Here is a 115,343-nt window from a genome sequence, read left to right on the forward strand (position 1 = left end):
GCCATTTCGCGGCGATGGTTTCATCTGTAAGACATCTAGACGTCCAAACGCTTGACACGGCCATATTGGATCGTGATACGGTGTCGCATCGCAGCAAAAACGAGGGGTCGTCGATGCGCCACCTTGAATGTGCCAGCTCCCTCCATGCATGGGCGTGTGTTTCCGCCGTGCGATGTTGTCGTCGCCGCTGAGCCAGCGGCTTTTCCGTCCGTGTCCGGGCGGGATTTCCTGACTATCTGACGATTCATTCGACGCCTCGCAGGCGTGACGGGCGGCTTTCGTCCATGTTCCGGCAAACGACTGCGGTCGGCCCATCGCTCTCATAAGGGGAGACGCGGTGCGGACGGTGTTTGCCTTCCATTCGAGATCAAGGGTTTCCATGCGCAAGTCGTCGTTGCAGCGGTCGCTGTTGGCCACCGCTTTGTTGTCCGTCCTTTCCGGCGCCGTGCTGGCGCAGTCGACCACCGGTTCCATCTACGGCCAGGTACAGGCGGGCGAGGGGGACGTGGTGCGTGTCGTCAACGATACGGGGCTGACGCGTGAGGTGGCCGTGGATGCGAAGGGGCATTACTCGGCCGCGCAGCTTCCGCTGGGTACCTATACCGTGTCCGTGATTCACGCGGGTACCGCCGTTCGGAGCCGCGAGAACGTCTCGCTGCGGGTCGGTTCGGGCGTGGAAGTGTCCTTCGGGCCGGAAGCGGCGCAGGAGCTTTCCGGCGTGAACGTCTCGGCCAATGCGCTGCCGACGATCGATGTCTCCACGGTGGATTCGCGCACGGTGGTAACGGCGCAGCAGCTGGCGAAGCTGCCGCTCGGCCGCAATTCGGAGGCCATCGCGCTGCTCGCGCCGGGCGCGGTCGACAACAGCGGTAGCTACAAGAGCGCCACGGGCAACTCGCTCGTCTCGTTCGGCGGCTCCGCGGCGAGCGAGAACGCGTACTACGTGAACGGCTTCAACACGACCGATCCGCTGCGCGGTTTCGGTGGCGTGTCGCTGCCCTACGGCGCCATCGAGCAGCAGGAGGTCTACACCGGCGGCTACAGCGCCCAGTACGGTCGCTCCGACGGCGGCGTGATCAACGTCGTCGGAAAACGCGGTACGAACGAGTGGCACGCCGGCGCGCAGGTGATCTGGGAGCCGAACGGGCTGCGTGCCCGCGAGAAGGACAGCCATTACACCAACGGGTTGCCGCCGCAGCCGAAGGCGGGCGACCTGTACGCGGCGAACCGTGGCAACACGGTGACGTCGACCACGGCGAGCCTCTATGCCGGCGGCCCGCTGATCAAGGACAAGCTCTTTCTTTTCGCCGCGGCCGAGGTCGAGCGGCAGACCGGCGACGTCATCAGCAACGTGACGCTGCCGCAGTCGCCGGATCGTTCGTATCGTTACCAGTTGCCGCGCTGGTACGGCAAGCTCGACTGGAACATTACCGACAGCCACATCCTCGAGGTGACCGGCGCGTCGGACAAGACCGAGCGCTCGGGCACCATCTACGATTACGACTACGCCAATCACCGGCGCGGGGCGCGGATTTCGGGCGCCAACGACGAGAAGTTCGGTGGTGATGTCTACACCGCGAAGTACACGGGCTACATCACAGACAACCTGACCATCAGCGCGCAATACGGCAAGATGAAGACGGTGAACTACGTGTCGCCGTCGGGTTACAACCCCGATGCCGTCTACATCGCGGGACAGGATTTCCAGAACCCGGCGTACACCGGCGGCGTGGCGCTGCAGAACGGACAGACCGTGTCGACGCTGGCGAATCCGAATCGCGGCAACGAAACCACGAACACCCGGTTCGACATCCATTACACGCTCGGCGATCACACGATCACCGCCGGTATTGACAACCAGCAGGCTCGTGCGCGCGACCAGGGTACGTCGAGCTCGGGCCCGGGGTACATCTGGACATACAACCAGGGCTCGCCGGACCTGCCGATCTCCACGGGCCTTGGCGTGGACGCGCCCGGCAATTATCCCGGCGGTGCCGAAGGCTATTACGTGGTGCGCGGCGTGTCGTCGAGCCTTGCCACCGTCCGCTCGAGCCAGCGGGCGCAGTACGTCGAAGACGCGTGGCAGGTCACGGACCGCTGGCTCGTGACGCTCGGCCTGCGCAACGACCAGTTCACCAACTACAACGCGGAGAGCCAAGCGTTCATCAAGCAGACCCGCCCGCAATGGGCGCCGCGACTCGGCTTCAGCTGGGACGTGCTCGGCGACGCGACGTTCAAGGTGTACGGCAACGCGGGCCGCTACTACCTGGGCCTGCCGCTGAATCCCGCGCTCAACGCGGCCGGCGGCGCGTTGGGCACCTCGCAGTACTTTACGTACACCGGCATCGTGCCCGACGGCCAGCCCACCGGCATCACGGCCATCGCACCGGGCGTGCCGGTGTCTGCCAACAACAACTTCGGGCAGCTGCCGGATCCGAAGACCGTCGCGGCGAAAGGCATGAAGCCGGAGAACCAGGACGAATACATCCTCGGCTTCACGAAGACACTCGGGACGGACTGGGTGTATGGCGCGAAGGTGACGGTGCGCAAGCTGCGGAACGCGATCGACGACTACTGCGACATCGACCGTATCGTCGCCAAGGGGCAGGAGCTCGGTCTCGACATCGACACGAATCAGGTGAACAGCTGCTACCTGTTCAATCCGGGGCAGGCGAACACGTTCACGTTGCTCGATACCGCGGGGAACCACGTCGAGGTGCCGGTCAGCAATAAGGAGCTGGGCTTCCAGGGTCTGAAGCGCAAGTACTACAGCCTGGAGCTGCTCATGGAGCATCCGTTCGACGGCACCTGGTACGCGCGCGCCACGTACGTGTTCTCGCGCAGCTACGGCAACACCGAAGGACAGCTGCGCTCCGACCTCAACCAGACGGCTGCGTCGACCAGCGAGGACTGGGACAACGCCGCGATCATGGAGCACACCAACGGACCGCAGAGCAACGACCACAAGCATCAGCTGAAGGTGTTCGGCTACTGGCAGATCGCGCCGGAATGGCTGGCGTCGGCCAACGTGAGCCTCGTATCCGGCACGCCGCGCCATTGCCTTGGTTATTACGGGCCCGATCGCGAGGATCCGGCGGGTTACGAGGGCGACTACCACTTCTGCAACGGCGTGCCGTCGCCGCCGGGTGAACAGGGCCGTCTGCCGTGGATCCGGCAGATCGATCTGGGCGTGACGTGGCGTCCGGGCTTCGGCGACGGCAAGCTCGCACTGAGCGCGAACGTCTTCAACGTGCTGAACGAGCGTCGCGCGTTGCAGAAGTATCCGTATTCCGAAGCGGGTCCGGGCGTGCCGGAGCCGGCGTTCGGGGTAATCACGGCGCGGCAGGAGCCGCGATACGGCCGGTTGAGCGTGTCGTACGATTTCTGACGATAGCGAGTCTGGAGATGCCGCCAGAGCGGCGAGCTCTCGCCACGGGGTGCGAAGAGCTCGCCGCTATAGCGGCTCCTACGGGAGGCGCTGCTTACAGGCGGCGGGGGCTCAGCATCGCTGATGTGATGCCCGCATCCTGCAGGTGCGTGGGAATGTCGCGCCCCAGCACCATCGCCGCGCAGGCTTCCGCCATCGCGGCGGAGGTCTGGATGCCGTAACCGCCCTGGGCGGCGAGCCAGAAGAAACCCGGGGCATCGGGTGCGAAGCCGCCCACGAGGTCGCCATCGGACACGAAGCTTCGGAGGCCGGCCCAGGCGCGGATCGGGCGGGCGATGGACAGCGTGGTGGCTTCCTCGATGCGGTGGATGCCCAGCGCGATGTCGAACGCTTCCGGCTGCACGTCGTGCGGATGCGTCGGATCGGCGTTGGCGGCCGAGCCGAGCATCACCCCGGCGTCGGGCTTGAAATAGAACGTCTCGTCGATGTCGACGACGAAGGGCCATGCATCGGCACCCTCCGGCGCGTCGAAGGTGAATGCGGAGCGGCGACGCGGCTCCAGTCCGATGGGCTTCACCTCCGCGAGCGCCGCGACGACGTCGGCCCATGCGCCCGCGGCGTTGACGACCACGGGCGCGCGCCACTGGCCGTTGACCAGCCATTCGTCGCCGTCGCGACGGATCGACTGCACGGCGGTGTCGACATGCAGGGCCACGCCGTTGCTCTTCGCGCCGCGAAGAAAGCCCTGGTGAAGCTCGTTGACATCGATATCCGCCGAATCGGGCTCGAGGAACGCGATGCTGGCCGCTTCGGGGCGAAGGATCGGCACGCGCGCCGCGATCGCGTCCGTGCGCAGGAGCGACAGCGACGGCGTGTGCCGACGCACCGCTTCGTACTCGGCGAGCACGCGCTCGGCCTGTTCGTGCGTGCCCACGATCATCGCGCCGCGCGGCTGCAGCAGACGGTGACGCACGAAACCCTCGGGCGGCCGTTCGAGGAACGGGCGGGTCGCACGGCTGAGCGCACGCACCTGCGGCGAGCCGTAGCTTTCGCTGAAATGCGCGGCGGAGCGGCCGGTGGTGTGGTACCCCGCGAACGGCTCGCGCTCGAGGATCGCGACGCGTGCATGCGGTGCGAGGAACCAGGCGATCGACGCACCGGCGATGCCGGCGCCGATCACGATCACGTCGAGCTGTTTCTGCTTCATGCGTCGTCCTTCCGCGAGCGTGCCGCGACGACGCTCGTCGCCGCGAGGTCCGCGGTGACGTTGCCGAGCGTGGCGAGCGTGTCAGGCAGCGTGTCGACCGCCAGCATGATGCCGAGCGGCGCGATCGGCAGGCCCATGGCCTGCGCCACGGGCACGTTGGTGGCGATGAACGTCACCTGCCCGGGCAGGCCGACCGAGCCGAGGCTGATGACGACGGCGAGCGCGGCGCCCGCCGAGAGCTGCGCCACGCCGAGATCGATGCCGAGTGCCCACGCGATGAAGCACGACGACACGATGTACTGGATGGGGCTGGTCAACCGGAACAGCGACACGGCCATCGGCAGGACGAGCGACGTGACGGCGGTGGGATAACCGAGCCGACGGTCGGCGCTCTCGAGCATGGCCGGCAGCGAGGCGAGCGAGGACTGCGTGCTTGCGGCCACGACCTGCGCCGGCGCGATGGCGGCGGCGAACCGTGCGAACGGCTCCCGGCCCCACACGCGCGCGACGACGAGCATCAGCGCGGTCACGCCGACGTACACGATGCATTCGACGAGCACGTAGACCCCGAGCGCGCCGAGCATGTGCAGCCCGGCGCGGGCGCACACGGCGAGAATCAGGCAGAAGACGCCCAGTGGTGCGACGAGAAGCACCCAGCGCACCACCACGATCATCGCGTCGGCGATCGCACGGAAGAACTCGACCACGAGGGCGCGGCGCTCGGCGGCGATGCGCGTGAGCGCGAACCCGAGGAACATCGCGAACACCACCAGCGGCAACATGGCGCTGTTCGCGGCCGCCATCACGGCGTTCGTGGGGACGATGCCCGCCAGCCAGTCCGACCAGCCGACGGGCGCGGTCTCCGGCATGTGGCCGGTGGCGCCGCTCAGCGCGGCGGCCAGGGAGGCGCTGCGCGGGAACAGCGCGAACAGCCCGGGCGAGACGATCGCCGCCACCGCCGCGCCCAGCGCGAGCAACAGCAGGAACGCCACGATGGCGCGCCGCGCGATACGACCCGACGCCGCCGCATCGGTCGCGGTGTTCGCGCCGACCACCACGAGCGAGAGCACCAGCGGCACGACGGTCATCTGCAGTGCGCTGAGCCAGAGCTTGCCCAGCGGTTGCACGGCGTCGGCCACGCGAACGGCGAGATCGGGGGTGGCGTGGGCAAGGGCGATGCCGCCGAGCGCGCCGAGCGCCAGACCGAGAAGGATGCGCTGGGTGGCGGTCATGGGGCAGGCAGGTTCCAGGCATCGCGCAGGCGTGCGTATTCGGCCTTCGGCAGCAGCACGAAGACGGGCTTCTTCGTCGGGTCGAGCCAGGCGAGCAGACGCTCCATCGCGTCGTCGGTCATCGCCGTGCAGCCGGCGGTCGGCGATGTCGGCGACTTCCACAGGTGCGCGAAGATGCAGCTGCCCTTGCCCCTGGCGCCTCCCGCGTTGTGCTCGATCACGAAGCCGATGCGATAGGCGTGGTCGCCGTTGAAGTGCAGGTCGCGGCGCATCGGTTCCGTCGCGCCGGCGATGGCCTTCTCGCCGACGGTCTTCTCGTCGACGAGCTGGTTGTAATAGGGCGAACTGTCGACGTCGACGCAGTAGTCCGACGCGCTCAGGCCGCGGTAGCTCATGGCCGTGGGGTTGGTCTCCGCGTAGCCGAAGGCCTCGCCGATGCGGAACACGCCCGCCGGGCTGCGTCCGTCGCCTTCCTTCTTTGCCGGGCCGTCGTGCTGCGGCGGGCTGAGGCCGATGCCCCAGGCGCTTCCGTGGCGGCCGACGGTGACGTCCGTGGCGGGTCCCGCGGGTTTCCACTGGGTGCCGTCGCGCACCCATGCGCGGAGCGTGCCGTGGTCCGCGTCCCAGCCATCGGTGGTGACGACGATCATCTGCCGCGACACCGACCAGGCGGCGGGTGCCTCGAAGGCTCCGGGCGACGAGACGACGAGGGCGGCGAGCAGGCCGAGGAGGCGGAGCGATCGTGGCATCGGAGCGGTCCTAGGGTTCGAGCATCTGCTGGATGCGGTCGAGGTTCTGCACGAGTCGCGCGTGGCGCGCCTCGTCGTTTTCGCAGAGGTAGACGAACACCGCGTCGAGCAGCTGCTGCACGGTGGCCTGGTAGATCAGCGATTGCACGTACGACGCGTCGTCGTACGCGGCGACCGCAAGGGCGACGTTGGCCAGCGCGCGCACCGGATTGGAGGTATGGCGCGTCACCGTGATCACGCGACCGCGCTGATCGCGAAAGTAGCGGGCGAGTTTCACCAGCGCCGGATGCTTGCCGTGCTCGGTGAACAGCACCAGCGCGTCGCCCGGCTGGCACAGGGCGATCTGCGCCGCCATGCGGCTGATGTCGGCGTGGCGGATGGCGACGATACCGAGGAGCGACAGCCGCATCGCGAAGCCGCGTGCGTGCAGATCGTCTTCCCCGAGGCCGATCAGGTAGACCTTGCCGGCGTTCGCGAGCGTCGCCGCGAGATCGAGCATGGTCTCGCGACCGTTGAGCAGGCGGGTCGCCTCCTCGGCCTGCGCCTTGCGCTCCCAGAGCATCGCACCGAGCAGGTCGTCGTCGGACCGCTCGCCGGCAGGCTGTGCCGCGGCGGCGTCGTCGGTGCGACCGATGGATTCGCCCACCGAGTACTTGAGGTCGGGGTAGCCGCGGAACCCGAGCTTCTGCGTGAATTTGACCACGCTCGACTGGCTGATGCCGAGCGCGTTGGCCAGTTGCTGCGAGGAATAGTCGCGCAGCAGCTGGGCGTTCTCGAGGATGAAGTCGGCGATACGCCGCTCCACGGCCGACATGCGGTCGCGCTCGGAGCGGATCTTCACCAGAGGCGACATGGCGTCTCCTTTCACAGGGCTTCGAGGCCGCGGATTTCGCGGATGCCAAGACCCGGTGCGTCGCCGATGGAAATTTCCGATTCGTTGAAGACCACGCCGCCGTCCACCGGATCGTACGCGCAAAGCGACGGACCATCGAGGTCGACCTTGGTGATGACGTCGGCCTTGGCGACGGCCACGTGCACCGCCGCGGCGACGCTGATGCTCGATTCCAGCATGCAGCCGATCATGCACTCGATGCCGTAGAGGCCCGCGATGTCGGCGATGCGGATGGCGTTGGAGATGCCGCCGGTCTTCATGAGCTTGATGTTGATGATGTCGGCCGCGCGCATGCGGATGAGGTCCATCACCTCGGCCGGGCCGAACACGCTCTCGTCGGCCATGATCGGCGTGTGGACGCGCTCGGTGACGTAACGCATGCCCTCGAGGTCGCGCGCCTTCACCGGCTGTTCCACCAGCTCGAGACGCACGCCGGCGTCTTCCAGCGCGTGCAGCGCGTAGACGGCTTCCTTCGCTGTCCAGCCCTGGTTCGCGTCGAGGCGCAGCAGCGCGCGATCTTCCACGGCGGCGTAGATCGCGCGAACGCGCTCGATGTCGACGCCGATGTCCTTGCCGACCTTGATCTTCAGCGACTCGAAGCCGCGCTCCACCGCCGCGACCGAATCGGCCACCATCTTGTCGATGTAATCGACGCTGATCGTGATGTCCGTGGTGATGACCGGATCGCCGCCACCCAGCAGCTTGTAGAGCGGCGCGCCGTACAGCTGGCCCCAGAGGTCGTACACGGCGATCTCGACGGCCGCCTTGGCGCTGGTGTTCTTTTCCATCGCGCCCTGGATCGACCGCGTGACCCGGTTGAGGTCGGCGATGTCCTGGCCGATGAGTCGCGGCGCGATGTAATGGCGGATGGCGTCGACGATGGACCCGTGCGTGTCGCCGGTGATCACGGCGGTGGCCGGCGCCTCGCCGTAGCCGACGTGGCCATCTTCGGTGTGCACCATGACGACGATGTCCTCCACCTTGTCGACGGTGCGCAGCGCGGTCTTGAACGGCGTCTTCAGCGGTACGCGCAGCATGCCGAAGCGGATGTCGGTGATTTTCATGGAGTCTCGCCTGGCGGGTTAGCGGATGCGCACGATGCTGGTCATGCGGTCGACGAACGTCTTGTCCGCGCTGTACATCATCGGCAGCAGCGGGGTCACGGACACTTCGTTGAGCTTGATGCGCCGCAGGGTGCCGTCGGGCTGTTTCCAGCTCATGCCGCCCACGTCGTGGATGACGTAGGGCTGCCCGTCGATCCTGCCGATCACCATCATCACGTGGCCGGGGATGTAGACGAGGTCGCCCACCTCCAGCGCCATCGCCGCCTTCACGCGCGCGTCGTGGTCGTCCTTGTCCGTGTAGAGCGTGTGCGTGAGTCCGGGGCTGATGCTCTGGTCGCGCGTGTTGCGCGGCATCTGCACGCCCATGCTGCGGTACACGTCGGATACGAAGCCGCTGCAGTCGCGACCGTTGAACGCATGCCCCCAGCCGTAGCGCTCGCCAAGGAACTTGAACGCCTGCCGCACGATGTTGGCGCGCGTCAGCGGCAGGTAATCGGGTGCCGAGTCCTGGTTGCGCTGGAGCAGGGCGGGGTGGAAGGCCAGCGCGCCCTGTGCGTCGCGCACGGGAAGGCTGAGCACCCACGACGTGTACGGGCTCTGGCCGTTCACCGGCTGATCCGCCGGGAGCGACGTGTCGAGCGGCACGCGCGTGCCCATGTCGAGCTGCAGCTCGGACACCTGCGGTGCCTCGGGCGTGTAGACCGTATCCGGTTTCGCCCCGGTGATCACGCGGTATGGCGTGGCGTCCGCGTGTGCGAACACCGTGGCGGCGTCGCCATAGGCCACCTCGTCGGCATGCACCCAGGCGGCATAGCGCGGGCTGACCACGAACACCCACTTCCCGTCCTTGCTGGTGTTCACCGCGACCAGCGGGTCGCCGGGAAACAGCGTGCTTTCCTGAAAGCGGTCGATGTCCGTGTCGTCATGACTGGTGAACACGCGCAGGTCGGTCGGATAGCCGCGCAGCGCGGCACGGCGCACCGCCATGCCGTAGCGCGGCGTGACCTGCGCGGGGATCGTGTCGGTAGCGGCATTGGCGAGGATCGCGTCGATGGTGGCGGTGGCGACCGGCTTGCCGTCGACGTCGAAGAGCGGCTTCGACGGGCGCGACGTGAGCTTGTCGATCCAGCCTTTCACCTGGGCGCGCGGCAGCGTTGCGGGAAGATGGCGGATGTCGTGCATCGACGGGTCACGGGTCGCGACGCGCTCGTTGAGTGCGGCGATCGCCGCGCGATCCAGCACCGGGCGGTCCGCATCGTCGAGGCGCGCGACCCAGAATTCGGGCGACAGCTGCGCGTCGGTGATGCCCGGGATGCCGGAGGGCGGCACGTCGGCCGCGACGACCGGCGAACCGAGGGCCAGTGCCAGCAGGGAGGCGAGCAGGGTGTGGCGAAGGCGGTTCATGGGAATTCCTGGTCAGGAGGCCAGCGACGACAGCACGGCGGCCACGACGAGACCGAAGCCGGTTCCGAGGATATAGCCGAGCAGGGCGAGCAGGATGCCGACGGGCACCAGCGAGCGCGAGTACGTGGCGGCGAGCACCGGGGTGGCGGCGACGCCGCCGATGTGGGCGAGCGACGAGATGCCGCAGAGGAAGAGATCGAAGTGGAAGATGCGCGCCGCGAGGGCGAGCAGCACGGCGTGGATCGCGATCACCGTGACCCCGGCCACGAGATAGAGCGGCGCGGCGGCGATGCCGGCGAAGCTGCTCTGCGAGGCGAGCACGGCCACGACGGAAATCAGCAGCGCGCTCGAGACGGCCTGCGCGCCCGGCAGCCGGGCGAGGGGGGAATGTGCCGCGACGAGTCCCGCGACGGTGGCGATGAGGATCGTCCAGGTCGTCGGGGAGACCATGTTGCCCACCGGCATGCGTGCGCCGAGCACGGCGGACAGTGCCGAGACGGCGATGGCGAGGCCGAGCCACAGCAGCACGCTGTCGCCGGTCGCGGGTGCCCGGGGCGCGGTTTCCGCCACCGTCATGTCGGCGCTGGAGGTCGCGCGCGTCCACCGGTTGAAGGCGGGCGCGAGCCGGGCCACGGCGAAGAGCACCACCACCCACATCGAGTAGCAGAGGGCGTCGGTGAGCAGGGTGGTGGCGAGCGACGTGTCCGACATGCCGATCGCCTGCTTCACCGCGATCATGTTCGCCGTGCCGCCCATCCAGCTGCCCGACAGCGAGGCGAGCGGCATCCATCCGGTGCCCGGCATCCATTGGCGGTAGAGCAGGAACGTGACGACGAACGCCGTGAACAGGCTGATCGACGTACAGACGAAGACGCCGAGCACACGCGGACCCAGCGCGAGGATGGCGCGCAGATCGCAGTTGATCATCAGCAGGAAGAGCAGCGCGGGCACCATGCGCGCGACCAGCGTGTCCTGCGCGAGGTGGATATCGGGCGAGGCCGTCCACAACCCGGCGACGGACAGCGCCGTCACGGTCAGGTAGGTGAGCACGATGGGCGGAAGGATCTCGAAGACCTTCCAGCCGAAGCGCCGTTCGATGGCCGGCCAGAAGCCGGCGGCAAGCAGCATCACGGCCAGATAAGGCCAAACCGACTGGATCACGCGTCCCTCCCCGGGTGGTGTCGCGACGGTCGTCAGGAATATCTATTCCTAACGAATTAGCCTGAAGCATAAATTATTGACCGCGCTTTGCAAGCATGTTACACAGCCCTGACGCACGTCCACCCACCACGGTTGCATCGGGGATACCGAACGGTGAAAGCGGCTTTACGATTTTCGATCCGGCGTGCCGCGTTGGCGGTGGGGGTACTGACGGCGACGTCCTTTGCGTCGCCCGCCGATGCCTCGCCGATGGCGGTGGGAGCCAGCCTGCTGGCGAAGGGTGCTTGCGGCGAGCACCCTTCGCCAGCGGGCTGGCTCCCACCTGTCGCGGCCATCGACGCCGGGCATTTCAAAGACGCGGAAGCCTGCATCGCTGAGGGGCTTTCGACACCCGGCCTGACACCCGCCCAACGCACCGCCCTCGCGTTCCAGCGCGAGCGCATGCGTCGGATCCTCATCGATTTCACGCTCGACGCCGACGCCGTCAAGGTCCGCCTGCGCAAGCAGATCCCCGACCTCACGGATGCCGAGTTCGCGCGTTGGGACGCGGCGGGACTGCTCGAGAAACAGGTGATCGACGGGCGCACGCTCTACTTCAAGCGCGCGCCGGGGAATCTTTTCCGCCTGAGCGCGGAGGCGCGTGCGCGTCGCAAGGAACAGCTGCCGTTCGACGACGGCCCAAACGAAGTGCTCAACGACCATCATCGCGCGGTGCGCGCCGCCGCGCTCGAACGGCACGCCAGCAGCGTGCTGCCGCGTCGGGAGGAGGTCACCCAGATCCTCACCGTCGACGCGGACGCGGTGCCTGCTGGCGAGACGGTTCGCGCCTGGATTCCGTACCCGCGTGCGATCGAGGGCCAGCAGGAAGACATCCGCCTGATCGGCAGCGAGCCCGCCAGGGCCGACATCGCGCCGGCGTCCACACTGCAGCGCACGGCCTATCTCGAGAAGAAGGCCGTGGCCGGCAAGCCGACCGAATTCTCCATTACGTACGAAGTGACGCTCTACGCGCGCTACGTCGACATCGACCCCGCGAAGGTCGTGCGCGCCCCCATCACACCGGCGCTGGCGCCGTTCGTCGCCGAGCGCGCGCCGCACGTGGTGTTCACCGATGCGATGCGCGCGTACTCGAAGAAGATCGTCGGCGACGAGACGAATCCGTATCGCATCGCGCAGAAACTGTTCGCCGCCGTGGACACGATCCCGTGGGCGGGGGCGCGCGAGTACTCCACGATCTCCAACATCGGCGACTACACGCTGCACGCCGGCCACGGCGATTGCGGCGAGCAGACGCTGTTGCTGATCACGCTGCTTCGCCTCAACGGCATACCGGCCCGCTGGCAGTCGGGCTGGATTTTTTCCGACGGCAGGTACAACAACATCCACGACTGGGGCCAGGTGTACCTGGCGCCGTACGGCTGGGTGCCGATGGATGTGACGTTCGGCCGCCTCGCGGCGGGCGCGAACGCGAAACCGGGCGACGATCGCCTCGAGTGGTTCTACCTCGGCGGGCTGGACGCCTATCGCATCGCCTTCAACGACGACTGGTCGCGGCCGCTCGTGCCAGCCAAATCGTCGTTCCGTTCCGAAACCGTCGACTCGCAACGTGGCGAGGTCGAGTGGAAGGGCGGGAACCTGTATTTCGATCAGTGGACCTACGACTTCCGGTGGCATCGCGTCGACACACCGCGAGGGGGCGGTGACGCGACCCGCTGACCGGCGACGCACGACAACCCGAAACATCATCTTATGGGAGTGGGGAGATGGGGTATACCAGGACGAACCGGCGCATGCTGCGCCACGGCGCCTTGTGCATGGCCATCGGTATCGGCCTTGCGATGTCCGGCGCGGCACCGGCCGCGAACACCGACGGCTCGATCATTGGCCGCACCAAAGCCGGTGCCACGGTGACGGTTCGCGATCCGGCGACCGGCCTCACCCGTACGGTGACGGCGGACAGCGACGGCGGCTACCGCTTTCCGTTCCTGCCCATCGGCCGTTACCAGCTCGAGAGCAGCAAGGACGGCAAGCCCGTCGCGTCGCCCACGACGGTCAACGTCAGCCTCGGCACCGCCACCACGGTGAACCTCGTGGACCGCGGGTCGGCCACCACCGAACTCGAGGGCGTGTCGGTGAGCGCACCCGTCGTCATCTCCGCGGTGGACGTGAGCTCGACCGAGACGGCGACCAACCTCAGTCGCGAAGAAATCCGGCGCCTGCCCGTCGACCAGAACGTCGCGTCCGTCGCGCTGCTGGCACCGGGCGTCAACAAGGGTAACGCGAGCTTCGGCGGCATCTCGTTCGGCGGTTCGTCGGTGGCCGAGAACTCGTTCTACGTGAACGGCCTCAACGTCACGGACTTCTACAACCGTAACGGCTTCTCGGAAGCGCCGTTCGCGTTCTACCAGGAATTCCAGGTCAAGACCGGCGGCTACTCCGTCGAGTTCGGGCGCACGACCGGCGGTGTCGTCAACGCGGTCACGCGCTCGGGTACCAACGAGTTCAAGGCCGGCGCGGAAATGACGTTCGAGCCCAGCGCGTGGCAGGCCACCACGAAGAACCGTTACTGGGATGGCGAGCGCTACATCACCGCGACCGAAGACCATTACTCGCGCACGAAGATGAACGTGTACGCGTCGGGTCCCATCGTGAAGGACAAGCTGTTCTTCTTCGCCATGTACGAAGCGCGTGGCTACACGCCGCAGAACACCGACAACCTCGGCACGGTGCTGACCCAGAACGATACGGACTCCGGTTTCTGGGGCGCCAAGATCGACTGGCACATCAACGACAGGAACCTCCTCGAGTTCATGGCCTTCTCGGACAAGAACAAGAACCTCGGTTCCGTCTACAACTACGATTACGACGCGCGGACCAAGAGCCCGCGCAAGGACGTGATCACCAGCGACACCGGCGGCCGCAACTGGAACGGCACCTTCACCAGTTACCTGATCGACGACCTGTCGATGAAGCTGATGTACGGCCGCAACGAGCGCGAGGACTTCACTCGCGCCCAGTCCGACATCGACTGCAACCCGGTGGCCCGGACCTCCGCGGCACCCACGCCCGGCGCGGGCATTCCGCTGGGGTGCAGCACGAGCACCGCGGTCGAGAAGCGCAACGACACCCGCAAGCAGGGTCGTGCCGATTTCGAGTGGACGCTCGGCGACCACGTGGTTCGCTTCGGCTACGACCACGAGGTGGACACGTCCATCTATTCGCGGCGCTATCCGGGTCCGGGGTCGTACTACTACAACATCTACGCGACCACGCCGGGCTCGACGATCGAGAACGGCGGCGTGGTGCCGGCGGGCTACAACGCCTACGTGCGTGCGCGCCGCTACGAGATCGAAGGAACCTTCGAGACGTCCAACAACGCGTACTACGTCGAGGACAACTGGAACATCACGCCGGACTTCCTGCTCAACGCGGGGCTCCGTCGCGACGCCTTCGACAACAAGACGGGCGAAGGGTCCACCTACATCAAGATGGACAATATGATCGCGCCACGCCTCGGGTTCTCGTGGGACCTGAAGGGCGACGGCTCGATGAAGGTGTTCGGCAACCTCGGTCGCTATTATCTGCCGGTAGCCAACGTCATCAACATCAAGCAGGCCGGCGGTCTGCTCGACCAGCGCACCTACTACGCGTTCAACGGCTACCAGATCCTCGACCGCAACGGACAGCCGTACGCCACGCCGATCCTCGGGCCGCAGATCGGACCCGTCGACGATTCGCAGGGCGACGGCACCGTCGGCGACCTGCGTGCCGAGGTCGACAGGAACATGGACTCGGTCTATCAGGACGAGGCGATCCTCGGTTTCCAGCAGGCCATCACCGACACGTGGTCCTGGGGCGTCAGCGGCACGTACCGCAAGCTGCACAACGCCATCGACGACATGGAGATCAGCGCCACGCCGCAGTGCGGTGGCGACGGCTACATCGGCTATGTGATGGGCAATCCGGGCCGCAAGCTCACCGTCTACGGCGACACCAACTGCGACGGCACCCCCGACGGCTACGTCGACATCGATACGTCGAAGGCGGGCTGGGCCTTGTACGACGCCCAGGGGAACTACCTGGGCCAGCGCGGATGGAAGAAGCCACGCCGTACGTTCGGCTCGCTGGAGTTCCAGGTCGACCGCGCCTGGGACGAGAAGTGGATGTTCAATGCTTCGTACGTGCTGTCGTGGAGTCGCGGCAACGCGGAAGGCCCTGTCAACTCGGATACCAACTTCGACGACACGGGGCGCACGGAGAACTTCGACGACCCGTGGGTGAACCTGTCGGGCGGTTACCTGCCGAACGACCACCGTCACCAGTTCAAGCTGCGCGGTACCTATGCGATCACGCCGCAGTGGCAGGTCGGTGCCGACCTGACCGCGCTCTCGGGTAGCCCGATCACCGGCTATGGCGTGGGTAATCCGTTCGACGGCACCGTGTACCACAGCTACTTCATCTGCGTGGACAACTGCGCCGATCCGGTCTCGGAGAATCGCGTGTACGAGCGGTCGCCGCGTGGCGACAAGCGCACGCCGTGGACCTTCAACCTCGGCGCCAGCATCACGTACCTGCTGCCGCTGGACGAGAAGAACAACCTTCGCGTGAAGTTCGCCGTGTACAACCTGCTCAACCAGCAGCGCACGCTGGGCGTCGACCAGGATCTGCAGACGTCGGTCGGCGGACTCAATTCCACGTACCTTCAACCGCAGCGGTTCCAGTCGCCGCGGTTCGGACAGCTGACGGTGTCGATCGACTTCTAAGACGGTGGGAGCCAGCCTGCTGGCGATGGGTGCTTGCCGCGAGCACCCATCGCCAGCAGGCTGGCTCCCACCAGAGCGCACCTGACATTCAGACGGGCACGACCTTGAGAAAACTTCTTCCGCTGCTTTTTCTGATTGCCCCGGCACTCCACGCCCAGGACCACCCGCTCACCCTCGACACGCATGTCGACATCCCCCTGTCTTACATGCACGACCCGAAGTTCGATGCCGGCAAGGACGGTCCGCTCAAGGTCGACCTGCCCAAGATGCGGAAAGGCGGCCTCGATGCCGCGTTCTTCGTGATCTACGTGGAGCAGGGGCCGCTCGATGCCGCCGGCTATGCGAAGGCGGTGGCGCAGGCGGCGCGCAAGTACGACGCGATCGACCTGATGCTGAAACGCTATCCCGACCAGATACGCCTCGCGCGCACGCCCGACGACGTACGGGCGAACAAGGCCGCGGGCCGCCTCTCGGCGATGATCGGTATCGAGAACGGCTACTCGCTCGGGCACGACATCACTCGGCTGGATGCGGCGTACGCGCGCGGGGCGCGGTACGTCGGCCTCGCGCATGTCGGCAACAACGACCTGTGCGGCAGCTCGCTGCCCAGGAAGAAACTCGGGGACAAACCCGATAGCAATACGGGCCTCACTGCCTTCGGCCGGCAGGTGGTGCGCCGCGCGAACGCGCTCGGCATGATGGTCGATATCTCGCATGCGTCGGACGCCTGCGTGCGTGACGTGCTGGCGCTGTCGACCGCGCCGGTGATCGGATCGCATTCGTCCGCGCGGGCGGTGACCGACCACCCGCGCAATCTTCCCGACGACCTGCTCCGCGCGATCGCGGCGAAGGGCGGTGTCGTGCAGGCGGTGGCCTATAAGGAATTCCTGAAGAAGGATCCGGCACGCGAGGCCGCCGAGAAGGCGTTGCAGGATCGCGTGGTGAAGGAAGCGGGTGATCGCGAATACGACAGCGAGAAGCACGATTACCTGCCGTCGTACATCGATGGCATGGCGGCGATCCAGCGCGAACATCCACTGGCGACGCTGGACGATTTCCTCGACCACGTCCAGCACATGGTGAAAGTGGCGGGCATCGACCATGTCGGTATCGCGTCCGACTTCGACGGCGGTGGCGAGGTGACGGGCTGGCGCGACGCGTCGGAGACGCGCAACGTCACGGCGGGGCTCGAGGCTCGCGGCTTCGGCAAGGCGGACATCGCGAAGCTCTGGGGCGGCAACCTCCTGCGCGTCTGGGCCGCCGACGAGGCGGCGTCGTCGGCGTCGTTCGATGCGCTGGTCGACGAGGCCATCGCGCGCTACGCGATTCCCGGTATCGCCGTCGGCGTGATCGACGACGGTCGGGTCGTCTATACGCGCACCGCCGGCGAGCTCGCGGCAGGGTCGGGCCGCAAGGTCGACGGCCAGACGTTGTTCAAGATCGCCTCGAACAGCAAGGCGATGACGACGGCGCTGCTGGCGCGGCTGGTCGCGGCCGGCAAGCTGCGCTGGGACGATCCGGTGACGACGTACCTGCCGGATTTCCGGATGAGCGATCCGTGGGTGACGCGACAGATCCAGGTGCGCGACCTCGTGATCCACAACAGCGGCCTGCGCGAAGGCGCGGGCGACCTCATGCTCTGGCCGGAACCGAATGGCTTCACCCGCGCGGACATCCTCGCCGGGCTGGCGCACCTGCGGTTCCAGCACAGTTTTCGCTCGCACTACGCGTACGACAACCTGCTGTACGTCGTCGCGGGCGAGGTCGCGGCGGCCGCGGGTGGTGCGTCGTACGAAGACCTGATGCGGCGCGAGGTGTTCGGGCCGCTGGGGCTGTCGCGCTGCCAGGTCGGGCGCTGGTCGCGTGACGGCGTCGGCAACGTGGCGCAGCCGCACGATCGCACCAGGGATCGCAACGTCGTGATCCATGCGGACCCGCCGGCGGTGCCGGCGATCACGTCGGCGGCCGCCGGTGGCGTGCGCTGCGACCTCGACGACATGCTGCGCTGGGCGGGCAACTGGCTGGCGCCGGACGCCGCCCAGCTGGCGTGGCTCGACGCCGCCCATCGCGAGCCGCTCTGGTCGATCCAGAATCCGATGCCGGTCGGCGCGCGACGCAAGGCGTGGAACGACACGCATCTCTACGGATACGGCTACGGCTGGCGCCTGGCCGACGTCGACGGTCAGTGGAGCGTCTCGCACACGGGCACGTTGTCCGGCATGTATTCGACAGTGAGCCTGTTGCCCGAGCGGCGCAGCGGCTTCGTGATCATGATGAACGGTGGCGGCGAAGACGCGCGCGACGCGCTCGCCGAAACGTTGCTGAAGCGATTTACCGCGCCGGGCGAAAGACACACGGTAGGCGAGTACGCCGATCGCATCGCGGCGGAGGCGTCCGCGCCGGGCACGTCGCGGGCACCCGATACCGCGTCGCGCGAAGCGGCGACGATGGCGAACGCGTCGCCGATGCTCGGCGTCTGGCGCGATCCGTGGTTCGGCGACGTGACGATATGCCCGGCGAAAGCCGGCATCCGCTTCGCGTCGGCGCGATCGCCGGCCATGACCGGCACGCTGCAGCGTGTGGGCGATCGATTCCTCGTACAGTGGCAGGACGCGCGGATGGACGCCGAGCCGTGGCTCGATCTAGCCGCACCGGACCACCTGACACTCACCAAGGTCGATCCCGATGCCGATTTCAGTAACGACTTCGAAGACCTGTCTTTCACTCGTGTTCGCGCTTGCCCTTAGCGCTCACGCCGCCGAGGCACCGAAGGTGTCGGCGGCGCGCACGCCGGCGGAGGCGGGGCTGACCGACATCCGCACCCTCGTGCCCGATATCGCGGAAGACCTTCGTTACGCGGGCCCGGACAACTTCACCGGAGCCGTCGTCGATGGCTATCGCGCGCCCCGATGCTTCCTGCGCACCGCGGCCGCCGACGCGCTGGCGCGTGTGGAGCGCGCCTTGCGCACGGATGGCTACGCGTTACGCATCTGGGACTGCTACCGGCCGGCACGTGCCGTCGCGGCGTTCGTGCGCTGGGCAGGCGACCTGTCGGATACGTCGACGAAAGCCGCCCACTATCCGAACCTCGGCAAGGACGCGCTGCTGGGCGAGTACATCGCGCCGGTGTCGGGCCACAGTCGCGGCGCGACGGTCGACCTGACCCTGATGCGCTGCAGGGCGGGCCGTTGCGTGCCGCTGGACATGGGCACCGATTTCGACTTCTTCGATCCCCGCGCGCATACCGACGACCCTGGCATCGATGCGGCGCAGCGCGCGAATCGCCAGCGGCTGGTCCGCGCCATGGCCGCGCAGGGTTTCGTCAACTACCCGCAGGAATGGTGGCATTACTCGCTGCCCGCCGCCGCGGCCGCCGACACCCTTTACGACGTTCCCGTGGAGTGAGCATGCGCGTCGCGATGATCCTGTGTTCCGTGGTCCTCGCCGCGTGCGCGACATCGTCGCGACGACCCGGTGGGAGCCAGCCTGCTGGCGAAGGGTGCTCGCGGCAAGCACCCATCGCCAGCAGGCTGGCTCCCACCGGGCTCCGCCGCCCGATGCCTTATCATGGCGCATCCCCATCGCGACCCATGGCCCCCGCATGTCCACGTTCCGCTTCGCCCTGGCCCAGTTCGATTTCCCCGTCGGCGCCACCGCGCAGAACGCGAAACGCGTCGAAGCGCTGGCCGCCGAGGCGCGCGACAGGCTCGTCGCCTCGCTCGTCGCCTTCCCCGAACTGACGCTCTCCGGCTACCCGCCCGAAGACCTGCTCCAGCGCCCGAGCTTCCTCGAGGCCTGTGGACGCGAACTCGCGGACCTGGCTCCGCGTATCGAGGGCATCGCGGCCGTCGTCGGGCATCCCGAATCGAAGGGGGTGGTGTACAACGCCGCGTCGCTGATCCGAGAGGGTCGGCTGGAATGGACCTACTACAAGCAGGCGCTGCCCAACTACACGGTGTTCGACGAGAAACGTTACTTCGAGCACGGCGAGGCCACGCGCGTGTTCACCATCGAAGGCGTGCGCGTGGGCATGCTGATCTGCGAGGACATCTGGGAAGCCGAGCCGGCCGCGCATGCCGCGGAAGCGGGCGCCGAACTGATCCTGGTCATCAACGCGTCGCCGTGGGATCGCCGCCAAGCGGCCACGCGCGAGGAACTGCTGCGCCGCCGTGCCACGGAGACCGGCGTGCCCATCGCGTACGTGAACCTCGTGGGCGGGCAGGACGACCTGCTCTTCGACGGCCACTCGCTGCTGGTGCAGGCCGATGGCGAGGTCGTCGCGCGGGCGCCCTCGTTCGAAGAGATGCTGCTCACCGTCGAGTACGACACCGCGTCGAAGCGCCTGACGGCGATCGACTGGCCCGCACCGGACACGCGGACGCCCGAAGCGATCATGTACGCCGGCATCGTGCGCGGCATTCGCGACTACATCGGCAAGAACCACTTCTCGGGCGTGCTTCTGGGCCTGTCCGGCGGCATCGACTCGGCGCTGACGCTCGCGATGGCGGTCGACGCGTTGGGCAAGGACAAGGTCACCGCGGTGATGATGCCCACCGAATACACGTCGGACCTCTCGTTGCGCGAGGCGAAGGCGCAGGCCGAGCATCTCGGCGTCGAATACCACGTGCTCCCCATCGAAGGCATCTATCAGGCTTTCACCGGCACGCTCGCGCCGGTGTTCCAGGGGCGCGATCCGGACATCACCGAGGAAAACCTGCAGTCGCGCACGCGTGGCGTGCTGCTGATGGCGATGTCCAACAAGACGGGCCGCCTGTTGCTGTCCACCGGCAACAAGAGCGAAATGGCGGTGGGCTACGCCACGCTCTACGGCGACATGTGCGGCGCGTACGCGCCCCTCAAGGATCTCTACAAGACCACGGTGTACGACCTGTCGCGCTGGCGCGCGGCCATCGACGGCGCGATTCCGCTCGCGGTGATCGACCGCCCGCCGTCCGCCGAGCTGCGCCACGAGCAGACCGACCAGGACTCGCTGCCGCCTTACGACGTGCTCGACGGCATCCTGGAGCATTTCATCGAGGGCGAGGCCTCGGCGGACGACATCGTGGCCGCCGGCTATGACGACGCGACCGTGCGCCGCGTGATCCGGATGGTGTTCGTCAACGAGTTCAAGCGCCGCCAGTCGGCCCCCGGCCCGCGGGTGACCACGAAGGCCTTCGGGCGCGAGCGGCGCTATCCGATCACGTCCGGGTGGCGGTAGGTTCGGTGGGAGCCAGCAGGCTGGCTCCCACCAGAAGCACAAAAAAGCCGGCTTTCGCCGGCTTTTTCTTAGTGGTGACCCGAGAACGGGATCGCCTTGCGCCAGATCGACGGGTGGTGAGGCCAGTTCGCGTCGGTCAGGTACGGGTGGCCCGGGTAGTTCAGGGCCAGCACCTGGCGGGTCTGCTCGGCGAGCGGCTGGCGATCCAGGGCGATGTAGCTGCGGGTCAGGATGGCCAGCGCGTCGGCCGTGGCCGGCGACTGCTGGTAGTGCTCGATCACGTACTGCGAGCGGTTGGCCGAGGCGATGTACGACTTTGTCCGCAGGTAGTACTCGGCCACGTTGATCTCGAACCGGGCCAGCTGGTTGCGCAGGTAGATCATGCGCTGGCGGGCATCGGTGGCGTACGCGCTGTTCGGGTAACGACGCGTGAGCTGGCTGAAATCGTCGAACGCGGTCAGGTTGAAACCCTGGTCGCGGCGGGTCTGGGCGCCGTCGCCACGCTGCAGGTAACGCTCGATCAGGCCGCCCGTACGGTCGAAATTGATCAGACCGCGCAGGTAATAGGCATAATCTGCATGCTTGTGGGTCGGAAACGTCTTGATGAAGCGGTTGATCGTGGAATAAGCGTCGTCCGGCTTGTTGTCTTTGTACTGCGCGTAAGCCAGTTCGATCTGGGACTGCTCGTTGATGTCGCCCGACGGGAAGCGCGCGATCAGACGCTCGTAGGCCTTTTCGGCCGCGGCGTAATCGGAGTGCTCCAGCGAGTTGTGAGCGTTGGCGTAGAGCCGGTCGACCGGCATCGTGTCGATCGTCTCCTTCTTGCTGCGGAACATCGAGCAGGCGCTCATCGACAGCGCGAGGACGAGCAGAATGGTGATCTTGGTTGCACGCATTGAGAGAGTTCGGATGCTTGAGCGAAACGGCATGATAGCCGAAACCGGCCGTGGGCCGGGCGAGGCGCTATGACAACGGTACGACATGAGGCCACGGTCCCCGTGGCGGCGGCAGGTCGGCGTTTCGACCAGTCGCTGGCCGAGATGTTCCCCGATTACTCCCGATCCCGCCTGACGGGCTGGATCAAGGAGGGCAAGGTGTTGCTGGACGGGGCTCCGGCGGCCCCGCGGCAGCTGCTGCGGGGCGGCGAGCGGGTGGAGCTGGAGGCCGAGCTGGCCACCGAGGTCCACGCCCAGCCGGAAGACATCGCCCTGGACATCCGCTTCGAGGACGACGACCTCATGGTGATCGACAAGCCCGTGGGGCTCGTCGTGCACCCCGGGGCCGGCAATCCGGCGGGCACGCTGCTGAACGCGCTGCTCCACCACAGCCCTAGCCTGGCCGAGCTGCCGCGCGGCGGCATCGTGCATCGTCTGGACAAGGACACGGCGGGCCTGATGGTCGTGGCCAAGAGCATCGCGGCCCATACGGCGCTGGTGGCCATGCTGTCCCGGCACGACGTGCACCGCCAGTACGAGGCCGTGGTGCTCGGCACCATGGTGGCGGGCGGCACGGTGGACCAGCCGATCGGCCGGCACCAGCATGACCGCCTGAAGCAGGGCGTGCGCGACGTGGAGGATGGCGGCAAGGAGGCGGTGACCCATTACCGCGTCCGCGAGCGCTTCCGCGCCCACAGCGTCATCCAGTGCAATCTGGAGACGGGCCGTACCCATCAGATCCGAGTGCACATGGCGCACCTGGGCCATCCGCTGGTGGGCGACCAGCTCTACGGCAACGGCCTGCGCCTGCCGCGTGGTGCCAGCCAGGAGCTCATCGACACGCTCCGCGGGTTCCGCCGCCAGGCGCTTCACGCCGAGAAGCTGGCGTTCGAGCACCCGATCACGGGCGAGTACCTGACCTTCGAGACCCCGCGTCCGGCGGATCAGGAAGCACTGATCGAGGCGCTGCGGGCCGACACCGCCCTGCATCCCATCGAGGACTGACGTGGGCGAGACGTGGATCGTCCCCGACTGGCAGGCTCCGGCATCCGTCGGGGCCGCCGTGTCCACCCGGCTGGGCCCCGGGGTTTCCGTCGCGCCGTACGACCGGCTGAACCTCGGGCTGCGCTCCGGCGACGATGTGGCCGCCGTCGTGGCGAACCGCGAGGCGCTGTCGCTGGCCCTGCACCTGCCCGAACGGCCGCTGTGGCTGCGCCAGGTGCACGGCACGGACGTCGCGGACGCCTCCGCCGCGTTTGCCGACGAGCCCGTCGCGGACGCGGCCGTGGCCCGCGGCCCCGGCAAGGCGCTGGCGATCCTCACCGCCGATTGTCTGCCGGTGCTGTTCGCGACGGACGACGGCGGCACCATCGGCGCGGCCCACGCGGGCTGGCGCGGGCTGGCCGGCGGGGTGCTCGAACATACCGTGGCGCGGATGGAGGCCGATCCGTCGACCCTCCATGCCTGGCTCGGGCCGGCGATCGGTGGGCCGTCGTACGAGGTGGGCGAGGAAGTGCGTGCCGCGTTCGTATCGGGCGACGCGGAGGCCGCGGGCGCGTTCACGCCCACGCGTCCCGGACACTGGCTCTGCGATCTCTACGTGCTGGCGCGACGGCGGCTGGCCGCCGTCGGCGTCGGGCAGGTCTCGGGCGGCGGGTTCGATACGTTCCGCGACGGGCGGCTCTATTCCTACCGCCGCGACGGCGCGGCGAGCGGGCGGTTCGCGTCGGTGATCTGGACGCGGTAATTCGAGACACCCGATCGCCAGCAGGCTGGCTCCCACCGGGCCGTCGCCATCCGGGGGTGGGAGCCAGCCTGCTGGCGATGCGGCGAAGCCGCTGTTCTCAGGGTGCCGTCATCGGCGTGGGCACGTAGATTTCCGGCTTCACTCGCGCCGGCTCGGTGAGGGCCTGCAGGAAGGCGTTGCGCCACGTGGTGATGTCGTTGCGTTCCAGCACGTCCATCATCGACTGCCAGCGCATCCGGCGCTCCTTCAACGGCATTTCCAGCGCGCGTTTCAGCGCGTCGGACACTTCGTCCAGGTCGGACGGGTTCACGAGCAGCGCGGCGTCGAGCTCCTGCGCGGCGCCCGCGAATCGCGAGAGCACCAGCACGCCCGGGTCCTGCGGGTCCTGGCAGGCCACGTATTCCTTCGCCACGAGGTTCATGCCGTCGCGCAGGGGCGTGACGAGGCCGACCTTGGCGACACGGAAGTAGCCGGCCAGCACCTTGTGCCCGAAGGACTTGTTGACATAGCGGATGGGCACCCAGTCCGGCTCGGCGTACTGGCCGTTGATGTGCCCCGCGCTGCGCTCCAGTTCGCGACGCAGCGAACGGTATTCGGGCACGTCGGAGCGCGACGGCGGCGCGATCTGCAACAGCGACACGCGCCCGCGCATGTCCTTGTGGTCGCGCAGCAGGCGGGCGAAGCCCTCGAACCGCTCCGGCAGGCCCTTCGAATAATCGAGCCGGTCCACGCCGATGATCAGCGAGCGGTCGTCGATGGAAGCCCGCAGCTTGGCGACCGCGCCGCTGTCTTCCGCACGGTGGGCGAGCTCCACGGCCTCGGCCGTGTCGATGCTGATTGGGAAGACGCCGGCGCGGAAGATACGGCCGTTCGCGGCGCGGATCCGGCCGCCCGTGCGCATCGCCGCGCCGAGTTCATGCAGGAAATAGTCTTCGAGCGCACGCAGGTCGCGCTGCGTGTGCACGCCCACCAGGTCGTAGGAGGCCAGCGGCTCCAGCAGCTCGCGGTGACGCGGCAGGGTGATCAGCAGGCCGGCCGCCGGCAGCGGCGTGTGGAGGAAGAATCCGATCCGGTTCTCGATCCCGAGTTCGCGCAGCATCGCGGCGAGCGGAATGAGGTGGTAATCGTGCACCCAGACGATGTCGTCCTTGCGGATCAGCTTGGCCACGCGCTTGGCGAACGCACGGTTGACGCGCAGGTAGCCTTCGAGGTGATCGCGGCGGTAATCCACCAGATCGCCGCGGTAGTGGAACAGGGGCCAGAGGGCGCGGTTGGCGAAGCCACTGTAGTACTCGTCGTGGTCCGCCTTGGACATGTCGATCGTGGCGTAGCTGATGTGGCCATCCTCGACCTCGTGCAGCTCCTTGCCCGTCTCGGCGGCGATGTTGCCGCTCCAGCCGAACCACAGCCCACCCATTTCCTGCAGCGCCGCGTTCATCGCGGACGCCAGGCCACCCGTCTGCGTCTGTTTCGGCAGCGCGACGCGGTTCGATATGACGACTAGACGGCTCATCTTTCCTTTGCGGCTCCTTGCGTCACGATGGCTTTCACGGAATCCAGCCAAGCATGGACATCGCCCGGGCTAGACAATGTGAACATGGCCTGTGACGGTTCTCTTGCACCGACGCGCACCGACGCGCCGCCGCGCTCGTTGACCGCCGCGAACCCGTGCTCGTCCGTGAGATCGTCGCCCAGGTACACCGGTTGGCGTCCCCGGAACGGCGGCGACGCGAGGAAGGCGGCGACCGCCGCGCCCTTGTCCACGCCGCGCGGTTTGAACTCGTAGACGAAGTTGCCCGGTTGCAGCTCGAACCCCGGAAACCGGCGGACGATCGCCGGCGCGATCCGGCCCAGTTCGTCGGCGCGCTCGGGGTGCTCGCGGCAGTGCAGCGCGACCGACCACGTCTTGTCCTCGACCCGCACGCCCAGCAGGGCGGCGAGGTCGTGCACGGCATGGCGCAGCCGTCGCAATTCGTCCTCGTCGACGTGCTCGGTCGTGCGGCGGCCGTCGCTGTCGCGCCGCTCGAGCCCGTGCTGGCCCGCGGCAGCCCACAGGCAGCGGCCGAAAATGCGGTCGAGGCCCGAGATGGCACGGCCGCTGACGAGGGCCATCGCCCCGCCGAGCGCGTCGTGCAGCGCATCGAGCGTGGCGAGGAGGCCGTCGGGGACGAAAACGGCGTCGGGGTCGTCGGCGAAGGCGAGCAGCGTGCCGTCCGCGTCGAGGAAAAGGGCGGTGTCGCGGGTGACCAGGTCCACGGGAGGGGCGGGCAGGGTGTCGCGGGCGGCGTTCACGATGGCTCCAGGGGGCGTCGATCCTGTCAGGATGCCTTCCGAACCGTGAAAAAAGCGCTGCGTCGAACCGCCAGGAACCGTTGAACGCGAACGGTCTCACCCGCATCTGTAAGGGCAGAGGCGGTCGCGGGGAGGGCCCGGGGCGCGCCATCACCTTCGGAGGATCCTTTCAATGCGAATGGACAAACTGACGTCGCGTTTCCAGCAGGCGCTGGCCGACGCCCAGTCGCTGGCCGTGGGCCGCGACAACAACATCCTCGAGCCGGCGCACCTGCTAGCCGCGCTGCTCGACCAGCAGGGCGGCTCGACCGGCCCCTTGCTCACCCAGGCACAGGTCAACGTGCCCGCGCTGCGCCAGCGCGTGGGCGAGATCCTGGAGCGCCTTCCGCGCGTCACGGGGCAGGAAGGCCACATCAACCTGGGCAACGACCTCAATCGCCTGCTCAACCTCACCGACAAGCTGGCGCAGCAGCGCGGCGACCAGTTCATCGCGAGCGAGCTGTTCGTGCTCGCGGCGCTCGAGGACCGCGGCGAGATCGGCGGTGCGCTGAAGGCGGCCGGCGCCACGAAGGAGCGGATCGAAGCCGCCATCGAGAAACTGCGCGGCGGCGAGAAGGTGCAGTCCGAGAACGCCGAGGAACAGCGCCAGGCGCTGGAGAAATACACGATCGACCTCACCGAGCGCGCGGAGAGCGGCAAGCTCGATCCCGTGATCGGACGCGACGAGGAAATCCGGCGCACGATCCAGGTGCTGCAGCGCCGGACGAAGAACAACCCCGTGCTCATCGGCGAACCGGGCGTGGGCAAGACCGCCATCGTCGAAGGACTCGCGCAGCGCATCGTCAACGGCGAGGTGCCCGAAGGCCTTCGCGACAAGCGCGTGCTCTCGCTCGACATGGGCGCACTGATCGCGGGCGCCAAGTTCCGCGGTGAGTTCGAGGAGCGCCTGAAGAGCGTGCTCAACGACCTGTCGAAGCAGGAGGGTCGCGTGATCCTCTTCATCGATGAGCTGCACACCATGGTGGGTGCGGGCAAGGCCGATGGCGCCATGGACGCCGGCAACATGCTCAAGCCCGCGCTCGCGCGCGGCGAGCTGCATTGCATCGGCGCGACCACGCTCGACGAGTACCGCAAGTACGTCGAGAAGGACGCCGCGCTCGAGCGCCGGTTCCAGAAGGTGTACGTGGGCGAGCCGAGCGTGGAAGACACGATCGCGATCCTGCGTGGCCTGAAGGAGCGCTATGCCGTGCACCACGGCGTGGAGATCACGGATCCCGCGATCGTCGCCGCGGCGACGTTGTCCGCGCGTTACATCCCCGATCGCCAGCTGCCCGACAAGGCCATCGACCTGATGGACGAAGCGGCGTCGCGCATCCGCATGGAAATCGATTCGAAGCCGGAAGAGCTCGACCGCCTCGAGCGGCGGCTCATCCAGCTGAAGATCCAGCGCGAGATGCTGAAGAAGGAACAGGACGACGAGTCGAAGCAGCGCCTCGCCACGCTGGAATCCGATATCGAAAAACTCGACCGCGAATTCTCCGACCTCAACGAAGTGTGGAAATCGGAGAAGGCGACGCTGCAGGGAGCCACGAAGATCAAGGAGCAGATCGAGCAGGCTCGCCTCGACCTCGAGGCGGCGCAGCGGCGGCAGGATTACGGCGCGATGAGCGAGATCCAGTACGGGCGCCTGCCTGCGCTGGAAGCGCAGCTCGCCGCCGCGCAGCAGGCCGAGAAGCAGGATTTCACGCTGCTGCAGGATCGCGTCACGGCCGAGGAAATCGCGGAAGTGGTCGCGCGCTGGACGGGCATTCCGGTCGCGAAGATGCTCGAAGGCGAGCGCGAGAAACTGCTGCAGATGGAGAGCGCGCTGCACCAGCGCGTCGTGGGCCAGGAAGAAGCGGTCCGTGCCGTGTCCGACGCCATCCGTCGCGCGCGCGCGGGGCTATCGGATCCGAATCGGCCGTACGGTTCGTTCCTTTTCCTCGGGCCCACCGGCGTCGGCAAGACGGAGCTGTGCAAGGCGCTGGCCGATTTCCTCTTCGATACGCAGGACGCGATGGTCCGCATCGACATGAGCGAGTTCATGGAGAAGCACTCCGTGAGCCGTCTGGTCGGCGCGCCTCCGGGGTACGTCGGCTACGAAGAAGGCGGTTATCTCACCGAAGCGGTGCGCCGTCGTCCCTACAGTGTGATTTTGCTCGACGAGGTCGAGAAGGCTCACCCGGATGTGTTCAATATCCTGCTGCAGGTGCTCGACGATGGTCGCCTCACCGACGGTCAGGGTCGCACGGTGGACTTCCGCAACACGGTCATCGTGATGACGTCGAACCTCGGCTCGAATCTGATCCAGGAGCAGGCGGGCGACAGCGAGGCCGACTACATGCAGATGAAGGCGTCGGTGCTCGGCGTCGTGCAGGCGCACTTCCGTCCGGAGTTCATCAACCGCCTGGACGACCTGGTGGTGTTCCGTCCGCTCGACAAGCGTCAGATCCGTTCGATCGCACGCATCCAGCTCGACTACCTCGCGCGTCGGCTCGCCGACCGCCAGCTGGGCCTTGAGGTCACCGACGCGGCACTCGACCAGCTGGGCAGCGCGGGATTCGATCCGGTGTACGGCGCCCGTCCGCTGAAGCGCGCGATCCAGCAGCAGCTGGAGAACCCACTGGCGCAGCGGATCCTGCAGGGCGCGTTCTCGCCCGGGCAGACGGTGAAGGTGGATTCCGATGGCAACCACCTGAGCTTCGTCGCGGCCTGATCGAATGGCCATCGTGCGTCCGCGCACGATGGCCATTCGCGCCTTGCACTCAGAACCGGAAGCCGACCTTCGCGTAGTAGTACCGGCCGTTGAAGCCGAACGGCGATAGCGACGAGTACTGCAGGCCGCTGAAATAATCCTCGCCGGTGTTGGTGGGACTGACGCGCGTCGGGTACTGGTTGGTGGCGTTGTCGACACCCAGCGTGACGCTCCACGCGTCGAGCGTGTAGCCCACGGAGGTGTTCAGCAGCCACCGTGCGGCGAACGTCTGATCGGTCGACGCATCGGTGGTCACGCGCGTCACGGTGCCGTACCGCGTGAGGTCCGCGTGCGCGCGGAAGCTGGCCAGGGACCAGTCGCCGCCCAGGACGAACTTAGTGCGTGGCGTGGCACGGGTCAGCAGGCCCTGGCTCGCCCGCCCGAACAGCTCGATGCCCTCCGACGCGTTCGCCTGCAGGATGGCCGGGGTAGCGGCCACGTCGAGCACCTTTACCTTGTTGTAGTTGCCGCTGGCCATCAGGTTGAATTCGCCGGCGTTCGTCGTGGGGATGCGGTAGTTGATCACGACGTCCGCGCCGCGCGTGCGCGTGGTCGCGGCGTTGGCGAAGTACTGCACGGCGGTGACCTGCTGGCCGGGCACGACGCTGTTGAAGTACGCGGCGAGCACGGGGTCGGTGAGGCTGATGGTGTCGGAGTAGAGGATCTGGTTCCAGATGCGTATCTGGTACACGTCCAGCGTGGCGCTCAGGTTTGCGATCGGCTCCCACACGGCGCCGATGCCGTAGTTGGCGGACTTCTCGGGCTTCAGCGCCTTCGCGCCGAGGGCGACCGCCGCGGGATCCGAGGTGCGGTAGGTGCCGGTCTGCGCGAGCTGGCCCGTGCTCGGATCGATGATGGTCACGACGGACTGGTAGTTCTGCTGCGCGAGCGAGGGAGCACGGAAGCCGTTGGAGATCGTGCCGCGCAGCGCGAACGCCGGCGTGAACTGGTAGCGCATGGACACCTTGCCCGAGCGCGTCGACCCGGCGTCGCTGTAATGCTCGTAGCGTCCGGCGACGCCGGCGGAGAAGCGGTCGGTGACATCGGTTTCGAGATCGACGTAAGCGGCCTCGCTGTGCCGGGTGAAGCTTCCCGCGGCGGACGGCGGAAGACCCGGGAAGACCTGCGCGCCGCCTGCGTACGGCGCGTCGGTGCCCGGAATCGTCGTCGCCGGGTTGAAGTAGTACGAATCCGGATCGCCTGCGTCGATCTGGTACTTCTCCCTGCGGTACTCGCCGCCGAACGCGAGCGTCAGCGGGTTGGGCAGCCAGCCCACGCTGAAATCCTTGCCGATGTCGACATTGGCGAGCGCTTGCGAGTTCTTGAAGGTGCCGGCGTTGAAGTACGTCGGCGAATGGCCCGTGGAGTAGAAGAGGTTGGTGTTGATGCTGTTGGCGACGTCGAACACGAGCGAGTTGATGCCGTAGTTGCCCGACGCATCCCAGCGCCAGCCGCCATCGGTCGTGCCCTTCACGCCGAGGATGGCGGTGCTGTCGTTCGTATGGTTGACGATCTGCGGAAGGAAGCCGTCCGGATAGACCTCCGGCACGTTGCGTGCGTTCGTGGCGCCGCGGTAGTAACCGTTCGAGGTCACATCGCGGCGGCTCAGGCTGAGCACGCCATAGAGGTCCACGTTGTGCGCCACGGCGTACTGGAAATTGGTGAGCGCCTGGTAGGTCTTGATCGCGGGGTCGCCGTAGCGCTGGTGCGCGATGTTCCCGTCGGCCGCCTCCTCGGGCGTGAACAGACCGACCGAGGCGGCGCGGTGGGTGTTCATCGCGTTCTGGTAATTCCACGCCACGCGCAGCCAGCCCTTCGCATCGGCGCCCTTGCCGCCGAGATCGATGCCCATGGACCCGTCGATGCCGTTGGTGGCGCCGTCACCCTTGTCCATGATGCCGCCGTTGGCGGTGATGAGGTTCGAGCCCGCGGCGGCGCCGTGTTTGAGCACGATATTGATCACGCCAGCGATGGCGTCGGAACCGTACTGCGCCGCGGCGCCATCGCGCAGGACCTCGATGTGGTCGATGGCCGAGATGGGAATGGAGTTCAGGTCGGCCGGTGCCGAACCGCGGCCGACGGACGGGTTGTAATTGACGAGCGCCGAGGTGTGATAGCGCTTGCCGTCGACGAGGACCAGGGTCGCATCGGGTGACAGGCCCCGCAGGCTCGCCGGACGTATCGCGTCGTTGCCGTCGTTGATCGCGGGGCGCGGGAAATCGAGCGAGGGGAGCAGGCGGGCCAGCGCCGTGGCCAGTTCCGTGCTGCCGGTGGCCGTCAGGTCGCGAGGCGTGAGTACGTCGATCGGGGAGAGCGAACTGGCTTCGGTACGCGTCGTCGAGCGGGTGCCGGTCACGACGACCTGGTCGAGCTGGCGTGCCTCGCTCGCCTGCGGCGGCGGGCTGGCGTCCTGCGCGTAGCCCGGTGTCACGATCATGAGGCCGAGGGTAGGTAGCCAGCGGCTGGCGGGTTTGCGTCGGAGGGTCGTGCCTTTCGTCATCGGTAGGTTCCCCAGGGCGAGCTCGTCGTCACGCGGGGCGCGGCACACCCCGCGACACGGCCGGCGGCCGTGCTGGAATCCAACTTAGGCAGGCCTGTTGCGATGCGTCAATAAGACGGTTTCGCTTTGCGCCAACGAGGGGAAAAGATGCGGAAGCAGACCATGAATCAAGGGCTTGGCATAAAAATCGCTTTTCTCTCCATTTTGGTGCAAGCAAAAAGATGGCTGCCGCCGGCGGCTATCGCGATGCCGCGGGCGCCGATCGTGCATTGAAAAGGGCCGGTGCCACCCGATAATGGCCGGCTGTGACATCCGAGGACCTCTTTCCATGCCCATCTACGAATTCCAGTGCCAGGCCTGCGGTCATCGTTTCGAGCGGCTGCAAAAGATCTCCGACGCCGATCCGGCCGTGTGCCCGAGCTGTGGCGAGCCACGTGTCGGCCGGATGCTGAGTGCGCCGCAATTCCGCCTTGCGGGTGGTGGCTGGTACGAAACCGACTTCAAGAAGGACGGCGACCGCAAGCGCAACCTCGTCGAAGGTTCGACCGGCGCGCCCGCGGCGAGCCCCGCGCCCGCGGCCGCGCCCGCTCCGGCACCGTCGCCAGCGCCCGCGAGCGGCAGCAAGGCCTCGTCCGACTGAGCTCGCCTGCCAACGCCGGATGACCGGCGCGGCGGCCGGCCCGCATGATCGGCAGATTCCTGCGATCCGTTCAAACATCGTTTCGTATTCCTCCGATAGTTTTGCGCCACACACATCGGAGGTAGGGGCATGAAACGCATACTGGGACTGGCCGCCACGATCGCGCTCGGCGCCGCCGCCTTCACGGCCGCGCCCGCGGCGCACGCGCAGCGGGGCGGCGACACCGTCAATTGCTACAGCGACAATGGGCGTCGGTCCTACTGCCGCGTGCCGTGGCGCGACGCGCGTCTCGTTCGGCAGGACTCGAAGACGGACTGCATCCGCGGCCGCACCTGGGACATGGATCGGGGCGGGTTGTGGGTCGACGACGGCTGCCGAGGCATCTTCCAGGAAGCCCGCGGCTGGGGCGGTGGACGTCCGGGCGGCGGCTGGGACGACGACGATCACCACCCCGGCTGGGGCGGCGGTCGGCCGGGTGGCGGCGGTGGGCAGATCGTCAGCTGCGACAGCAACGACAACAAGCGTGTGTACTGCCGCTGGCCGGTGGGCCGGGGCGCGCGGCTCGTCGAGCAGACCTCGAAGGCCCCGTGCCGCGAAGGCTACAGCTACGGCTTCGACCGCAACCTGATCTGGGCGGATCACGGCTGCCGCGGCAAGTTCGACATCGGCCGCTGAGGCCGCTCTCCGGCACGTGGGAGCCCCGGCTCGTGGTACGATCCGGGGTCTTTTCCAACGCATTGACCGCCTCGCGGTAGCCGGAGCTCCAAGCGCATGCGCACCCATTTTTGCGGCCTCATCGACGAGTCGCTGATCGGCCAGGACGTCACCCTCTGCGGGTGGGTCAATACCCTCCGCCTGCAGAGCCACGTCGCTTTCGTCGATCTTCGCGACCACGAGGGCCTGGCCCAGGTCGTGATCGAGCGCGACAACGCCGATGCTTTCGCCGTGGCCGGCGAGCTGGGTTACGAGTACGTGGTGAAGGTCACCGGCCAGATCCGCAAGCGCCTGTCGTCCAACGACAAGCTGAAGACCGGCACCGTCGAGCTGTTGGCCGACAGGGTCGAGATTCTCAACGCCGCGCGCGACCTCCCGTTCGCGCTGCACGAGACGCCGAACGAGGACATGCGGATGACCTACCGCTACCTCGACCTGCGCCGCCCGGAAATGCAGGCGATGATGCGCACCCGCGCCGCGCTGGTGCGCGAACTGCGCCGCTACCTGGATACCGCGGGTTTCCAGGACATCGAAACCCCGATCCTCACCAAGGCCACGCCGGAAGGCGCGCGCGACTACCTCGTGCCGAGCCGCGTGCATCCGGGCCAGTTCTACGCGCTGCCGCAGTCGCCGCAGCTCTTCAAGCAGATCCTGATGATGGCGGGCTTCGACCGCTACTACCAGATCGCCCGTTGTTTCCGCGACGAAGATCTCCGCGCCGATCGCCAGCCGGAATTCACCCAGCTCGACCTCGAGTTCGCCTTCGTGGAAGAGCGCGACGTGCAGGATTTCGTCGAGAACCTCATCCGCCATGTGTTCCGCGAAGTGCGCCATGTCGAACTCGACGCGACCTTCCCGCGCATGACTTACGCCGAGGCGATGCGTCGCTTCGGTTCCGACAAGCCGGATCTGCGCAACCCGCTGGAACTGGTCGACGTCGCCGACGCGGTCAGGCACATCGAGTTCAAGGTGTTCGCCGAGCCTGCCAACGATCCGGCCGGCCGCGTGGCCGCGCTGCGCGTGCCCGGCGGTGCCGAGCTCTCGCGCAAGGACATCGATGGCCTGACCGAGTTCGCCGGCCGTTACGGTGCGAAGGGGCTCGCCTGGCTGAAGGTCGACGACCTCGCGAAGGGCCGCGACGGCATCAACTCGCCGGTGGCGAAGTTCCTCGACGACGCGGCGCTGGCGCAGGTGCTGGCGCTTACCGGCGCCGCCAATGGCGACATCGTGTTCTTCGGCGCGGGTCGCTGGAAGACCGTCACCGACTTCATGGGCGCCGTGCGCCTGAAGGTCGGCCGCGACCGCGGCCTGGTCGAGAACAGCTGGAAGCCGCTGTGGGTCACCGATTTCCCGATGTTCGAGTACGACGACGAGGAGCAGCGTTTCGTCGCGCTCCACCATCCGTTCACCGCGCCGAACATCGACGACATCGCCGACCTCCGTGCGAACGCGGCAGTGGCGGTCAGTCGCGGCTACGACATGGTGCTCAACGGTAACGAGATCGGCGGCGGTTCGATCCGTATCCACCGTCCGGAAATGCAGAGCGCCGTGTTCGAGCTGCTCGGCATCGGTGCGGAGGAGGCGGAAGCGAAGTTCGGCTTCCTGCTCAAGGCGCTGCGCATGGGCGCGCCGCCCCACGGCGGCCTCGCGTTCGGCGTCGACCGTATCGCCGCGCTGATGGCCGGCACGGAATCCATCCGCGACGTCATCGCCTTCCCGAAGACGACCAGCGCGCAGGACCTCATGACTGACGCACCGTCGGCCGTGTCGGAGCCCCAGCTCAAGGAGCTGCACGTGCGTGTGGCCGCGGAGCCGGCGAAAGCCTGACGATGAATCTTCCACAGCCCGATGTTCTGCTGTTGCACGGGCTGTGGATGCGTGGCTTCGCCATGGCGATGCTTCACCGTCGCCTGCGCGACGAGGGCTTCCGCGTTCACCAGTTCGAATACATGAGCGTGGCGGCGCCGCCCGAACAGGCCATCGCGCGCCTGCGCAAACGCATCCGTGCGCTGGCACCGGGTCCGGTCCACGTGGTGGGCCACAGCCTCGGCGGCATCCTTGCCCTGCTCGCATGCCGCGACGACGATCTGCCCGATGGCCGCATCGTCTGCCTCGGCTCGCCGCTCGCCGGTAGCGGCGCCGCGCGCGGACTGACCCACCGCTGGGGCGGCGACGTGCTGCTGGGACGATCGAAGGAATTGCTGGAGCACGGCCTAGACCGCTGGGACGGCCGCCGCGAAGTCGGCGTCATCGCTGGTCGCCAGCCGATGGGACTGGGATCGCTGGTGGGCGACGTCGGCGCCGAGCACGACGGCTCCGTGGGCGTCGAAGAGACGCGTCTTCCCGGCCTCGCCGCCCACTGCGTGCTGGAAACCAGCCACACGGGGATGCTGGTTTCGGCCGACGTCGCTCGCCAGGCGGTGATGTTTCTCAGGGAAGGGCGGTTCGACACGGCGGCGTGATCCCACCGATAGCTCCTACAGGTCATGTCGCGATTCCGCTAGAATCCCGCCCCTAGTCCTTCCGGTACCGCCAGGAAACGAACATGGGTAGAGGCCCTTCCATCGAAGGTCGCAAGAACGCCGAAGACGCCAAGCGCGCCAAGGTGTTCACGAAGCTGATCCGCGAAATCACGATCGCCACCCGTGGCGGCGTGCCCGATCCGAACGGCAACCCGCGCCTGCGCGCCGCCGTCGACAAGGCGCTGGCGGCGAACATGACCAAGGACACCATCGAGCGCGCGATCAAGCGCGGCTCGGGTGCCGACGGCGGTGCCGACATGCACGAGATCCGCTACGAGGGCTACGGCCCGGCGGGTACCGCGCTGATCATCGACTGCGTCACCGACAACCAGACCCGCACCGTCGCCGACGTGCGCGCGGCCCTGAACAAGCTCGGCGGCAACATGGGCACCACCAATTCGGTGGCGTTCCAGTTCACCCGCGTGGGCCAGGTGGTCGTCCACACCGGTGGCGACGCCGACGTCGAGGGCCGGCTGGAAGAAGCCGCCATCGAGAACAACGCGGAAGACATCGTGATCGCCGACGGGGTGGGCACGGTGCTGCTCGCCGCCGACCCGATCGCGGTGGAAGCCATGCGCAAGGCGCTGGTGGCCGCCGGTTTCGAGGTCGACAGCTCCGACGTGGTGATGCACCCCAATGGCCCGCTGGTCACCCCGACCGGCGAAGCGCTGGAGCAGTTCCGGAAACTGCTCGACCGCCTGGACAGCCTGGACGACGTGGACGAGGTCTACCACAACGCCATCCTGCCGCAGGAAGCGGACGACGAGTGAGGCCCTAGGGCCTCCTTCGCCACGCGCGCCACGACCCCGACGTCATGATTCGTATCCTCGGCATCGACCCGGGTAGTCAGCGCACGGGCGTCGGCGTCATCGACGTGGCGCCCGGCGGCGCCATCGCCCATGTCTGGCACGGCGCGCTCGTGGTGGCGGGCGAGGCGACCTTTCCCCTGCGCCTGAAACGCATCTTTGACGAAGTCTGCGGCATCATCGGTACGCACGGTCCGGCGGAAGCCGCGATCGAGCGTGTCTTCATGGCGCGTAACGCGGATTCGGCCCTGAAACTGGGCCAGGCGCGCGGCGCGGCCATCTGTGCCGTGGTCAGCCAGGGAATCGTCGTGCACGAATATGCAGCGACCGAGGTCAAGCAGGCGGTGGTCGGTACCGGCCGCGCCGACAAGACCCAGGTCCAGCACATGATCGGGATGATCCTCGGCATCAAGGGTCCGCTACAGGCGGACGCGGCCGACGCATTGGCGATCGCCATCGCCCATGCGCATACCCGGTCCAGTATCGAACGCGTGGGTATCCCGCGCACGGCCTGGAGACGTCGCCGATGATCGGCCGACTGCGTGGCACCCTCATCAGCAAGCAACCGCCGTCGCTCCTCATCGAGGTGGGTGGCGTGGGCTACGACGTCGACGCACCGATGTCGACGATCTACGACCTCCCGGCGACGGGCAAGGAAGTCGTCCTCCTCACCCATTACGCGGTGAAGGAAGACGGTGTGTCGCTCTACGGTTTCCTTCGCGAAGCCGAGCGCGCCATGTTCCGTCATCTGCTGAAAGTGAGCGGTATCGGCGCGAAGATCGCGCTGGCCGTGCTTTCGGGCGTGGCGACCGACGAGCTGTCGCGACTCGTGCATGCGGGCGACGTCGTTGCGCTCACCAAGATCCCGGGCATCGGCAAGAAGACCGCCGAGCGCATGGTGGTGGAGCTGCGCGATCGCGTGGATGCCGTGGGCGTTCGCCTGCCGGCCAGCGTGGTCGGCGAGGCGGCACCCGCCGATCCGGTCAGCGAGGCGACCGTCGCCCTGCAGCAACTGGGGTACAAGCCCGTGGAAGCCTCGCGCCTGGTACAGAAGGCCGCCTCCGACGGCGACACCGCCGAGGCCATCATCCGCAAGGCGCTCCGCGCCGCGTTGGGAACCTGACAGATGGGCCAGCACAATCCCGCCGAAGAGCTGCAGAACGCGCACGGCAAGAAACTCGCCGCGCTCGCGCTCGGTGCCATCGGCATCGTGTTCGGCGACATCGGCACGAGCCCGCTCTACACGATGAAGGAAACGCTCGGCACGCACGGCATGACGCCGGAGCCGATGGCCGTGCTCGGCGTGCTCTCGCTGATCTTCTGGTCGCTGCTGATGGTGATCTCGCTCAAATACGTCACCTTCGTGATGCGGGCGGACAACAAGGGCGAGGGCGGCATCATGGCGCTCATGGCGCTGGCCCAGCGCAGCGTCAGCGGCTCGCCGCGCGCACGCTGGGTGCTCGCCGCCATCGGCATCTTCGGCGCATCGCTCTTTTATGGCGATGGCGTGATCACGCCGGCCATGTCGGTGCTCTCGGCCGTCGAGGGCCTCGAAGTCGCGGCCCCGCAACTCGACACCTACATCCTGCCCATCTGCCTCGTCATCCTGCTGGTGCTCTTCGCCATCCAGCGCCACGGCACCGAGATCGTCGGCAAGGCGTTCGCGCCGGTCATGACCGTCTGGTTCCTCGTGCTCGCGTGGCTCGGCCTGCGGCAGCTGATCGCGCACCCGGAGGTGCTCTGGGCGCTCAACCCCGCCTACGCCGTGCGCTTCTTCATGGAACACGGCAAGCAGGCCTTCATCGCACTGGGTGGCGTGGTGCTGGCGCTCACCGGCGGCGAGGCGCTTTATGCCGACATGGGGCACTTCGGCAAGAAGCCCATCCGCCTCGCATGGTTCTTCTTCGTGCTGCCGGCGCTCCTGATCAACTATTTCGGCCAGGGCGCGCTCCTGCTGCACAACCCGGCCGCGATCGAGAATCCGTTCTACAAGATGGTGCCGGAGGACCTGCTGTATCCGATGATCGCGCTTGCCACGGCGTCGGCGGTCATCGCCTCGCAGGCCGTGATCTCGGGCGCGTTCTCGATGACGCGCGAAGCGATGTCGCTGGGGTATTCGCCGCGGATGGCGGTGGTGCACACCTCGCACGAGATGTCCGGCCAGATCTTCGTGCCCTGGGTGAATCGTCTGCTGCTGGTGCTGGTGGTCCTCGCGGTCATCGGCTTCCGCTCGTCGAACAACCTCGGCGCCGCGTACGGCATCGCCGTGACGGGCACCATGACCATGACGACGCTGCTGGCGCTCGTCGTCGCCCGTCGCCGCTGGAACTGGCATTGGTCGGCGGTGATCACCGTCGGCATCATCTTCCTCATCACCGACCTCGCGTTCTTCGGCGCCAACGCGCTGAAGATCGCGCACGGCGGCTGGTTCCCGCTGGTGCTCGGCGTGGTGATCTTCACCGTCATGACCACGTGGCGGCGGGGCAGGGACCTCGTGGTGCGCGAGATCAAGCAGTCGGGCCTCGCACTCGAACCGTTCGTGGCGAATATCTCCGACCACCCGCCGGTGATCGTTCCCGGCACGGCCGTGTTCCTCACGGCGAACCAGAACTCGGTGCCGCACGCGATGCTGCACAACCTCAAGCACAACAAGGTGCTGCACGAGCGAAACGTGCTGCTCACCGTGGAAATGCTGGAGACGCCGGTCGCCGATTACGACGAGCGCATGGAAGTGATCGAATACGGCAGTGGCTTCTACGGCCTGCAGCTCCGCTACGGCTTCGCGGAAGACCCGAACATCCCGCTGTCGTTGCAGCGCGCGAGTTCGCAGGGCCTCGACTTCGACATGATGGACACGACGTTCTTCCTGTCCCGCGAAACCATCGTCGCCGACGTCCGGCGGCCGGGCATGGCGATGTGGCGCGACAAGCTCTTCGCGTTCCTCGCCCGCAACGCGCTGCCGGCGACCGCGTTCTTCCAGATCCCGGGCAATCGCCTGATCGAACTGGGTGCGCAGGTCGAGATCTGACCGGGGTTATCCACACGCGATGTGGATACACCTTGCATAACCGTGTGGACAAGTCCGTTGCGGGCTTGGCGGTCAACCACTTGCGTTGCGCTGGTCATTCGCTGACCAGCGCGCGACGTGGTCCGTGGGCCCGCGAAGACCTGCCATAATGTGCGCCATGTCCGAACACCGCATCATTTCCTCTGCCGCCGCCATGGACGACGAGGCGCTGGAGGCGAGCATCCGTCCCAAACGACTGGCCGAGTATCTCGGGCAGCAGACGGTGCGCGAGCAGATGGGCATCTACATCGAGGCGGCACGCCGTCGCGGCGGCGCGCTCGATCACGTGCTGATCTTCGGTCCGCCCGGCCTGGGCAAGACCACGCTCTCGCACGTGATCGCGAACGAGCTGGGCGTGAACGTGCGTTCCACGTCCGGCCCCGTGCTCGAGCGCGCCGGCGACCTCGCGGCGCTGCTGACCAACCTCGAGGCCAACGACGTCCTCTTCGTCGACGAGATCCACCGGCTGTCACCCGTGGTGGAAGAAGTGCTCTATCCCGCGATGGAGGACTTCCAGATCGACATCATGATCGGCGAGGGCCCTGCGGCGCGCTCGATCAAGCTGGATCTTCCGCCGTTCACGCTGATCGGCGCCACGACCCGCGCCGGCCTGCTGACAGGCCCGCTGCGCGATCGCTTCGGGATCATCCAGCGCCTGGAGTTCTACAGCGTCGACGAGCTGACGGCGATCGTCCGCCGCGCCGCGCGCATCTTCGGCATCGAGTGCGAACTCGAGGGCGCCGTGGAAATCGCGCGCCGTTCGCGCGGCACGCCGCGTATCGCCAACCGGCTGCTGCGCCGCGTGCGCGACTTCGCCGAGGTACGTGGCGACGGGCGCATTACCCACGAGCTGGCGCGCGCGGCGACCGACATGCTCAAGGTGGATGCCGAGGGGTTCGACGACCTCGATCGTCGCCTGCTGGGCACCATCATCAACAGCTTCGACGGCGGCCCGGTCGGCGTGGAATCTCTCGCCGCGGCGCTCAGCGAGGATCGCGGCACCCTCGAGGACGTGGTGGAGCCCTACCTGATCCAGCAGGGCTACCTGATCCGCACGGCGCGCGGTCGCATGGCCTCGGCCAAGGCCTGGCGCCACCTCGGGCTCAATCCCCCACCGCGCCAGGCCGCGACCCCCGACCTGTTCCAGGACGACGCATGAGCGTGTTCGGCTGGCCGGTGCGCATCTACTGGGAGGACACGGACGCCGGTGGCGTCGTGTACCACGCCAACTACGTCCGCTTCATGGAGCGGGCCCGGACGGAATGGCTCCGCGCCCAGGGCATCGACCAGCTGGCCCTGCGCGAGACGACCTCGCTGGGCTTCGTGGTGCGCGACATGCACCTCGATTTCCTGCGGCCGGCCCGTCTGGATGATGAATTGCGGGTGACCGTGGCCGTCAAAGAGCGCCGTTCAGCAAGTATGCTGTTCGATCAGGAGATCGTGCGGGGGGACGAGTCGCTCGTGCGCGCCAGGGTGCGCGCGGCGTGCGTCAACCTCGACACGATGCGTCCGGCCCAGATCCCCCCGGGTCTGTTCCCAACCGAATTCCCCTTTACCTAAAGCCCAGATACCCGGCGGAGAGCCTGCAAGCGATGAACGGTGGACTGAACATTTTCAAGCTGGTCGCGGAAGCGAGCCTGCCGGTGCAACTGGTGATGCTCCTCCTGCTCGTGTTCTCGTTCCTGTCGTGGGTGATCATCATCCGCAAGTACAGCCAGCTGAAGACGGCTCACGACAACGCCGAGACCTTCGAAGACCGCTTCTGGTCGGGTGGCGACCTCGCCGCGCTGTTCCGCGAAGTGGGCAACCGCGACGGTCAGCACGGCATCGAGAACGTGTTCGAGGCCGGTTTCCGCGAGTTCGCGCGCCAGCGCCAGCGTCGCGTGACCGACGCCAACCGCGTGATGGAGGGCTCGGAGCGCGCGATGCGCGTGGCCGGCACCCGCGAGATCGGCAAGCTCGAGCAGAACCTCGAGTTCCTCGCCAACGTCGGTTCGATCAGCCCGTACGTCGGCCTGTTCGGCACGGTGTGGGGCATCATGGGCGCCTTCCAGGGCCTGGGCGAGATGAAGGACGTGACGATCTCGGTCGTCGCCCCGCACATCTCCGAAGCCCTGATCGCCACGGCGATGGGCCTGTTCGCGGCCATTCCGGCCGTCTGGGCCTACAACCGCTACGCCAACAAGGTCGAGCGCATCGCATCGCGTTACGAGGTGTTCCAGGAAGAGTTCTCCTCGGTCCTGCAGCGCCAGATCCACTCCGACGAAGTGGCCTGAGCCCCACGATGGCCACGCGTAACGTCTACCGCCGACACAAGCGGAAGCTGAAATCCGAGATCAACGTCGTGCCGTACATCGACGTGATGCTCGTGCTGCTGATCATCTTCATGGTCACCACGCCCATGATGAACCTCGGCGTCGACATCCAGCTGCCGCAGACCAAGGCCAAGTCCCTGCAGGACAAGAAGGACCCCGTCGTCGTCTCCGTCGACGAGGCGGGCCAGATCTACCTCACCGCCAATGGCGCGAAGCGCGAGCCGGTGAGCGCGGACGAGTTCAGGACCAAGATCACGGCGTTCCACAACGCCAACCCCGAGCTGCAGGTGCTCGTGGCCGGCGACCAGCGCGTCGGCTACGGCAAGGTCTATTCGATCCTCCCGATCCTCCAGGAAGCGGGCGTCTCCAAGATCGGCCTGATGAGCCAGCCGGAGTCGGGCGCGCAGAATGGAAAACCGTAACGGTACGCCCCGCGCGGTCGTCCTCGCCGCGCTCCTGCACGTCGCGATCGTGGCCTTCCTGGGCCTCGCCATCATCCCGTGCTCGGATTACGAGAAATGGGCGGAGGCGCTCGGCCTGCCGGCCGAATGGAACCCGCTGAAGTGCCCGGCGCCGCTCGAGCTGCCCGGCCAGATCATCGAGGCGACACTCGTCGGCCCCACGGGCAGCCCGCCGCCGAAGGCCACCAAGGTCAAGCCGACGCCGGACACCACGCCGCCGCCCCCGGTGACACCGACCCCGCCGCCGCCTCAGCCCGAGAAGCCGAAGGTCGAGACGCTTCCGCCGCCGCCCAAGCAGCCGGATCTCAAGGACCAGGAAGAGGTCGTCGACGACGCGGTGCAGAAGGCCGAGGACGCGAAGCGGCTGCAGGAAGAGAAACAGCGGCAGCGCCAGGCCGAGCTCGACGCCGAGCAGGAACAGAAAAAGAAAGAAAAGCAGAAGCAGATCGACGACATCTTCAAGCAGCTCGACGCGGCGAAGGCCCAGACCAAGAAGGCCGACACCACGAAGAAGCAGGCGGAGCAGCAGCTGAAGGACCTGCAGAACGCCAAGGACGACGGCCTGCCGGACCTCCCGCCGGCCGACCAGAAGCAGTCGGGTACCAACGGTCGCGACACGGGCAAGCTGGGGCAGTACCTCGCGGCGATCCAGAACTCGGTCACGAGCAACTGGCTGCGCCCGGACAACATGCCCAACGCGTCGTGCCAGGTGCACATCGTGCAGGTGCCGGGCGGTCAGGTGCTGAGCGCCAAGGTCGACTCCAGCTGCCCGTACGACGCCACCGGGCGTGCTTCGATCGAAAATGCCGTGTTGCGCGCCCAGCCCTTGCCGTATCAGGGGTTCGAGGACGTGTTCCAGCGCAACCTCACCTTCACGTTCAGGCCGCAATGATGTGCGCGCCCCGTCCCGGCCGCGTGCCGGGGTGGGGTGGTTCATTTAACGGTCACGCAGGAAGCGACCGTCGCGCTAACATTTCGCCGCCGTCCCCCATCTCCAGGTCGCAATGAACCAGCCCATGCGCAGAATGTTTTCCCGCCTCGCCATCCTCCTGGTCACGCTGACCGGCTTCGCGGCCGGCCCGGTCGCCGCACAGTCCCTCAACGTCGATATCGTCGGCGGCCTGAAGACGGCGACGCCCATCGCGGTCGTCCCCTTCGCCCAGGCTGGCGGCGCGCCGCTGCCGACCGATGTGGCCGATGTCATCCGCAACGATTTCAACCGCTCGGGCAAGTTCCGCTCGCTCGACAAGGCCGACATCGTCGAGACCCCGTCGCAGGGCTCGGACATCAAGTTCGCCACGTGGCGCCTGCTCAAGCAGGACTACCTGACCATCGGCCGCATCAGCGACGCCGGCGGCGGCATGATCAAGGTCGATTACGAGCTGTGGGACGTCAACAAGCAGCAGAGCCTGCTGGCCCAGTCGTTCACGGCGCCGGCCGGCGACCTCCGCGGCGTGGCGCACCAGATCGCCGACCAGATCTATGAAAAGATCACCGGCGTCCGTGGCGCCTTCTGGACCCGCATCGCCTATATCACGGCAGTCGGCGTCGGCAACAACACCACCTATTCGCTGATCGTCGCCGATTCGGACGGCTTCAACCCCCAGGTCGTCGCCCGCTCGCGTGAGTCCCTGCTGGGTCCCGCCTGGTCGCCGGACGGCAGCAAGATCGCCTACGTGTCGTTCGAAAGCGGCAACTCGGCCGTCTACGTGCAGAACATCAACACCGGCTCGCGCAGCCTGATCGCCTCGCACCCGCGCGGCATCAACAGCGCCCCGGCCTGGTCGCCCGACGGCAGCAAGCTCGCCGTCAGCCTGTCGTACGTGGGCAACCCCGAGATCTTCGTGATCGACGTGGGCAGCCGCACCGAAACCCGCCTGACCAACAACTTCGCGATCGACACCGAGCCGACCTTCACCCCGGACGGCCAGAGCATCATTTTCACGTCCGATCGCTCGGGTAAACCGCAGCTCTACCAGATGTCCGCGGCGGGCGGCGCCGCCCAGCGTCTGACCTTCCAGGGCGGCTTCAACGCCAGCGCCTCGGTGAGCTTCGACGGCAAGCAGATTGCGATGGTGCAGGGCAACGGGAACGTGTATCGTATCGCCATCATGGACCGTAGTCTGGGTGGACAGGTGCGCTTCGTTTCCCCGGGTAACGTGGACGATTCGCCCAGCTTCGCGCCCAACGCCAGCATGTTGCTCTATGCGGCATCGCAGGGTACGCGCGGCGTCCTGTATGCGGTTTCGGCAGACGGTCTGGTACGCCAGCGGCTCGTCCTCTCGGACGGCGACGTGCGCGAACCGTCGTGGGGACCCTATCGACAGCGCTGATGGCGCGCCCTCGCGGGCGGCGACACCGGCAAAAGCAGGATTGGCGCGACGATGTCGCGCCTTTTCTGCGAACAGCGTTCTAGCGGCGGCGGCTTTAGGGCAGCCACCGGCAAGAAAGACGACGGGTGCGGGACAGCACCCGTCGGCATAGATGTAAGTAGAAAAACAGCCGGACAACCGGCGGTGCTGTCCCGAAACGAAAACCGACTGTCGGAACTCAACTGTTGAAGGAACGTCCCATGAATAAGACCGTTACCGTCACCCTGGCTGCCCTGCTCTGCGTTGGCGCGGCCGCGTGCTCGAAGAAGAACACCAAGCCGGCTCCGATGCCGGAACAGCAGCCGGTCGCCACGACCCAGGCTCCCACCAACGATGGCAAGTACCAGCCGTCGGATCTCGATACCGATGCCTGCCTCCGTCAGCGCGTCGTGTACTTCGATTTCGACAAGAACGACGTGAAGCCGGAATTCCAGCAGATCATCGCTTGCCACGCCAAGTACCTGCAGGACCGTCCGCAGTCGGCCATGACCCTCGAGGGCAACACCGACGAGCGCGGCACGCGTGAGTACAACCTGGGCCTCGGCGAGCGTCGTGGCAATGCCGTCTCCAGCGCCCTCCAGGCTGCTGGCGGTTCGGCTGGCCAGGTCAACGTGACCAGCTATGGCAAGGAAAAGCCGGTGTGCCGCGAGCACAACGAAGACTGCTGGGCCAAGAACCGTCGCGTTGAGATCGTCTACACCGCGAAGTAAGTAATGAAGAAGACTCTGGCTACCAGCATCATGGCCAGGCTTGGCGTGGCGGGCGCGATCGCGTCCGCCACGCTTTTTGCCCTGCCAGCCCTCGCCCAGGACACCCGTCTCAGCCTTGCCGACCGCGTGTCGCGGCTCGAGCAGCAGTCGCAGGCGCAGGCCGGCACCACGACCCTGGTGAACCAGGTCAACGATCTCCAGCAGCAGGTATCGCAGCTGCAGGGTCAGATCGAAGAGCTCCAGCACCAGAACCAGCAACTCCAGGATTCCCAGAAGGCGCAGTACGCGGACCTCGATTCGCGGCTGGGTCGTATCGAAAAGGGTGGGGCGCCTCAGGGCCAGCCCGCCGCTTCCAGCCCGCCGCCGTCGACGCCGAATCCGTCGGCCGCCGCCGTCGCTGGCGCTTCCGCCGCCGCACCCGCGGTCGCCGCGAGCGCGCCGTCCCAGCCCGCCAGCGGTGACCAGCAGGCCGCGTACGACGCCGCGTTCAAATCGCTGCGCGCCGGCGACTACGTCACCGCGTCGCGCGGCTTTCGCGACTTCCTCGTCAAGTACCCGGACAGCCCGCTCGCGCCCAATGCCTATTACTGGCTGGGCGAGTCGTACTACGTGACCATGAACTACCCGGTCGCCATCGAGGCCTTCCAGCGCCTCGTGAAGCAGTACCCGCAGAGCGACAAGGTCTCGGACGGCCTCCTCAAGGTCGGTTACTGCCAGATCGAACTGAAGCAGCAGGACGCCGCGATCGCGACCCTGAAGCAGGTGACGGCCAAGTATCCCGGCACGAAGGCCGCGGGTCTCGCACAGGAACGCCTGCGTCGTCTGCAGCGCCAGACGGCCAACTAAGCGATGAACGGCAACACCGCAACCCCGGCGGAAGTCTCGCCGGTCGCGCCCGTCGCGGAACGGCTGCGGATCACCGAGATCTTCCACTCCGTGCAGGGCGAGGCCGACGCGATCGGCTGGCCCACCGTGTTCGTTCGCCTGACCGGCTGCCCGCTGCGTTGCGTGTGGTGCGATACGGAGTACTCGTTCCACGGCGGCCAGTGGCACGACATCGACGCGATTCTCGCGGAGGTCGCCCGCCACGGTGCGCGACACGTCTGCGTCACCGGCGGCGAGCCGCTGTCGCAGAAGCGTTGCCTCATCCTCCTGCGCAAGCTGTGCGACGCGGGTTACGAGGTGTCGCTGGAGACCTCCGGCGCGCTCGACGTCTCGAAGGTCGACCCACGCGTGCGCAAGGTCATGGACCTCAAGCCGCCGGATTCCGGCGAAAGCGCGCGCAATCGCTGGGCCAACCTCCATCATCTGCTGCCGCACGACCAGGTGAAGTTCGTGATCGCGAGCCGCGCCGACTTCGAATGGTCGCGTGACGCCGTGCGTGAGCATGGCATCGACCGGAAGGCGATGGTGCTGTTCTCCCCGGTGTGGTCGAAAGTCGAACCGCGCGAACTGGCGGAGTGGATCATCGCCGAACGCCTGCCGGTGCGTTTCCAGTTACAGCTGCACAAGCTGCTGTGGAACGACGCCGCGGGCCACTGAAAGAACAGGTAACCGCATGAATGCTCCGAACGCACCCCGCAAGGCCGTCATCCTCGTCTCCGGCGGCATGGACTCGGCCGTGACGATCGCCATGGCCCGCGAGCAAGGGTTCGAGGTCTATGCGCTGAGCGTCGCCTATGGTCAGCGCCACAGCTCCGAGCTCGAGGCCTCCGAGCGCGTGTCCACCATGCTCGGCGCGGTCGTGCACAAGACGGTGCACGTCGACCTGCGCAGCATCGGCGGCTCGGCGCTCACCGCCGATATCGACGTGCCGGAAGAGGGCGGCGAAGGCATCCCCGTCACCTACGTGCCGGCGCGCAATACGATCATGCTGTCGATCGCACTCGGCTGGGCGGAAGTGCTCGGTTCGAACGACATCTTCTGCGGCGTCAACGCCGTGGATTACTCCGGTTACCCGGACTGCCGTCCGGCGTTCATCGAGGCGTTCCAGAGCCTCGCCAACGTCGCGACCAAGGCGGGCGTCGAAGGTGCAGGCATTCGCATCCATGCGCCGCTGATGCAGATGGGCAAGGGCGACATCGTGCGCGAAGGCGTGCGCCTGGGCATCGATTTCTCGCAGACCGTCAGCTGCTACAACGCCGATGCGCAAGGCCGCGCCTGCGGTCACTGCGACGCGTGTCGCCTGCGTGCCGAGGGTTTCGCCAAAGCCGGCGTGCCGGATCCGACGCACTACGTCTGAGCGATATCGAGGCTGACCTCAACTCGCAGCGCGAAGCAGCGGGGCGAGGTACTGCTGCGCGATCCACCAGAAGCAGCCTGCCATGGAGATCAGTGTCGCCACGACGCCGCTGAGGACCCACGTCTTGGTGGCCGTGTGCGAAACGCGTTCTTCGAGCACGCCGACGCGGCCGGACAAGGTCGCCACCGACGATTCGATGCCGGCCATCCGGACGTCGAGACCATCCATGCGTGTTTCGAGCCGGTCCATCCTCGCGTCGAGGCCATCCATCCTCGCGTCGAGGCTGTCGATTCGTACCTCGATGCCGTCGATGCGCGCGCCGAGGCGGTGCTCAACGGCGCGCAGCTCGCTTCGCGTCGCCATCTGGCGCATCCGCTCCGCGAGCACGCAGACGAATTCGCGTAGGGAACGAGGCTCGAAAGCCGTCCATTCGCCATGCTCGGAGGGATCGAAATCGTGTTCGATGGTGGTGGGTGGTCGGGCATTCATCGCGACGTCCGTGGTGCGGTTGCCGCAACCATACGCATGCCGCGCGGAAAAAAAATGAGAAAAATGCCCAATCGCACGTCGGGATGACGACGCAGCCTCGCGAATGGTGGGTCGTGCCGGATTCGAACCGGCGACCTACGGATTAAAAGTCCGCTGCTCTACCAACTGAGCTAACGACCCACACGCGGGAACCGGCAAGTTTACGAGGCGGGGCGCGGCGGCACAACCCGGACGGGTGCCTCAGGTGGCGACGACGATCGCTTCGACGTCGCGGCCGGCGTCGCGCCAGGCGCCGAGGCCGCCGGTGAGGGGGCGGACGTTGGCGAACCCGAGCTTGCTGAGCCGTTCCGCCACGCGTGCGGCGGAGACCTCGTTCGGGCACGAGCAGTAGATGACCACGGCGCTGTGCCGGGGCAGGGTGGCGAGCTCCGCATCGGCCGTGGCGAGGTCGAAAAGGCGCGAGCCGGGAATGACGAAGGGGTCGTCGCGACGGCTGCTCGTGGAGCGCACGTCCACGATCAGCGCGCCGGGCTCGTTGGCGAGCAGCATCGACAGTTCGTCGACCGAGATGCGTGTCTTGCGCAGACGCAGGATCAGCAGTGTGCGCCGCACGTAGCGGAACACGATCCACAACGCGAGGGCGATGATGCCCGCGGCGGCGAGGCCGATACCGAACTGGCGGAGCAGGGCGAGCACGGCGTCGATCTGGCGATAGAACAGCATGCCCGCGGACAGACCGACGGAAATCCACAGCGTCGCGCCGAGCAGGTCGTAGACGGTGAAGCGCGAGAAGCGCGTGTCGCTGGCCCCCGCGATCGGAATGGCCACGAGCGACAGGCCCGGTATGAACCGCGACACCAGCAGCAGCTTCACGCCGCGCTTTTCGAAGAAACCGCTGGCGCGCCGCACGCAGGTATCGGGCGACAGCGAGATGCGGCAGAGGCCGTCGAGCACCCGGTAGCCGAAGCGCCGTCCCGTGAGGAACCATGCCGCGTCGCCCAGGAACGCGCCCGCCAGTGCCGCCAGGAACGTGGCGATGATCAGCATCGGATCCCGCGCGGCCACCAGCGTGCTGCCGACGACGATGAGGGTGGGCATGGCCGGCACGGGAAGGCCGATGGCCCCGGCGAACACGCCGAGAAACGCCACGACGGGTGCCGTGTCCGACCAGTTGATGCTCGTCACGCCCGCGTCCTCGCCAAGGATCTCTCGATGCGAGCAAAGATACGCCGGTCGCCCGCCACCGGACAGGGGCAGGCATCGCGAAAACCTACAGCGCGGGATGCCTGCTGAGCGCGGACGCCACGCGTGCCGCCGCGCCAGCGGCGATGCCGTCGAACTCGGCCCAGAACAGGCTGCCGCGACCGGGGCTGGAGCGCACGCCGATGCGGCCGCCGAGCGTGTCGGTGATGCGTCGGGCGACGGCGAGCGCCAGGCCGTAGCCGGGGTGGCCGGGAAGCCGCATGAATTCCTCGAACACGCGCGTCTGCAGGCCGGGATCGAGGCCCATGCCGTTGTCGCGCACCTCCAGCCGGATCGCGTCGCCGCGCCGCCGTATCGCCACCAGGACCCTGCCATGCGGGGTGCTCAGCACCGCATTGGCGACGAGCCGCTGGAGCAGCTCGCCGAACAGCACGGGATCGGTGCGCAGCGGAAGGCGACCGCCGCGCCAGCGGACCTCGACGCCGAGGCGCGTCGCGTCGGCTTCGATCGCGGCACGTCCGCGCACGAAGAGGTCGGAGGCGATGAGATCGACGGACGCCGGTTCGACGGCGCCCGCGTCGAAGCGCGCCATTTCCAGCAGGCCGTCGAGCAGTTCGCCGAGGCGCGTCAGGCTGCTGCGCATCTGCCCGAGCACGGCGCGCTGGCGAAGATCGTCGCCCGGCTGCATGCCGGCGACGAACAGCGACAGCGCCTGCAGCGGCTGGCGAAAGTGGTCGCCCACCTGCTCCACGAAACGCGTGTTGCGCGCGATGTCCTGCAGTCGCTGACGAAGGGCGTCCGCGAGCGCGGCGTCGTGGCGTTTGCGCAGGTCGACCAGCTCGTCGAGCAGGCTGTCGATCTCGTGCAGCGTGTCCCCGCCCTGCGCCATCGCCGCGTGGCGCGGATGCAGGAAGCCGTCGATGCGTTCGCGCACGCGTTCCACCGGTGCGACCACGTTGCGTTCGAGCGCGCGGCGCGCGAACGAGAACGCGATCATCACGCCGGCGCACAACAACAACGTCATCAGCAGGCCCGCGATGCGCCGTTCGTGCGTGGCGGTACCGTCGGATATCGTTTCCAGATCGCCTTCGCTCGTATTCGTCCAGACGTGCAGCGCCCGTTCCGGCGCGAGTCGCCGGCCGCTGTCGACGACCAGATCCGCCGCGTCGTCGCGGTGCAGGATGGCGCGCTGGGTGGGCGCGTTGCGCGCGAGCGCGCTCGCCAGCGCGTTGCGCTTCGCGTCGTCGCTCGTCCATCCGTCGAGCTTTCCGGCGATGCGCATCGCCTGCACGTGGGCGATCGCCTGCGCCTCGGCATCGATGGCGCGCATGTGCTGGACACCGAGCATGATGGCCAGCGCGAGCGCGATCGCCGCCATCGGCAACAGTCCCTTGAGGACGAGTTGCCGTCGTAACGGTGCTGGCCTTCCTGGCATTGGCGGAGACGCGGTCATGATGCGCCCTTATCGGCACGTAGCTTCATGACGAATCTATGAAACGCGCGTTCGTCGCGCGATAGACAAGGGGAGCTAACCTTGCCGGCCTATGCCTTACGGCCTATCACTTGTCGCGAAGCCGGGCGACGAGGGTGTCGTGGTCGATGCGGATCTTGCGGAAACGCGCCTCGCGCGCGCTGTCGCTGACCCATTGCGCCGAGGAGGCGCGGCGCTGTTCCAGCGCGTATTCGATATCGGCGAAGGGAACGAGCTCACCGTTGCGTGCCGGTGCGAAGCCGCTGATGTCGTGGATGAGCTTGAGATTGGCGGTCTCGCGCGCGCCGTCCTTTCCCTTGCCGTAGCCGGTGATGAAGGCGGCGACCTGTTCGCGCAGGGCCGGCGGCAGATCGTTGCGGATGACGATCACGGCGTGGGGGATGAGCGTCGATTTCCACAACACGTTCAGGCGGGCGTACTGGTCGGGGAAGTGCTGGCGGAATCGTTCGAGGTCGGCCGTGTTGTTGGTGGCGACATCGGCTTCGCCGTTGGCCACCGCGAGCGCGTTGTTCTGGTGGTTGTCGATGTGCACGCTCTTGAAGTAGGTGTCGGAGTCGAGACCGCGCGCGGCGAAGAACTGCGTTTCGGGCACGAGGTAACCGGAGACCGACAGCGCCTCGCCACGCGCGAAGCGCCACTTGCCGGGCTGTCCGAGCAGCTGGCCGAGGGTTCGCAGGCGCGAATCCTTCGACGTCAGCAGCACGGCGTAATACCCGCGCGAGCCGTCGCCGCGGGTCAGGCGTCCGATCACCTGCATGTTCTGCTGCGACACCGCGTCGAGCGCGAGCCGCCCCGACAGGAACGCGATGTCCACGCGCTGCTCGCTGATGGCTTGCGCGATGCCTTCGTAGGTCGCGACCGAGACGGCGCGCACCGGCCGGCCCAGCGCCTTGTGCAGGTCGTCGAGCATCGGCCGCCAGGCCTCGAGCGATTCCGCGGGACCACCGATGGGCAGGATGCCGAACGTGAGCGGGGCGGTGGGATCGATGTCTCCGGCGGCCGCGTCGCCGGCCTCCGGCGACAGCAGGAGCGCGCACGCGACCATCGCGGCCATCGCGCCACGCAGCCACCCTCGTACCGCGCCCTTCACGCCTGCCCGCATCGCGCCTGCCCCGCGTCGTTTTCGCGTTCTTCGCGATCCGTGCGCCACCCGGCACCGTGGGCCGGATGGAAGCCGGTCAGGTGACCGGTGGTCAGTCGCCCAGGTGTTGGGCGGCGACCAGTGCCTCGAGACGATTGCGCACATGGAGCGCGCGGAAGATCGCCGCGAGATGAATCTTGACCGTGCCTTCGCTGATGCCGAGCTCGCGTGCGATGAGCTTGTTCGGCCGGCCCTTCGCCAGCAGCTTCAGCACGTCGATCTGGCGATCCGTCAGCACGGTCGCCAGGCGTTCCTTCGTGGTCAGGCCATCGCCGCCGTGCCCGTTCATGGCGAACGTCGGCGCCACGGTGGCGGCGGCCTTCATCGCCTCGGGCGGTACGTAGATGCCCCCGCCGACGACCAGGCGTACCGCGTTGAGGATCACGTCGGGAGGCGACGACTTGGGGATGTAGCCCTGCACGCCGAGATCGAGTACATGGCGGATCGCCGAGGAATCCTCGGTGCCGGACAGCACGATGACCGGGCGCAGGCGCGACGTGCCGTCGTCGTCCGGGCCCTTCAGCGCTTCGATCGTATCCTTGATGTGCTCGACGCCATCGGCGCCGGGCATGGCCATGTCGATCAGTGCGATGTCGGGAAGCGGCAGGATCGCCAGCTTCTCCGCGAGCTGTTTAACCGTTTCGGCTTCGATGAATTCGACGACATCGCCAAGCTCGCGAAGCTTGAGCTTCACGCCTTCGATGATGAGCCGATGATCGTCCGCGATCAGGACACGCATGCCTCTCCTCCGCCCGCATGAACCGCGAGCCACCCCGTTGTCCGGACCATAGCCCTACGGGCGGCCAACGGCAAGCAGGCCATCCGGCTCAGACGGCCGCATGATGGACAGTCCACGCGGAAACCATTACCTCATGCAGACGCTCCGGCGAGACGGGTTTGAAGAGCACCTGCATGCTCTCCCGGTCGATGTTCCGGAGGAAGTCCCCACGCGTCTCGCCGGTGATCAGTACGCGCGCGAACGGCGGCGGGTCGCCCGGCCGGCGACGGTAATAGCGGTCGAGCAGGGCGATGACGTCCAGGCCGGTGCCCTCGCGTAGCCGGAGGTCCGAGATCACGATGTCCGGCGGCTGGATCCACTGGTGCACGGCCTCCATGGCCTGCTGGGCGTCTTCCGCCGTCATCACGTCGCAGCCCCAGCTGCCGAGGAGGTAGCTGATGCCGGCAAGGATGCTGGGTTCGTCGTCGATCACCAGCACGCGCATGCCCACGATGTCCCGCGGGATGCCCGGCGCGACCGTCGGCGCGGCCGGCGCCTCGACCACGCCCGGCTGCGCTTCCGGCAGCGTGAGGGAGAAGAGCGTGCCGCGGCTGGGTCGCGACCGGACGATGGCCTTCGTGCCTAGCAGGCCGGCAAGCTTCTGCACCGTGGAAAGCCCGAGCCCGAGACCGCGACGCGTGCCCTCGGGCCGGCCGGCTTCGGGGCCGCTCTCCACGCGATAGAACTCGTCGAAGATGTGCTGGAGGTGCTCCTGCGCGATACCGAGGCCCGTGTCCCACACGTCCACGCGCACGCCACCGTCCTCGCGTCGGCGGGCACCCACCAGCACGCCGCCGCAGCGCGTGTAGCGCAGCGCGTTGCTCACGAGGTTGTTCAGGATGCGGGCGAGCATGGTGCGGTCCGCGCGCACCCACAGGTCGGTGGTGCGCACGACGAGGCGCAGGTCGTGCTGCTCGGCCACCATGCGGAAGTTGACGCTGACCTCTTCGAACACTTCGTCGAGCGGCACGTCGCGCACCACGGCCGGCATGGCGCCCGTCTCCAGGCGCGACAGGTCGAGCAGCTCGCCGAACAGGTGGTCGAGCGACTCGACGCATTCCTGGATGTGGGCGATCCGGTTCAGTCGCACGGGATCGTATTCGTCGACCGCGAGACCCGACGAGAAGAGCGTCAGGGCGTACAGCGGCTGGCGCAGATCGTGCGAGGCCGCGGCGAGGAAACGGGCCTTGGCGACGCTCGCCGCTTCGAGCGCCGCGTTCTTGCGCGCGAGTTCTTCCGTGGCCGCCACGATCTCGCGCTCCATGCCGATCTGCGCATGAAGCAGTTTCGACGCCGCGCCGTTGAAGCCGCGCTGGAGGTCGCCGATCTCCGTGTCGTCGGTGACGGGGACCACGACGGTGCGATCGCCGAGGCCGAGCTGGCGCACGGCGATCGCGAGATTGCGCAGCGGCGCGCTCAGCCAGCGCGCGGTCGACCAGCCGATGGTCACTGCGATCAGCAGGCTCAGCGCGAGCCAGATCAGGGCGTTGTGCAGGCTGGCGCGCTGGGCATCGATGGCGTCCTCGACGGTGACGTCGACGGTGACGGAACCCACGGCCCGGTGCGATGCCGGGTCCAGGATCTCGCGCGAGACGGTGAGCCCGTCCTCGTCGGACCCGACGGCACCGTTGACCCGATCGGCGACGATCTCGCCGTCGCGGTTGGTGATGCGTACCCGCGACACCTGCGGCAGCTGCACGATGGACTGCGCGATGCGTCCGAGTTCGCGGCGCTCGCCGGTGCGCAGGGCCTCGCCCGAGACGGTCGCCGCCTGCTGCGCAATGGCGTCCGCGGTGGAGCGGCCCATCTCGTGCAACGTTTCCATCTGATGGCGGGTGAGGAGGGTGACCAGAAGGATCGCGCTGATCGCGGTCGGCACGAGCGCGACACACGTCAGCCGCTGCACGAGCGACGTGCGACGCCAAACCTTTTCCAGCCATGGAGCGGTCACATCACGCATCGAAGTCCCCTGGCGCGGCGCCGTGGGGCGTTACGCGAGGCTTTAGCCTAGCGCAGATCGGCGTCGAGGAATGATCACGGGCGGCGGTCCCGGCGGGCGCGGAGGGTCTTCACCGCGAGGGGCAGGAGGGTCAGCACCGCGAAGGCGCAGAGGGGCCAGAGGATCCGGCCGTCGAGGAACCGGGCGGCCGATACCGGCTCGTCTCCGCCGAACGTGGCGCCGAGCCCGGCCCCCACGGAGCTCTCCACGAACAGCGACACGGTGCCCCCGAGCCACGTGGCGCCCAGGAACAGCCACACCGGGCAGCGGAGCCAGGCCAGCGCGACCGTCATGGCCCCCAATGGAACGACGGGCACGAAGCGAAGCGCGAGCGTGTAGCTCACCGGATGGGCGGCGAAGCCGTCGCGCAGCTTCCGGGCGAACGGCGGGGGCTCGCGGCCGCCGGGGCCGAAGGCGCGTCGGCTGGCCACGTAGAGAAGGAGCGAGCCGAGCACGAGCGCGACGGACGACAGCGCCGTGCCCTCGACCACGCCGAACAGCAGGCCGCCGGCCAGCACGATCACGATGGTGCCGGGGATCCCGGTGGCGATGGCGAGCGCGAGAACGCTGGCGTAGGCGGCGCGCGAGGCGACCGGGTGGGCGGCGATGCCGGAGCGGAGCATGCCTTCGTCGGCGAGCAACCGGTGGGGGTCGAAGCGGTCGAGCACGCCGCCGATCAGCAGGGCGGCGCCGCCGAGCAGCAGCACGCATAGCGGCAGCAGGGCGCGCCAGCGGTTCACCTGGCGCGCCCGGCGATCAATACGCGACGCCCGATTCGCCGTAGCGGCGAAGTACGTCGCACGCGGCGTCCCGCAGGATGTCGCGGCGCACGGCGATGCCGCGGCGCTCCAGCTCGCCGATCCAGTCGGCGGGCAGGGGGCCTTCGTCGAACGGCGTGAGTGCTTCCACGTCTTCCGATCGCGCGCCGATCAGCAGCTCGTCGATGCCGGCCCAGACCGTCGCGCCGTAGCACTGGCAGCACGGCTGCGAACTGGTGGCGAGCACGAAGCGGCTGCCGTCTTCGTTCAGACGGAATCGCTGCAGGCGCTGCTGCGCGGTCATGTAGGCCATCATTTCGGCGTGCGCCACGGAGCACGTGTGCGGCACCACGCGGTTGGTGCCCACGGCCACGATGCGATCGGCGCCATCGAACACCACGGCGCCGAACGGGCCACCCGTGGCGGCGTCGATGTTGCGCGCCGACAGGTCGATGGCGAGGCCGACCTTGGCTTCGTCGCCGGCATAGGTCGCCGAGGTGTCGACGGCGTCGTGTACCCAGGCGGGAAGCGTCAGGTGGATCTGTGCGTAGAGCATCAGGCTTGCTTCGTCCACGAGTCGCGCAGCGTCACCACGCGATTGAAGACCGGGGCGTCGTGCGTGTGGTCGTGCATGTCGGCCACGAAATAGCCCAGACGCTCGAACTGCATGCGGTCTTCGCGCGTGGCCGCCGCGGCCGCCGGTTCGACGAAGCCGTGCACGACGCGGCGCGATGCCGGATTGATGTGGTCCTTGTACGTCTTGCCGTCGCTGTCGTCGTCCGGGTCGGTCACGTCGAACAGGCGATCGTAGAGGCGCACGACGGCAGGCACGGCGTGGCGCGCGCTCACCCAGTGGATGGTGCCTTTCACCTTGCGATCGGCGCCCGGGAGACCGGTGCGCGTTTCGGGATCGAGCGTGCAGCGCACTTCGACGACATCGCCGGCGTCGTTCTTCACGACCTCGTCGCAACGGACGATGCCGACGCCGCGCAGGCGCACCTCGCCCTCGGGCTTGAGACGATGGAAGCCCTTCGGCGGCACTTCGGCGAAATCCTCGCGCTCGATCCAAAGCTCCGGCGAGAAGGGCACGCTGCGCGAGCCGAACGACTCGTCCTTCGGATGGTTGGCGAACGTCAGGGTCTCGTCGTGCGACGCGTCGAGGTTGGTGATCGTGAGCTTCAGCGGATCGAGCACGGCGAGGCGGCGCGGCGCGACGGCATCGAGGTCTTCGCGCACGGCGCCTTCGAGGACGCTCATGTCGATGGTGCTGTTCTGCTTGCTGACGCCGATGCGTTCCCAGAAAAGCCGGATGCCCGCGGGCGTGAAGCCGCGGCGGCGCACGCCGGCGATCGTCGGCATGCGCGGATCGTCCCAGCCGTCGACCAGGTTCTCGGACACGAGTGTGATCAGCTTGCGCTTGCTCATCACCGTGTAGTTGAGATTGCCGCGCGAGAACTCGATCTGGCGGGGCTTGCTCGGCGCCGTCGGCAGGCCGGCCTTCACCAGCGGCTCCCACAGTTCGGGATCGTTCGCGAGATCCACCTGGTCGACGCACCAGTCGTACAGCGGACGGTGGTCTTCGAATTCGAGCGTGCACAGCGAGTGCGTGATGCCTTCGAGCGCGTCCGACAGCGAATGCGCGAAGTCGTACATCGGGTAGATCGGCCACGCGTCGCCGGTGTTCTGATGATGGACCTTGCGGATGCGGTACAGCGCCGGATCGCGCAGGTTGATGTTGCCAGAGCTCATGTCGAGCTTCGCACGTACCGTCTTGCTGCCGTCGGCGAATTCGCCCGCGCGCATGCGCTGGAAGAGGTCGACGTTTTCCTCGATGGAGCGATCGCGGTACGGCGAATTGCGGCCCGGCTCCGTGAGCGTGCCGCGGTATTCGCGCACTTCGTCGGCGCTGAGGTCGTCGACATACGCGACCCCGAGGCGGATCAGCTTCATGGCCGACCGGTAGAACACCTCGAAGTAATCGGACGCGTGACGCAGTTCGGCCCAGTCGAAGCCGAGCCACTTCACGTCGCGCTGGATGGCTTCGACGTACTCCACGTCTTCCTTCGACGGATTGGTGTCGTCGAAGCGCAGGTTGCAGGTGCCGCCGAATTCCGCGCCGAGCCCGAAGTTGAGGCAGATCGACTTCGCGTGGCCCAGGTGCAGGTAACCGTTCGGCTCCGGCGGAAAGCGCGTGTGGACGACGGCGTGCTTGCCGGACGCCAGGTCGTCGCGGACGATCTGGCGGATGAAGTGCTGCTGCAGGACGGGCGTTTCGGTCGACATCGAAAGGACTCGGAAGAGTGGGGCGCGCAAACCGCCGAGTTTACCTCAAGGCTTGCCGAGCCGCCCTCGCGCGGGGTAGCGTGCAGCCATGCGTATCGCCTACCACGCCGAGTCCCTCATCGACGCCCACCTCGTGAAGGATGCGCTCGAGCGGGCGGAGATCCCGGCGTTCATCGCGGGCGAATTCCTCACCGGTGCGGTGGGGCAGCTGCCGGCCCGCGATTTCCTCGCCGTGATGGTGCCCGACGCCGCGGCCGAGGCCGCCGAGGGCATCGTTCGTATCGTCGATGCCCGGCTGGCCGAGGCGCGTGCCGCCGCGGCGGCGGACGACGACTTCGGCGCGGTGACCTTTCCGGCCTGATACGCCGCGAACCCCTTTCCAGGATCTACCCATGCAGGCCTTTCACGACCTCGTCCGCGACGTGCCGGACTTTCCGCGTCCCGGCATCATGTTCAAGGACATCACCCCGTTGCTGGCCGACGCCCGGGCCTTCGGCGCATGCATCGACGCGCTGTGCGAGCCGTGGCGCGGGCAGGGCATCGGCGCCGTCTGCGGCATCGAGTCCCGCGGCTTCATCTTCGGCGCGGCGATGGCGCGCGCACTCGACGCCGGCTTCGTGCCGCTGCGCAAGGCGGGCAAGCTGCCGCCGCCGGTCGTCGGCGTCGACTACGGTCTGGAGTACGGGCTGGACCGGCTGGAAATCGGCTCGAACGCGCTCTCGCCCGGCGAGCGCGTGCTGGTGGTCGACGACGTACTGGCCACCGGCGGCACGCTGGAGGCGGCGCGCCGCCTCGTCGAGCGGCTGGGCGCCGAGGTGATGGGCGCCAGCGTGGTCATCGAGCTGGCCGTGCTCAACGGGCGCGGCAAGTGGCCCGCGCAGACGCCGCTGCACACCCTGCTGACTTACTGATCGGAGGGCATGGTGCCGCTCGCGCCGGCGGCACCGATGGACTCCACCAGCACGATTTCGCAGCCGCCGGCGCCGGTGTCCTCGCGTGTCAGCGACGTATCCCAATGCCAGCCATCGTCGCGGCTGACGTCGACGAGAAACCCTTCCAGCCGCACGACCTCGCCCGGGCGGACCTCGCGAAGCGCCCTGGCCACCGTGTCGTTGGCCGGGATCATGTGCATGTTAGCGCTGGAGTCCTCGATCTCGTGGCGCGGAATCGGGTACTGGTCCGTGTACCAGTAATAGAACCGGTTCGACTGGGAGATACGGATGCGGTCGAGCACGCCCGTGTCGGACATGCGGCCCCAGCCCATGGCCAGGTCCGTCGGTGCGATCGGCGCGAGGTCGTCGAGCTGGTAGTCCTCGCGCGACAGCACGCGGCCCGTCATGGCGAACGCCGCGCGCGTGGTGAGGGAGAAATGCCCGCGGGTCAGCGTGGCCGCGTGATCCACGCTCTCCTGATCGGGCACGCTGCCGGCGAGCACGCCGGGTGCGTTATGTACGGGGCGATGCTGCCACCAGGACAGGGCACCCCAGCCGCAGAGGAGCAGCAGTACGACGAGCCAGACGCGCATGTCACCGAACCGTCTTCGAAGAAGGAAGGCCAACGGCCGACGCGCCCTCGCGTTGACCCGAGGCCCACTCGTGGGTATCGAAGAGGCCGGCCGGCACGTCGCGGATCACCGCGGCCAGGGCCTGGAAGAACGGCGTCATCGCCGAGCTCTTCCGCCACAGCATCGCGATGCGACGGCTGGGCGCGGGCGCCTCGAAGGCCACGAGGCTCACGTTCGGCGACTGCGCCACGGGCGGTTTCACCGCGAGCGCAGGCAACAGCGTGATCCCGACGTTCGCCGACACCATCTGGCGCAGGGTCTCGAGGCTCGTGGCACGGAAGCCGGTCTTTTCGCCGGCGCCGGCGAGCTGGCAGACCTCGAGCGCCTGGTCGCGCAGGCAGTGCCCGTCTTCGAGCAGCAGAAGGTTCTGCTGCGACAGGTCGTCCATCCGCAGCACGCGCTGGTTCGCGAGCTCGTGGCTGCTGGGCACGGCGAGCACGAACGGTTCCTCGAAGAGGAATTCGGTGTGCAGCGAATCGTCGTGGACGGGGAGCGCCAGAATGCCGCAATCCAGCGTGCCCTCGCGCAGCATGTGCAGCACCTGTTCCGTCTTTTCCTCGCGCAGCAGCAGCTCGAGTCGCGGGAAGCGCTCGCCGAGGCGCGGAATCACGTGGGGCAGGAGGTACGGGCCGAGCGTGGGAAAGATGCCGAGCCGGATCGTGCCGGACTCCGGATCGCGCGTGCGCTGGGCGATCGACTTGATCTCGTCGATCTGCGAAAGCACCCCGCGCGCGCGGCGGGCGATTTCACGCCCCGTTTCCGTCAGCAGGACCTTGCGCGGGGTACGTTCCACGAGCGCGACGCCCAGTTCGTCTTCCAGCTTACGGATCTGCGTGGAAAGCGTGGGCTGGCTCACGAAGCTCGCCTCGGCGGCCCGGCCAAAATGCCGGTGCTCCGCCAGGGCAACCAGATAGGACAAGTCACGCAGGTTCATGGCGACAGGCTCGGCGATGATGCAATAGCCACAGCCTATCACAATCATGTCCACAATCGATTTGGAATATATGGACCGGGCGGCTAAGCTTAACCATCAGTCGCGCCGAGAAGCGCGCCAACGCCTACCACCCAACCCTCAACGGAGAGTCGTAACATGCTGAGCATCGGCGATAAGTTCCCGCAGTTCAACCTCAAGGCCGTCGCTGGCGGCCCGCTGGCCAACAAGATCGAAGACGCCTTCACGGACATCACCGACAAGTCGTACGAGGGCAAGTGGAAGCTCGTCTTCTTCTACCCGAAGGACTTCACCTTCGTGTGCCCGACCGAGATCAAGGGCTTCAGCGACCTGAACGAACAGTTCGCCGACCGTGACTGCCAGATCCTGGCCGCCTCCACCGATTCCGAGTTCGTCCACCGCGCCTGGCGCATGGACCACGCCGACCTGAAGGACCTCAAGTTCCCGATGCTCGCGGACATCAAGAAGGACCTGACCACGGCGCTCGGCATCCTGACCGACGACGGCGTCGCCCAGCGCGCGACGTTCCTGGTCGACCCGAACGGCGACATCCAGTTCGCCTACGTGACCGCCGGTTCGGTCGGCCGCAACCCGGACGAAGTGCTGCGCGTCCTCGACGCCCTGCAGACCGACGAGCTGTGCGCCTGCAACTGGAAGGCCGGCGAAGAGACCCTCAAGGTCGCCTAAGCGCCAATTGGTCGTAAGTCCCTCGCCGCGACCCTCCCTCCCCCCGCGCGGCGCGGGCAGCCCGAGGGCGGTGAAGTCCGCTTCACCGCCCTTTTCTTGAACTCCCCCCGACACCTGCGCGTGTCCCGCGTGAACCGGTGCCCATGCGCCGAGACATTCCGCGCCTCATTCCCATCGAACAACAAGGTGCATCCATGAGCGTCGCCGATCTCCGCAGTCTGCTTCCCGAATACGCCAAGGACCTCAAGCTCAACCTCGACTCCGTGCTGAGCGAAGCGGGCGCGCCCGGCCTCAACAAGGCGCAGATCGCGATGATCGCGCTGGGCTCCGCGTTTTCCGCCCGCTACAAGCCGCTGACCGAAGCGATCGCCGCGTTCGCCGCCGAGCACGCCACGCCGGAGCAGCTGACCGCCGCGAAGGGTTCGGCCGCGATCATGGGCATGAACAACATCTACTACCGCTTCCAGCACCTGGTCAGCCATCCGGAATACGAGACCATGCCGGCGAAGCTGCGCATGAACGTGATCGGCGCCTACAAGGGTGACGCGAAGAACGATTTCGAGCTCGTCTCGCTCGCCGTGTCCGCCGTCAACGGTTGCGGCATGTGCATCGACTCGCACGACAAGGTCCTGCGCGATGGCGGCATCAGCGTGCAGGCGATCCAGAGCGCGGTGCGCATCGCCTCGGTGATCCACGCCGTGGCCGTGGTGCTCGAGCAGGCCGAAGCGGCCGGTTGAGGCAATCCTCAATCGCCCGGGTGGGAGCCAGCAGGCTGGCTCCCACCGAAACGGAAAGGCCGCGTTTAACGCGGCCTTTCTGCGTTCTGGGCCACCCTCGCACCCACCACACGAGGGAGGGTCGCACCATGAGTTACGTCGATGGTTTCGTCGCACCGGTTCCGCTCGATCGCCTGGGCGACTACAAGAAGATGGCACGCAAGGCGGGCAAGATCTGGATGGAACTCGGGGCGCTCGCCTATTCGGAATGCGTCGCCGACGACGTCAAACCCGGCAAGGTCACCTCTTTCCCGCAGTCGGTGAAACTGAAGGAGGGGGAGGTCGTGGTGTTCTCCTGGATCGTCTACCGGAACCGCCGCGACCGCGACCGGATCATGAAGAAAATCATGGCGGATCCACGACTTGCGGAGTACTCGGACCCCAAGAACCTTCCCTTCGACGGCAAGCGCATGTTCTTCGGCGGGTTCAAGCCGATCGTGGAGTTCTGACGCGGCGCAGCGTGGGCAGTGTGTCTTCTGGCACTGTGTCGGAAGTCACACTGTTCGCAGGATGCGGGTTCACCCACAGGGAGTCCCACCTGCCATGCGTCGTTTCGTCCGTCCCCTCATCCTCACCGCGCTCGCCACCTGCTGTGGCGCCGCGCTTGCCGCCGGCACGGACGCCGCGCCGCCGCTTGGCCATCTCCCGACCTGGGCCCAGCCCGAGTCGTACAAGCTCGCCTTCAAGGTCGACCCGAAGCAGGAGACCTTCTCCGGCTCGACCACGATCCGGATCAAGCTCTCGCAGCCGTCGGATTTCATCTGGCTGCACGGTAAGGAGCTGAAGGTTTCGAAGGTCACCGTGACCGACGCCGCGGGCAAGAAGCACGCCGGCAAGTACACCGTCGCCGCCGAGAAGGAAGGCGTCGCGAAGGTCGACCTCGGTGCGAAGCTCGAAGGCGACATCACGCTCGCCATCGACTTCACCGCGCCGCTGAACAAGCAGCTGCAGGGCCTGTACAAGGTCTCGCACGAAGGCGTGCCGTACGCCATGACGCAGATGGAGCCGGTGTCCGCGCGCTTCGCGTTCCCGGGCTTCGACGAGCCGTCGTTCAAGGTGCCGTTCGACATCCAGCTGACCATCCCGGCCGAAGACCAGGGCGTGGCCAACACCGCGCAGATCAAGGAAGAGAAGGCCGGCGCCGGCTGGAAGACGCTGACGTTCTCCACCACCAAGCCGCTGCCGACCTACCTGGTCGCGTTCGCGGTCGGTCCGTGGGACATCGAGAAGGGCCCGGACATCACGCCGACCGAGTTCCGCAAGACGGCCACCCCGCTGCGCGGCATCGCCGCCAAGGGCGAAGGTCATCGCATGAAGCACGTGCTGGGCGAGACGAACTCGATCATCCACACGCTCGAGGACTACTACGGTTTCGGTTACCCGTACGACAAGCTCGACCTCCTGGCCGCCCCGGACTTCAGCGCCGGCGCGATGGAGAACGCGGGCCTCGTGACGTTCCGCGACTGGCTGCTGCTGATCGATCCGGATTCGGCGGCGCAGTACGTGCGCGGCTCGTTCAACGTCAACGCGCACGAGCTCGCCCACCAGTGGACCGGCGACACCGTGACCATGGCCTGGTGGGACGACCTCTGGCTCAACGAGGCGTTCGCGACCTGGATGCAGCAGAAGGTCACCATCAAGGTGCACCCGGAATACCGCGCCGACCTTGACCGCGTGCGCGGCGCGCAGGGCGCGATGAACAACGACAGCCTCGTCAGCGCGCGCAAGATCCGCCAGCCGATCACCGGCAACGGCGACATCGAGACCGCGTTCGACGGCATCACCTACCAGAAGGGCGCCGCGGTCCTCGGCATGTTCGAGGGCTACGTCACCGATCCGGTCTTCCAGAAGGGCATGCGTGCCTACATCGAGAAGCACAAATTCGCCAACGCCACGGCGGACGACCTGATCGATGCGATCGCCGAGGCCGCCGGCCAGGGCGATGCGTTCAAGAAGGCGTTCCGCACCTTCCTCGACCAGTCGGGCGTGCCGTACGTCAGCACGGAAACGAAGACGGAAGGCGGCAAGACCGTGCTGCACCTGACGCAGAGCCGCTACCTGCCGCTGGGCAGCACCGGCGATGCGAGCCGCGTGTGGGGCGTGCCGATGTGCGTGCGCTATGGCGTCGAGGGCGGCGGTAACAAGGTCAAGTGCGAGTTGCTCGACAAGGCGACCGGCACGATGGTGCTCGACGGTGCCGCGAAGAACAGCTGGGTACTGCCGAACGCCGACGGTCGCGGTTACTACCGCTTCTCGCAGAGCAAGGCCGACCTCGCATCGCTGGCGAAGGTGGTCGGCACGCTGACCGACGCCGAACAGCTGGCCTATGCCGACGCCGTGCGCGCCGGCTTCCAGCACGGCGACCTCGACGCGGGCGACTACCTCGCCGCGACGAAGCCGCTGACCGCGTCGAAGACGCGCGAAGTGTTCACCGCGCCGATGGGCACGTTCAACTGGATCCTCGACAACGAGGCCACCACCGACGCGCAGCGCGCGCGCCTGCGTCAGTGGGCCACGGACGCCTACCTGCCGAAGCTCAAGGCACTGGGCTACCGCAAGAAGGCCGGCGAGCCGGACAACGACACGATCACGCGCACGACCCTCGCCGGCTTCCTCGCCGACAAGGACATCGGCGTGCCGGAAGTGCGTGCCGAGCTGCTGAAGCAGGGCGACGCCGCACTGAAGACGAAGGACGGCAGGCTCGATCTCGACGCCGCCGATTCCGACATGCTCGCATCCGCACTCGGCGTGGCGGTCGAGGAGCGCGGTGCACCGGCCGTCGACGCACTGATGGCCGAAGTGCCGAAGACCTCCGATCCGGCGAAGCGCAACGCGATGCTCATCGCGCTGGGCGACACCTCGGATCCGGCACTCGCCAACAAGGTGCGTGACTTCGCGCTCGGCAAGGACGTGAAGGTCGGCGAGATGGCGATGGTGCTGCGTGGCGGCCGTCAGTCGGAAGCGACGCGCTCGGATCTGTGGAAGTGGTTCACCGCGAACTACGACAAGATCGTGGCCCGCACAGGCAGCTTCGCCGGCGGCAAGCTGCCCGAGATGGCTGCCGGCGGCAGCTGCTCGAAGGTAGAAGCCGACCGCATGAGCGCGTTCTTCAAGCCCCGCCTCGGCCAGGTCAGCGGCGCCGACCGCGGCCTCGCCCAGACCAGCGAGCAGACCCTGCTGTGCACGGCGCTGAAGGACAAGCAGGACCCGAAGGCGATCCTGCGCTAAGCGATCGTCGGTAGGAAACGAAAAGCCGGGCGAGCGATCGCCCGGCTTTTTTTTGCATGGTTTCAGCTCGACGGTTCTACCGAGGCGAGCCAGCGATCAGGTGGGAGCGGCCTCGGCCGCGATGGGTGCGCGCGGCAAGCACCCATCGCGGCCGAGGCCGCTCCCACGCAAGGCCCGCCGCCATGTCGGCGGGCCGGCGAACGGCGAACGCGTCAGCCTTTCCCTGGAAGGTTGATCGAGTAGGCGATCGAACTGATTCGCCATCCCTGCTCGGTCTTCACCATCAGCCATGCTTCCTTGCCGACATTCTTCGGCTCGCCATCGCCGAGGAAGACAAAGTCGAACGACAGTGCCTGCTGGAGCTTCTCCAGAACGGCGCGGATGCCTGCTTCATCGGGTGAGACCGTCGCGGAAGAAGCAGCGAACGCGCCGGGTGCCGTCAAGGAAGCGACGAGCACACACGCTGCGAGGAGCGATGACTTCATTGGTAACTCCGTTGCCAGTGAAAGAACCGATTGATCCGTGGTGTCGCGAGGCGGCCCGCCGCGAGGAGGGGTGCCCCCGGACCATAGGACGTTCACTGTGCGGGCGTGCTTTTCTCGCGAACGAACGACACGACGTCGTCCAGCGCCGGGGCGCGGCCATGCAGCGGACCCAGCGCGAAGAGCAGACCCTCGTGTCCCAGCTTCGGATAGAGCTTCAGCTCGACCGACTCACCCTGCTGCCTGTAGCGACCTTCCATCGATATCGCTTCCGAGGGAAAGACGATGGAGTCGGCTTCGCCTTGCAGCAGCAGCGCGGGAGGCTCGTCGCCGTCGACGAAGTTGATGGGCTGCGAACGTGCTTGTTGCTCCGGCGTCTTGCCGAACATGTCGATGAAATCGGGATCGTCGAGCGGCAGGAAATCGTAGGCGCCCGCGACGCCGATCCAGCCCGACAGGTCACCTGGCTTCATGCCCACCCCGGCAAGCCATTGCTTATCCGTCGCCAGCATCGCCGCGATGTGGCCGCCGGCCGAGTGCCCCATCACGAACAGGTGTGCCGGATCGCCACCGAAGTGGGCCGCATGATCGCGCGCCCAGCGGACGGCTTCCGCGCCGTCGTGCAGGAACCCGTCCATGCGTACGGCGGGCCACAAGCGGTAGTCGGCGATCACGGCGACGATGCCTTGACTCGCCAGCGCCTGACCCACCCAGCGGTACCACTGCCGCTTGCCGTTCTTCCAGCTGCCGCCGTAGAAGAACACGACGACCGGCGCGTGGTTCGCCTGCGCCGGTGCGTACACATCCAGCGCGAGGCCATGGGTCGCGTCGTAGACGTTGTCACGATGCGCCACGACACCCTTCGATGGTTGCCTGGCGTTGACGGCGGCGAAGAAGGTCGACTGGCAGCCGCCGAGTAGGAAGATCGTCAGAAGGATCAGGGTCAGTCGCATCGGCCCATTGTAGGGAGGACGAACGGATAGAATCCGTGCATGACCGATATCCGCACGATCCTGCGCCAGGCCGCCGAGGCACTCGGCGATCGCCTCGAGGCCGAACTGCTGCTGGCCCATGCGCTCGGCGTGAACCGGGCGTGGTTCTTCGCTCACGCGGAAGACACTGCCGACGCCGACGGCGTTGCGCGATTCGATGCCTTGGTACGCCGGCGTGTGTCGGGTGAGCCTATCGCCTACATCACCGGTCGCCGGGATTTCTGGTCGTTATCCCTCGAGGTGACACCGGCAACGCTCATCCCGCGTCCGGAGACGGAACTGCTCGTCGAGCTGGCCATCGAGCGACTGCCCCAGGGCGGGCGCGTCGTAGACCTCGGTACCGGAAGCGGCGCGATCGCGCTCGCCATCGCGAAGGAACGTCCCGATGCCGAGGTCACGGCCGTCGACGCAAGCGAGGCGGCGCTCGCCGTCGCCTCGCGCAATGCCGTTGCTCTCGGTCTCCAGCGCGTGACCTTCAGGCACGGCGACTGGCTTGCGCCCCTCGCAGGGCAGCGATTCGATCTGATCGTAAGCAACCCGCCCTATATCGAGTCCGACGACCCGCACCTGGCAAAAGGCGATCTCCGCTTCGAACCGACGACGGCACTTGCCTCGGGCGCCGACGGTCTCGACGACATCCGCCGCATCGCGTCCGCCGCTGGCGCGCATCTGGAACCAGGCGGCTGGTTGCTTCTCGAACACGGCTGGCAGCAGGGCGAAGCGGTGCGCGACGTGCTCGTGGCGACGGGGTTCGTCGACGTGTTCACCGCCGCCGACCTCGAAGACCGCGACCGGGTCAGCGGCGGCCGGTTCGCACACTAGCTCGCGGCCCCGTCAGCCGTTCGCGCGGTAAAGGTCACGGCGTCGGGGAGTGCCAGTTCGCCGGTTTGCGATTTTCGACGCCGCGCAGGATGACTACGTTGGGTTCCAAGAATCTCCACCAGGAACCCTTGAACCGGTACTTCGCGAACGCTCGCATCGCGGCGAGATTGAAGGCGAAGCTCCCCGAAGATTCAGGCGTCCTGACGTTCCAGGGCGTCCCCGACGGGCTCAGCCTGAACGCTACGCGGATACATTCTGGCGTCCCCTCGTCGGTCGGAAACTCCCCCACGATCGGTTGGACCGGTTCGCTGTGGACCGTTCGCGACGCGGTTTCGGCAACCTGCTGCCGGAATGCATTCTCGCCGCAGGTGATGTCGGTAGCCGGCGCTGGACTGGCAACGGAGAAGGCCATGCCGACGAGGTAGATCCTTACCTTCATGTCGCGCCTCAGATGATCGGTTTGACATCATGCGCCATGTGGGAAGCTCCATTTCGAAGGGATTGCGCGGGGAGCTTTTCTGGGAATTGCGACTTCACGGGCGAGTCGAATCCACGAACTCGCTGAGCTGTTGGCCCCAAGCACTTTCCGCCGAACAGATCATCTTTTCACGCGAAGGCTTCAGGCAGGCGCGAAGTCCCGCAAGGACCTGGGCCACGTTGCTTCTTTGTGCGCTCGAGTACGGTGCGAAGAGGTGCAGCCGCATCCGTTTGTCGTCGCGAGGGGCGATGATCACATCCAGCCTGGTTTCGCCGTCACGTTGTGACGAGAAGACGTGCGCATCCGCCTCCTTTGATGTGAGCTCAAGTGCGGCTTTTGTATTCGGTAACCGGGGTGCGTTTCCCATGTACGCCGACATGATGATCGTTTCACCGCTCTTGAAGGTATAGATGCCGTAGTCGGCCGGGACTTCGTAAGTGACTGCCATGTTCTCAGGCAGCCGAAGGCATCCTGTGTTCATGTAAACGTCGCACGGGTACCTCCATCGGGTGGATTCGCCAAGAGCTGGATAAGTGGCCCCAAGGGATAGTGCGAAGACAAATACTTCAACGCTAGTCAATCGACTTTTCATTTTTCCAGACGCTGGACGTTGTCGTCGCTGTTGATGATCGTTTCCACGGTTGCCGAATCCACAACACCTGGGACCTTGTTCATGATGACGGCCGTCCCGATCGCTTCACCGTGCGTGGGCTTCCTCGAACGTCCAGGCGTCGTCGATCTCTCTCTCTTCGAGCAATGCATACACGGCATCTACCGCGGTGTCCGGCGGGACATCCAGGGAATAGAGGCGCCTGCCGTAGCTGCCACCTTCTTCGTAGGTGCATCCGAGGGCCTCGAGGCGGGGCCATCGCTCAACAAAAGCCGAAGCCTGGTTATCGCCAGTCACAAGTAGGGGCGGTACGTCGAATGGCCCCCTCGTCTGAGTACGCGGGTGAATGTCAGGACATCGGTGCCGAATTCGGCTTCGACTACGTCCCGGTAGCTGACCCCATAAACATAGAAGGGAGAGTTCTCGAGCTCGAATCCCCCGTCGACAGCTTGGCAGTGCATGGTTTCGACGACTTCATCGCGTGACATGCTTGCTGGGAAGAGAATCTTTATCACAACCTGAAGTCCTGCATCTGTTGCGCACGTGTCCACTCATCCGGATTCTTGCTCCCCTTCTGTCGATTGCAGGTGCGACAAGAATCTCTCTCGTACTCAGGAGCGTTTTTGCCATCCCTGGACTTAGGATCGATAGGGTCATGCTCGCTTGAGTTTGGTCGGATCGGACCATTCAGTGCATCGGCTGTCAATTGGTCCCGAGAGTTGATGAGCTCGTGGCCAATGTACAAAATCGGCAACTGCCGTAGACCTCAAATTTCGTATTGACGGCGACGCAATTTCTTTCGTAACGTCTTCGGGTCATCGGCCAGGGGGCGATACACAATAGCCGCCGCGTTGAATTGATGGCATGGAGCGCGGAGGCGCTTCCTTCCAGATCACGCCGGGCTGATTCGTGCTCTTGATCTGCTGATCGATCGCGACATCCAAGTGTTCGGTGTCGAGGGATTTCAGCTGGTAGGGGTAGGTTGATACCTGACATGGATTTGATCATTGGCACATCGTCTTCCGCGAGCACTGCGGAGGCTGCGAATCTGATCAGAGAAGTGGCTACGCCCAGAAACTTTCGGGCCGTGACGCTTCGCTGGCAAGGCCCGGAAACGCTGCACTATCCGAATCCGAACGGTCCTCGGCCATGACGCATCGATACATTCAGATACTGCATTCCCGACTTTCCGACGCAACGGCGGTTTACGCTCAGCCGGGAGTTGATCGTGAGGCCTATCTAAGCGGTTTGGCTGCCACGATTCGAGAGCATTCGTGCGAGCCGTTTCAGGTCAGTGCGGAGGTGATCGCGCCGGGTTTTCCCGATGCGGAAATCGGGGCATTCCAGTCCGGATGGTGCGTCGCCCATGACGCCGGCTACTGGCTCGTTTATCAGCCCGAAAGAGATCGCTACTGTTGTTTCTGGGGGACCGACATAGCGGCACTGGGCGCGCCAGGAATCTACGGGGAGCCGCTATATTGTTGGTCGGCGTAGGTCGTGGTACCTACGTCGACGCGGTTGGCAAGGGCAGTGACACTTCGAACGGTATCGCTCACTAGGGTGCCAACGGTATGCGCATCGTTCAAGCAAGGCCGAGCCATGAGCCCTGATAATCCGGCCTACGTCACACTTAGCGTATCGCGAGCTCTGTGGGGAGAGGTCTGGCCCTCCTATCGTGCCGTCATGTGCAGCGTTTGTAGTCATTCGGGCATACACATCGAGTACGTGGTCGACGGCGAAATACAAAACGGCATGCGTGAATCGGTTTCGTTGGTGGAAGCAAGCGTTCTTGCCGACTTCGATCTAAGGGTCGAAGTTGCTTCGACTCTGCTTCCCCTGGATGCCCCGACACCGGTGCAGGTGGGGAATGCCCTCATCGTTTATCCGCGTAAGGAGTTCTGAGCTAAGATCGCACATGTGGGGAATGACGTCCCGGCGCAATGCGTGGGCGTTTCTTTCGTGGTCGTGTCGGGGCTTCTGAGCATTGCGGCGGACGCACCCCGTCGTCTTTCTGCCCACGCTTGACGGCCCGGCGTGCGTTTACGTACCTTCCCGTGGAGCGTCGGCGGGGGCCGATGGTTCAGGGGAAAAGGAATGATCGGACGTACCGTGTCGCCGGACGCCTCGGTCCCGTGACGTTCGCGATGCTCTACTACGCTGGTCTGGCGTCGATCGTCGTGTTATCCGCGGTGCTGACGGCGGTCTACGTGCGCGCGACGGCAAGGTACAAGCGGCCTTACTGCGCGCCGGTGCCCGGAGGCATCGGCAGTCCTTACGCCGTGCTGCCTTTCATGCCGTGGATGCCTCCCACTCGCGCGCTCCGAAACCTGAAGGCGGCGATTCATTGGCTGACATTGATCTCGACGATCGCGGTGTGTGGAGCGATCTATGTGAGCATTGCCGACGGATCGCGACCCGGCGAGTGCGACCTCTGCCAGTTCGATCCGCGGGGGCGTTCTGCGGGCTTCTGGTTTCAGTGCTACCTCTGCGTCTCGCTTTTTATTTTGTCGACGCTGGGAGGCATCCTGCTGGAACGCCTCGGCATTCCCAGGGCGCGTGAGGCATTCGATTCGCGACGCGTGCGAGTGCTCTTCGATGCCGTGTTTCGCGAGCGACTCGAAGCATCGGATGCCGGGTCGCTCCGGCTGAGTACTTTGCTGCGATGGACGGTATTGCTGTTCATGCTCACCGGGATAGTGGGCGTGTTTGCGATCGTCTACGGGTGATGCGATGGTGCGATGGAGGGCTATCGCCATGGCGCTGGCGGACGATCGGGGACCCACCCGACGGTAGCGGGCGTCATCGCGAGCAACCATCGCCAGCAGGCTGGCTCCTACCCGAAGGTCGGCCGCCTTGTCGCGAGCACCCTTCGCCCGCCAGCGGGCTTCCCACATGCATGACGGAGCCCCCTCGCGGCGGCGCGGCCTGCGCGCGGGCGAAGCCGAGCCTTCCCTCAACTACACGACGAGCGAAACGACAATTGCTCCCACCCGAGGATAGGGTGGGAGCGGTTTGCCTGCGTGCTTAGCCCGCGCTCGCGACCGGCGAGGCGATGAACTGCGGGAAGCGTGCGCGGATCGCGCTACGGATCTGTGGCAGGTCGAGGCCGGCCATCGTGAGCACTTCTTCGCGGCTGCCGTGTTCCAGGTAGGCATCGGGCAGGCCGAGGTGCTGGATGGGCAGGGTGATGCCGTGCGCCGCGAGCAGTTCGGCGACGGCCGCACCGGCACCGCCGGCGATGGCGTTGTCTTCGATGGTGACGAAGGCCTTGTGCGTGCGCGCCATCTCGAGGATGAGTTCCTCGTCGAGCGGTTTCACGAAGCGCATGTTCACCAGCGTGGCGTCGACTTCCGCCGCGATGACGGCGGCCGGTGCGAGCATCGTGCCGAACGACAGGATCGCCAGGCCGTGGTGGCCGCGCCGGCGCACTTCCGCCTTGCCGATCGGATAGGTGTCGAGCGTCTCGGCGAGTTTCGTGCCCGGGCCGGTGCCACGCGGGTAACGCACGACGGCAGGCCCCTTGTACTGGAAGCCCGTGGTGAGCATGGTGCGGCATTCGTTCTCGTCGGCCGGCGCCATGATCACCATGTTCGGCAGGCAGCGCATGAACGAGAGATCGAAGCTGCCGGAGTGCGTGGCGCCGTCCGGACCGACCACGCCCGCGCGGTCCACCGCGAAGACGACATCGAGATTCTGCAGGGCCACGTCGTGGATGGCCTGGTCGTAGGCGCGCTGCAGGAACGTGGAATAGATCGCCACGACCGGCTTCGCGCCTTCGACCGCCATGCCAGCGGCGAGCGTCACCGCATGCTGTTCGGCGATGGCCACGTCGAAGTAGCGCTGGGGGTATTCCTTCGAAAAACGCACCAGTCCCGAGCCTTCGCGCATCGCGGGCGTGATCGCGAGCAGGCGCTCGTCGGCGGCGGCCATGTCGCAGAGCCAGTCGCTGAAGACGTCGGTATACGTCGGCTTGGCCGGCGCGCCCTTCTTGGCGACGCCCGCCACGGGATCGAACGGTCCGACAGCGTGGTATTCGATCTGCGCTTTTTCGGCAGGCTCGTATCCCTTGCCCTTCGTGGTCATGACGTGGAGCAGCTGCGGGCCGGGGAGGGCCTTCACCGTCTCGAGCGCGTTCACCAGCTGAGCCATGTTGTGGCCGTCTATGGGGCCGGTGTAATGAAAGCCCAGTTCTTCGAACAGCGTGGACGGCACGAACATGCCCTTGGCGTGTTCCTCCCAGCGCTTGAAGAAGCGGCCGAAGAAGGACTCGCGCGGCATCGCCTTCTTGGCGCGCTCGCGCCACGCGTTGAGCGTGCGGCTCGACATGGCGCGCGCCATCATCTTCGTCATCGCGCCGACGTTCTCGCTGATCGACATGCCGTTGTCGTTGAGGATCACCAGCATGTTGGGCTCGATGTCGCCGCCGTGGTTCAGGGCCTCGAACGCCATGCCGGCGGTCATCGCGCCGTCGCCGATCACCGCGACGACCTTGCGCGGATCACCGCGACGCTGCAGGGCCACGGCCATGCCGAGCGCCGCCGAGATCGACGTGGAGGAATGGCCGACGCCGAAGGTGTCGTACTCGCTTTCCTCGCGGCGCGGGAACGGCGCGAGGCCGTCCTTTTTCTTGATCGTGGTGATCCGGTCGCGGCGGCCGGTGAGAATCTTGTGCGGATAGCACTGGTGTCCCACGTCCCAGACCAGCCGGTCGCGCGGCGTCTCGAACACGTGGTGCAGGGCGACGGTCAGCTCGACCACGCCGAGGCCCGCGCCGAAATGCCCGCCCGACGAGGCCACGGCCTCGATCAGGTAGCGGCGCAGTTCGTCGGCGATGGCCGGCAATTCGTCCGTCGGAAAACGGCGGAGGTCCTCCGGCGACTCGATTTGCGCCAGATAGGGGTAGCGGGAGAGGTCGTTCATGCCCTTATTGTTCGCCTACAAAGGAGGCGGGGCAAGGGCGGAAGGGTGAACGGCGTCGGGAAACCCGTGGGAGCCGCTATGGCGGCGAAGAGCAACGCAGCGGCGAGGCGGCTGCCGTGACTAGCCGGCGGCCTCAGCCCGGACGACGATCCCGGGGCAGGTGGCTGACCAGGAATTCCATCTGATCGGCCAGGATGTTGCGGTTGGAGAGGATCAGGTGCTCGACCCAGCTCGGCCGGTAGGGCACCGCCAGCAGGGGCATGTTGGCCTGCTGCGGGGTCCGGTTGCTCTTGCGCAGGTTGCAGGCCAGACAGGCGCTGACCACGTTCTCCCATTCGTCCGCGCCCCGCTTGGAAAGCGGCATCACGTGGTCGCGGGTCAGTTCGTGGCGGGTGTACTGGTGGCCGCAGTAGAGGCAGATGTGCCGGTCGCGGGCGAAGAGGGCGGTGTTGGTCAGGGCCGGGGCCGGGTCGATGGCGTGCTCGCGGCAGTGTCCGGTGCTGGCGACGATCGGATGCAGGTCGAGGCTGCTGCGTAGCCCGTTGGCCCGGCTGATGCCGCCACGGACGGTGACGCAGGGATCCCCCAGGGTCCAGGCCACGACCCCGCGGACATACAGGCAGACGGCGTCCTGCCAGCTGATCCAGTCCAGGATCCGACCCGCCGCGTCCAGGGACAGCACCCGCGTCGCGTGGAGCGCGGTCACCCTGGGCAGGTCTTCGTGGAGCACTTCCATCGTCATCGGGTCTCGTCCTTCACAAAAGCGAAAGAGCGTTCCAGCAAGCCGAACTCCGTGCGGACCGGTGAGCCGGCCCGGGCCTTTACCGGCCCTTTGGCCCGAGCATAGCCCATCTATGCGACAGAAAAGAATCTTCCCGGTACGGTTCTTGCGGGGCTTTTCCTGTCATCGGCCACTGCTATAGTGGGGATTCGCATTCGAAGCCCGGCGGGTTTGGAAGGGGGGCCGGGGTGGCTTCCCAGGTCCGGCGGGTCCATGAGGGTTACACAGTGGCAGAAGTGCTTTTCTACGAGCGTCCGGTTCCCCTGAACCGCACCGCCCACCGCGACCTGCGTCTCAAGGCCGTGAACAACATCCGTTTCGCCGCCGCCGCGCACTCCGTGCCGCTCACGGGCGTCGAGTTCGCGCCCGCCGCGCGCGACTTCCCGATCCTGTTCGCCGGCAACTCGATCGAGGACGCCGGTCCGATGGCGCTGCTCGGTCTGCGCCAGGGCGAGAACCTGCTGATCGGCGACAACGGCTTCTGGGAGACGGGCGTCTACATCCCGGCTTTCGTCCGCCGTTACCCGTTCGTGCTGGCCGAGAAGCCGGCCGGCAGCGAGGGCGACGATTTCACCGTGTTCCTCGACGAGGCCTACGAAGGCTTCAGCAACGAGGAAGGCGAGCGCCTGTTCAACGAGGACGGCACCGATGCGCCGGCCCTGACCAACGCCGTGAACTTCCTCGGCGAGTTCCAGGACCACGTGGCCCGCACGCAGTGGTTCATGGGCAAGCTGCGCGAGCACGATCTCCTCGAGCCGCGCACGGTCACGCTGCAGAAGGAAGGCAAGGGCATCAACCTCAACGGTCTCTTCGTGATCAACGAAGAAAAGCTGCGCAGCCTCGACGAGAAGACCGCGCACGAGTTCCTGCGCGAAGGCGCGTTCGGCTGGATCTACGCGCACCTGGTCTCGCTGTCGAACATCGACCGCATGGCGTCGCGCCTCGACGAGCGCGAGCGCAAGGAAGACACGACCGTCAAGTCCTGAGGGACTGCGGTTCGTTGACGAAAAAGGCCGCGAGCGATCGCGGCCTTTTTCGTTCGACCCGCTTCCCCGTCGCGGCGAAGTGGGCGGCTTATGCGGGAGCCGCGACAGCGGCGGGCTCTTCACGCCGTGTGGGAGCGGCCTCGGCCGCGATGGGTGCTTGCTGCAAGCTCCCACACAAGAAGGGGCCCAGGGCGAACCAGCCCCAACCACGCATTCAACGCACCGGTTTCGCCATGCGCATGAGGTCGGTGTCGAAGCCGTGCTTGCGGTAGAGGTCTTGCGCGCGCGTGTTACCGGGGAGGACGGCCAGCGTGACGAACTGGCAGCGGTGTTCCTTGGCCCAGCGGTAGGCGTGGTCGAGGAGCGACCGACCGGCACCCGTACCTTCGTAGGCTTCGGCCACCGCGATATCCGAGATGTGGCAGTTGTCGCGGTGGGTGAAGAAGTCTTTCGTCTTCTGCAGGTGCACGAAGCCGACAGGGTCGCCGTCTTCGTTTTCCGCGACGAAGATGTAGCTGTTCGACGGTTGCTCGTCGAGGTGCTTCATGAGGTCGGCTTCGATGCCCTTCAGGCAGTCGGTGCGTGTTCGCCCGTTCGGCAGGGGGAAATCGATGAAGCGCGGGACGAGACCCAGGATGAAGTCGTCATCGTCGCTTTCGGCGAGACGGATCAGGAACGTCGAGTCGCTCATCGGGTAGGGCACCGTCTCGGTGGAAAGTCGGGGCGAAGCCTTTTTCTACACCCTCGGGGATGCCTGCGGAAGCCCCGAGGGTGATTTCTTTCCTTAGAGCACCTCGGGCAGCGTCGCCACGCCGGCCTCGATCGCCGCCTTGTGCACGTGGATGCGGGGCAGGATGCGGGTGAAATAGAACGTGGCGGTGTCGCGCTTGGCCTGGCGGCCGTCGGCGGACAGGCGGCTGCCTTCCGCGGCGAGCACGCTGCGGGCCCAGAAATAGGCCAGCGTGACGTAGCCGGAGAAGTACAGGTAATCCATCGCCGCGGCGCCCAGTTCCTCGGGGTTGCCCTGGGCGGTCTGGGCGATGGACTGGGTGAGGTCGCCCCAGGTCTTCGCGGCGACGGCGAGCGGGCCGATGAAGGCCTTGACGGTCTCGTTGGACTGGTTCGCCTGGCAGAACGCGGAAATCTCGCCGAGGAACTGTTTCAGTCCGACGCCCTGCAACTGCATGATCTTGCGGCCCAAGAGGTCGAGCGCCTGGATCTGCGTGGTGCCCTCGTAGAGCGTGATGATGCGGGCGTCGCGCGCGTACTGCTCCATGCCGTGCTCGGCGATGTAGCCATGGCCGCCGAAGATCTGCAGGGCTTCCTTCGTGCACTCCTGCGCGGCCTCGGTCAGCAGGCCCTTGGCGATGGGAATCAGGAACGAGAGCAGGTCGTCGGCCGCCTTGCGCGCGGCGGGATCCGGGTGGCGCGCGGCGATGTCGCTCTGCAGGCCGGCATACGTGGCGAGCACGCGGCCGCCTTCGACGAAGGCGCGCTGCGTCAGCAGCATGCGACGGACGTCGGGATGCACGGTGATCGGGTCGGCCGCCTTCTCGGGCATCTTCGCGCCGGAGAGGGCGCGCATCTGCAGACGCTCGCGCGCATACGCGAGGCTGCGCTGCAGCGCGCGCTCCGAGATGCCGAGGCCCTGCACGCCGACGCCGAGGCGCGCGGCGTTCATCATGGTGAACATCGCCATGAGCCCCTTGTGCGGCGGCCCGATCAGCCAGCCCTGCGCGTCGTCGAAGTTCATGACGCACGTGGCCGAACCCTTGATGCCCATCTTGTGCTCGATGGCGCCGGCCGCGAGGGAGTTGCGCTCGCCCGGGTTGCCGTCGCGGTCCACGCGGAACTTCGGCACCACCAGCATGGATATGCCGCGGCTGCCGGCAGGCGCATCCGGCAGGCGTGCGAGCACGAGGTGGACGATGTTGTCCGCGAAGTCGTGTTCTCCGGCGGAGATGAAGATCTTGGTGCCCGAGACGCGATAGCTGCCGTCGTCGTTCGGCTCGGCGCGCGTCTTCAGCAGGCCGAGGTCGGAACCCGCCTGCGGCTCGGTGAGGCACATCGTGCCCGTCCACTGGCCCTCGACGAGGCGCTTCAGGAAGACCTGTTTCTGCCAGTCGTCGCCATGGTGCTCGATGGCGTCGATGGCGCCATGGGACAGCAGGGGATAGATGCCCCACGCGAGGTTCGCCGAGTCGATCATTTCCTTGGCGAGCACGCCCACGGCCGCGGGCATGCCCTGGCCGCCCGACGCTTCGCTCGCGGTGAGTCCGGTCCAGCCGCCCTCGGCGTACTGGCGATAGGCTTCCTTGAAACCCTTCGGCGTGGTCACCGTGGCGGTGGCCTTGTCGAAGTGGCAGCCCTCGGCGTCGCCGGAGGCGTTGATCGGCGCGAGCACCTGCTCGGTGAAGCGTGCGGCTTCGTCGATCACGGCGTCGATCAGTTCGCGATTGTGCGCCTCGCCGCCGTCGAGGGCGGTCAGCACGGCTTCGGCGCCGAGTACGTCGTAGAGCGCGAAGCGCATGTCGTCGAGCGGGGCTTTGTACGTCATGGAATGTCCTGGGCTGGCGCGAATGGGGTCAGGGCGAGCGATAGGTGTCGGGGATGCCGGGTACCGGCGAAAGCCAGTTCTTGCCCTGCACGGGGAAGGTGCGCGCCTCGTCTTCCTTCTCCGGCGTGGCGGTGATCCGCCCCTCGATGGTGTAGGGCAGGGCGCCGGAGCTGCCCTTCGCGGCGAGCTCCGCCAGCGCCTTCGCCATCTCCGGGGTGGGCAGCAGGTCGATGGTGGCGACGTCCGCCGCGAACGACGGGATGTCCTGGTCGATCTTCGCGTCGAGCAGCACGCCGCCGAGGTCGCCGACGCGCAGCGTGCCCTGGAAGGTGCCGAACGACATCCCGCCGTAACTGTTGTTGCGGATGCGCAGCGTCATGTGCCACGGGCCGCCAGGCTTCGCGGTGACTTCCTGCAGCGTCACCGCCGGCGGAAACACGCTCTTCTTCGGCGGCCCGCACGCGGCGAGCAGGGCGACACCGGCGATCAGCGCGGCGCGGACGAGAGGATGGCGGATGATCGAAGTCATTCCCTGGGCTTCCGGCGTGGGTCGAACACTCGTTCGATGGTAGCGCCGTGCGGCCCGCCAGCGCGAGACGTGCGTTTGAAACACGGTTCCCAAGCGGCGGTCCAGCAGGCATCATCGGGTATTGCCCCCACGAACAAACGACGACCCATGTCACGACGCATCGCCGCACGACGTTCGCCCATCCACGGAAACGGCGTTTTCGCCACCGCCCCGATCAAGGCCGGCGACGAAGTCGTCGAGTACAAGGGCGACCGCATCACCCACGCGCAGGCCGACAAGCGCTACGGCGACGGCGGCGAAACGGGCCACACGTTCCTGTTCACGCTCAACGAGAAGTACATCGTCGACGGCAACAGCAACGGCAATACCGCACGCTGGATCAACCACGGTTGCGAGCCGAACTGCCAGGCCCTGATCGAGGAAGCCGTCGAGGGCAAGCCGTCGAAGCACGACCGCGTGATCATCGAAGCCATTCGCGACATCGCGCCGGGCGAAGAGCTCACCTACGACTACGGCATCACGCTCGACATGCCCCACACGGCGCGTCTGAAGAAGATCTGGGCCTGCCTGTGCGGCTCGCCGAACTGCATCGGCACCATGCTGAAGCCGAAGAAGAAGGGCGCCTGACGCGTCTTCACGTTTGCCCACGGGGTGCCGACGGCAACGCGACACCCCGATCATGGTCCGGCCCCGATGCTGTGCGGAACATTCCCCCCAAGGAGGTTCCCCATGGCGACGCAACGACTCGAAGGCCGCCGCATCGCGGTACTGGCCACCGATGGATTCGAGCAATCCGAACTGACCGAACCGAAGCGCCTGCTGGAAGAAGCCGGCGCCACGGTCGACGTGATCTCGCCCGGCGACGCCGCGCGGATAAAGGGGTGGGACAAGAAGGACTGGGGCCAGGAGGTTCTGGTCGACGTGCCGCTCGACAAGGCCTCCGAAGGCCCTTACGACGCCCTCGTGCTGCCGGGCGGCGTCATCAATCCCGATCACCTGCGTACCGACGAGAAAGCCGTGGGCCTGGTGAAGGCGTTCGCCAGCGCCGGTAAGCCCATCGCGGCCATCTGCCATGGACCGTGGACCCTGATCAATGCCGGCCTCGTCGAAGGCAAGAAGATGACCTCGTGGCCGTCGGTGAAGCAGGATCTCGTGAACGCAGGCGCCAAGTGGGAAGACAGCCAGGTGGTGAAGGACGGCAACCTCATCACGAGCCGCAAGCCCGATGACATTCCGGCGTTCACAGAGGCGCTGATCGCCTCGCTGGCGGCGTAGCGGCAACCGGTAGCAGCCAGCCTGGTGGGCCGTATCCGGTAGGAGCCAGCCTGCTGGCGATGGGAGCTTGCGGCGAGCACCCATCGCCAGCAGGCTGGCTCCCACCAGAGCCTTCAGCCGCTCAGTCGTCCTCAACCTTCGGCTTCCACGCCTCCGCGAGTTTTTTCTGCACGCCGGGTGGCACCGTGTCGTAATGGCTGAACGCCATCGCGTAGCGACCCTGTCCGCCCGTCATGGCTTTCAGCTGCGTGGGATAGTCGACCAGTTCGGCCAACGGTACGCGTGCCTTGATCAGGGTCTCGCCACCGCGCAGCGAATCGGTGCCCATGATCTGGGCGCGCTTCGACGCGAGGCCGCCGGTGACGTCGCCGACGTAGTGATCGGGGATCGACACGTCGAGATCCACCACCGGTTCCAGCACCTGCGGTCGCGCACGCGACATGGCGTCGAGAAATGCCTTCCTGCCGGCGCTGATGAACGCGACCTCCTTGGAATCCACGGGATGATGCTTGCCGTCGTAGACGACGACGCGCACGTCCTGGATCGGATAACCCGCGATCGCGCCCGCATCCAGGGCCTGACGCACGCCCTTTTCGATGGCCGGCATGAACTGCCCCGGGATCACGCCGCCCTTCGTTTCGTCGTCGAAGACGAACCCGGCACCGCGATCCAGCGGTTCGACACGCAGGAACACCTCGCCGAACTGCCCCGCGCCGCCGGTCTGCTTCTTGTGGCGGTGATGTCCTTCGGCACCGGCGCCGGCCGTCTCGCGGTAGGCGATGCGTGGGGGGTGCGTGACGACGTCGACGTCGTAGCGGGCCTTCATGCGTTCCAGCATCAGCTTCAGGTGCAGGTCCGACAGGCCGCGTACGACGGTTTCGTTGAGTTCCTTGTGGTGCTCCACGCGGAAGCAGGGATCCTCTTCCGCGAGCTTGCCCAGCGCCTGGGAGAGTTTCTGCTCCTGCCCCTTGTGGGCGGGCTCCACCGCGAGCCCGTACATCGGTGTCGGGTATGCGGCGGGTTCGAGGTGAATGCGCCCCTCGTCGGCGGCGTCGTGCAGCACCGCGTCGAAGTGGATGTCGTCGATCTTCGCCACGGCGGCGATGTCGCCGGGCAGCGCTTCGTCCACTTCGACGTGTTCGCGTCCTTTCAGCCGGAAGAGGTGCGCGACCTTGAACGGTTTCCTGCCATCGTCGACCAGCAGCTGCGAATCCTTGCGCACCGTGCCTTGCCACACGCGGAAGACACCGAGCTTGCCGACGAAGGGATCGTTGACGATCTTGAACACGTCGGCCACGACATGCCGCGCTTCGTCGGCGGCCACGGCGAACGGCGCGCCATCCGCGTCGCGAAACGGCGGCGGATTCGTCTCCGTGGGGCAGGGCAGGATGCGCTCGACGAGTTCCAGCAGTTCCGCCACGCCGATGCCGTCGCGCGCGCCGGTGAAGACGATGGGTACGAGGTGGCCGTCGCGGAGACAGTGCTCGAGCGCGTCACGTAACTCCGATGCGGACAGCGCGGATTCGCCCGCCTCGAGGTAGTGCTCCATCACCTCGTCGTCGATTTCCACCACCTGGTCGATGATCCGCCGATGCGCTTCGCCGGGCGACGAGAAATCCGTGTCGCCCGCGGTCTGGAAGAACGCGTCGCGAACGGAGTGGCCGCTGGCGGCCGGCAGATTCAGCGGCAGGCACTCGTTGCCGAACTCGTCGCGCAGCGCATCCACGAGCGCGGGAAGGTCCACGCCTTCGGCGTCGATGCGGTTGACGACGAGGATGCGCGCGAGGCCGCGTTCCTTCGCGTGCGCCATCATGCTTCGCGTGCCGTGCTCGATGCCGTTCGCGGCGTTGACCACGATGGCCACGGTGTCGGCGGCGGCGAGCGCGGCGAGTGCCGGTCCACGGAAGTCCGCGTAGCCCGGGGTGTCGAGCAGGTGGATGCGGTAGCCGTTGCGTTCGATGGAGGCGATGGAGGCGTCGATCGAATGACCGCGCGATTTCTCCATGGGATCGGTATCGGAGACGGTACTGCCGCGTTCGACGGTGCCGACGTTGGTGAGCGCGCCTCCCGCGTGGAGCATGGCTTCGAACAGGGTGGTCTTTCCGGCGCCGGCATGGCCGGCGAAGGCGAGGCTGCGGATACGTTCCGTGGATGGCGACACGATGCGACCCTCCTACAGTGAAGGGGACGCGTCGGGATGGCGGCGTCATGATCGGCGCCGCCCTCTCGCACGCCTCCCCGGCGTTGCGATGGCGGGCCGTCACGGTCGTCCGGTAGCCGGACGGTCATGGCGGTGGGTTCGGGCACGGGCCCGGCCTCAAGCCTTCTCCTTCCTGGCGCCGGAATCAAGTGGCCCGGGGCGCCGGAGGGCGCCAGGGAATCTTCCGGCACTCCGACTGTCCGAAGGACCGGGCTTACGCTCCGTTTAGCGGACCGCCGCTATTCTTTCCGATCCGCTCAAGAGCCCACGGGACCCCCGCACGCGTGCAATACCCCGGCAAGGCGCCACCGTCGTTCGTCGAATCGCACCGTCTGGACCCGGAGGCGCGCCCGCGCGTGCGCGGGCTGCAGCCCATCGACGCCGCGACGATCGCCAGCCTGCATGCCATCGGGCACCGCCCGCCGCCGCGCCATCACGTGCGCAACATCCTGGCGATGGTCGCGGCGATCATCCTCCACGTGTTCATCGTGCTTCTGGTCCGCTACGAGATGCAGCCACGCCTGCCGACGGCCTACGTGCCGCCGCGCGACCGCGACGATGTGCTCGAAGTGCGCTTCATCGAGCCGCCGAAGGCGGTCGCACCCGCGGTCGCCGCCCCGCCACCGCCCGTCGCCGAGCCTCCGCCGAAGGTGCGCTCGCCCGAGGCCACGCGCCCGGAACCGCCGCGCCCGAAGAAAAAGGAGGAAGACGACCAGGCGGTCCCGGCGCCGGCCGCACCGCAGGCCCCGGCGGCGCCGGCCATCTTCGGTGCCGACGGCAGCATCGCCATGCCGAAACAGGGCGGCGGCAACGCCACCCAAGCGGACTTCGTGGCGCGCAAGCCGACCGACGACAGCGGGATCATGTCGCACAAGACCACGGTGACCTACAAGGAAACCCGCTTCGAGCAGGACTGGGCGCCGCGCGACGAGAACGCGCTCAACAAGGGCCTGCGTCGTGCGATGGAATCCACGACGGTCAAGAAGACGATCGATCTCGGCCACGGCACGCGCATCAACTGCGCCACTGTGTTCTTCGTGCTGCCGGTGGGCTGCGGCGGCGAGGCTCCGTCGAAGGCGGCGAAGAAGGACGGCGACGTGCGACTCAACATGGCCCCGGCGAATCCGGCCGTGAAGGATCTTCCGGGCCAGCCGCCCCCGCCGTCCGAGGCCGAGTGCATCGCGGCGTTTCGCGCCGACGGCCCGTTGCCGCAGGGCTGCCCCTCCGACACGCCGCTCAAGGCGATGGATCAGGAAAACGCGGAGCGGGAACGGCGCGCGGGCAAGTAATCGCCGCGATCGCGATTGTGCGCGCGTGCCGCAGCGTGGACACTAGCGCCCGATGCCCACCCAGTTTCCCGAGAGCGATCGCCAGGTCGCCGCGAACTCGCTGCCCGTGTCGCCGCGCGAGGCGGCGATGCGTGCGCTCGTCTATCGGCGCCGCCTGCGCGAAAAGCCACGTGACCGCCTGCTCCGCGTCGCGGCCTGGGTCGGAACCATCCTCATCCATCTGGTGTTCCTGTTCGGGATGATCCTGGGGCCGGCGTACGACATGCTGCCCCCACCGCCTGACAACGACGACACCACGGCGCTGCAGGTGCGCCTGATCGACAAGCCGCCGCCGCCCTTGCCGCCCGTGCGCGGCACGCCGTCGAAGGCGCCCGTGGCGAAGACGCGCTGGAACACCTCGCGCTCGAAGGCCAGCCGTGCCTCCAGCGGTTCGCGCGCGGTCGCCGCCGCTTCGGCGGCGAAAGCGTTGCCGGCCATCGCGTTGCCCGCCGCGCCGCCGCCGCAGGTGAAGCCGGATGTGAAACTGAGCGCGCCGCCGCCCAGCGTCGTCGCCACCGTCGAGCGCCCGCTCACGCCGCCAAAGGCCCCGCCGCCGCAGCCGGCACTGGAGAAGGTGCCGCTGCCCGCGCAGGCTCCGCCCGATCTCGCGGTCGATACGCCGCGGCCGCAGGTCGTGCCGCCGCGCTACCAGCCGGAGCCCGTCCGCAAGGCGCAGGTAGAAGGCAGCGCGCCGATGCCGCCGCCCGCGTCGCTGGCGTTGCCCGAGATTCCGACGGCACAGATGGCCGTGACGCCGTCGCCGCCGACCATCACGTCCGAGCGGACGACCCCCGTGCCCACGACGGCGATGACACTCGCGACGGTGCCGAGGCCGGAGGTCGAGACGTCGTCGGCACCGCCGACGCCGCAGGAGACCCCGGTCCCCGACGTGGCGCCCGTGCCCACCGCGCCACCGCGGCCCGATCTCGCCGTCGACAACCGACCGGTCCCGCCAAGGATCGCCATCGAGCCGGTGCGGGCACCGGCGGTGGAGGCCAGCACCGAACTCGCGGCCGTGCCGCTGCCCGACGCGACGCCGCGCCCCACCGTGGCCGCGCCGGAAGCCAGCACCGACCGGCCGGTGATACAGGCACCCGCGATCACACCGGCGGACGTGCAGCGTCCGCTCGCGGGTGCCGACACCGCGCCGGGCGAACCGGGCCAGGCGCCCGGCGACATCGCCGCCGGGCAGTCCGCCGAGGCGCAGGCCCAGGCCGCCAGGGGCGACGCCAACACGTCGTCGTCGGCCAAAGCGGAGGGAGAGGCGGCCCAGGCCATGGTCCCCGGACAGACCACCGCCTCGGCCTCGGGATCGAACACGCCAGGCGCCGAGGCCGAGTCCGGCAAGCCCGGCGCGACGCGCGGCACCGACGAAGGCCAGCGGCTCACCGGGGCCAACGGTACGTCGCAGCGCGACGATGGCGTCGTGGGCGGGCAAGGCGACAAGAAGGGACAGGTCGGCGCGTACGTGGAACTCAAGCCCAAGGGCAATCTCGTGCCGCAGTCGGGCACGCGCGTGCACATCGATTACAAGGCCACGCGTTTCGACGACGCGTGGACACCGAAGGGCGAGTCGTCGGTCGACACCGCCATCCGTCGCGGCGCGGAGGCGGCGACCGCGCGCGGCACGATCAACCTTCCGCGTGGCATCCGGATCGACTGCGTCGCCGGCCCGGGCAACGCGGGCGGCGCGATGAAGCAGGCCGTGTCGCTGTTCACGCTCGGCTGTGGCGGCGATCCGCCGCCCAAACCGGTGAACCAGGACGAACTCGCGAAGAACCAGAGGATGGCACCCGCGAAACCGCTGGCGGACAACCTGCCGCCGGCGAACAGCGCGACGGTGGCCGCCGCACCGGTGGTGCTCGACAACACGGCACTGTGCACGACCGCGCGCGTCACGGGCGGCCCGCTGCCCGCGGGTTGCGAGCCATCCATCAAGATCAACGTGCCCGTGCCGTCGGCGGCATCGGGGTCGTGGGTTCCCGCGAGCGATCAGTTCAAGTAACGGTGCTGCGGATTTCCGTGCGGGCCATCATGTCGTGGATCGCGCGATGGCGACGATCCACGAACGACGGCAGCAGCCAGATCGCCCAGCCGACGACCGGCGCCCAGAGTGCGGCCCGCATCGACGTCAGCGGATAGATCGCCAGAAGCGCCAGCGGCAGCGCCGCGACGAGAAGCCGGATCAGACTCCGCCCCCATGTCACGGCGTCACCCTGCGCGTCGCTCACGCGGATGCGCCAGGGACGCATGCCGAGCGTCTGTCCGCCACGCGTCCACGACCAGAGGAAATAGGCGCCGACGACCACGCCCTGGAGCGGTCGGTACCACCACGCCGTCACTTGCCCGTGCGCATCGACCAGCCGGCCACCCGTCGCGAACTGGGCGACCATTCCGACCACCATCACGATCGCGACCACGAGAAGGGCGTCGTAGATGATGGCGGCGAGGCGCTTCCATGCTGGCGCGAGTGAGCTGTCGGTCATGCGGTTTCCCCATCCGTATTCCACCGCATTGTGGCAGCGACCACTCGGTGGGAGCCAGCCTGCTGGCGAAGGGTGCTTGCCGCGAGCACCCTTCGCCAGCAGGCTGGCTCCCACCGGAAAGGGAATCGAGCTATCCATCGTCCGGTATACCTGCTATCAAGTCCGCACGTTCTTTCGGTGCACGGTTCGGTTTTCATGGGGACTCGACAGACGTTGGCCGGTGAGGCGGGGGCCCGGGCCGACGATGCAATGCGGCCGCACGTGGTGGTGGTCGAAGACGACGATGTGCTGCGCGATACGCTGGTCGCGCCGGCGCTGCGCGATTTCGGTTTTCGCGTGACGGGCCTCGGCACCGTGCGCGAGCTCGATCGCGTGCTCGACGTGGACCAACCCGACATCGTGGTGCTCGATGTCGGGCTGCCCGACGGCGACGGCTTCTCGATCGCGGAGCGCCTCTACCGGCAGTCGCGTGTGGGCATCGTCATGCTTTCCGGGCGGCATACGCAGGCCGACCGCGTGCGTGGCCTGTCCAATGGCGCGGACGCCTATCTGGCCAAGCCCGTCGTGATGCACGAGCTGGCCGCGACGCTGCGCAACCTCATGCGCCGGCTGCGCCCGCCAGCACGGGACGTGCCGAACGAACCGGTGTGGCGGCTCGACAATCAAGGCTGGTGCCTTATCGCCCCGAACGCCGTATCGGTGGCGCTGAAGTCGCACGAGCGCGCGATGCTTCGCGTCCTGCTCGACGAACCCGGCGAACCCGTCGCGCGCGACGTGCTGATCGCCGCGGTAGGTGGCGACGAACAGTTCGATCCGCACCGCATCGAGGTGCTCGTCTACCGCCTGCGCAGCAAGGTGGCGAAGCACGCGGGCCTCGTGCTGCCGCTAAACGCGGTACGCGGCAGCGGTTACGTCTTCACCATGTGAGGCGGTGCGCTGTGCCGCGTCGAAGAGCCGCATCGCCTCGGACACCAGCATGTCGGGCGAGCAGGGCTTGTGCAGGATGGCGACGCCGCCGGTGCGATGGATCCCGGGCGGGAAGTGCGACGACACGACCAGCACCGGAATCTCCGGCAGCACGGCACGGAGCTCGTCGATCCACGAGACCGGATCGTTGTCGCCGAGGCGCAGGTCCGTGATCACGAGGTTCAGCGTGTGCGCGAGTTCCGCGGCCAGCCGTAGCGCCTGCGCACCGTCGCCGGCTTCCACCACGAGGAAGCCCTCGGCTTCGAGGCGCTTGCGCCACATCTCGCGCAGTACGTCCTCGTCTTCGATCAGCAGGGTGTGGATCAGCGGCGCCAGACGCGCCTCGTCGCGATCGGGCAACGACACCGCGGGCAGTTCGATGACGATCGTGGTGCCTTCGCCTTCGACGCTATGCACGTCGATGGCCCCGTCATGGTCGCGCACGAGATCGCGCACGACGGCGAGGCCCAGTCCGCTGCCGGCGTGCGGTGGCTTGGTGGTGAAGAACGGTTCGAAGACTTCGCGACGCACGTGTTCGGGCATGCCCTGGCCGTTGTCGCGGAAGGCCAGGCGCACGCGCCCGCCCGGGGCGGCGGACACCCGTATGTCGAAGCGGCCATCGGGCGGCATCGCGTCGCGGGCGTTGGCGGCGATGTTGAGGATCATCAGCTCGAGCTGCTCCGGATCGAAGCGGATGTGCCGCGCATCGGCGGCGACGTCCACCGTGAGCGTCACCGCGTGGCTGAAGAGCTGGCGCAGCACGTGCTTCACGTCGCGCAGCGCACGCCGCAGGTCGATCACTTCCAGCCGCGCGATGTCGCGTCGTCCGAAGCTGAGGAGTTTGCGACTGACCGCGCCGCCACGCCGCGCCGCCGCGGCGACGCCGTAGAGCGCGGAACGAAGCACCGCCGGATCGTCGCTTTCCTCGCGCGCCTCGGCGTACCCCTCGATGACGCTCAGGATGTTGTTGAAGTCGTGCGCGACGCCCCCGGCCAGGCGCCCGACGGCTTCCACCTTCTGGGCATGGATCAGCTGCTCCCGCGACTTGCGATGCGCGGCCACTTCGTCCTCCAGCACCCGATTGATCTCCGCCAGTCGACGGCCGCGCTGCTCCGCGGCGAGCACGCTGCCGCGCAGCGTCGAAACGCACTGGTCGATGACCAGCGTGATGGCGAGATAACTGAGTGCCAGGGGCAGCACGTTCACGGCGCCCATCAACGGATGGCTCGCGCCGCGAGCGGTCAGGCGCAGCACGTCGGTGGCGGCACCGGCCGCGAACAGCGCGATCAGCAGGCCGTAGAGTTGCCAGAGCGCGCGCCGGCCGAGGATGAGGCCGCCGAGCACGATGGGCAGCACGACATACGTCTGGTCGAGCATCGAACTCATCAACCCGCGCTCGACGTAGCCGATGCCGAGCGACAGAAGCATGCTCGCCACGAAGAGTCGCGTGGCGACCTGGATCGCTCCCTGGCGCACCTTGGTCACGCCGATCCATGCCGACAGCACGACGAGCGTATCCGTGCACAGGTCCGTCCAGTCCGCCGGGGTCAGGGGATTGGTCAGAGCGGCGATACGGTAGGGCCAGATCAGGGGCAGCGTCGTGCCGATCATGATCAGCAGCAGCTGCAGACCGACGCCGTTGCCGCGTGCGGTGTCGTCGCTGCCCGGGATGTCGCGAAGCCACGTCACCACGGGCCGGAGGATGTCTGTCGTCACGCGCACTCCCGCGCTTTCAAAGTCAGGGTGACATTTATAGGCCGCGCGGTCGGCCAACTCACGCACCAAAACTGTCAGTTCGCGCGAAAAACATGTCGTGCGTCATGAAACGGTGAACTTTTGACAGCTTACGACAGCGACGGTGCGTGATCATGCAACCGCTTTGTCATACGTTCGCCATTCGTCCGACGCGGAAGCCTCGGCGACGACGCGCTGACTGGCCGTCTGTACGGCCATTGGGGATACGGGCACGCAGGGAGCACACCGGCGCCTGCCAACTCAAGACCTCGGGGAGACCACCACACCATGCACCGCCAACGCATGCGCCTCATCGGCGCGTTTGTCCTTGCCCTGTCCATGCCCGCCATGGCCGCGCAGCCCGCGCCGCATACCCTGCGCCCGATCGGCGCCACGCCGCCGTCGCAGGCACGCTTCGACCGCTTCATCGTCACGTACCGAGACGGCAGCAGCGCGCGGACGGACGCTCGCGCCGCCACGCAGGTAGCGGGCGCCGCGCTCGGCCGGATGGCCTTCACGTCCGCGACCGGCGCGCGCGCCGCCGCACCCTCCGTCACGCATCTGCGCCGGCTGGCGATCGGATCGCGCGTCCTGAAGCTCTCGCGCCCGCTCGACGAGCGGGAGGCGGCGACGTTCCTCGCGACGCTGGCCGCCGACCCGTCGGTGCGGTCGGTGGTGCCCGACCGCATGAAGCACGCCGTGAAAGACCTGCGTGCCGACGCGCCGTTCGTGCCCGACGACACGTATTACCTGAAGGACCAGTGGCACATGCGCGCACCCGACGGTACCGCCGAGACGGACGCCGGCGTGCCGAACGACGGCGGATCCAACGTCGCCGGCGCCTGGACGCTCGCCGATGGCGACGGCATGACCGTGGCGGTGATCGACACCGGCATCACGGCGCATCCGGATCTCGACACCTCGCTGGCCGACGCCGGTTACGACTTCATCAGCGACGCGTTCGTGTCGGGACGCGACGCCGATGGACGCGCCGCGGGCGGCTGGGACACCGGCGACTGGACCACGGAGGCCCCGTGGTCGGACAGCTGCCCGAACGAACCGAGCTCGTGGCACGGCACGCATGTCGCGGGCACGGTCGCCGAGCTGACCAACAACGCGCTCGGCATGGCCGGCGTGGCGTACAAGGCGAAAGTGCTGCCGATCCGCGTGCTCGGCCACTGCGGCGGCTACGACAGCGACATCGCCGACGGCATCGTCTGGGCGGCCGGCGGCCACGTCGATGGCGTGCCCGACAACACGCATCCCGCGCAGGTGATCAACATGAGCCTCGGTGGCGAAGGGCAATGCACGCCCGACGATCCGATGGCGCAGGCCATCGCCGCGGCCAACGCGCGCGGCACGGTCGTGGTCGTCGCGGCGGGCAACTCGGGCGACGACGCGGCGTACTACTCGCCGGCGAGCTGCCCCGGTGCGGTCACCGTGGCCTCCGTTGGCATCACCAGCCGTCTTGCCTTCTATTCGAACTACGGCAAGCCCGTCGCACTGGCGGGTCCCGGCGGCGGCATCTACGCCAACGACGGCACGAGCGGCAGCCCGGTCACGGCGGGTTTCGTGTACCAGGCGATCAACGGCGGCGAGACCGTCGTCGGCGAACCGACCTATGGCGGCTATGCGGGTACCTCGCAGGCCACGCCGCACGTGGCGGGTACCGTGGCACTGATGCAGAGCGCGCGACTCGCCTCGGGCCAGGCCCTGATGAAGCCGGCCGCCGTGCTGGCCGCGCTCAAGCAGACGGCACACAAGCCGAAGGTGCCGTTTCCGCAGGCGACGCCGGCCGGCGCGGGCATCCTCGATGCCTCCGCCGCCGTGCAGCTCGCGGTTCTCGGCGACAGCTACACGCCCGAGCTCACCAACGGCTCGTTGCTCACCAGCGTCGTCAGCTACGCGGGCACGTCGTTGTATTACCGCATCGACGTTCCCGCCGGTGCGCGCAGCCTGGTCATGCGCACGTTCGGCGGTTCGGGTGACGTGACGCTGCAGGTGCGCGTGGGCGACCGTCCGGCCGACGGCACCTACGACTACCAGTCGGCGCATACCGGCAACGCCGAATCGGTCGTGCTGGCCCGTCCCGCGGCAGGCACCTATTTCCTGCGCGTGCTCGGCGTCAAGGACGCCCAGAACCTCAGCGTCCAGGCGAGCTTCGTCGCCCCGTGACCATCCCTTTTCCGGAGACATCGATGAACCGCGATTCCCTTACCACCATGCGCCGCGCGATCGCCGCGGCCGTGATCGCCGCGCTTGCCGCCGGCACCGCGCAGGCCGCCGCGCCGCTCACCACCGCACCGCGTCTCGACAGCGCGCACCGCGTGCTTCAGGCCGCCGACATCGCCCCGTCGGGCTACTTCGCCGCGAACGGCGCGTCGGACGGCAGCGACGACGCGTATGCCGATGGCTACCACAGCGTCGCGGTCGGCGCGGGCGCGCTCGCCGCCGGCGACGATGCCACCGCGATCGGGTCGGGCGCCGTCGCCCTCGACGCGGGCACCACCGCGATCGGCGCCAGCGCCATCGCGCAGGGGGCGGGCAGTCTCGCGCTCGGCCAGTCCGCCAACACCGCGGGCGATTACGCCACGGCGATCGGTTATGGCGCGTCCGCGTCCGGTGGCAACGCCATCGCGATGGGCACCGGCGCCACGGCGGGTAACGCCGGCACGATCGCGATCGGCGGTATCGCCGTCGACAGCGGCGGCACGCCGGTGTCGGATCAGGTGACGACCGCGACCGGCAGTCTGGCGATGGCCGTCGGTGCGAGCGCGCAGGCGCAGGGCGACGACGCGCTCGCCTTCGGCGCGCTGGCGGGCAGCTACGGCTTCGGCGCGCTGGCCATCGGCAGCGAGTCGGCCGCGATGGGCGACAACGCGACGTCGGTCGGCACGGCGGCGACGGCGAGCGGCGTCAGCGCGACGGCGATCGGTGGCCCGTCGCAGGTCTTCCCCGGCGTGTTCGACCTGACGCAGGCGACCGGTTTCGAATCGACCGCCATCGGGTCGGCCGCGATGGCGCTCACGGATGGCGCGACGGCGATCGGCGGCCACGCGCGGGCGGAGGGCGATGCGAGCGTCGCGATCGGCAAGTATTCCTATGCGCAGGAAGCGAACAACACCGCGATCGGTTACAACGCGGCGGCGACCGGCATCAACTCGATCGCGATCGGCGGCGACAACCGGTCGTCGACGTGGGCCTACGGCACCAACAGCGTCGCGATCGGCGACCTCGCGCTCGCCAAGGGCGACGAATCGGTGGCGCTCGGTCATTTCGCCACGGTGGGCGACGACGGCACCATGAGCGTCTCGCTCGGCATGAATTCGGCGACGAAGGATGCCGGCGTCGTGTCGATCGGCAGCGACGGCACGATGACGAATCGTTATGGCGAGAAGATCGCGGCGTTCACCCGTCGCATCACCAACGTCGGCGCCGGTACCTCGGCCACCGACGCGGTGAACGTCGGCCAGCTGCAGGCGGCGATCGGTCAGGTCACCGTCGGCGATTCCGCGGTCAACGCCGCGTTCGCGCAGGCGTTCGGCGGCGGCGCCACGATGGGGCTCGCCGGCTTCGTGCCGCCGGTCTACGACATCCAGGGCCGTAGCTACCAGAACGTCGGCGACGCGTTCGGCGCCGTCGACAGCGCATTGTCCAGCGCCTTGCAGGGTATCGCCGATATCCGCAACCAGATCGGCAACGGACCCGGTGGCGGTCAGCCAGGTACCGATCCGACGGTGCCGGCGGGATCGGGCGACGGTCTCGCCGTCGGCGGCGGCAGCGTCGCGACCGATCCACGCGACACCGCTATCGGCGACCACGCGACGGTCGCCGCCGATGGCAGCGTCGCCGTCGGTAGCAACGCGACCGTCTCGGCCGCTGCGACGAACGCGGTAGCGGTCGGCGCCGATACGTCGGTGACCGCCGCCTCGGCGACGGCCATCGGGCAGGGCGCGTCGGTGACCGCCGCCTCGGCGACGGCCATCGGGCAGGGCGCGTCGGCGACCGCGGCGAACAGCGTCGCGCTCGGTGCGGGTTCGGTGGCCGATCAGGCGAACACGGTGTCGGTGGGCACGGCCGCGAACCAGCGTCGTGTCGTGAACGTCGCCGCTGGCGTCGCCTCGACGGATGCCGCCAACGTGGGGCAGGTGGACCAGGCGCTCGCCACCGCGAAATCGTATGCGGACAACGGCGACCAGCAGACGCTGAAGCAGGCCAACGCGTACACCGACGCGAAGATCGGCAACGGCGTGAGCCGCAGCGACTTCGACGGGTTCCGCACGCGCGTCGACGACCAGTTCCACAAGGTGAACCAGCGGCTCGATCGCGTGGGTGCGATGGGCACGGCGCTGTCGCAGATGAGCATGAACACGTCGGGCCTGTCGGGCGCGAACCGTGTCGGGATGGGCGCCGGCAACTACGGCGGCCAGCAGGCCATCGCGGTGGGGTACCAGCGTGCGTTCAAGGAGAACCGCGCGAGTGTCTCGATCGGCGCATCGAGCTCGGGCTCGGAGAGCACGGTCGGCGTCGGCGGCGGCTTCAGCTGGTGATCCAGGGCTAACGCAAGGGTAGGAGCCAGCCTGCTGGCGAAGGGTGCTTGCGGCGAGCACCCTTCGCCAGCAGGCTGGCTCCCACCGTGCGAACATCGGCGGCATGTCCGATATCGAAACCGTCTCGTCCACCGCCGACGATCGCCTCATCGAACGCTTCATCGAGCGCATCTGGGCCGAGGATGGCCTCGCCGATCGCACGCTCGAAGCGTACCGGCGCGATCTGCGCCAGCTGTCGCGCTGGCTGGAATCACGCGGTCGCACGCTGGACACCGCCGGGCGCGACGACCTTTCCGCCTACCATGGCAGCCAGCCCGTCTCGGTGCGCAGCATGGCGCGGCGGCAGTCCGCGTTCCGGCGCTTCTACGCGCAGCGCGCGCGCGACGAGGGACGCAAGGAAGACCCGACCTTGCTGATGCAGCGGCCGCGCATGCCGCGCGGCCTGCCGAAGGCGCTCGCCGAGCGCGAGGTCGAGGCCCTGATCGTGTCTCCCGACGTCGCGACACCGCTGGGTCTGCGCGACCGTGCGATGCTCGAATTGATGTACTCCTCTGGCTTGCGGGTATCGGAACTCGTCGACCTTCCCCTCGCCGGGCTCAACACGCGACAAGGTGTCGTGCGCGTCACGGGCAAGGGCGGCAAGGACCGTCTCGTGCCCGTGGGCGAGGAAGCGCTGGCGCATGTCGAGGCCTATCTGCGCGAGGCGCGGCCAGGTCTCGCGAAGGGCCATGGGCAGCCGGTGGCGCTCTTCCTCTCGCGCCGGGGCGACGCGATGACGCGGCAGATGTTCTGGACGCTGGTGAAGCGTTACGCGGTGCAGGTCGGTATCCCGGCGAAACGCGTGAGCCCGCACGTGCTCCGGCATTCGTTCGCCACGCATCTGCTCAACCACGGCGCGGACCTTCGCGCGCTCCAGATGCTGCTTGGCCACAGTGCGCTCAGTACCACGCAGATCTACACGCTGGTCGCTAAAGAAGGCCTGAAGCGCCTTCACGCGCAGCACCATCCGCGCGGGTAGGCGGCTGGCGCCCTGTGCCACAATCGGGGAACCGAACGGACGAACGGCGATCCAAGTCGTTCCTCTTTCCCCCGGTATCCATGGAGTCGTACCGATGTTGAAGACATTCCTGCCTGCCCTCGTGGCTGGCGCGTTCGCCATGACGGCCTGCGCCGCCGATGACGACAAGGCCGCCCGCGCCGCGGTCGAAGGCCTCGGCCCCGGCATCAAAGTGGACAGCATCGCGCCGGCGCCCATGCCCGGCTTCTTCCAGGTCGTGGCGTCGGGTCGCATGGTCTACGTGACCACCGACGGCCGCTACATGCTCAACGGCAACCTGATCGACCTGAAGAACCGCACGGACCTCAGCGCCGCCAGCTGGGCGGCCACGCGCAAGACCGAACTCGCCAAGGTCCCGGCCTCGCAGCGCCTCATCTACGCGCCGGCCAACCCGAAGCACACGATCACGGTGTTCACCGACGTCGACTGCGGGTTCTGCCGCCAGCTGCACGCGCATATCGACGAATTCAACAAGCAGGGCATCGCGGTCGAATACGTGTTCTGGCCGCGCGAGGGCGTGAAGACCACGGCGGGCAACGACACCCCGTCGTACACCAAGGCCGTGTCGGTCTGGTGCAGCGCCGACCGCAAGAACGCCTTCAACGACGCCATGAAGGGCGGCTCGCCCAAGGCCGCCACCTGCGCCAACCCGGTGAAGGACGAATTCGAGCTGGGCGAGCGCCTGGGTGTGAACGGCACCCCGACCATCGTCACCGAGAACGGCGACGTGGTCGGGGGTTACGTGACCCCGGCCCAGCTGCTCCAGGCACTGAACGCCCCTCCCGGCACCGCGAACCGCCGCGGGGGCTGAGCTGCTCTGGTGGGAGCCAGCCTGCTGGCGATGGGAGCTTGCCACGAGCTCCCATCGCCAGCAGGCTGGCTCCCACCGGACTGCCGCGCCGGGGGGGCATCCCGGAACCCACCCCGATGCTGCCGCGCAACATCATGTAGAATGGGCGTTTTCCTTTAGCGCCTTTTCCCCCGCATGATCGCACTCGACGGGCAGAGCGCCCTCTCGCCTTTCCGACTCGAACGACTGAACGCCCACCTGGATGCCCTGCATCACGGGACGCGGGTGCAGGCCGCCTGGTTCACTTACTTCGTCGACGCCGCCGTGCCGCCGGAAGGCGACGCGCGTTCGCGCCTGCTCGCCGTGCTGGAAGCGAAGAGCGCCGCGCCGGAAGACGCCACGTTCTGGGTCGTGCCGCGCCTCGGCACGATCTCGCCGTGGTCGAGCAAGGCCACCGACATCCTCCACGGTGCCGGCTTCGATGTCCGCCGCGTGGAGCGTGGCACGGCCTGGCGCGTCACCGGCATGCCCGACGCCACCGATCCGTCGTACGCCGCGGTGATGGCTGCGTTCTGCGATCCGATGGTGCAGTCGCCGCTGGCCTCGCTCGATCAGGCCGCCGGCCTGTTCCTCGCCGGTGAACCCGGCCCGCTCGGCCACGTCGAACTCGGCAGCGATGCGCGCGCCGCGCTGGCCGCCGCCAACGCCGAGCTCGGGCTCGCGCTGGCCGACGACGAGATCGATTACCTCGCGGACCGCTACGCGGAAATGGGCCGCGCGCCCACCGACGCCGAGCTGATGATGTTCGCGCAGGCGAACTCGGAGCACTGCCGCCATAAGGTGTTCAACGCCACGTGGACGCTCGACGGCGCGACGCAGGAGTCGTCGCTGTTCGGCATGATCAAGAACACGCACCAGAAGTCGCCCGCGCACACGCTTTCGGCGTACCACGACAACGCCGCCGTTATCGAAGGCTACGAGGGCAAGCGCCTGTTCGTGAGCCCGGAAGACGGCGTGTTCCGTACCGTGTCCGAAGCCGCGCCGTACGCGATCAAGGTCGAGACGCACAACCATCCCACGGCCATCGCGCCGTGGCCCGGTGCCGCCACCGGCGCCGGCGGCGAGATCCGCGACGAGGGTGCGACCGGTCGCGGTGGCAAGCCGAAGGCCGGCCTCACCGGTTTCTCGGTGTCGCACCTGCGCATTCCCGGCCTGCCGCGTCCGTGGGAGAAGGACCGCCCGCTGCCGCCGCGCATGGCGTCCGCGTTCGAGATCATGCGCGACGGCCCGCTCGGCGCCGCGGCGTTCAACAACGAATTCGGCCGCCCCGCGCTGGGCGGCTATTTCCGCACCTTCGAGCAGGAAACCGGCGAGAAGGGCGTCCGGCGCGGCTACGACAAGCCGATCATGATCGCCGGCGGCCTCGCCGCGATCCGCCCGGACCACGTGCAGAAGCGCAAGGTACGCCCCGGCGACAAGGTGATCGTGCTCGGTGGCCCGGCGATGCTCATCGGCCTCGGCGGCGGCGCGGCCTCGTCGGTCGCGTCCGGCACGTCGAGCGCGGAGCTCGACTTCGCCTCCGTGCAGCGCGACAACGCGGAAATGGAACGTCGCTGCCAGCAGGTGATCGACGCGTGCTGGGCGCGCGGCGACCACAACCCGATCGTCAGCATCCACGATGTCGGCGCGGGCGGCGTGTCCAACGCCATCCCCGAGATCCTCAACGACGCCGACGTCGGCGGCATCATCGACCTGTCGAAGCTGCCGTGCGACGACCCGACGCTGTCGCCCATGCAGGTGTGGAGCAACGAGTCGCAGGAGCGCTACGTGCTCGCGATCGGTGCCGAAGACCTCGAGCTCTTCGAATCCTTCTGTGCACGCGAGCGCTGCCCGTTCGCGGTGGTCGGCGACGCCACGGAAGAGCCGCGCCTCATCGTGCGCGACACGCGTCGCGACATCACGGTGATCGACCTGCGCATGGACGTGCTGTTCGGCAAGCCTCCGCGCATGCATCGCGATGCGAAGCGCGTCAAGCCGCGCGTCGACCTCGTGGCGGACCTCACCGGCATCGGCATGGACGAGGCGCTGATGCGCGTCCTGCGCCTGCCGGCCGTGGGCAGCAAGAACTTCCTCATCACGATCGGCGATCGCACGGTCGGCGGCCTCAACGCCCGCGATCCGATGGTCGGTCCGTGGCAGGTGCCTGTCGCCGACGTCGCGGTCACCATGACCGACTTCGAGGGCTACACCGGCGAGGCGATGGCCATGGCCGAGCGTGCGCCGGTGGCGCTGCTCTCGAGCGCCGACGCCGCGCGCATGGCGGTGGGCGAGGCGATCACGAACCTCGCCGCGGCATCCATCAAGCTGGACGAAGTGCGCCTGTCCGCCAACTGGATGGCCGCCGTGAACCACCCGGGCGAAGACGCCGCGCTGTTCGACGCGGTCAAGGCCGTGGGTATCGAACTGTGCCCGTCGCTCGACATCGCCATCCCGGTCGGCAAGGACTCCCTGTCCATGCAGACGGTGTGGACCGACGACAACGGCAAGGCGCAGAAGACGGTGTCGCCGGTGTCGCTGGTGATCACCGGCTTCGCGCGCGTGGACGACGTGCGCCGCACGCTCACGCCCCAGCTGAAGCTTGATCGCGGCGACACCGACCTGTGGCTGATCGACCTCGGCGCGGGCCGCGACCGTCTCGGCGGTTCGGCGCTCACCCAGGTGTTCAACCGCGGCGGCGGCGTGCCGCCGGATCTCGACGACGCGAAGCGCCTGCGCGCGATGTTCGAACTGATCCAGGAAGCCAACCAGGGCGGTCTGCTGCTGGCGTACCACGATCGTTCGGACGGCGGTGCCATCGTCACGCTGCTTGAAATGGCCTTCGCGGGCCGTTGCGGCCTCGAGCTGCGTCTCGACGGCTGGGCGGAAGCCACGCTGCGCGCGCTCTTCAACGAAGAGCTGGGCGCCGTGGTGCAGGTCGCCGCCGCGAATCGCGAGGCGTTCGAAGCCCTGCTGGTCAAGCACAACCTCGCCGGCATGACGCACAACGTCGGCCGCCCGAAGGAAAAGCTCGGCATCAAGCTTCACCTCGGCGGCGAGACCGCGTTCAAGTGGAACTGGACCGAGCTCTTCCGCGCCTGGAACGAAACCAGCTACGCGATGCAGCGCCTGCGCGACAATCCGCTGAGCGCCGACCAGGAGAACGAGTGGCGCCTCGACGATGCCGATCCGGGCATCTCGCCGAAGCTCACGTTCGACCCGGCCGACGACATCGCCGCGCCGTACATCGCGACGGCGAAGCGTCCGCGCGTGGCGATCCTGCGCGAGCAGGGCGTCAACGGGCAGGTGGAGATGGCGGCGGCCTTCAGCCGCGCCGGGTTCGACGCGGTCGACATCCACATGACCGATCTCGCGACCGGCCGCCACCACCTGAAGGACTTCATCGGCCTCGCGGCCTGCGGCGGCTTCTCGTACGGCGACGTCCTGGGCGCGGGTCGCGGCTGGGCGACGTCGATCCTCTACAACGACGCGCTGCGCGAACAGTTCGCGCGGTTCTTCGAGGATGGCAGCAAGTTCGCGCTCGGCGTGTGCAACGGGTGCCAGATGATGTCCGGCCTCAAGGACATCATCCCCGACGCGAAGCACTGGCCGCAGTTCCTGCGCAACCAGTCGGAGCAGTACGAAGCGCGCCTCGCCACGCTCGAAATCCTCGATTCGGGCAGCATCTTCTTCCGCGGCATGACGGGTTCGCGTCTTCCGGTCGCGGTCGCGCATGGCGAAGGCCGCGTGCATTTCCCGAACGTCTGCAGCCCGTCGAAGAGCCACGGCGCCGCGCGCTTCGTGGACAACCGCGGCAAGCCGACCGAGAGCTACCCGCTGAACCCGAACGGTTCGCCGGGCGGTCTTGCGGCGTTCACGGCCGCGGACGGTCGCGTCACGATCATGATGCCGCACCCGGAGCGCGTGTTCCGTTCCACCCAGCTGAGCTGGCACCCGGAGCAGTGGGGCGAAGACTCCCCGTGGATGCGCATGTTCCGCAACGCCCGCGTGTGGGTCGGCTGATCGGGAGCCCGATGAACGCCGGCCCGCTCACGAGCATCGTCATCGTCCTCGCGGACAGCGGGCCGCTCACCCGCGAGTGCGTCGAACACGCGCTCGCGAGCGACGTGCCCGTCGAGGTGCTCATCGTCGACAACGGGTCGACCGACGGCATACCGGAATCGCTGGACCGCGCGTGGGCCGACGACGACCGCGTGCGGGTGATCTACAACCGCGCCAACCTCGGTTTCGGCGCCGCCGTGAACCGCGGCGTCGCGCAGTCGCACGGCATCCGCGTGCTGGTGCTCAATCCCGACTGCCTGATCGAGCCGGATACCATCCGTCGCATGGCGTCGCACATGGATGTCCATACGGCGATCGTGGGTGCGGTGGTCTGCGATGCCGACGGCCGGCCCGATCCCGCGTCGCGTCGACGCGATCCGCTGCTGAAGCGCTCGCTCGCGACGAAGCTCGGTCGCAAGGGCGATGCCGGTATCGACATCCGCGGCCCGATGCCCGACGGCGCGGAAGAGGTGGAAATCGTTTCCGGCGCCATCCTCCTGATGCCGCGCGACGCTTTCGATCGCCTGCACGGCTTCGACGAATCGTTCTTCCTGCATTGCGAAGACATGGACCTTTGCCGGCGTGCACGCGACGGCGGTTACAAGGTGATCCTCGCCGGCGACGTACGTGTGCTGCACGGCAAGGGCGGATCGAGTCGGCATCGGCCGGTCTTCGTCAGCCGGCACAAGCATCGCAGCATGTACCTGTGGTTCAGCCGGCACGATCCCGCGGCACGCAACGCGATGGTGCGCACGCTCGTGCGCCTCGGCATCTGGACGCACTTCGCGCTGAAGATACCGGGTCAGCTGCTGCGGAAGCGGCGATGAACGACACGACACGCGGGTCCGGCGTCGCGACGCTGGGCCTTCTTGCCGTCACGGCCATCTGGGGCTCCACGTTCGTCCTCATCAAGGACGTGGTGGGGCGGATGTCCGTGGCCGATTTCCTCGCGGTGCGTTTCGCGATAGCGGCGGTCGTCATGGTCGTGTTGTTCGCGCTGCCGCTGAAGCGCCTGAGTCGGAAGCAGCTGCTGCAGGGCCTCGCACTGGGCGTGCTGTACGGTGTGGCGCAGTGGCTGCAGACCGAAGGCCTCGCGCGAACGTCGCCGAGCGTCAGCGGCTTCGTCACGGGCATGTACGTGGTGATCACGCCGATCCTTTCGCTGTTTCTCTTCCGGCAGGCGATGCCGTGGACGACCTGGCTCGCGGTGGTGCTCGCGACCGTCGGCCTCGGCGTGCTCGCGCTGAACGGATTCGAGGTCGACGGCGGCGTGCTGCTCACGCTCGCCTCGGCGGCGCTCTACGCGCTGCACATCGTGGGCCTCGGTCACTGGTCGAAACCGGGCGACGCGTTCGGCATGTCCGCGATCCAGATGGTTGGCATCGCGGCCGTGTGCGTGGGCATCACGTTGCCACACGGCGGGCCGGCCCTGCCGCCCGACACGCACGCATGGATCGCCGTGCTCTACATGGCGCTGATCGCGGGCGCGCTGGCGATGCTCGTGCAGACGTGGGCGCAGGCGCACATGCCGGCCACGCGCGCGGCGATCGTGATGACGACCGAGCCGGTCTTCGCCGCCGGTTTCGCCGTGCTGCTGGGTGTGGATGCCCTGACCACGCGCATGGTGGGCGGCGGCGCGCTGGTGCTGGCCGCGATGTACATGGTGGAACTCGCACCGCGCTTCCGCCGGCGCAAACCGGCGGAAGCGTTGCATCACGAGGTGTAGGCATCCAGCAGGAGCCAGCCTGCTGGCTCCCACCAGGTCGACCTCACTTCGGCGCGGTCTTGTCCACCGTGAACTTGTAGACCATCGTGTTGCGATAGGTCTTGCCCGGATCGAGGCGTGCCGACCCGAAGTCGGGCTGGTTCGGCGTATCCGGGAACAGTTGCGGCTCCAGTGCGAACGCGTCGCCCTGACGGTAGATGCCGCCCGACTTGCCCGACGTGGTGCCGTCGAGGAAGTTGCCGGAATAGAACTGCAGGCCCGGCTGCGCCGACCACAGCGACAGCACGCGACCGCTCTTCGGATCCGTGACCCGCGCGACTTCGCGAGGCTGCGCGGCTTCTTTCCGCGAGATCACCCAGTTGTGGTCGAAGCCGCGGCCGAACACGATCTGCGGCTCCTTCGCGTCGCGCACGTCGCGACCGATCGGCTTTGCCTTGCGGAAATCGAAATCGGTGCCGGCGACCGGTCGTACCTCGCCCGTGGGAATCGCGGTGGCGTCGGTCGGCAGGTACGCATCGCCGGCGATCATGAGGCGCTGGTCCATCACGCTGCCCGAGCCCTCGCCGGACAGGTTCCAGTAGGCGTGGTTCGTGATGTTGACGATGGTCGGGGCGTCGGTCGTCGCCGTGTAGTCGATCGTCAGCTCGTTGCTGTCGTTGATCGCATAGGTGGCGCGGGTGGTCACCTTGCCCGGATAGCCCTGGTCGCCGTCGGGACTGACATAGCTCAGCGTCACGCTGGGTTTCGCGCCGGATTCGACCTTCTCGACCGTCCAGACGACCTTGTCGAAGCCGACCTTGCCGCCGTGGAGCGAGTTGGGTCCGTCGTTGACCGGCACGGTGTACTGCTTGCCGTCGAGCGTGAAGCGGCCCTTGGCAATGCGGTTGGCATAGCGGCCGACGGTGTCGCCGAAGTACTGAGGCTTCGCGAAGGTGCCTTTCAGGTCGGGATATCCGAGCACGATGTCGCCCGGCTTGCCGTTGCGATCGGGAACCTCCAGGGCGTACAGCGCGGCACCCAGCGAGAGGATTTTCACCGTCATGCCATGGCCGTTGCTCAGTGTGACGAGCGTCACGTCCTTGCCGTCGGGGGTCTGCCCGAACGACGTCTTCGACGCATCGCCAGCCATGGCGGCGCCGCTGCATGCCAGGGCGATCGCCGCCGCCAGGATCACAGCCTTCTTCATCGCGAATCCACTCCAGTCGTTGAGGGCTCCGCGAACAAAACATATTTGTACGACAAATGACAAGTTGCGCCGCGTCATCGTCCGGGGCAGCGCAGCGGATAGGATGGGCGCGACACGGGGAAGTGGAGGGCGTCATGGCACCCAGGGCGGCGACACGGAGCCTGCACGCGCAGGTCATCGAGGAGATCGGGGAGTCGATCGTCAGCGGGGCGCTCCAGCCCGGCGACGCGCTGCCCGGCGAGGCGCAACTGGCGACGCAGATGGCCGTCAGCCGGACGGTGCTTCGCGAAGCCCTTAAGGTGCTAGCGGCGAAGGGCCTGATCGAGACCCGCCAGAAGACCGGCATGCGGGTGCGCGATCCTCGGCACTGGAACCATCTGGACGCCGACGTGCTGGCCTGGCGTTGCGCGGCGATGCCGACGGACGATTTCGTCGACAAGCTCGTGGAGATGCGCGCCATCATCGAACCGGCCGCCGTCGCGGCGGCCGCGAGACGGCGTGAACCGGCGCAGCTGGAGGCGATCGGTGCGGCGCTGGAGGCGATGGAAGAGTCCACGACGCTCGACGAATGGGCCGTGGCCGACCTGCACTTCCACGAAGCGGTGCTCGCCGCGACGAACAACGAGTTGCTGAGTTCGCTGTTCGGCGTGATCGAAGCGGCGCTGGGCACGTTCTTCGTCATGTCGGCACGCACCGCGAAGAACTTCAAGTACGCGTTGCCGCACCATCGCGCCGTCTACGAGGCGATCCGTCGCCGCCGTCCGAACGAAGCGGCGGCGGCCATGCAGGCGATGATCGCGGACTCGCGGGCGAACATGCGTAAAGGCAAGAAGTCGGGCTGACGCTGCACCGCCATCCCGGCGCACGCCGGGATCCACGGCGACCACGCGCATGAAACCCTCGTCCTCGTTCTTATGAAGGCCGAGGACGTGGGTACCGGCGTACGCCGGTACGACGGAGGTCGGGTTACTTTCCTGCGGCGCGGATGCGCACGTCGCCGCTGAAAGACTCGATGTGGATGCGCGCGTCGCCGCCGCCGATCGTGGCCTTCAGATCCTTGCCCGGACCGTCGCCGCGCGACGCCTCACCCCAGTCGCTGCGCAGGTCGCCGCTGAACGTGGAGGCCTCGACGTGCGCCGAGGTGTCGGCGGGCAGCTGCACCTGCACGTCGCCGCTCATCGAATCGACGTCGAGCTTGCCCTGTCGCGTGGGACCGCCGGCGATCTGCGTGTCGCCGGACACCGTGCTGAAGTTCGCTTCCTTCCAGGGGCCGCCGCCGATGGTCATGCGACCGGACACGGTCTGGGCATCCACCTTGTCGGTGACGGACGGCGCGGTGATGTCGCCGGACACCGTCTGCAGGTCGGCGCGACCGGTGCGACCGGCGAGGTCGATGGTGCCGCTCACCGTCTGCATGCTGACTTCGGGCGAACGCACGTTGGCGCGGATGCGGCCGCTGACGGAGTCGACCTCGATCTTGCCGCCGTCGAGGCCGTCGATGCTGACCGGCGCGCTGACGACATTGATGTTCACCTCGACACCGCGTGGCACGCGGACGTTGAGGATGGTGGGCTGCATGCGGGAGTCGTTGCCCCAGCTGAACCAGTTGCCTTTCTTTTCGTCGCCGTCGACGCGGATGTCGACGTCGCGATCGTCGCCCTGGATCTCGAGGGGGCGAGCGCCGTCGCCGAGCGTGCCGGACACCTGGATCTGATTCTTGTCCCAGGCGGTGACGGTGACTTCGCCCTTGACGTTGTCGATGCTGACCTTCGCGTTGGGGCGGATCTCTTTCGACAGGTTGATCGGCGTCGAGGCAAGGGCCTCGCCGATCGACAGCGCCAGCAGCAGGGGGATGAGATAGAGCGTTTTCATGGTCGTGGTGTCCTGGCTGTTCGCGTTTAGCCGGCTTGCTTGTCGAAGTTGCGCAGACGGTCGCGCTGGCGCTCGGTACGCTGCAGCAGGCGCTGCAACGCGGCCGAATCGGGGGAATCCTGCATGGCCTGGGTCAGCTCCATTCGGGCGGCGTCGAGTTCGACCGCGGCGCCGGTCAGGCGCGGATCGGTCGGTTTCCAGGCGTGTCCGCTGGCGGCGATGCTCCCGTCGGGAACGGGCGCTACCAAGTGCAGGCCAAGGCCGCCGCCGAGGATCGCGACGCCGGCGATGGCCGCGGCCATCAGCCATGGACGGGCACGATGCCGGCGCACGGTGGCGGGCGCGGCGGCCTCGTCGAGACGGCTGTCGATGCCGGCCCAGAGATCGCGGTGCGGGACGACCGGGCGGTTGAGGGAGCGCATCTGGCGCAGGTAATCGAGTTCGTTCATGGCTTGTCTCCCAGCGCACGGCGGAGCAGGCCGCGCGCACGGTGCAACTGTGCTTTCGAAGAGCCGACCGCCATCGAAAGTTCGTTGGCGATTTCCTCGTGTTTCCAGCCTTCCACGTCATGCAGCACGAGGACGGCACGGGCCCGCGGCGGCAATGCCGCGATGGCCTTTTCCAGTTCGTCGCGCTCGAAGGCGCGCACGGGATTGTCGATGTCGGTGATGTCCGGCAGGTGTTCGTCGTCGAGGATCGTGACCGGGTCGGCGTTGCGGGCGCGTATGGACATGAGGGCGACGTTGACGGCGAGCCGGTAGACCCAGGTGCCGAAGGCGCTTTCGAAGCGGAATCCGTCCAGCTTCTGCCAGGCGCGGACGAAGGCTTCCTGGGTGAGATCCTCGGCGCGGGCGTGATCGTAGGCCGCCAGGCGCAGGACGGCACCGTAGACCCGATCGGCGTGTCGCCGGTAGAGCGCTTCGAACGCCTTGCGGTCGCCGGCCACCGCGGCACGCACGGTCTCGTCGTCCGACGAGGCGGCGGGCAGCTCAGGCTGCATGAAGGAGGTGGCGGCGAGGCATAGGGCGTTCATCTTGCCAGCTTGGATGCGGGCAAGGGCGAAACGGTTTAAGGGGGCGGGCGAACTGTAGGAGCCGCTATAGCGGCGAGCCCTTGCCGGGAAGACCGGGAGAGCTCGCCGCTATAGCGGCTCCTGCAAGATCGATCAGGCGACGCTGGCCTTGCGCGGCTCGATCGCCCTGTCCAGGGCCTCGCTGACGCGGAGGCGTTCGGTCTTCAGCCGTTCCGGCATGCGCGCCCCGAAACCGTCGAGGTACACGCCGATCGCACCGATCTCTTCCTGCCAGCCGGCGACATCGACGTGCAGCAGCGCCTCGAGGGTGGCCGGGGAGACGTCCAGCCCCTCGGCGTTGAGCTCGCCCTTCGCGGGGACCGTGCCGATGGGGGTTTCCTGACCGCGTGCCTTGCCGGCGACGCGCTGGATCATCCAGTCGAGCACGCGCAGGTTCTCGCCGTAACCCGGCCACATGAAGCGACCGTCGGCATCCTTGCGGAACCAGTTCACGTGGAAGATCTTCGGCAGCTTCGCGCCCGGCTTGTCGAACGAGAGCCAGTGCGCGAAGTAGTCGGCGAAGTTGTAGCCGCAGAAAGGCTTCATCGCCATCGAATCGCGGCGGAGCACGCCCACCGCACCGGTGGCGGCGGCGGTCGTCTCCGAACCCATGGCGGCGCCGACGAGTACTCCGTGCGCCCAGTCCTTCGCCTCGAACACGAGCGGCACCAGGGACGGACGGCGGCCGCCGAACACGATGGCCGAGATCGGCACGCCGGCGGCCTCCTCGGACTCCGGCGCCCAGCTCGGGCACTGCTTCGCGCTGACGGTGAAGCGGGAGTTGGGATGCGCGGCCGGACCGTTGGCGGCATCGAACGGGCGCCCCTGCCAGTCGGTGACCGGCTCGCCTTCGCCAAGGCCTTCCCACCACGGACGGGCGTCGGCGGTGAGGGCGACGTTGGTGAAGATCGCATCGTGGCCAAGGGTGGCCAGAGCCGTCGGATTGGTGTTCGCACCGGTGCCCGGCGCGACGCCGAAGTAGCCGGCCTCCGGGTTGATCGCCCACAGGCGGCCATCGTCGCCCGGCGTCATCCAGCAGATGTCGTCGCCCACCGTCCAGACCTTCCAGCCCGCCTTGCGATAACCCTCGGTCGGAATGAGCATGGCGAGATTGGTCTTGCCGCACGCGGACGGGAATGCCGCGGCGATGTAGTGCTTCTCGCCCTGCGGATTCTCGATGCCCACGATGAGCATGTGCTCCGCGAGCCAGCCTTCGCGACGGGCCTGATGGCTGGCGATGCGCAGGGCATGGCATTTCTTGCCGAGCAGCGCGTTGCCGCCGTAGCCGGAGCCGATCGACTTGATCGACAGCTCGTCGGGGAAATGCATGATGAAGCGACGATCCGGATCGAGGTCGCCGGTGGAATGCAGGCCCTTCACGAAGCGACCTTCGCGTTCGATGCGTGCGAGGGCGGCGTCGCCCATGCGCGTCATGATGCGCATGTTGGCGACGACGTACGGGCTATCGGTGATTTCCACGCCGCAACGCGACAGCGGCGAATCGATCGGGCCCATGCAGTACGGAATCACGTACATCGTTCGCCCGCGCATCGCGCCGGCGAACAGGGCGTCGATCTTTGCGTGAGCCTCGGCTGGCGCCATCCAGTGATTGTTCGGGCCGGCGTCGTCTTGCTCGGGCGTGCAGACGAAGGTCAGGTGCTCGACGCGTGCGACGTCCGAAGGGTGCGAGCGGTGCAGGTAGCTGCGGGGGTTCGTTTCCGCGTTGAGCGGAAGGAGATCGCCGCTGGCCAGCATCGTGGCGACGAGGTCGGCGTACTCCGCATCCGAGCCGTCGCACCAGCGGATGGAGGCGGGCTCCGTCAACCGGGCGACCTCGTCGACCCATCGATTCAATGCATCCAGGGAACTGCCGTGCGCTCGCATCCTATGTGGTCTCCAGTTAAACGCAAGCGGAGACAGTAGTTTGCGGTCGTTGGTATTCGCAAGGCACGGCGCAGCAAAATGCGCCGCGCCGTTCAGGATGCGTCGCGCGGGGCCGGGGTCAGCGTGGCGATCATGTGCTCGACGTAGGCGTCGAATTCTTCATGGCTGATGCGCGGCAGACCCAGCGTGAAGTTCAGCTGGAGGAACCCGACGTACGCGGCGTAGGTCAGGCGCGCACGGTTGAGCGCGACATCGGGCGCCAGTCCGGCCTCCTGGTAGAGGCGGGTGAGGAAATCCATGCGCCGCTGCGATACGCGCGACATCACCGGCACGACCTGCGGGTGATCCAGTGCCTTTAGCAGGGCGGCATAGACGCGGTGCGGCTGCATCTCGTGCGCCACCCGGCGGAACAGCTCGGGAAAGCGCTTCAGAGGATCGGGAATACGCTCGATCTCCGCCAGCACCTCGCGCTCGCCGTATTCCTCCCAGCGTTCCAGCGCCGCCTGAAGCAAGGCTTCACGCGTGCGGAAATGCCAGTAGAAACTGCCCTTGGTGACGCCGAGGCGTCGGGCCAGGGCCTCGACGGCAAGGGCGCCAACCCCTTGTTCGGCAATGAGTGCGAGCGCCCCATCTTCCCAGTCTTCGGCAGAGAGGCGGACCCGTTCGGTCTTGGAACTGTCGTTCATCGACGCATGGTAGCCGAGACGCCGCCGTTTGCAATCGGGCACCGCCCCCACGTGCTGCATAAGACCTTGACTTCGAAGACGTTACATGACCGTACGCGGGCGTATTGACGCAGCCCTTTCGCCACTACATACTCGGCCGTATGGTTGCCAGTCCCGCCCTGATCCCGTCATCCCACGACAGCATCGTCGCCGACGATGGCATCGTGCTGGCCACGCAGCGCTGGCATGGCGCGCGGGTGCCGGAGCTCGTCTTCGCCCACGGCTTCGGCCAGACGCGCCACGCCTGGCAGGGCGCGGCACGGACGCTGGCTGCCAATGGTTTCGCTGCTACCACGTTCGACGCACGCGGCCATGGCGAAAGCGAACACGTGCCCCGTGGCGATTACCACATGGAACAGTTCGTGGCCGACCTGGTGCGCGTGGCCGCCGGAGCCCGATCGTCCGACGGACGCGCCCCGGTGCTGGTCGGCGCCTCGATGGGCGGACTGCTCGGCCTGATCGCCGCTGGCGAAGCACCGGCGGGCGCGCAGCCGTTTTCGGCATTGATCCTCGTGGACATCACGCCCCGGTGGGAAACCGCCGGCGTCGAACGTATCCTCGGGTTCATGCGCTCCCATCCCGACGGATTCGCCGGCTACGACGAGGCCGCCTCGGCGATCGAGGCGTACCTGCCGCATCGTCGCGAACGCAAGACGGAGGCCCAGCTGAAGCCGTTGCTGCGCCAGTGCGCCGACGGACGGTTGCGCTGGCACTGGGACCCGGCGCTGCTCGATGGCCTGGTGGAGGAAAGCGAGCGCTACCAGCCGCGCCTCTTCGCCGCCGCGGCACGCGTCGAGGTGCCGGTGCTGCTGCTTTCCGGCGCCCGCAGCGACGTGGTGTCGGGCCATACCGTCGACGAATTTCTCCGCCTCGTGCCGCATGCGCGTCACGTGGCACTCGCCGAAGCCACGCACATGGTGGCCGGCGACGCGAACGACGCGTTCACGCGCGAGATCGCGGCGTTCATGCAAACACTCTGACCGAACCACAGTAACGAGGTGATACCCATGTCTGCGATCCTGGTTGTACTGGCGGCGCTCATCGCCTCCGGTGCCTGCGCCTACCACCGCACGTCGCTCAGGACGTGGGCCATCGCGACGGCCGCGACGATCCTCGTCGTGGGTCTCATCGCGCGGACGCCGGTCTTCATGATCTTCATGCTCATCGTGCTGGGCGTCATCGCCGCGCCGCTGCTGCTGGTCGATTTCCGCCGCAAGAAGATCAGCGCCCCGCTGCTGTCGATGTTCGCCAAGGTCACGCCGAAGCTCTCCGACACCGAGCAGACCGCGCTCGAAGCCGGCACGGTCGGTTTCGAGGGCGAGCTGTTCTCGGGCAAGCCGAACTGGTCGGTGCTTCTGCGCCAGCCGAAGCCGGAGCTGTCGATCGAAGAGCAGGCCTTCCTCGACGGTCCCGTCGAAGAACTCTGCGGCATGATCGACGACTGGCAGATCACCCACGAGCTCGCCGACCTGCCGCCGAACGTCTGGGAGTTCATCAAGAAGAACAAGTTCTTCGGCATGATCATTCCGAAGAGCTATGGCGGTCTCGGCTTCTCCGCGCTGGCGCACTCCGCCGTGCTGCAGAAGCTCTCGAGCATGTCGCAGACCCTCGCGTCGACCGTCGCCGTGCCGAACTCGCTCGGGCCGGGCGAACTGCTGATGCATTACGGCTCGGACGAGCAGAAGAATCACTTCCTGCCGCGCCTCGCCGATGGTCGCGAAATCCCGTGCTTCGCGCTCACCGGTCCGTACGCCGGCTCGGACGCCACGTCGATTCCCGACTTCGGTATCGTCACCAAGGGCATGTGGAACGGCGAGGAGACGGTCGGTATCCGCCTGACGTTCGACAAGCGCTACATCACGCTGGCACCGGTCGCCACGATCGTCGGTCTCGCGTTCCGCATGTACGACCCGGATAAGCTGCTGGGCGACAAGGAAGACCTCGGCATCACGCTCGCCCTGCTGCCGCGCGAAACGCCGGGGATGGAGATCGGTCGCCGCCACTTCCCGCTGAACACCCCGTTCCAGAACGGCCCGGTCCACGCGAAGGACATGTTCGTGCCGCTGTCCGTGCTGATCGGCGGTCCGCACATGGCGGGCCAGGGCTGGCGCATGCTGGTCGAATGCCTGTCGGTCGGCCGCGCGATCTCGCTACCGTCGAACGCGACGGGTGCGTCGCGCATGGCGGTCGCCGCCACCGGCGCGTATGCGCGCATGCGCAAGCAGTTCGGTCTCGCGATCGGTCGTTTCGAAGGCGTCGAAGAGGCCCTCGCGCGCATCGGCGGCCTGACCTACGCCACGCAGGCGCTGTCGCGCGCCACGGCTGCCGCCGTCGACCGCGGCGAGAAGCCCGCCGTGCCGTCGGCCATCGCCAAGTACCACGCAACGGAATGGTGCCGCCAGATCGCGTCCGACGCGATGGACGTACACGGCGGCAAGGGTGTGATCCTCGGTCCGAAGAACTACATGGGTCGCGGCTGGCAGAGCGTGCCGATCGCCATCACGGTGGAAGGCGCGAACATCATGACGCGCAGCCTGATGATCTTCGGTCAGGGCGCCATCCGCTGCCATCCCTACGTCCTGAAGGAAATGCAGGCGCTGAACATCGCCGACTACCGCGAGCGCCTGAACACGTTCGACAAGCTGCTCTTCAGCCACATCGGCTTCGGCGTCTCCAACGCGGTGCGCAGTTTCGTGCTCGGCATCACGGCGGCGAAGATCGGCGACACGGCCGGCGACGCGTACACGCGTCGTTACTACCGCAAGCTCAACCGCTACTCGGCGGCGCTCGCCCTCTGCGCCGACGTGTCGATGGGTGTGCTCGGCGGCAAGCTGAAGTTCAAGGAGAAGCTCTCGGCCCGTCTCGGCGACACGCTGTCGTACCTCTACATCGCCAGCGCCATGCTCAAGCGTTACGAAGACACCGGTCGTCCGGAAGCCGATCGCCCGCTGCTCGCATGGGCTTTCCACGAGTGCGTGTGGAAGATGCAGATGGCGCTCGACGGCGTGATCCGTAACTTCCCGGTGCGCCCCGTCGCCTGGCTTCTTCGCGCCCTCGTGTTCCCGTTCGGCCGTCGCGAAGTGCCGCCGTCGGATCGCCTCGGTCGTCGCGTCGCCGCGCTCATTACGGCCCCCAGCGAGGCCCGCGACCGTCTGACGACCTGGACGTACATGACGCCGACCGCGAACAACACCGTTGGCCGCATGAATGCGATCCTCCCCGACGTGATCGCGGCGGAGCCGGTGGAGCGCAAGTTCGTCAAGGCGTTCAAGGGCGGTCAGCTGCGGTCGCACACGTATAACGAGCAGCTCGCGGAAGCCGAGAAGCTGGGCGCCATCACCGCCGCCGAGCGCGAACTGCTCCAGCGCGTGCGCGATGGCGTCGCCGAGTTCATCTCGGTCGACGACTTCGACGGCGAGGAGCTGCGTGCGAACGTGGTGAGCAACGCGGAAAAGATGAAGGCCATCCGCGCGGCGTGATGTGCTCGACCGTGTGACGGAAGAGGCCGCGAGTGATCGCGGCCTTTTTCTTTGCATGCGTGCCGGCTCGGCTGCGCCATCGCGTTGTGCGTCATGCGTGGCGGAGCGGAGGCGTCGGCCGCCATTTCCCTCGCTAAGTCCTCGTCCGGCCTTCGCCTCCCTGCGGAAACGCTCGGTAAACGGCAGCCGACGCCTCCCTCGGACATGCCGACGGCTCATGCGAAAAGCAGGCACCCGAACCCCACAACGCGCGAAAACCCTTGTGGGAGCGCGCTCGCACACGAACGGGTGCTCGCGACAGCCTCGCATACAACAGTGAGGCCGTTTTTCTAATCGATCCCCATCTCGACAGAAAGGGTCGAGCTAGCGGCGTGTGCGCGGCGTCTTTGTCGCATGAATGTGGGCTCGGCCTCGGTGCCCGGCGACAAGGCGTACTAAGCAAAGGACGTCTCGCCTCTGTCGACCGAGTCGTGCGTAACCGAACATCGTGAGGCCCATTTTTGCGGCGCACGGAGATTCACTATGTATCGAGCCATCTCGTCTTTCGCGAGTCGGCGCGGGCGCCTGCCCACCTTACTGGCATTGGCCTTAGCCGCGGGTTTTGCCTCTCCGATAGCCCTTGCGACGGACGAGCCCCCGGACCCGCCGCCGCTGACAACCATGCAATGGCAGCTTCTCGAGAAGTTGATCAACGATCGCGCCAATGAAATTGCGAACAGCCGTCAGTTCTTCGAAGAGGATCGGCGCCCGACAGAAGTCGTGGCGACGCTGGACCCGACGACAAAGGTGCTACGCCTCGACCTTGATGTTTCCTTCGGTCGTCTAGTCGGCGACCTGGAGCTCGAGGATTTTCAGTCGCAGATTCGGGTAGGAATGGAAGATTTGACTGGCCAGATTCCCGGGTTCAACACGACCGATTGGCGAATTGGCGGGCGTGATATGGATTACTGGTTTGACCAGGACTTTCCGCTCCCAGAACGGATCGACGCGGAGTCGGTGGAGCGCAAATTCCTCAAGGCGTTCAATGGCGGTCAGCTGACGTCGCACCCGCACAACGATCAGCTGGCTGAAGCCGAGAGGCTCGACGCCATCCCTGCCGCCGAACGCGACCTGCTCCAGCGCGTCCGCGATGGCGTCGCCGAGTTCATCTCGGTCGACGACTTCGACGGCGAGGAGCTGCGTGCGAACGTGGTGAGCAACGCGGAGAAGATGAAGGCCATCCGCGCAGCGTGATGTGCTCGACCGTGTGACGGAAAAGGCTGCGAGTGATCGCGGCCTTTTTCTTTGCATGCGTGCCGGCTCGGCTGCGCCATCGCGTTGTGCGTCGCGCGTGGCGGAGCGGAGGCGTCGGCCGCCATTTCCCTCGCTAAGTCCTCGTCCGGCCTTCGCCTCCCTGCGGAGTCGCTCGGCAAACGGCAGCCGACGCCTCCTTCGGACATGCCGGCGGCTCATGCGAAAAGCAGGCACCCGAACCCCACAACGCGCGAAAACCCTTGTGGGAGCGCGCTCGCGCGCGAACGGGTGCTCGCGACAGCCTCGCATACAACAGTGAGGCCGTTTTTCTAATCGATCCCCATCTCGACAGAAAGGGTCGAGCTAGCGGCGCGTGCGCGGCGTCTTTGTCGCACGAATGTGGGCTCGGCCTCGGTGCCCTGCGGCAAGGCGTACTAAGCAACGGACGTCTCGCCTCTGTCGACCGAGTCGTGCGGAACCGAACATCGTGAGGCCCATTTTTGCGGCGCACGGAGATTCATTATGTATCGAGCCATCTCGTCTTTCGCGACTCGGCGCGGGCGCCTGCCCACTCTATTGGCAGTGGCTATAGCCGCGTGCCTTGTCTCCCCGGTAGCCCTCGCAATGGAAGAGCCCGTGCAACCGCCGCCGCTGACAACCATGCAATGGCGGCTTCTCGAGAAATTGATCCATGATCGCGCCAACGACATTGCGAACAGCCGTCAGTTCTTCGAAGAGGATCGGCGCCCGACAGAAGTCGTGGCGACGCTGGACCCGACGACAAAGGTGCTACGCCTCGACCTTGATGTTTCCTTCGGTGGTCTCGTCGGCGACCTGGAGCTCGAGGATTTTCAGTCGCAGATCAGTGTCGGGCTTGAGGAATTTACTGATCGGATCCCCGGGTTCGACATGACCGATTGGCGAATCGGCGGGCGCGACATGGATTTTTGGTTCGGCCAGGACTTTCCTCTCCCAGAAGGGGACGACGACCGTTGGCTGCGCAAATAAGGGCGAGCACGGCCACTGCGAGAAAGACAAGTGCCTTGGCGACTCGGACTATTTTGTTAGTAAGAGGGACCTCGATGCTTACCGGTTTTCCCGACTGTGCTGGCGGGGTGATGAGGCTGCGCCGCTTGTCTTCAGCGTGTCGGCAAAAGATTCCGACGGAGTCCGCGCCTCTCCGGCGACCTTTTCTGTTCGGTGCAACAAACCCGGCACATCCGAAACGCCATGAGGCACTACGGATCAAGGTCGTCGGTGTTGTGGGTATCCCCACGTCGGGAGCCGCAGTTTCGCAAACGCCCTTCGCCCGCCAGCGGGCTTCCCACATGAGCTAGTGTTCAAACGCCTCGCGCATCGAGTTGCTTCGGCGCGCGGTGGGAGCCGGGGTGCGTCGTCTGCTGAGCGTTTCCGCAGGGAGGCGAAGGCCGGACGAGGACTTAGCGAAGGAGACGACGCGCCCCGGCTCCTTGCCTCGACGCCAGCGAACGCGATGGCGAAGCCGAGCCCTCGGACCTACAAGCAGTCCGTCTGCTCGGCGACGACTTCGAGCAACCGGGCCTCGACTTCATCGCGCGTATGCGCACGGAACAACCGGGGCGCCGCGCGGCGCAGGGCGCCGCAGTCGAGCTTGGTGAGGCGGTCGCGTACCTGGAGCAGTTGCCCCGGGTGCATGCTGAACTCTTCCAGCCCCATGGCGAGGAGGAGGGCGGTGAACTGGGTGTCGCCGGCAATTTCCCCACAGAGGCTGATGGGCTTCTTCGCGCGGCGGGCGCTGGCGATGACGTGCGCGATGAGGCGCAGGAACGCAGGCTGCAGCGGGTCGTAGATGCCTTCCAGCGCGTCGTTGTTGCGGTCGGCGGCGAGCACGTACTGCGCGAGGTCGTTCGTGCCAATGGCGAGGAAGTCGGCCTTGCTGAGGATCGAGGTCACGCCGATCGCCGCCGCGGGGACTTCGATCATCGCGCCGATGTCGAGGCGTTCCGGTAGCTCGTGGCCCTGGCGTGCGAGGTCTTCGCGCGCCTTCTTGATGAGCGAACGCACCGCAATCAGTTCGCCGACGTGCGTCACCATCGGTACGAGGATGCGCACGGGGCCGTAGCACGCGGCACGCAGGATGGCGCGCAGCTGCACGGCGAAGATGTCGGGGTAGCGCAGCGACAGCCGCACGCCGCGCACACCGAGCGCCGGGTTGTCTTCGCCGCGGATCGCCAGGCCGGCCGCGTCCGCCTTGTCGGCGCCGAGGTCGAGCGTGCGGATCGTGACGGGCAGTCCACCCATGCCGAGCACGACGTCGCGATACGCCGCGAACTGTTCGTCTTCGGAGGGCAGGCCGCGCTGACGCAGGAAGAGGAACTCGGAGCGGTACAGGCCCACGCCGTCGGCGCCGCGCGCGCGGGCGAGGGTAATGTCGCCGGCGAGCTCGGCGTTGGCGAACAGGCGCACGTGCGCGCCGTCCCGGGTATGCGTGGGCGCCGTGGCGAGCGCCGCGAGGCGTCGGCCTTCGGCGGCGGCCTGGCGCTGCCATTGCCGGTAGCGCGCGAGGTCCTGTGCGGTGGGATGCACGATGACTTCGCCGTGCTCGGCATCGATGAGGACCAGGTCGTCGTCGTTGACGGTGGCGAGCGCGTCGCGCGTACCGACGAGCATCGGCAGGTTGAAGCTGCGCGCGAGGATGGCGCTATGGGAATAAACGCTGCCCGCGCTGGCGATGACGCCGAGCATGCCCTGGCCTGCCATGCCCGCCATGTCGGCCGGCGCGACGGTGTCGCTGACGACGATCTCGCCGACGCGCGCGGCGAGCTTGCGTTCTTCGCGGCTCGACTGCTGGTTGAGCGCGGACATCACGCGACCGATGACCTGGTCGATGTCTTCGCCGCGACTTTTCAGGTACGGGTCGTTCATCGCGTCGAATACGGCGGCCAGACGGTCGCGCTGCATCTTCAGCGCCGCGCTGGCGGTGTAGTGTCCGATGGAGACGAGCTCGTCGAGACCGCGGAGCAACTCTTCGTCGTCGAGCAACAGGCTGTGCGCATCGATGAAATCGCCGACCTCGCGCGCCAGTGCGCCGTGCAGCTTGCCGCGCAGCTCGTGCAGTTCGGTGCGCGCGGTGTCGATGGCCTTGTGCAGGCGCTCGATCTCGGGGCCGATCTCGTCGGCTTCGAGCATGCGCGTATCGACGGCGAGAAGGCTGGGCTGGACCAGACGCGCCCGCCCGAGGGCCATGCCCCGGGACGCCGGAGTGCCGTTCAGTACGAACCTCATGGATGCCTCGTACCGCGCGGATGCGTCATGGGTCAGCCGCCCTCGTCGAACTTGCGGTTGAAAAGGTCGACCACGGCGTCGATCGCCGCCTCCTCGTCGGAGCCCTCGGCACGGATGGTGAGGGCCGTGCCCATGCCCGCGGCGAGCATCATCACGCCCATGATGCTCTGGGCGTTCACTTCGCGCCCCTTGCTTAGCAGGTGCACGGTCGACTTGAAGGTGGAGACGAGCTGTACGAGCTTGGCCGACGCCCGGGCGTGCAGTCCGAGCCGGTTGGATACCGTGATTTCCCGTTCAAGCATGGTCGATGAAGATCCCTCCGCGTCCGCCGCTGGCCGCGATTTCGGCCAGTTCGGACAGCGATTTTTCCGAGTAGTTGAGGACGCGCAGGAGCATCGGCAGGTTCAGGCCGGACACGCAGCGCAGGTGCACGCCGAGCTCGCCCAGCGACAGGCCGATGTTGCAGGGAGTGGCGCCATAGAGGTCGGCGAGCACGAGCACGCCTTCGCCGTGGTCTAGCGCGCGGGCATGCTTTGCCGTGAGCATGCGCATGACGTCGGGATCGGCGCTGGGCGGGACTTCCACAGCGTCGACTTCCAGCGGAAGCTTCGGCATGACGTGGCGGGCGGCCGAGATCAGCGCCTTGCCGACCGCTTCGTGGGTCATGAGGAGGACGCCGACGCTCATCGACCGGTATCCCGTAGTGGCTTGGGGTC

97 protein-coding genes and 1 tRNA gene are annotated in these 115,343 nt (G+C 67.3%); 54 read left to right on the plus strand and 44 right to left on the minus strand.

From position 1 onward, the window contains the following. Nucleotides 1–379: 379 nt before the first annotated feature. The gene (locus tag BMX32_RS09020; RefSeq protein ID WP_089977610.1) at nt 380–3,388 is read left to right on the plus strand and encodes a TonB-dependent receptor; all 3,009 of its coding nucleotides are present in this window, start codon (nt 380–382) and stop codon (nt 3,386–3,388) included. A gap of 94 nt (nt 3,389–3,482) precedes the next feature. On the opposite strand, the gene BMX32_RS09025 is transcribed toward BMX32_RS09020, so the two are convergent. The 7 genes from BMX32_RS09025 to BMX32_RS09055 are packed head-to-tail and all read right to left on the minus strand — an operon-like array spanning nt 3,483 to nt 11,097. Further along, the gene (locus BMX32_RS09025) at nt 3,483–4,595 is read right to left on the minus strand and encodes an NAD(P)/FAD-dependent oxidoreductase (protein WP_089977614.1); all 1,113 of its coding nucleotides are present in this window, start codon (nt 4,593–4,595) and stop codon (nt 3,483–3,485) included. Beyond that, entirely contained in the window at nt 4,592–5,827 is a 1,236-nt protein-coding gene (locus BMX32_RS09030; RefSeq protein WP_089977621.1) for a dicarboxylate/amino acid:cation symporter, read from the minus strand. Before BMX32_RS09030 ends, BMX32_RS09025 begins: the two co-directional genes overlap by 4 nt. Further along, nucleotides 5,824–6,576, minus strand: coding sequence for a L,D-transpeptidase family protein (locus BMX32_RS09035; RefSeq protein WP_089977626.1), 753 nt, complete (start codon nt 6,574–6,576; stop codon nt 5,824–5,826). Before BMX32_RS09035 ends, BMX32_RS09030 begins: the two co-directional genes overlap by 4 nt. Before the next feature lie 10 nt (nt 6,577–6,586). Beyond that, nucleotides 6,587–7,429: a MurR/RpiR family transcriptional regulator gene (locus BMX32_RS09040; protein ID WP_089977629.1), complete on the minus strand. Its 843-nt coding sequence runs from the start codon at nt 7,427–7,429 to the stop codon at nt 6,587–6,589. Nucleotides 7,430–7,440: 11 nt separating this feature from the next. After that, nucleotides 7,441–8,532, minus strand: a complete 1,092-nt coding sequence (locus tag BMX32_RS09045) for a dipeptide epimerase (protein WP_089977635.1) — start codon at nt 8,530–8,532, stop codon at nt 7,441–7,443. Nucleotides 8,533–8,550: 18 nt separating this feature from the next. Continuing rightward, entirely contained in the window at nt 8,551–9,936 is a 1,386-nt protein-coding gene (locus BMX32_RS09050; protein ID WP_089977638.1) for an SH3 domain-containing protein, read from the minus strand. A 12-nt stretch (nt 9,937–9,948) separates the two neighbouring features. Then, on the minus strand, nt 9,949–11,097 hold the full coding sequence (locus BMX32_RS09055) for a DUF819 family protein (protein WP_089977641.1): 1,149 nt from the start codon (nt 11,095–11,097) through the stop codon (nt 9,949–9,951). A gap of 249 nt (nt 11,098–11,346) precedes the next feature. Between BMX32_RS09055 and BMX32_RS09060 the strand changes: the two genes are divergently transcribed. The 5 genes from BMX32_RS09060 (at nt 11,347) to BMX32_RS09080 (ending at nt 21,078) form a co-directional block, all read left to right on the plus strand. Beyond that, nucleotides 11,347–12,813 carry a transglutaminase-like domain-containing protein gene (locus BMX32_RS09060; RefSeq protein ID WP_089977645.1) on the plus strand — a complete coding sequence of 489 codons (1,467 nt, stop codon included), beginning with the start codon at nt 11,347–11,349 and terminating at the stop codon, nt 12,811–12,813. 74 nt (nt 12,814–12,887) lie between these two features. Further along, nucleotides 12,888–15,860: a TonB-dependent receptor gene (locus BMX32_RS09065; RefSeq protein ID WP_244511482.1), complete on the plus strand. Its 2,973-nt coding sequence runs from the start codon at nt 12,888–12,890 to the stop codon at nt 15,858–15,860. A gap of 104 nt (nt 15,861–15,964) precedes the next feature. After that, the gene (locus BMX32_RS19055) at nt 15,965–18,607 is read left to right on the plus strand and encodes a membrane dipeptidase (protein WP_343123854.1); all 2,643 of its coding nucleotides are present in this window, start codon (nt 15,965–15,967) and stop codon (nt 18,605–18,607) included. Continuing rightward, a complete protein-coding gene (locus tag BMX32_RS09075; protein WP_089980147.1) occupies nt 18,546–19,265 on the plus strand; it encodes a M15 family metallopeptidase in 720 nt (239 codons plus the stop codon). Before BMX32_RS19055 ends, BMX32_RS09075 begins: the two co-directional genes overlap by 62 nt. Before the next feature lie 196 nt (nt 19,266–19,461). Further along, nucleotides 19,462–21,078: an NAD+ synthase gene (locus BMX32_RS09080; protein ID WP_089977650.1), complete on the plus strand. Its 1,617-nt coding sequence runs from the start codon at nt 19,462–19,464 to the stop codon at nt 21,076–21,078. Nucleotides 21,079–21,146: 68 nt separating this feature from the next. Here the strand turns inward: BMX32_RS09080 and BMX32_RS09085 are convergent, their stop codons facing one another. Continuing rightward, a complete protein-coding gene (locus BMX32_RS09085) occupies nt 21,147–21,974 on the minus strand; it encodes an outer membrane protein assembly factor BamD (protein ID WP_089977655.1) in 828 nt (275 codons plus the stop codon). 69 nt (nt 21,975–22,043) lie between these two features. Between BMX32_RS09085 and rluD the strand changes: the two genes are divergently transcribed. Both rluD and pgeF read left to right on the plus strand, forming a co-directional pair. Next, complete coding sequence (gene rluD, locus BMX32_RS09090; RefSeq protein WP_089977659.1) at nt 22,044–23,018, plus strand: 23S rRNA pseudouridine(1911/1915/1917) synthase RluD; 975 nt, start codon at nt 22,044–22,046, stop codon at nt 23,016–23,018. A gap of 1 nt (nt 23,019) precedes the next feature. After that, on the plus strand, nt 23,020–23,760 hold the full coding sequence (gene pgeF, locus BMX32_RS09095; protein WP_089977662.1) for a peptidoglycan editing factor PgeF: 741 nt from the start codon (nt 23,020–23,022) through the stop codon (nt 23,758–23,760). A gap of 97 nt (nt 23,761–23,857) precedes the next feature. On the opposite strand, the gene otsA is transcribed toward pgeF, so the two are convergent. Further along, on the minus strand, nt 23,858–25,273 hold the full coding sequence (otsA, locus tag BMX32_RS09100) for an alpha,alpha-trehalose-phosphate synthase (UDP-forming) (RefSeq protein WP_089977667.1): 1,416 nt from the start codon (nt 25,271–25,273) through the stop codon (nt 23,858–23,860). Continuing rightward, nucleotides 25,270–26,052: a trehalose-phosphatase gene (otsB, locus tag BMX32_RS09105; protein WP_244511483.1), complete on the minus strand. Its 783-nt coding sequence runs from the start codon at nt 26,050–26,052 to the stop codon at nt 25,270–25,272. Before otsB ends, otsA begins: the two co-directional genes overlap by 4 nt. Before the next feature lie 172 nt (nt 26,053–26,224). On the opposite strand from otsB, the gene clpB reads away from it, so the two are divergent. Next, a complete protein-coding gene (clpB, locus tag BMX32_RS09110) occupies nt 26,225–28,807 on the plus strand; it encodes an ATP-dependent chaperone ClpB (protein ID WP_089977671.1) in 2,583 nt (860 codons plus the stop codon). A gap of 49 nt (nt 28,808–28,856) precedes the next feature. Here clpB and BMX32_RS09115 read toward each other — a convergent pair whose 3' ends face one another. After that, nucleotides 28,857–31,283: a TonB-dependent receptor domain-containing protein gene (locus tag BMX32_RS09115; protein ID WP_089980152.1), complete on the minus strand. Its 2,427-nt coding sequence runs from the start codon at nt 31,281–31,283 to the stop codon at nt 28,857–28,859. Between the two features lie 391 nt (nt 31,284–31,674). Between BMX32_RS09115 and BMX32_RS09120 the strand changes: the two genes are divergently transcribed. From BMX32_RS09120 to queC, 18 genes are all read left to right on the plus strand, one after another. Continuing rightward, a complete protein-coding gene (locus BMX32_RS09120) occupies nt 31,675–31,986 on the plus strand; it encodes an FmdB family zinc ribbon protein (RefSeq protein WP_089977675.1) in 312 nt (103 codons plus the stop codon). A gap of 129 nt (nt 31,987–32,115) precedes the next feature. Further along, nucleotides 32,116–32,661 (plus strand): DUF3011 domain-containing protein, encoded by a 546-nt coding sequence (locus tag BMX32_RS09125; protein WP_089977678.1) that lies wholly within the window; start codon nt 32,116–32,118, stop codon nt 32,659–32,661. Nucleotides 32,662–32,757: 96 nt separating this feature from the next. Then, complete coding sequence (gene aspS / locus BMX32_RS09130; RefSeq protein ID WP_089977681.1) at nt 32,758–34,527, plus strand: aspartate--tRNA ligase; 1,770 nt, start codon at nt 32,758–32,760, stop codon at nt 34,525–34,527. Between the two features lie 2 nt (nt 34,528–34,529). Further along, a complete protein-coding gene (locus tag BMX32_RS09135) occupies nt 34,530–35,162 on the plus strand; it encodes an esterase/lipase family protein (protein WP_089977685.1) in 633 nt (210 codons plus the stop codon). Nucleotides 35,163–35,245: 83 nt separating this feature from the next. After that, nucleotides 35,246–35,992 (plus strand): YebC/PmpR family DNA-binding transcriptional regulator, encoded by a 747-nt coding sequence (locus tag BMX32_RS09140; RefSeq protein WP_089977689.1) that lies wholly within the window; start codon nt 35,246–35,248, stop codon nt 35,990–35,992. 44 nt (nt 35,993–36,036) lie between these two features. Next, nucleotides 36,037–36,558, plus strand: a complete 522-nt coding sequence (gene ruvC / locus BMX32_RS09145; RefSeq protein WP_170843619.1) for a crossover junction endodeoxyribonuclease RuvC — start codon at nt 36,037–36,039, stop codon at nt 36,556–36,558. Continuing rightward, complete coding sequence (gene ruvA, locus BMX32_RS09150) at nt 36,555–37,151, plus strand: Holliday junction branch migration protein RuvA (RefSeq protein ID WP_089977694.1); 597 nt, start codon at nt 36,555–36,557, stop codon at nt 37,149–37,151. Before ruvC ends, ruvA begins: the two co-directional genes overlap by 4 nt. Nucleotides 37,152–37,154: 3 nt before the next feature. Continuing rightward, nucleotides 37,155–39,056 carry a potassium transporter Kup gene (locus tag BMX32_RS09155; RefSeq protein WP_089977697.1) on the plus strand — a complete coding sequence of 634 codons (1,902 nt, stop codon included), beginning with the start codon at nt 37,155–37,157 and terminating at the stop codon, nt 39,054–39,056. Nucleotides 39,057–39,213: 157 nt separating this feature from the next. Then, the gene (gene ruvB / locus BMX32_RS09160; protein WP_089980156.1) at nt 39,214–40,254 is read left to right on the plus strand and encodes a Holliday junction branch migration DNA helicase RuvB; all 1,041 of its coding nucleotides are present in this window, start codon (nt 39,214–39,216) and stop codon (nt 40,252–40,254) included. Beyond that, the gene (ybgC, locus tag BMX32_RS09165; protein WP_089977700.1) at nt 40,251–40,655 is read left to right on the plus strand and encodes a tol-pal system-associated acyl-CoA thioesterase; all 405 of its coding nucleotides are present in this window, start codon (nt 40,251–40,253) and stop codon (nt 40,653–40,655) included. The genes ruvB and ybgC overlap by 4 nt, the downstream gene beginning before the upstream one ends. A 32-nt stretch (nt 40,656–40,687) precedes the next feature. Beyond that, complete coding sequence (tolQ, locus tag BMX32_RS09170; protein ID WP_089977703.1) at nt 40,688–41,371, plus strand: protein TolQ; 684 nt, start codon at nt 40,688–40,690, stop codon at nt 41,369–41,371. A gap of 8 nt (nt 41,372–41,379) precedes the next feature. Then, nucleotides 41,380–41,832 carry a protein TolR gene (gene tolR, locus BMX32_RS09175; RefSeq protein WP_089977708.1) on the plus strand — a complete coding sequence of 151 codons (453 nt, stop codon included), beginning with the start codon at nt 41,380–41,382 and terminating at the stop codon, nt 41,830–41,832. After that, on the plus strand, nt 41,819–42,763 hold the full coding sequence (locus BMX32_RS09180; RefSeq protein WP_089977711.1) for a cell envelope integrity TolA family protein: 945 nt from the start codon (nt 41,819–41,821) through the stop codon (nt 42,761–42,763). Before tolR ends, BMX32_RS09180 begins: the two co-directional genes overlap by 14 nt. 124 nt (nt 42,764–42,887) lie before the next feature. After that, on the plus strand, nt 42,888–44,204 hold the full coding sequence (tolB, locus tag BMX32_RS09185; RefSeq protein ID WP_089977713.1) for a Tol-Pal system beta propeller repeat protein TolB: 1,317 nt from the start codon (nt 42,888–42,890) through the stop codon (nt 44,202–44,204). Nucleotides 44,205–44,443: 239 nt separating this feature from the next. Next, the gene (gene pal, locus BMX32_RS09190) at nt 44,444–44,953 is read left to right on the plus strand and encodes a peptidoglycan-associated lipoprotein Pal (protein ID WP_089977717.1); all 510 of its coding nucleotides are present in this window, start codon (nt 44,444–44,446) and stop codon (nt 44,951–44,953) included. 3 nt (nt 44,954–44,956) lie between these two features. Next, a complete protein-coding gene (gene ybgF / locus BMX32_RS09195; RefSeq protein WP_170843620.1) occupies nt 44,957–45,799 on the plus strand; it encodes a tol-pal system protein YbgF in 843 nt (280 codons plus the stop codon). A gap of 3 nt (nt 45,800–45,802) precedes the next feature. After that, nucleotides 45,803–46,495, plus strand: a complete 693-nt coding sequence (queE, locus tag BMX32_RS09200) for a 7-carboxy-7-deazaguanine synthase QueE (RefSeq protein ID WP_089977719.1) — start codon at nt 45,803–45,805, stop codon at nt 46,493–46,495. Nucleotides 46,496–46,511: 16 nt separating this feature from the next. Then, nucleotides 46,512–47,195 (plus strand): 7-cyano-7-deazaguanine synthase QueC, encoded by a 684-nt coding sequence (queC, locus tag BMX32_RS09205; protein WP_089977723.1) that lies wholly within the window; start codon nt 46,512–46,514, stop codon nt 47,193–47,195. Nucleotides 47,196–47,213: 18 nt separating this feature from the next. Here queC and BMX32_RS09210 read toward each other — a convergent pair whose 3' ends face one another. The 10 genes from BMX32_RS09210 to BMX32_RS09255 form a co-directional block, all read right to left on the minus strand. After that, nucleotides 47,214–47,684 (minus strand): hypothetical protein, encoded by a 471-nt coding sequence (locus BMX32_RS09210; RefSeq protein WP_089977727.1) that lies wholly within the window; start codon nt 47,682–47,684, stop codon nt 47,214–47,216. 104 nt (nt 47,685–47,788) lie between these two features. Then, nucleotides 47,789–47,864 (minus strand) — tRNA-Lys (locus BMX32_RS09215). Between the two features lie 60 nt (nt 47,865–47,924). Beyond that, a complete protein-coding gene (locus tag BMX32_RS09220; RefSeq protein WP_089977730.1) occupies nt 47,925–48,869 on the minus strand; it encodes a DedA family protein/thiosulfate sulfurtransferase GlpE in 945 nt (314 codons plus the stop codon). Between the two features lie 85 nt (nt 48,870–48,954). Next, nucleotides 48,955–50,265: a sensor histidine kinase gene (locus tag BMX32_RS09225; protein WP_170843621.1), complete on the minus strand. Its 1,311-nt coding sequence runs from the start codon at nt 50,263–50,265 to the stop codon at nt 48,955–48,957. A gap of 181 nt (nt 50,266–50,446) precedes the next feature. Continuing rightward, nucleotides 50,447–51,481 (minus strand): phosphate/phosphite/phosphonate ABC transporter substrate-binding protein, encoded by a 1,035-nt coding sequence (gene phnD, locus BMX32_RS09230; protein ID WP_244511484.1) that lies wholly within the window; start codon nt 51,479–51,481, stop codon nt 50,447–50,449. 91 nt (nt 51,482–51,572) lie between these two features. Beyond that, nucleotides 51,573–52,259, minus strand: a complete 687-nt coding sequence (locus tag BMX32_RS09235) for a LuxR C-terminal-related transcriptional regulator (RefSeq protein WP_089977742.1) — start codon at nt 52,257–52,259, stop codon at nt 51,573–51,575. Nucleotides 52,260–52,347: 88 nt separating this feature from the next. Then, nucleotides 52,348–54,258 (minus strand): ATP-binding response regulator, encoded by a 1,911-nt coding sequence (locus BMX32_RS09240; RefSeq protein ID WP_089977746.1) that lies wholly within the window; start codon nt 54,256–54,258, stop codon nt 52,348–52,350. A gap of 74 nt (nt 54,259–54,332) precedes the next feature. Beyond that, entirely contained in the window at nt 54,333–55,037 is a 705-nt protein-coding gene (locus BMX32_RS09245) for a TVP38/TMEM64 family protein (protein ID WP_089977749.1), read from the minus strand. Nucleotides 55,038–55,053: 16 nt separating this feature from the next. After that, nucleotides 55,054–55,611, minus strand: a complete 558-nt coding sequence (locus tag BMX32_RS09250; RefSeq protein ID WP_089977752.1) for a nucleoside deaminase — start codon at nt 55,609–55,611, stop codon at nt 55,054–55,056. Continuing rightward, nucleotides 55,611–57,338, minus strand: coding sequence for a glutamine--tRNA ligase/YqeY domain fusion protein (locus tag BMX32_RS09255; RefSeq protein WP_089977756.1), 1,728 nt, complete (start codon nt 57,336–57,338; stop codon nt 55,611–55,613). The genes BMX32_RS09250 and BMX32_RS09255 overlap by 1 nt, the downstream gene beginning before the upstream one ends. A gap of 88 nt (nt 57,339–57,426) precedes the next feature. On the opposite strand from BMX32_RS09255, the gene BMX32_RS09260 reads away from it, so the two are divergent. Then, the gene (locus BMX32_RS09260; RefSeq protein WP_089977759.1) at nt 57,427–57,699 is read left to right on the plus strand and encodes a putative signal transducing protein; all 273 of its coding nucleotides are present in this window, start codon (nt 57,427–57,429) and stop codon (nt 57,697–57,699) included. A gap of 31 nt (nt 57,700–57,730) precedes the next feature. Continuing rightward, nucleotides 57,731–58,249, plus strand: a complete 519-nt coding sequence (locus BMX32_RS09265; RefSeq protein ID WP_089977762.1) for an adenine phosphoribosyltransferase — start codon at nt 57,731–57,733, stop codon at nt 58,247–58,249. On the opposite strand, the gene BMX32_RS09270 is transcribed toward BMX32_RS09265, so the two are convergent. Then, nucleotides 58,243–58,863 carry a hypothetical protein gene (locus tag BMX32_RS09270; protein WP_089977765.1) on the minus strand — a complete coding sequence of 207 codons (621 nt, stop codon included), beginning with the start codon at nt 58,861–58,863 and terminating at the stop codon, nt 58,243–58,245. The genes BMX32_RS09265 and BMX32_RS09270 overlap by 7 nt on opposite strands. 1 nt (nt 58,864) lies before the next feature. Next, entirely contained in the window at nt 58,865–59,836 is a 972-nt protein-coding gene (oxyR, locus tag BMX32_RS09275; RefSeq protein ID WP_089980160.1) for a DNA-binding transcriptional regulator OxyR, read from the minus strand. A 156-nt stretch (nt 59,837–59,992) separates the two neighbouring features. On the opposite strand from oxyR, the gene BMX32_RS09280 reads away from it, so the two are divergent. From BMX32_RS09280 to BMX32_RS09295, 4 genes are all read left to right on the plus strand, one after another. Next, nucleotides 59,993–60,541: a peroxiredoxin gene (locus BMX32_RS09280; RefSeq protein ID WP_089977768.1), complete on the plus strand. Its 549-nt coding sequence runs from the start codon at nt 59,993–59,995 to the stop codon at nt 60,539–60,541. 194 nt (nt 60,542–60,735) lie between these two features. Beyond that, on the plus strand, nt 60,736–61,278 hold the full coding sequence (locus BMX32_RS09285) for a carboxymuconolactone decarboxylase family protein (RefSeq protein WP_089977771.1): 543 nt from the start codon (nt 60,736–60,738) through the stop codon (nt 61,276–61,278). A gap of 128 nt (nt 61,279–61,406) precedes the next feature. Continuing rightward, nucleotides 61,407–61,766, plus strand: coding sequence for a DUF1428 domain-containing protein (locus BMX32_RS09290; RefSeq protein ID WP_089977774.1), 360 nt, complete (start codon nt 61,407–61,409; stop codon nt 61,764–61,766). A 94-nt stretch (nt 61,767–61,860) separates the two neighbouring features. Further along, nucleotides 61,861–64,545 (plus strand): M1 family metallopeptidase, encoded by a 2,685-nt coding sequence (locus BMX32_RS09295; protein ID WP_089977777.1) that lies wholly within the window; start codon nt 61,861–61,863, stop codon nt 64,543–64,545. 212 nt (nt 64,546–64,757) lie between these two features. Here the strand turns inward: BMX32_RS09295 and BMX32_RS09300 are convergent, their stop codons facing one another. Both BMX32_RS09300 and BMX32_RS09305 read right to left on the minus strand, forming a co-directional pair. Continuing rightward, on the minus strand, nt 64,758–65,030 hold the full coding sequence (locus BMX32_RS09300; protein WP_089977780.1) for a hypothetical protein: 273 nt from the start codon (nt 65,028–65,030) through the stop codon (nt 64,758–64,760). A gap of 92 nt (nt 65,031–65,122) precedes the next feature. Beyond that, the gene (locus tag BMX32_RS09305; protein WP_089977783.1) at nt 65,123–65,980 is read right to left on the minus strand and encodes an alpha/beta hydrolase; all 858 of its coding nucleotides are present in this window, start codon (nt 65,978–65,980) and stop codon (nt 65,123–65,125) included. A 39-nt stretch (nt 65,981–66,019) separates the two neighbouring features. Here BMX32_RS09305 and prmC point away from each other — a divergent pair, with 39 nt between their 5' ends. Further along, nucleotides 66,020–66,841, plus strand: coding sequence for a peptide chain release factor N(5)-glutamine methyltransferase (gene prmC / locus BMX32_RS09310; RefSeq protein ID WP_089977786.1), 822 nt, complete (start codon nt 66,020–66,022; stop codon nt 66,839–66,841). A 34-nt stretch (nt 66,842–66,875) separates the two neighbouring features. Here the strand turns inward: prmC and BMX32_RS09315 are convergent, their stop codons facing one another. Together BMX32_RS09315 and BMX32_RS09320 are read right to left on the minus strand one after the other, a co-directional pair. Continuing rightward, the gene (locus BMX32_RS09315) at nt 66,876–67,280 is read right to left on the minus strand and encodes an energy transducer TonB (protein ID WP_089977789.1); all 405 of its coding nucleotides are present in this window, start codon (nt 67,278–67,280) and stop codon (nt 66,876–66,878) included. A gap of 94 nt (nt 67,281–67,374) precedes the next feature. After that, complete coding sequence (locus BMX32_RS09320; protein WP_089977792.1) at nt 67,375–67,767, minus strand: hypothetical protein; 393 nt, start codon at nt 67,765–67,767, stop codon at nt 67,375–67,377. 1,761 nt (nt 67,768–69,528) lie between these two features. Here BMX32_RS09320 and BMX32_RS18445 point away from each other — a divergent pair. After that, entirely contained in the window at nt 69,529–69,831 is a 303-nt protein-coding gene (locus BMX32_RS18445) for a MafI2 family immunity protein (protein ID WP_139206704.1), read from the plus strand. A gap of 230 nt (nt 69,832–70,061) precedes the next feature. Further along, complete coding sequence (locus BMX32_RS09335) at nt 70,062–70,655, plus strand: hypothetical protein (RefSeq protein ID WP_139206705.1); 594 nt, start codon at nt 70,062–70,064, stop codon at nt 70,653–70,655. A gap of 298 nt (nt 70,656–70,953) precedes the next feature. On the opposite strand, the gene dxs is transcribed toward BMX32_RS09335, so the two are convergent. Both dxs and BMX32_RS09345 read right to left on the minus strand, forming a co-directional pair. Then, a complete protein-coding gene (dxs, locus tag BMX32_RS09340; protein WP_089977805.1) occupies nt 70,954–72,849 on the minus strand; it encodes a 1-deoxy-D-xylulose-5-phosphate synthase in 1,896 nt (631 codons plus the stop codon). 133 nt (nt 72,850–72,982) lie between these two features. Further along, nucleotides 72,983–73,591 carry an HNH endonuclease gene (locus tag BMX32_RS09345; RefSeq protein WP_244511485.1) on the minus strand — a complete coding sequence of 203 codons (609 nt, stop codon included), beginning with the start codon at nt 73,589–73,591 and terminating at the stop codon, nt 72,983–72,985. A gap of 266 nt (nt 73,592–73,857) precedes the next feature. On the opposite strand from BMX32_RS09345, the gene BMX32_RS09350 reads away from it, so the two are divergent. Next, nucleotides 73,858–74,616 carry a SapC family protein gene (locus BMX32_RS09350; protein ID WP_089977808.1) on the plus strand — a complete coding sequence of 253 codons (759 nt, stop codon included), beginning with the start codon at nt 73,858–73,860 and terminating at the stop codon, nt 74,614–74,616. Between the two features lie 214 nt (nt 74,617–74,830). On the opposite strand, the gene BMX32_RS09355 is transcribed toward BMX32_RS09350, so the two are convergent. From BMX32_RS09355 to BMX32_RS09365, 3 genes are all read right to left on the minus strand, one after another. Further along, a complete protein-coding gene (locus tag BMX32_RS09355; protein WP_089977813.1) occupies nt 74,831–75,307 on the minus strand; it encodes a GNAT family N-acetyltransferase in 477 nt (158 codons plus the stop codon). A gap of 93 nt (nt 75,308–75,400) precedes the next feature. Then, nucleotides 75,401–77,173 carry an acyl-CoA dehydrogenase C-terminal domain-containing protein gene (locus tag BMX32_RS09360; protein ID WP_089977816.1) on the minus strand — a complete coding sequence of 591 codons (1,773 nt, stop codon included), beginning with the start codon at nt 77,171–77,173 and terminating at the stop codon, nt 75,401–75,403. 28 nt (nt 77,174–77,201) lie between these two features. Next, complete coding sequence (locus BMX32_RS09365; protein ID WP_089977820.1) at nt 77,202–77,702, minus strand: hypothetical protein; 501 nt, start codon at nt 77,700–77,702, stop codon at nt 77,202–77,204. Between the two features lie 147 nt (nt 77,703–77,849). Here BMX32_RS09365 and BMX32_RS09370 point away from each other — a divergent pair, with 147 nt between their 5' ends. After that, entirely contained in the window at nt 77,850–78,329 is a 480-nt protein-coding gene (locus tag BMX32_RS09370) for an SET domain-containing protein (protein ID WP_089977824.1), read from the plus strand. A 102-nt stretch (nt 78,330–78,431) separates the two neighbouring features. Then, the gene (locus BMX32_RS09375; RefSeq protein WP_089977828.1) at nt 78,432–78,977 is read left to right on the plus strand and encodes a type 1 glutamine amidotransferase domain-containing protein; all 546 of its coding nucleotides are present in this window, start codon (nt 78,432–78,434) and stop codon (nt 78,975–78,977) included. A gap of 121 nt (nt 78,978–79,098) precedes the next feature. Here the strand turns inward: BMX32_RS09375 and fusA are convergent, their stop codons facing one another. Continuing rightward, complete coding sequence (gene fusA / locus BMX32_RS09380; RefSeq protein ID WP_089977831.1) at nt 79,099–81,138, minus strand: elongation factor G; 2,040 nt, start codon at nt 81,136–81,138, stop codon at nt 79,099–79,101. A 323-nt stretch (nt 81,139–81,461) separates the two neighbouring features. Between fusA and BMX32_RS09385 the strand changes: the two genes are divergently transcribed. Further along, the gene (locus BMX32_RS09385; RefSeq protein WP_089977834.1) at nt 81,462–82,466 is read left to right on the plus strand and encodes a hypothetical protein; all 1,005 of its coding nucleotides are present in this window, start codon (nt 81,462–81,464) and stop codon (nt 82,464–82,466) included. A gap of 52 nt (nt 82,467–82,518) precedes the next feature. Continuing rightward, a complete protein-coding gene (locus BMX32_RS09400; RefSeq protein WP_139206706.1) occupies nt 82,519–84,510 on the plus strand; it encodes a hypothetical protein in 1,992 nt (663 codons plus the stop codon). Here BMX32_RS09400 and BMX32_RS09405 read toward each other — a convergent pair. Beyond that, nucleotides 84,503–84,991 carry an RDD family protein gene (locus BMX32_RS09405; RefSeq protein ID WP_089977851.1) on the minus strand — a complete coding sequence of 163 codons (489 nt, stop codon included), beginning with the start codon at nt 84,989–84,991 and terminating at the stop codon, nt 84,503–84,505. The genes BMX32_RS09400 and BMX32_RS09405 overlap by 8 nt on opposite strands. 249 nt (nt 84,992–85,240) lie before the next feature. On the opposite strand from BMX32_RS09405, the gene BMX32_RS09410 reads away from it, so the two are divergent. Beyond that, a complete protein-coding gene (locus BMX32_RS09410; RefSeq protein ID WP_089977854.1) occupies nt 85,241–85,918 on the plus strand; it encodes a response regulator transcription factor in 678 nt (225 codons plus the stop codon). Here BMX32_RS09410 and BMX32_RS09415 read toward each other — a convergent pair. Then, nucleotides 85,877–87,673 carry a hybrid sensor histidine kinase/response regulator gene (locus BMX32_RS09415; RefSeq protein ID WP_089977858.1) on the minus strand — a complete coding sequence of 599 codons (1,797 nt, stop codon included), beginning with the start codon at nt 87,671–87,673 and terminating at the stop codon, nt 85,877–85,879. The two genes, BMX32_RS09410 and BMX32_RS09415, sit on opposite strands and share 42 nt — an antisense overlap. 306 nt (nt 87,674–87,979) lie before the next feature. Between BMX32_RS09415 and BMX32_RS09420 the strand changes: the two genes are divergently transcribed. From BMX32_RS09420 to BMX32_RS09450, 7 genes are all read left to right on the plus strand, one after another. Then, entirely contained in the window at nt 87,980–89,866 is a 1,887-nt protein-coding gene (locus BMX32_RS09420; RefSeq protein ID WP_244511486.1) for a S8 family peptidase, read from the plus strand. Nucleotides 89,867–89,889: 23 nt separating this feature from the next. Further along, nucleotides 89,890–92,241, plus strand: coding sequence for a YadA family autotransporter adhesin (locus BMX32_RS09425; RefSeq protein ID WP_089977864.1), 2,352 nt, complete (start codon nt 89,890–89,892; stop codon nt 92,239–92,241). Nucleotides 92,242–92,344: 103 nt separating this feature from the next. After that, nucleotides 92,345–93,259: a site-specific tyrosine recombinase XerD gene (gene xerD, locus BMX32_RS09430; protein WP_089980164.1), complete on the plus strand. Its 915-nt coding sequence runs from the start codon at nt 92,345–92,347 to the stop codon at nt 93,257–93,259. Nucleotides 93,260–93,353: 94 nt separating this feature from the next. Next, complete coding sequence (locus tag BMX32_RS09435; protein ID WP_089977868.1) at nt 93,354–94,109, plus strand: DsbC family protein; 756 nt, start codon at nt 93,354–93,356, stop codon at nt 94,107–94,109. A 174-nt stretch (nt 94,110–94,283) separates the two neighbouring features. After that, nucleotides 94,284–98,147: a phosphoribosylformylglycinamidine synthase gene (purL, locus tag BMX32_RS09440; protein WP_089977871.1), complete on the plus strand. Its 3,864-nt coding sequence runs from the start codon at nt 94,284–94,286 to the stop codon at nt 98,145–98,147. Between the two features lie 11 nt (nt 98,148–98,158). Continuing rightward, complete coding sequence (locus tag BMX32_RS09445) at nt 98,159–99,013, plus strand: glycosyltransferase family 2 protein (protein WP_089977874.1); 855 nt, start codon at nt 98,159–98,161, stop codon at nt 99,011–99,013. After that, a complete protein-coding gene (locus BMX32_RS09450; protein ID WP_089977878.1) occupies nt 99,010–99,912 on the plus strand; it encodes a DMT family transporter in 903 nt (300 codons plus the stop codon). The genes BMX32_RS09445 and BMX32_RS09450 overlap by 4 nt, the downstream gene beginning before the upstream one ends. A gap of 43 nt (nt 99,913–99,955) precedes the next feature. Here BMX32_RS09450 and BMX32_RS09455 read toward each other — a convergent pair whose 3' ends face one another. After that, nucleotides 99,956–101,098: an aldose epimerase family protein gene (locus BMX32_RS09455; protein ID WP_089977882.1), complete on the minus strand. Its 1,143-nt coding sequence runs from the start codon at nt 101,096–101,098 to the stop codon at nt 99,956–99,958. Nucleotides 101,099–101,232: 134 nt separating this feature from the next. Here BMX32_RS09455 and BMX32_RS09460 point away from each other — a divergent pair, with 134 nt between their 5' ends. Further along, nucleotides 101,233–101,940, plus strand: a complete 708-nt coding sequence (locus BMX32_RS09460; RefSeq protein WP_089977886.1) for a FadR/GntR family transcriptional regulator — start codon at nt 101,233–101,235, stop codon at nt 101,938–101,940. Between the two features lie 124 nt (nt 101,941–102,064). Here BMX32_RS09460 and BMX32_RS09465 read toward each other — a convergent pair whose 3' ends face one another. The 5 genes from BMX32_RS09465 to BMX32_RS09485 form a co-directional block, all read right to left on the minus strand. Then, entirely contained in the window at nt 102,065–102,970 is a 906-nt protein-coding gene (locus BMX32_RS09465; RefSeq protein ID WP_089977889.1) for a DUF4097 family beta strand repeat-containing protein, read from the minus strand. Nucleotides 102,971–102,996: 26 nt separating this feature from the next. Then, nucleotides 102,997–103,419 (minus strand): hypothetical protein, encoded by a 423-nt coding sequence (locus BMX32_RS09470; RefSeq protein ID WP_089977892.1) that lies wholly within the window; start codon nt 103,417–103,419, stop codon nt 102,997–102,999. Next, nucleotides 103,416–103,970: an RNA polymerase sigma factor gene (locus BMX32_RS09475; RefSeq protein WP_089980166.1), complete on the minus strand. Its 555-nt coding sequence runs from the start codon at nt 103,968–103,970 to the stop codon at nt 103,416–103,418. Before BMX32_RS09475 ends, BMX32_RS09470 begins: the two co-directional genes overlap by 4 nt. A 165-nt stretch (nt 103,971–104,135) precedes the next feature. Then, entirely contained in the window at nt 104,136–105,926 is a 1,791-nt protein-coding gene (locus BMX32_RS09480) for a phosphoenolpyruvate carboxykinase (GTP) (RefSeq protein WP_089977896.1), read from the minus strand. 92 nt (nt 105,927–106,018) lie between these two features. Next, nucleotides 106,019–106,612 (minus strand): TetR/AcrR family transcriptional regulator, encoded by a 594-nt coding sequence (locus tag BMX32_RS09485; protein ID WP_089980168.1) that lies wholly within the window; start codon nt 106,610–106,612, stop codon nt 106,019–106,021. A gap of 140 nt (nt 106,613–106,752) precedes the next feature. Between BMX32_RS09485 and BMX32_RS09490 the strand changes: the two genes are divergently transcribed. From BMX32_RS09490 to BMX32_RS09505, 4 genes are all read left to right on the plus strand, one after another. Then, nucleotides 106,753–107,631, plus strand: a complete 879-nt coding sequence (locus BMX32_RS09490; RefSeq protein WP_089977899.1) for an alpha/beta hydrolase — start codon at nt 106,753–106,755, stop codon at nt 107,629–107,631. A 27-nt stretch (nt 107,632–107,658) separates the two neighbouring features. Then, entirely contained in the window at nt 107,659–110,130 is a 2,472-nt protein-coding gene (locus tag BMX32_RS09495; protein WP_089977902.1) for an acyl-CoA dehydrogenase, read from the plus strand. Nucleotides 110,131–110,652: 522 nt separating this feature from the next. Beyond that, nucleotides 110,653–111,363 (plus strand): hypothetical protein, encoded by a 711-nt coding sequence (locus BMX32_RS09500; protein WP_089977906.1) that lies wholly within the window; start codon nt 110,653–110,655, stop codon nt 111,361–111,363. 624 nt (nt 111,364–111,987) lie between these two features. Continuing rightward, nucleotides 111,988–112,371 carry a hypothetical protein gene (locus BMX32_RS09505; RefSeq protein ID WP_139206707.1) on the plus strand — a complete coding sequence of 128 codons (384 nt, stop codon included), beginning with the start codon at nt 111,988–111,990 and terminating at the stop codon, nt 112,369–112,371. Nucleotides 112,372–112,878: 507 nt separating this feature from the next. Here the strand turns inward: BMX32_RS09505 and ptsP are convergent. From ptsP to BMX32_RS09520, 3 genes are read right to left on the minus strand one after another with little or no spacing between them, the layout of a single operon-like run. Further along, the gene (ptsP, locus tag BMX32_RS09510; RefSeq protein WP_089977915.1) at nt 112,879–114,627 is read right to left on the minus strand and encodes a phosphoenolpyruvate--protein phosphotransferase; all 1,749 of its coding nucleotides are present in this window, start codon (nt 114,625–114,627) and stop codon (nt 112,879–112,881) included. A gap of 32 nt (nt 114,628–114,659) precedes the next feature. Next, nucleotides 114,660–114,929 (minus strand): HPr family phosphocarrier protein, encoded by a 270-nt coding sequence (locus BMX32_RS09515; protein ID WP_089977918.1) that lies wholly within the window; start codon nt 114,927–114,929, stop codon nt 114,660–114,662. Next, on the minus strand, nt 114,922–115,314 hold the full coding sequence (locus BMX32_RS09520; RefSeq protein WP_089977922.1) for a PTS sugar transporter subunit IIA: 393 nt from the start codon (nt 115,312–115,314) through the stop codon (nt 114,922–114,924). Before BMX32_RS09520 ends, BMX32_RS09515 begins: the two co-directional genes overlap by 8 nt. Nucleotides 115,315–115,343 lie beyond the last annotated feature (29 nt).

The organism is Luteibacter sp. UNCMF331Sha3.1, from assembly GCF_900109915.1.
Classification (GTDB): Bacteria; Pseudomonadota; Gammaproteobacteria; order Xanthomonadales; family Rhodanobacteraceae; genus Luteibacter.

Excerpts from the sequence above, each read along its gene's own strand:
- BMX32_RS09050 (WP_089977638.1), bottom strand. The coding sequence starts at position 9,936 with ATGAACCGCCTTCGCCACACCCTGCTCGCCTCCCTGCTGGCACTGGCC.
- BMX32_RS09355 (WP_089977813.1), bottom strand. The coding sequence starts at position 75,307 with ATGAGCGACTCGACGTTCCTGATCCGTCTCGCCGAAAGCGACGATGAC.
- BMX32_RS09515 (WP_089977918.1), bottom strand. The coding sequence starts at position 114,929 with ATGCTTGAACGGGAAATCACGGTATCCAACCGGCTCGGACTGCACGCC.
- BMX32_RS09035 (WP_089977626.1), bottom strand. The coding sequence starts at position 6,576 with ATGCCACGATCGCTCCGCCTCCTCGGCCTGCTCGCCGCCCTCGTCGTC.
- ybgC (WP_089977700.1), top strand. The coding sequence starts at position 40,251 with ATGAGCGTGTTCGGCTGGCCGGTGCGCATCTACTGGGAGGACACGGAC.
- BMX32_RS09155 (WP_089977697.1), top strand. The coding sequence starts at position 37,155 with ATGGGCCAGCACAATCCCGCCGAAGAGCTGCAGAACGCGCACGGCAAG.
- BMX32_RS09315 (WP_089977789.1), bottom strand. The coding sequence starts at position 67,280 with ATGAAGGTAAGGATCTACCTCGTCGGCATGGCCTTCTCCGTTGCCAGT.
- BMX32_RS09210 (WP_089977727.1), bottom strand. The coding sequence starts at position 47,684 with ATGAATGCCCGACCACCCACCACCATCGAACACGATTTCGATCCCTCC.
- BMX32_RS09485 (WP_089980168.1), bottom strand. The coding sequence starts at position 106,612 with ATGAACGACAGTTCCAAGACCGAACGGGTCCGCCTCTCTGCCGAAGAC.
- queC (WP_089977723.1), top strand. The coding sequence starts at position 46,512 with ATGAATGCTCCGAACGCACCCCGCAAGGCCGTCATCCTCGTCTCCGGC.
- BMX32_RS09425 (WP_089977864.1), top strand. The coding sequence starts at position 89,890 with ATGAACCGCGATTCCCTTACCACCATGCGCCGCGCGATCGCCGCGGCC.
- BMX32_RS09250 (WP_089977752.1), bottom strand. The coding sequence starts at position 55,611 with ATGCTCTACGCACAGATCCACCTGACGCTTCCCGCCTGGGTACACGAC.
- BMX32_RS09295 (WP_089977777.1), top strand. The coding sequence starts at position 61,861 with ATGCGTCGTTTCGTCCGTCCCCTCATCCTCACCGCGCTCGCCACCTGC.
- BMX32_RS09475 (WP_089980166.1), bottom strand. The coding sequence starts at position 103,970 with ATGCAGCCTGAGCTGCCCGCCGCCTCGTCGGACGACGAGACCGTGCGT.
- BMX32_RS09045 (WP_089977635.1), bottom strand. The coding sequence starts at position 8,532 with ATGAAAATCACCGACATCCGCTTCGGCATGCTGCGCGTACCGCTGAAG.
- BMX32_RS09365 (WP_089977820.1), bottom strand. The coding sequence starts at position 77,702 with ATGACTTCGATCATCCGCCATCCTCTCGTCCGCGCCGCGCTGATCGCC.
- BMX32_RS09305 (WP_089977783.1), bottom strand. The coding sequence starts at position 65,980 with ATGCGACTGACCCTGATCCTTCTGACGATCTTCCTACTCGGCGGCTGC.
- prmC (WP_089977786.1), top strand. The coding sequence starts at position 66,020 with ATGACCGATATCCGCACGATCCTGCGCCAGGCCGCCGAGGCACTCGGC.
- BMX32_RS09080 (WP_089977650.1), top strand. The coding sequence starts at position 19,462 with ATGTCCACGTTCCGCTTCGCCCTGGCCCAGTTCGATTTCCCCGTCGGC.
- BMX32_RS09065 (WP_244511482.1), top strand. The coding sequence starts at position 12,888 with ATGCTGCGCCACGGCGCCTTGTGCATGGCCATCGGTATCGGCCTTGCG.
- dxs (WP_089977805.1), bottom strand. The coding sequence starts at position 72,849 with ATGAACGACCTCTCCCGCTACCCCTATCTGGCGCAAATCGAGTCGCCG.
- tolQ (WP_089977703.1), top strand. The coding sequence starts at position 40,688 with ATGAACGGTGGACTGAACATTTTCAAGCTGGTCGCGGAAGCGAGCCTG.
- clpB (WP_089977671.1), top strand. The coding sequence starts at position 26,225 with ATGCGAATGGACAAACTGACGTCGCGTTTCCAGCAGGCGCTGGCCGAC.
- purL (WP_089977871.1), top strand. The coding sequence starts at position 94,284 with ATGATCGCACTCGACGGGCAGAGCGCCCTCTCGCCTTTCCGACTCGAA.
- BMX32_RS09505 (WP_139206707.1), top strand. The coding sequence starts at position 111,988 with ATGGAAGAGCCCGTGCAACCGCCGCCGCTGACAACCATGCAATGGCGG.
- BMX32_RS09520 (WP_089977922.1), bottom strand. The coding sequence starts at position 115,314 with ATGAGCGTCGGCGTCCTCCTCATGACCCACGAAGCGGTCGGCAAGGCG.
- BMX32_RS09445 (WP_089977874.1), top strand. The coding sequence starts at position 98,159 with ATGAACGCCGGCCCGCTCACGAGCATCGTCATCGTCCTCGCGGACAGC.
- BMX32_RS09345 (WP_244511485.1), bottom strand. The coding sequence starts at position 73,591 with ATGACGATGGAAGTGCTCCACGAAGACCTGCCCAGGGTGACCGCGCTC.
- ruvB (WP_089980156.1), top strand. The coding sequence starts at position 39,214 with ATGTCCGAACACCGCATCATTTCCTCTGCCGCCGCCATGGACGACGAG.
- BMX32_RS09405 (WP_089977851.1), bottom strand. The coding sequence starts at position 84,991 with ATGACCGACAGCTCACTCGCGCCAGCATGGAAGCGCCTCGCCGCCATC.
- BMX32_RS09270 (WP_089977765.1), bottom strand. The coding sequence starts at position 58,863 with ATGCGCGTCTGGCTCGTCGTACTGCTGCTCCTCTGCGGCTGGGGTGCC.
- BMX32_RS09265 (WP_089977762.1), top strand. The coding sequence starts at position 57,731 with ATGCAGGCCTTTCACGACCTCGTCCGCGACGTGCCGGACTTTCCGCGT.
- BMX32_RS09410 (WP_089977854.1), top strand. The coding sequence starts at position 85,241 with ATGCGGCCGCACGTGGTGGTGGTCGAAGACGACGATGTGCTGCGCGAT.
- tolB (WP_089977713.1), top strand. The coding sequence starts at position 42,888 with ATGCGCAGAATGTTTTCCCGCCTCGCCATCCTCCTGGTCACGCTGACC.
- BMX32_RS09375 (WP_089977828.1), top strand. The coding sequence starts at position 78,432 with ATGGCGACGCAACGACTCGAAGGCCGCCGCATCGCGGTACTGGCCACC.
- queE (WP_089977719.1), top strand. The coding sequence starts at position 45,803 with ATGAACGGCAACACCGCAACCCCGGCGGAAGTCTCGCCGGTCGCGCCC.
- BMX32_RS09300 (WP_089977780.1), bottom strand. The coding sequence starts at position 65,030 with ATGAAGTCATCGCTCCTCGCAGCGTGTGTGCTCGTCGCTTCCTTGACG.
- BMX32_RS09115 (WP_089980152.1), bottom strand. The coding sequence starts at position 31,283 with ATGATCGTGACACCGGGCTACGCGCAGGACGCCAGCCCGCCGCCGCAG.
- BMX32_RS09125 (WP_089977678.1), top strand. The coding sequence starts at position 32,116 with ATGAAACGCATACTGGGACTGGCCGCCACGATCGCGCTCGGCGCCGCC.
- BMX32_RS09465 (WP_089977889.1), bottom strand. The coding sequence starts at position 102,970 with ATGAAAACGCTCTATCTCATCCCCCTGCTGCTGGCGCTGTCGATCGGC.
- ruvA (WP_089977694.1), top strand. The coding sequence starts at position 36,555 with ATGATCGGCCGACTGCGTGGCACCCTCATCAGCAAGCAACCGCCGTCG.
- BMX32_RS09030 (WP_089977621.1), bottom strand. The coding sequence starts at position 5,827 with ATGACCGCCACCCAGCGCATCCTTCTCGGTCTGGCGCTCGGCGCGCTC.
- ybgF (WP_170843620.1), top strand. The coding sequence starts at position 44,957 with ATGAAGAAGACTCTGGCTACCAGCATCATGGCCAGGCTTGGCGTGGCG.
- oxyR (WP_089980160.1), bottom strand. The coding sequence starts at position 59,836 with ATGAACCTGCGTGACTTGTCCTATCTGGTTGCCCTGGCGGAGCACCGG.
- BMX32_RS09225 (WP_170843621.1), bottom strand. The coding sequence starts at position 50,265 with ATGGCGGCGATCGCGCTCGCGCTGGCCATCATGCTCGGTGTCCAGCAC.
- aspS (WP_089977681.1), top strand. The coding sequence starts at position 32,758 with ATGCGCACCCATTTTTGCGGCCTCATCGACGAGTCGCTGATCGGCCAG.
- BMX32_RS09480 (WP_089977896.1), bottom strand. The coding sequence starts at position 105,926 with ATGCGAGCGCACGGCAGTTCCCTGGATGCATTGAATCGATGGGTCGAC.
- BMX32_RS09025 (WP_089977614.1), bottom strand. The coding sequence starts at position 4,595 with ATGAAGCAGAAACAGCTCGACGTGATCGTGATCGGCGCCGGCATCGCC.
- pal (WP_089977717.1), top strand. The coding sequence starts at position 44,444 with ATGAATAAGACCGTTACCGTCACCCTGGCTGCCCTGCTCTGCGTTGGC.
- BMX32_RS09140 (WP_089977689.1), top strand. The coding sequence starts at position 35,246 with ATGGGTAGAGGCCCTTCCATCGAAGGTCGCAAGAACGCCGAAGACGCC.
- ruvC (WP_170843619.1), top strand. The coding sequence starts at position 36,037 with ATGATTCGTATCCTCGGCATCGACCCGGGTAGTCAGCGCACGGGCGTC.
- BMX32_RS09455 (WP_089977882.1), bottom strand. The coding sequence starts at position 101,098 with ATGAAGAAGGCTGTGATCCTGGCGGCGGCGATCGCCCTGGCATGCAGC.
- BMX32_RS09240 (WP_089977746.1), bottom strand. The coding sequence starts at position 54,258 with ATGCGTGATGTGACCGCTCCATGGCTGGAAAAGGTTTGGCGTCGCACG.
- BMX32_RS09120 (WP_089977675.1), top strand. The coding sequence starts at position 31,675 with ATGCCCATCTACGAATTCCAGTGCCAGGCCTGCGGTCATCGTTTCGAG.
- BMX32_RS09075 (WP_089980147.1), top strand. The coding sequence starts at position 18,546 with ATGCCGATTTCAGTAACGACTTCGAAGACCTGTCTTTCACTCGTGTTC.
- ptsP (WP_089977915.1), bottom strand. The coding sequence starts at position 114,627 with ATGAGGTTCGTACTGAACGGCACTCCGGCGTCCCGGGGCATGGCCCTC.
- BMX32_RS09420 (WP_244511486.1), top strand. The coding sequence starts at position 87,980 with ATGCACCGCCAACGCATGCGCCTCATCGGCGCGTTTGTCCTTGCCCTG.
- BMX32_RS09460 (WP_089977886.1), top strand. The coding sequence starts at position 101,233 with ATGGCACCCAGGGCGGCGACACGGAGCCTGCACGCGCAGGTCATCGAG.
- BMX32_RS09260 (WP_089977759.1), top strand. The coding sequence starts at position 57,427 with ATGCGTATCGCCTACCACGCCGAGTCCCTCATCGACGCCCACCTCGTG.
- BMX32_RS09040 (WP_089977629.1), bottom strand. The coding sequence starts at position 7,429 with ATGTCGCCTCTGGTGAAGATCCGCTCCGAGCGCGACCGCATGTCGGCC.
- BMX32_RS09085 (WP_089977655.1), bottom strand. The coding sequence starts at position 21,974 with ATGCGTGCAACCAAGATCACCATTCTGCTCGTCCTCGCGCTGTCGATG.
- rluD (WP_089977659.1), top strand. The coding sequence starts at position 22,044 with ATGACAACGGTACGACATGAGGCCACGGTCCCCGTGGCGGCGGCAGGT.
- BMX32_RS09500 (WP_089977906.1), top strand. The coding sequence starts at position 110,653 with ATGTATCGAGCCATCTCGTCTTTCGCGAGTCGGCGCGGGCGCCTGCCC.
- tolR (WP_089977708.1), top strand. The coding sequence starts at position 41,380 with ATGGCCACGCGTAACGTCTACCGCCGACACAAGCGGAAGCTGAAATCC.
- BMX32_RS09490 (WP_089977899.1), top strand. The coding sequence starts at position 106,753 with ATGGTTGCCAGTCCCGCCCTGATCCCGTCATCCCACGACAGCATCGTC.
- BMX32_RS09360 (WP_089977816.1), bottom strand. The coding sequence starts at position 77,173 with ATGACGTACAAAGCCCCGCTCGACGACATGCGCTTCGCGCTCTACGAC.
- BMX32_RS09290 (WP_089977774.1), top strand. The coding sequence starts at position 61,407 with ATGAGTTACGTCGATGGTTTCGTCGCACCGGTTCCGCTCGATCGCCTG.
- BMX32_RS09135 (WP_089977685.1), top strand. The coding sequence starts at position 34,530 with ATGAATCTTCCACAGCCCGATGTTCTGCTGTTGCACGGGCTGTGGATG.
- BMX32_RS09255 (WP_089977756.1), bottom strand. The coding sequence starts at position 57,338 with ATGTCGACCGAAACGCCCGTCCTGCAGCAGCACTTCATCCGCCAGATC.
- BMX32_RS09020 (WP_089977610.1), top strand. The coding sequence starts at position 380 with ATGCGCAAGTCGTCGTTGCAGCGGTCGCTGTTGGCCACCGCTTTGTTG.
- BMX32_RS18445 (WP_139206704.1), top strand. The coding sequence starts at position 69,529 with ATGAGCCCTGATAATCCGGCCTACGTCACACTTAGCGTATCGCGAGCT.
- BMX32_RS09400 (WP_139206706.1), top strand. The coding sequence starts at position 82,519 with ATGCCCACCCAGTTTCCCGAGAGCGATCGCCAGGTCGCCGCGAACTCG.
- BMX32_RS09470 (WP_089977892.1), bottom strand. The coding sequence starts at position 103,419 with ATGAACGAACTCGATTACCTGCGCCAGATGCGCTCCCTCAACCGCCCG.
- BMX32_RS09435 (WP_089977868.1), top strand. The coding sequence starts at position 93,354 with ATGTTGAAGACATTCCTGCCTGCCCTCGTGGCTGGCGCGTTCGCCATG.
- BMX32_RS09280 (WP_089977768.1), top strand. The coding sequence starts at position 59,993 with ATGCTGAGCATCGGCGATAAGTTCCCGCAGTTCAACCTCAAGGCCGTC.
- BMX32_RS09495 (WP_089977902.1), top strand. The coding sequence starts at position 107,659 with ATGTCTGCGATCCTGGTTGTACTGGCGGCGCTCATCGCCTCCGGTGCC.
- BMX32_RS09285 (WP_089977771.1), top strand. The coding sequence starts at position 60,736 with ATGAGCGTCGCCGATCTCCGCAGTCTGCTTCCCGAATACGCCAAGGAC.
- otsA (WP_089977667.1), bottom strand. The coding sequence starts at position 25,273 with ATGAGCCGTCTAGTCGTCATATCGAACCGCGTCGCGCTGCCGAAACAG.
- BMX32_RS09180 (WP_089977711.1), top strand. The coding sequence starts at position 41,819 with ATGGAAAACCGTAACGGTACGCCCCGCGCGGTCGTCCTCGCCGCGCTC.
- BMX32_RS09450 (WP_089977878.1), top strand. The coding sequence starts at position 99,010 with ATGAACGACACGACACGCGGGTCCGGCGTCGCGACGCTGGGCCTTCTT.
- BMX32_RS09370 (WP_089977824.1), top strand. The coding sequence starts at position 77,850 with ATGTCACGACGCATCGCCGCACGACGTTCGCCCATCCACGGAAACGGC.
- phnD (WP_244511484.1), bottom strand. The coding sequence starts at position 51,481 with ATGCGGGCAGGCGTGAAGGGCGCGGTACGAGGGTGGCTGCGTGGCGCG.
- xerD (WP_089980164.1), top strand. The coding sequence starts at position 92,345 with ATGTCCGATATCGAAACCGTCTCGTCCACCGCCGACGATCGCCTCATC.
- BMX32_RS09320 (WP_089977792.1), bottom strand. The coding sequence starts at position 67,767 with ATGGCAGTCACTTACGAAGTCCCGGCCGACTACGGCATCTATACCTTC.
- BMX32_RS09235 (WP_089977742.1), bottom strand. The coding sequence starts at position 52,259 with ATGCGTGTCCTGATCGCGGACGATCATCGGCTCATCATCGAAGGCGTG.
- BMX32_RS09060 (WP_089977645.1), top strand. The coding sequence starts at position 11,347 with ATGGCGGTGGGAGCCAGCCTGCTGGCGAAGGGTGCTTGCGGCGAGCAC.